We start from the raw sequence: 115,343 nt of genomic DNA, 5'->3' as shown, positions 1-115,343 counted from the left end.
CGGATGGGTTTGATACAAACAATCAAACGATTCAGACCCGATGCCATCGTTTCAGAAGTAGAGGATTACAAATCGCTGTACAAATTAATTCTGAAAGAAGAATTTGATCTGGCCATTATGGATGTTAATATGCCTAATGGTTCTGTTCAGGAAGCAATAGATTACATAAAAATTCACCAACCTGAATTAAAAATTCTCATATTTTCTTCACAGGATGAAGAGTTGTATGGGATGCGTTATCTAAAAATGGGTGCTGGTGGCTATCTCAGTAAGCTAAGCTCCACGGAAGTCATTGAGACTGCTTTAACGGCAATGCTCAGTAAGGGCCGATATATCAGTGATAACATAAAAGAAGCGATTTTTTTAGAATCATTAAATGGTGTGACAAAAAATTCTCCCTTTGAAGCGCTATCAGACCGCGAATTGCAAATTGCCAATAAGATTGCAGAAGGTCTTCCCCTTAAAGAAATTTCTAATCAACTGAATCTTCATTCATCAACGATCAGTACTTACAAAAACAGGTTGTTTGAGAAGCTGAAAATACGATCTATACCCGAATTGGTGGAAATTCTCAGGCTGTATAATCAGTAAATATTCTATCACAAGAAATTGTTTGTGATAGAATATTTATTGCTCTTTTGTACAGAGCCGCAGTCAGATACAGGTAATCACACATCAACGAGTAGCTGAAATTGGAGTTTATCGGACTCGGTGATAAGCTTTTTTGGTATAGGGCTTCTTCGTCCTACAAAAGGAATATCTTGCAGAAAGAAAACCTGTCATTTGGCTAATAAATGGCTCAATTTACATTAAATTAAAGCCATTTAGATATTGGTGACCTCGACAGGACGCTGCCCAAACTCGGAAGTTTATCAAAAGGGAAAGCTTCAGGATATTCATGATTTCTAGTTCGAAAAAATCTCCTGCTGTTTCAAATAACAACAGGAGATTAATTTTTATTTAAAAGTTGCTTCTAATTTTTGTTCGTTTTGTGTTTTAATAAATTCATTAAAAGATGTTATATTGTTGATGTTTAACAGTATATTGTTTTTTGATTTATCTTTTTTTCTATAGGCATCGGCAAAATAAGCTCCATATATGTGACTAACATTTAGTAAGGTTTTGTATTGAATATCTTTTTTAGGATCTAATGAAAAATTCGTTATTCCGTGACAAGAGAAACAGGTAGTATTTTGATGATACGTTTCCATCATAATGTTGGTCGCATTTGGACTTCCTGCCAATTTTAAATTTCCCTTATTAAATTGCTGATAAACATCTACATTTCTAGATTCCTTGCTATTAAGCATTGCTAGCCAGATGTTACCGTTATAATATTGCTTAATTTCACTTTTTTTAAGTGCTTTTTTATTTAATTCATTAGCAAGATCAGCATGTCTTTTATATTCAGAATTATTTGGATGATCATACTTTTTTTGTGATATACCCAATGGATATTTACGATAGGCCTTATCAGCTATTTTACCTTTTTTAGTTAAGGTGTCAAACTTAATAGCATTCAGAGAATCTTTTGCACCAAGTTCACCTTTTTTAAAGAATAAAAAATCGGTTTCTGTTTTAGCAATTGGCTGACTGTTAGTTGTATTTGATTTAAATCCATGTCTTTGTTTTGAATTCAAATCAGTTAAGTTATTTAGATTATCCGGAGCTAAATCCTGACCTTCAAAAGTTGCCCAAAGCATTTCTGGAAATCCTTCTACTTTGCCAACGATATGTAAACCAACAAGAGCAACTGCGGGTATGTTTTGATAGTTTAGAGGATTATTGATTATGAGATTAACATTATTGTAATCATTCTTTCTGGTGAAATAATCTATTTTGTTTAAATAATCTTTTTTTATTTGTGGTACATTATGTACAATCAAGTAATTTTTCTGCTTATCCTTGGGAATCGCATTAAGATCTACCCAGGCAGCCTTTAGTTCTAATGAAGAATTGTTATAGACCTCTGTTGAATCACTTATATTTTTAATTCCTTTTTTTACTTTCTCTATAGCAGCATCTGTCGCTTTAACCATCTGATCATGCATAATTTTATTCATATGTATCGAATAAAAAACAGTATACTCTTCAGAAATCCCAGCAAAGTCTGTATTTGATTTTAATACAGGATGGTCACTACCTGCCTGATGAAATGCAAATAATTTTAAAGGTGATTTATTCTCATGAGGTACAGGTTCTCCGTATTCAGTAATTTGAAAAATATTTTTTGAATCATCCAAGAACAATGGCAAGCCATCTAAAGTTTTTTCATTTTTTGAATCTTTAATGTTCTGTGTTAAATGCAAATACTTTTGCCAGGACCAGGTGTGGAATGCTCTCGCAGAATCTTCTTTGGTTACAACTAAAGTATCATTTTTCCAGAGATTATCGTCATATGTATCTGGGATGAATGATTTGTTGTAGTTGGAAAAATACTTTTTCTCAAAATGGTCTAGAGACTCCTTATCATTTTTATTCATTTCTATAGATTCCATAGATTTTTTACAAGAGATAAGGCCGAAAATAGTACCTGTCATTATGCTCAAAAGCATCAATTTTTTGAATTTTAATTTCATGGTTTTAGTTTTTTGAGTTGATTATATTTTTAAAATCGCAATAACATTCTTTAGTTATACTAGGTGACTGTTAAAAAAATTATTACATTATTTTACAAATTCCATTTTATGTTATATAACTTTTTATATTTGCTATAAATACAATATTAATGTTATTTTTTTAAAAATAATTCAGTAGTAATACCTAATTTTGAAGTAATGTATTATGATTGGGTGCTGAATTTACAAATGGTATTCAATTGAATCTCTTATCTTGTAATTTTATGAACTTCAACTAAGTTGTGGAAAATGATTGTATTAGAAATTTCTGTTAAGGAACTAAATCGCTTACTTTTCTGAAAGATTAATTAAACAATCAATTAATACAAATTTCTCAGATTTGATTTGGATAAATTGAATGAACTCTTTGAGCTTTAAAATGTCTAAACTGGAATATAATCCGGGTATAAGGAACGTGTAGAGGAAGTACTTTTAGATAATTATAAATAGTTCACGTCAAATATAAAAGCTAAAAGAAAATCAATTTCCAAAAAGATTACTTTTCTCAATGGATAACTTTAAAAACCATTATCATAGAGCAATCTAATAACAAAAATAATGATAGAGTGTTTGATGTTTTTCGAAAAAGTCGAATTTGACAAAAAAGTTTTCAAACACCTAGAGTCAATCTTTTGTCGATGGGATCTTATTAATAAGGAGGGAGTTAACTAGAAATAAAAAAGGGGATCAAAATTTGAAAAATCTTAATCCCCGTCTTGTGAACTTAACAGGACGCTATCCAAACTCTTTTTTTACAGATATAGAAAATATTTTAGTTTTAACTCATTGATAATAATTCATTTAAAGATATTTTGATTTTGTTTGAATTCTGTTAGGTATTCCACTATTACTATATTTAGTGACATATCTAAATTACACATTATATTTACATATATTGTATAAATTTAATTGATAATATTTATAGCTGGCCTGTTATGTCTTAGTATTTCCGCAAATAATATAAAAAACAGTACTTATTGCAAAAGCTTAAAACGTATCTCTAACAGGCTAGGATGGTCTAGCCTTAAGGATAGGAGGAGGAAGATGCTACCGCTAGTTTTTATCAGCAAAAGTTTTTAAAGGTTTATCGTAATCTTATACCCCAGAGATTTAATATCTTTGTTTTTAGCCCTTACCGATAAACTGTTACGCATATTATGGCAATATCTGAAAAATAGCCTCTTTTGCTGCACAATGCTTCAGCTTATCAAATGTAATGTGGAAGTTGCAGTTAATGTTTATGAAACATGTGAATTTTAGTTATAATTGTTTTAGCGAAAAAGGAGAAGTTAGTTTACCCGATAAGGTATTTACGACCTCCTGTTTGGAAGATGGCTTCCAGCCCATTGTTTTTCTTGACAGCTGTGTCTGTTTGCATATCATTAAAGTGGTAGAACATAAGAGAAAAGCACAAGGGGTCAATATCCAGAGAATATTAGCATTGAAAGAGTATATAGCCAAATATCCCGAAACCAGGATCGATCCTTTTTTTGCATTTTTAGAGCTCTGCTCACAAAAAGAAAGTTTCGATTTTGAAAAATTCGAGGATTTTAGACACCGGATTGATTTCTTTACTCAAGTCCCCATTAAAATTTTTAAAAGCTTTAATTACGATTTTTACCGTGACTTTTTTGTGTTCCGAAGAATACCTCCCATGAAGGGAGATCCAATGGAGCCTGTGAACCAGATTCTGAAAAATTCTTATTGTACGTTACTTAAAATAAGAAGCCTGGCAACAAAAGGTCTGACAAAAAGTAATGCCGAATATAATATAGATGCACTGGCAGACTGGATGACCAATGAACTTAACATCTTTCGCGGTGCCGAGTATAAGTTGGGAATGAATATTTTTGGCGGAAATACGGAGTTTAGGAAAATGATAGGGTTGGACAATAAGCCTAAGGATGTCAAAAAAAAGCTTAAAGGAACTGCGTGGGATATGTTTCATTCCAAATTTACAGCAAACAGCTTTCGTATATCAGAAATACTCCAGAAAGCTATTTATCCGTTTTTTTTAACCAGTGATGCCAATCTGTTTAAAATATTTCAAAATTTTAGTATAGAGATCGTGAAAGACGGAGGAGAAAATTTCGTCACTTCTTTCGTAATGACTTCTGATTTCTCATATCCCCATCTTGATGATACTTTTATTGAAAAAAATAATAAAAAACTCTTTTACTTATTTGTGAACAGAAGTAATCATCAGCATCTCTTTAATGAAGAAAAGGTCGACAGGATGATTTCAGAGCTTGAGGCCGAAAATAACATTCCGTAATTATCAAGATTAATAGTGAAAATGTAGGAGAATGATTCATTCCATTCTGATGTTTATCCACTAGTTTCGGGAATGCATGGTCTAATTCTTTTCCAAATCACATTTCTTTACTGCGCCAACAGCAGAAAAAAGTGCGGTCTCCATAAAAAAGACAATCCGAAACATGTCGTAGCCTTAATGGCTGGAATAGCAATATTAAAGCCAATGTTTAAATATTGCCCCGTAGAAAAGAATAATTAGACAGTTAATTATGTTCCTATTTTTATGTAAATACGGAAATTCATAAGGGTATATTTATATCTTTGCATAAATTATAGCCTTTTAAAAATTATATGGATAACAAAGAGAAATATGTTAAGTTGATCACCAGGAGACTTACCTATCTAAAAACAGAGGTGATGATTTTAAATGCCCTAAACCTGACCGACATTAACATCTTTGCAGAAAATTTTTATAGGGATCTTTTCAACCTGATTGGCTATAGTTTCACCAATACGAATTTTGAATCCAATAACTACGCTTTTATTGACCTGATAGATCATGTGGATAAGATAGCAATCCAAGTGACCTCCCAAAATGATAACGTCAAGATTAAGGAAGCTATCGATGGATTTTATAGTAAGCCGGAAAATAAAGATTATAAATTAAAGCTGATGCTGATATCCAAAGATGCTAAGGACTATAGAACGAAATTCGGACATGATTTCAAACACAAGGACGATGTTTTGGATATCACAAGACTTCTTGCCTTGATAAATGATATCTCTGATCTGGATCAGGTTAAGAAGATTGCAGAATTCTTAGACAAGCACATTGTCCCGGAAAGAAATAAGACGGAATCCAATGAAGTTGAAACCATAATGGCACTGATAGGGTATTTAAGTAATGAAGATAATTTGGCAGTCTCCGAGAGGCCTGGAAACGTTGATCCGGACTTTAAAATTTTCAACAGATTTGCTGATCATAGCAAATTTTTAATAAGTTTGTATTCGGAATTATGTATGTTGTATCAGCAGCCCTTGGCTGAGGCAAGAAAGGAAGTAGACGCTGTGAAAGCGATTAAAATTTCCACTTATCTTAAATATGAAAGTGATATGGTGCTAACTAGGGAAAATAATGATCCCAGAGCAGCTCTTGATCAACTCGCTGATATCTTTAATAATAAATTGTCAGTAAACGGACTTACATTCGATAAGCAGGCCATCAGGTTTTATTTGCTCGATGAGCTCATTAATTGTAACGTATTTCCAAATTAATAGAACATGTTGGTAAGTAAAGACGAAAATATAAAAACATCATCGGTATATGTCGCCTCGCTGATACTGAAATCCATTCAGCGTCGAAGAGCCGACAAGATATCTATTTTCGATGTTGCGAAAGATCTGAAGAAATACAATATTACCCGTTACAGGCATCTTTTCTTCGGTCTTGCATTTTTGTACTCCTCAGGGATCATCGACTTTAATGCCCCATTTATATATGTTAATAAACAGAAATGATTAAGTTAAGTAGATTATATAGTGAACCTAAAATATTCGAACCCATCTCTTTCGATTATGGGATCAATATTATCATGGGAGAATCTGCCGAAAGCACAGATAAAAAAATTGGTGTCGGAAAATCTATTTGCATCGAATTTATTAATTTTTGTTTATTAAAGCGGTTTTCTGACAGTAGGTTAAGCCTCATACCCAAAAGTTCCATCGATATTATCGAAAGTGATATCAAGTTGGATCTAGACTTTAATGGGAAAAAAATGACCATTGCAAGGTCCATAAGAAATCCGGAAACCATAACGCTATACTTGGATCAAAGGGAGACTATTTTCGACCGTCTTGAAGATGCCTCTGATTATCTGGGTAAACTATATTTTGATTCTTTTCCTGCCAATTTGAAGAGACTAAGTTTCAGAAATCTGCTTCAACCCATCATTAGGGATGAAAGGTCTGAATTTAAAGATCTGATCCAATCCCATGACACGAGCAAGAGGATTCCACCTGACTATAGTCCCCATTTATTTTATCTTAATCTTGGACTTGAGAAGTATTCCGATCTTAAGGTGGTAAATGAAAATCTCAAGAAAAAATCGGCATATTTTTCAGAAATAAAAAAAATTGTAACTCGCAACAACGAGATCAAAATTCCCGATGCTAAAGCGCATCTCAATGAACTTGATAGTGAGGTACATAAAATCAACAAAGCGATCGAAGCGCTCAAAGGTAATGCTTCTTTTGAAGCCCTGCAGGATGACCTTGTTAAACTGGAGGAGAGGATGCATACCCTTAGGGTGAGGCAGCAGGCTGTAAAATATGAAATTAAGCAGATCGATTCTCTGCCGGCACCTGAAAATATCAATGAACAGGAAATGGCCATCATTTTTAACCAGTTCAAACAGGGCCTGGGCGACCTTGTCGAAAAATCACTGGATGAACTTAAGGAATTTAAAAACAAAATTGATGGATTTCGTTCTTCTATTGTCAATGACCGTCTACAGTCACTTAAAGAAGAGCTGAGCTTGTTGAACGAAACCCTACGGAAATTGGATGACGATTATTCCAGGAAAGTAGGTCTAATTGATAACGGCGAAATTCTGAAAGATCTAAAAACTTCAATCAAGGTTTTTAATGAAAAGAACAGTGAACTGAGCAGTCTTAGGTCCTTAATAGAACGACATGACACCGCAGAGAGGGAAACAAAACTTCTAAAAGCTGAAAAGACCGCCTTGTTGGCCAAATTTGATGAAGAGCTCTATCAGAAAACTGAAGTTATCAAAAGTTTTAGGGAGACAATCCTAGAGATCCACGAACAGATCATGGGCAATAGGGAAGCACATTTCGATATCATTACTACAAAGAACAATAGTATTGTGGAATTCATTATGAGAACCGATGATGACGGGAGCCATTCCACAGAACGTATGAAAATCTTCATTTATGACGTTTCTCTTATGTTCAATGAATATACAAAAAAATACCACCCAGGATTTTTGATCCACGACAATATCTTTGAAGATGATGATTCCATCGAAAAGAGTCTTAATTATCTCTATTCTTATAATGAAAAGAGTCCAAACGAGTTTCAGTATATCGTTACTTTGAATAGGGACCTTATAGAACTTGCTGACAAGAAAGGAAAATTGGTATTTGATATCGATTCTGTCAAACGTGCTTCCTTTACAAAAGAAAAGAGGTTTCTGGGACTTAAATACAATGAAACGAAATAATACGGGATTCGAACTTTTCCGCTTCTTCGGTGTATTTATAAGGTTTTTCAGTGGTCGAGGCTATGTTTGCCACGATTTTGCCACACTTTATAAAAACCTTTCGTTTAAACGTCTTCAAAGCGCATTTGCGGAAAGTGAGGGATTCGAACCTAATGATTTAAGTAATTGAAAATCAAATGATTTAAAATTTACTTTTCAAAAGTGCCACGAATTTGCCACAACTCCAATATCTTATGGATTAAGCTACAAAATCTGAACGACTCAACTAAAATACACTTTAGTTTCGATATGCAAATTAGATATTTAGTTATTATGAAATAATAACAGCTTGATCTATTGTTTAAAATATGAGTTATTTTATTTTTTGAAGGGAGAAATACTAATCTGTATTGCAACTGATCTACCCAGATCAGAAGATGCCTTCAAAGAATTCAGGGGCAATGACGGTTTTTTCACAGGTAGAAGAGACGAAGGACAAAATACCAGAGTCAGTGCGGCATTTATTACAAAGATAAACCCAGATAATTGGGAGAATGCAGAATATTGGATTATGGAAAATCAAAAAGCATTGAAACCTCTTGATCTGAGGAAATCACCATTGATAACCCGCTTTATTGAAGAAAACATCATATATAGGACTCAAGGAAAACCATTTGGTGAAATTATAGAATAAGGAAAGTTATTTTCTTAATAGGCGATTAAAGTATTTAAAGCAAAATATAAATTATGAAAAAAGCGCTCGCTCTGGTGATAGGTAATGGAATCTATGAGGATCCAGATGATAACCTTGATAATGCCGTAAACGATGCAATTGCTATTGAGAAAAAACTTCATAACCTTGGTTTTATAGTTATCTTAAAAAAAAATTGTACCAAGGTCGAGTTTGAAAAAGCTATAAAAGAGTTTGAGAAAAAACTGGAAGGGTTTGAAGTTGGTCTTTTTTACTATTCAGGACACGCTTTTCAGATTGAGAGGGAGAACTACCTTTCCGCAACAGATTCGAATTTTGAAGATAGCGATTTTGCAAAAACAAGCTGTATACCACTTCAATTAATCATCAAAAAAATGGATAGAGCTAAGTCTGATGTTAAAATTATAATATTGGATGCTTGCAGAAATAATCCCTTGAAGGAAAGATATAGGGGAGGAAAAGAGGACCTTGCTCCAGTTAAGGCTCCTAAAGGTTCTCTGATCGCCTTTTCAACCTCTCCTGGTGAAAAGGCACAGGATTTTGGGAAGGGTGGCCACAGCATCTATACTGGCTGCCTGCTCAAGCACCTGGAAGATCCGGATATACCGATCGAGGTTCTTTTTAAAAGGGTTAGGGTTTCGGTAAATAGTTTATCGAAAGGTAAGCAAACCCCGTGGGAGCATACTTCCATGATTGAGGACTTTTATTTTCATCGCTCAGAATTGGTCCATGTGACAGATCTGCCATATGACAGCCAAAGCTTGATCAGGGAGCAATTTGTTCCAAAAGGTGGTGTAGCAGATAAATTAATTTTAGATTTATTCTCCACGCAGTTCAGCGAACAAAATTATGCCGCAACGAAAGTACGCAGTTTGGCAAAGGTAACGTTATCACCCAGTGAAAAATTTTTGTTGGGTCGTGGCGTACTGTATGCCGCCAACTACGGCGGTTTTAAGGCCAGAGATCTTATTAATACACTGGGAAATTGGATCATATCGTTTGATGAAAAAGGAGAAAACCACCTTTTAAATGGTATTCTTTTCGAAATATATTTCGATGAAAAAGGTCATTTAAGCAAGGATTATTATAAAGGTGAAATGTTAGATGAGATCTATCAGTATGAAAGTGATAGTAAGTTTGAAAAGTCTTTCAAGTTTTTGCTGGAGCAGCTAAAACCTCACCGGAACTATTTATTTTATCTGCCAGGTGATGGCCGTATAACAATTGATTTGCTCTTAAAAGAATATGAACTTAGCCTTGCTGGGGGGCATAAGAGAAAATATTTTGAGATACAATCGATGAAAATCGGCGGTAGTGAACTTTTTAAGCCCGGGCAGGAGGACGAACTATTTGGTAGTAGTTTAACATCAATGTCCGAATTTAGTAAATCCATTGTTAAATACCTGCTCATTCCAAAATCAAAGCAGAACATTATAACTCCCTTTGAAGATGGAGAGGTTAAAACTTTAGGATTACCACCCGGCTTTGATATTCGTGAGATTATGAAAGCGCGCGGGCAGTAATAAATTTTAAGTGCCGTCGAGGTTTATTTACAAGCACTCGTAAGAATAGTATAAATCGTTTCCGCGACAACAGGGCTACTTAAGTACGGTTTGATATCATGGTGATTATCGCTGTTATTTTCAATTTCGTGATTTATAATTTGTGGTGTAACCCTAAAATTCTTATTGTTCAAAGGATTAAGAGCCACTATATCTTTAGGATCATAGATATTGACCCACTGACCATTTAAGATTTTGGGATAGGAAGGGCAGGGATAAAGTTGCCTTTGAACCGCTTGAACTCCTAATGGTGATCCAAGCGTAACTAACCCTCTTATGTCATATTGGTTTTCAGCCAGGGTATGTAAAATATCGTATGCGATCACAGTCCCTAAAGAATGCGAAATAATTATTGTTGGTTCTTTGGTTATGGCTGAGGTGTGGAAACTATTGATTTCCTGTCTTGCAGCTTCTACCACCAAATACGTGACAACATCGTCGGTTTTCCACTTTACACAAAAATTGCCAAGCGAATCTAACCTCCGATCCACAAGCCTTGCCAACGCAATAACATGTTTGTTGTTGGTCAGCCCTCTATATTGCTCTGTTTCGCCTGATTCTTGAGCTACTTCTTTCTTGCTTATGCCCGAATTTTTACGCAGTTCTTCCAGAAGGTCTTCATATACTTCATCGAATTCACTTACATTATTTGGTGAACGCATTTTAAATTTGCCGTCTTTGATAGCCTGCTTATAAAGATCACGCTGATGGATCAGGTCTTTCCCGTAATATGGCAGGGTCAAATTTAAATTTTCCGGAAAAGGGATGTTTGCATTTTCAAAAGAAGCTCTGAGTGCTTCCGCCCAAATTCTTAGTAAGATCTCTTGCGAGAACTCTTCCTGAGCCCTGCCATGTATAAATAAAATCTGCATTATAATTTTCTATAATTTTGGGTGTCATGTAGATATCCAAGTCCGGTTCGATTGATCGCTGTCCAAAGTCCTGGTTCTAATTGTGTTGAAAGATAACTATATGGATTTTCTGGTAGTAACTTTAAATATGACCAGCCTTCAGTTAGCATAGGAATAGGGATGTCAAAGTGCTCAATATTTTCCAGATTTACACCCGATAATTTTCCCAATATTTTAATATCACCTAATACAGGCTCCGGCTCATCTTGCATTATATGGTAAATGGATCTTACCCCTTCGAAATTACCTTTTTGATAATAAGCATAGGCGGCAAATAGTCCGAGGGTTGGATCAAGATTTTTATACCTACGTAAAAAGCCAGCTATTTCTTCATCCCCGAGGAAGATACCATTTTTTGCAGCTGCAATAATCGTTGCCTTTCTGCGCGCTATTTCTCCAGATCTGCGGTGTGCTTGCTCTCTACGCCATCCTGTTGTAGGAAAATAGTTTACAGTCAAAAGCTTTCCTTTTTCGAAAACTACTTGTGTAAAAAAACCGTCCAAAATAGTTACAGGGTAAAAAATCCTTGTTCTGGGGTTTCCTATTATAAATATATTGTCCTTATCCAAGATGTTATATGCTTCATCATAATCTAATATCTGCGGAATTGCAAAATTTCGGTATCGAAATTTTAAAGGTCTTTTAGAAAAAACGACCGGGTTAAGCAAACCGCTTACCATTAATCCTGTTTGTTCCCTACTGAACGTATTTGGCGAGGTGAAAAAATCATTATCATACTCATCATTGTATGCACGACGGAAATTATTAACGATTTCACGCGTTTTTACATCAATATTAGCACCGCTTATCTGCACAAGTTCTTGTAGTTTGCTTGAAACCGTTTGAATTTCATGATGTTCCCCCGGAGGCGATACGGAAGGTAAATTACCTTCTGGAGCACTTTCTACAGTTGGTGTACCAATATCAAATTTGGACAAATGCAATGGATCACGGGAGGTCACATCGCTCATAGGAAACTGACGCTTGGCACCGGCAGCAGCGGTTTCAGTTGGAACAATTTTTTTTAAGTATCTTCCTAATTCATCAGAAAGCACGGCTGGAAAACCAGGTGCTAAATTCTGGATCTGCTTTATTACCTCAGGAACGTTACCATTGAGGCAACTCAGTAAATGATCGCTATATATGCTTCGGTAGGTACCGTCGTTATTTTTAATGTCAACAGCAGGTTGCCCAGGCCATGTGGAATAAAGTACATCAACTTCTGTATCAGGATTCAATTTATCCAGATTTGGCAGAATTGCTGAACCCGAAGCAGCTTTAAGTGCTTTGTGATCAGAGGGAACACGGCATGAATCCGAGATGAAGATTACGTGAGGAATCCCAGAGGTATAGGCAAGCGCTTTGTTGAGCGAAATACTAATGCAATCATCCGGATCATTTTGGTAGTCAGGTAGGAGCCATACATCGTTAGCTGCTGTATGCTCAACCCCATGTCCTGAAAAATAAACAAGAAGTTGATCTGTCCCATCTTCAATTATTTTACGAATTACCTTTTTTATTTCTGCTATATTACAAATACCTGTTTCCTCGCCTTCAGGTTGATCAACAAATAGGTAGGTATTGTATCCTTGATCCCGTGCCCAGTTCCTCATCTGGATTGCATAGTTTGATGGGGTGTCTAAATATTGGAGATGGGGAACTTCATTAATCCCAATAAGAATTGCATGTTTAATTATTTCTGGCATAGCTATAAATCAAGATCTTTTTTGGTGAAAGATGTTTACCAATATCAGGATTGATTTCTCAGGTTGAATATGGTAACGCAGTTGAAAACTTAGCGTTCTATAGTGTGTGACTATTTCTTCGGTGTTAACGCTCAAATATCTGTACTTTTTGAACAAAAAATCAAATTATGATTCTTCTGCTAAACAATAATAGTAGACACGAGTATCGCCATCGAAACAGGCTAAAGTTGTTGGATTCATGAGTTCGAGGTTAATTTGTTTTAGTAAATATATAGAATTTTGTAAGAGAAAGTACAGAATAAGTAGAAGATTTATTTAATAATGATTTACAATTTATATTAATATTGATAGAATTTTTTGACATTTAATATGTTACATATGATTAATAAGTTGAAATACAAGACTTCCTTAGTAGCATTTTCTCTTTCCAAAATTTTTAATCATTAAATTTGCTGTTTCACTTATCTCATAGGAAGATTTTTTTTGCCTTCCTGTATCCATTCTAATAGTTCTGTCTTAGAAAAATAAAGCCTATTTCCCTTTTTATAATAAGGAAGTTCACGCAAGCAAACTTTTGAGTAAAGTGTTGGTAACGAAAGTTTGAGGATTTTGCATGCTTCTCTTGCACTAATAAATTCTTTTTCAGGCAGTTCTTTTTGAATACGATCTAATAGAATTTCTTCAATTTTATCCAATCGACTTTCTATCCTTTTAAGAATATTTGGAATCTCATCAAACGTATAATTCATAACTTTTTTCGAATTTTATGACTATTATAATTGATATTTTTTTGTATAACCTTTAATAGCTTAGTTTGGCTTTAAATGTCCCCCCCCCCCTTAATATATATTAAAACCTGCTAATTTAACTCTATAAATGGTTTCTCATGAACATCCATAATGTTTTTACCAATGTTGAACAGATTGATTTTTATTCTTTCAGACGCTTCTTTTTCAAACTGTCAACAATTTTTGCATAGATTTCAGTGGTCTTAATATCTTTATGACCTAGCAATTTTGAAACCATATATATTGATGTTCCTGCTGCTATTTGCAGCGTTGCAAAAGTGTTGCGGAAGCCATGAAAAGTAAAGTGTTTGTTAATTTCTGCATCTATTAACCATTTTTTTAGTTATGTAAATCGGGAAGGTATTTTAACTTTGCTTTAGAAGACCATTAATATTATTATTTAAACTTAATGGTTGTTTGTAACTAAAAACAAACAATATAACATCTACGAATTACAAGGCATGTCAATTGTAGTTTAATTTGGTTGGAATTATTATGCTAGGAGAGAGTAAAAAGTTGATAAGGCTTGTATTTGCTTTGGTGAAAATTTTTGATAGACTTTGATTATGAGTGTGTTAAAATAGGTGTTGTGATTCTGCTAATAATATCTACTTTGGATTAAGTATGAAATATTAAAATAGATTTTATGCTATTAAATCATTATTGCTGTAATATTTCCTTTTTGATGCGGTATCCTTAATGACAGGAAGATATGTATTTATTGTAATGAAAATTTTGCAGTTCCTTAAAAATACTTTTGATATCTAGGTGTCATATTGATGTGAGAATGTCATTAATTACTGCTGCTGCTATGAAAGTTTCTACTGAATTTCCCTTTTTAATTGATATAGCGTAAACTGCTTTTTGTTTATCATTTCATATGATTAAAAATATTAATTTGTAAATCAAATAAATACATTAATTATATGAAGTCAGCCTATTTATACGTCCGTGTAAGTACAGACGAACAAAAGAGAAAAGGTTACTCCTTGCCAGAACAGGAAGATAGATTATTGAAATATTGTAAGTATAACAATATCGAAGTCAAAGGAATCTATCGTGAAGACTATTCTGCCAAAAATTTCAACCGACCTGAGTGGAAAGAATTGTTTTCAGAAATTAAAAAGAAATCATCAGGAGAAGATAAAAACATACTATTTATAAAGTGGGACAGATTCAGTCGTAATGTTGAATATGCTTACGAAATGATTGGAAAGCTGCGAAAATATAAAACGACAGCAATGGCTATTGATCAACCAATTGATTTCTCTGTGCCGGAAAGTACCGTTATGCTGGCTGTATATTTAGCGGTTCCGGAAGCGGAAAATACTCGGAGGGCTCAAAATACAGCAAATGGTATTCGTCGAGCGAAGTTGATGGGTAGATATCCTAATAAAGCACCTATTGGATTTATTAATTTGACATTAATGGATGGTAAAAAAACTATTGTTCCTAAAGAGCCTGAAGCTGATATTATAAAGTGGTCTTTTCATCAAGCTGCCCAGAACGATCATAAGATTTCCGAAATAATGAAAATGGCTAATGAAAAAGGATTGATATGTTCACGGTCACACTTCTTTAGAATTTTACGGAATCCAATTTATTGTGGGCTTATATCAGTCAAACTTAAGTCTAATGAAGAACAAATGATAAAAGGTTTGCACGAACCTTTAATATCTGAATCGTTATTTTATCAAGTTCAGTCTGTTATTAATACAAAAAGAAAAACTACTTCTAAAAAAGATGATTTGAAAGAGCTGTTTTTTCTTAGAGGTTTTTTGACTTGTCCTGTTTGCGATCGAAAACTCACTGGAAGTATTGCACAAGGAAGTTCAAAAAAATACCCATATTATCATTGTCATAATCGCTGTAGGACAAGGATAAACGCAGTTTTTCTGAATGATTGTTATCAAAATAAGCTTCAGCAATTAATACTATCAAATAATACAATTGACTTATTTAAATGTATTTTACAAGACCAGAATATAAAGACACTGAAAGCAAGTTATTTGTATAATCAAAATTTAATTGAGAGAAAAATAAAAGAAAAGGGGCAAGTTCTTTCTCAAGGCAGAAAGTTGTTTTTAGCAGGAGTATTAAAAATTGATGACTATAATGAATTAAAAAAAGAGAATCAAGTTAACATTAGGCATCTTAAGAAGGAAGCGCGTGATATTTTTCTTAAATTAAAAGCTATTGATAAAAAGAATCAAATAGAAGATAAAGAATTAGTCGAAGTTTTTCGAAAATTTTCCGAGTTTGACATCTCAGATAAAAAAAGTCTTGTGAGTCTTATTCCACCAGTTGATATTGATTATAAAACAGGAGATCTTTCTTTGGACTTGAATCAAGCATTTTTAAAAATATTATCAAAAAAAAGTAACCGAAAAACTAATAAGAAAAATGAATTTTATTGATAAGAATGTTTCAGTTGAACAAGCGATTATTCTTTTAGCTAAGAATGGAGTTCAGGTAAATGAGAAAGAAGCTAAAATTATATTAGAATTACTATATTTAGTATCAAAAAGTTACAATAAGCCAAAAGAGGAAAAAATACTAGAACCTTAATGGGATTTCAAACTACGCTTTAATACCGATGAAATCTCTGATAGAGCACTTTTAGACTGTCTGTTTCAGGTGGACTAGGGATTTCACATCAAAAAATTCAAACTATAAAATGTCAAGCTGTAAAAGCTTGATATAGAGATTTTTATGTGTAAAAAAAGAGAGACAACTATCAAATAGTTGTCTCCTTCAGTGACCTCGACAGGATTCAAACCTGTAACCTTCTGAGCCGTAATCAGATGCGCTATTCAGTTGCGCCACGAGGCCTTGTGTTATGTTTTTGTTTAACGGTTGCAAATATACCACTTTTTTCCGTTCTTTGAAAGATGAAACAGAGAATTTTACTTTTATTTACGGTTTTTGCGCTAATTGCTTGTAAGAGAGAATCAAAAATTTCGTCCTCAGACTGGACAAATATCTCCGGCCGTACCCAATTTAAGGAACATGACGGAGTTCTAGAGCTAAAATCGGGGAATTTTACATATAATTTTAAGCAGAATCAAACTCCTTTTAAGAAAATCATCCTATTGAATGCTAGTATGGCAGGGTATATTTCAGAGCTTGGAGCAGAAAATGTAATCATAGGCGTTTCAAGTCCGGAGTATATTTATTCAGATAAAATCCAGAATCTGATTAAAGAAGGAAAAATCCAGAATGTAGGAAGTGAACAGAAATATGATGTAGAAAAGATTATCTCTATGAAACCGGATGCTATTTTTACCAATCATATTGCCAGTTTCGACAATACCTATGAGCTTTTAAAGAATAACGGCATTCAGGTTATATTTCTGGATGAATATATGGAGCAGAAGCCTTTGGAAAAAACAGCTTATATCAAACTTTTTGGAGAGTTTTTAGGAAAAGAAAAAGAAGCAGAAGCTAAATATCAGGAAGTTGAGAAAAACTACAGCGATCTGAAACAGCTTGCCTCAAAAGCAAAAGAAAAACCTGTTGTCCTGGCTAACGAAATGTATGGGGATGTTTGGTATCTTCCGGGAGGAAATACTTCTGTGGCTCATTATATTTCGGATGCCAATGCCAATTACATCATGAAGGATAATAAAGATGAAAAAGCATTAACAATGAGCTTTGAAGAAGTATATGCTAAAGCAGGAGGTGTTCAGTACTGGGTAAATGCAGGAAGCCATACTTCAAAAAAAGAAATGCTGGGCATGAATCCTTTCTATGGAAAGCTGGATGTATTCAATAAAGGGAAGATATATACCATTGCAGGAAAAGAAAAACTGAAAGCAAACGACTTCTTTGAAAGCGGTGTGGTAAGAGCAGATCTTATTCTTAAAGATTATATAAAGATCTTTCATCCTGAACTTTTACCGGATTATCAGCTTACTTATATGAAAGAATTGCAGTAACTCGTACTATTTGCTTATTTTTGCCTTTCCTTTTTATCAAGTTATGTGGAAAAAAATTAAACAGCTTATCTTCATCATTCTTGTTCTGAATGTAGTTTTTATTATCTGGGGCAGATTCTTTAATCCGCCAATCACTCTTACTCAGATAGGAGGGCTTTTTGAATACGGAAAACTGCACAGAGATTATATTTCCTATGATGAGATGGGAAATAATGTGAAGAAGGCAGTAATAGCCTCTGAAGACCAGAAATTCTTTGATCATGACGGTTTCGATTATACTGCTATCGAAAAAGCCATGAAAAATAACGAGAAAGGCAAAAAAATAAGAGGTGGAAGTACTATTTCCCAGCAAACGGCAAAGAATGTGTTTCTTTGGCAGGGCAGAAGTTGGGTGAGAAAAGGACTGGAAGCTGTTTATACTTTTATTATCGAAAAAGTATGGACTAAAGATATTATCCTTGAAAGATACCTGAATTCCATAGAAATGGGGCAGGGGGTATTTGGGGTGGAAGCTGCTGCTCAATATTATTTTGGGAAATCCTCCAAAGATTTAAGTACCTCAGATGCAGCATGGATTGCCGCTGTATTACCTAATCCAAAGAAGTATGACCCTAAAAATCCATCTCCTTATTTAAGAAAGAAACATAATTGGATTATGAGACAGATGAGGAATGTGAGTTTGAAATAGTATCTTTGTACTAATGAAATTCTTTAATTCCAGCACAAATTTTGAGTCAGTTCTTAAAAAGTATTTTTCTTTTAAGAACGAAACCCTTTCTTTAGAACCTTTTGCAGAGTTTTTAGAGACCATAAAAGAGGCAGACTTCACAGATGTGCTCAATTTTTTCAGAAGCAATCCTCAATTTACTGAGAACTTTAAATATTATATTCACAATATTTTTAAAGGAAGACCTTTTAACCTTTCACTGACAGAAGCTAATATTCTTTCAGAAAATGCTTTTTTCCCGGAACTGAAAAAAAGAATACTGAACAAAGTTCTGCCACCTGTTGAAAACGAAAAGACAGTATGGTACATGATCGACAATGTCAGTATGAGACCGAAGAAGGATTTGAAATACCTGCACAATCTTCCCGAAAATGAGATCAATGAATTTTTAAATATGTTGGGAGCTTCGGATTTTATTATCCGTCCCAATGTGAAAAAAGAACTCATTTTCTCTATGAATATTCTTTCCTGGAGGGTAACAGGAATGGCAATGGAAGTGGAAGTAGTGAGAATGGCACCTCAATACAGAAATTTAGACAATCCGTTTCTTGCTCTGCAGAATGAGCTGGAGGCATTAGCCGATGATCTGATAAAAGACCCTGAATTACAGCTGCATTCAAAAGACAGCAGATATAAGCAGATTAAGATCTATGCAGAACAATGCCAGGAATTTGTGAATATTGCCTTTAAAAATTCAGCCAAATATGGTATTTCAGGAAAAATTAATCAATCCCTGATAAAAATCCGCCAGCAGACCGAAAGAATTTATGAGATTGTTCAGCTATTGGTTATTGATACCGATGAAGATATTCAGATAAAATCTAAACAGCTGGTCTTTAATATTCTGAGCTATAAATCCCATAAAAATAATATCTCAGATCTTATCAACGACAGTACAAGGCTGATTTCACACCTTATTACCAATCACACGGCAGAAGCAGGTACCCATTATATTACGTCTACCCGAAAGGAATATATGACTATGTTCTATAAAGCGAGCGGAGGGGGAATTATTGTAGGAGCGCTTTGTGTTCTGAAAATGCTGTATGGATATATTCCCGGAAGTGACTTCTCTCATGCTTTCCTGTACTCGATGAACTATGCAATGGGATTCATCATGATCTATCTGATGGGATTTACTCTTGCAACAAAGCAGCCGGCAATGACAGCGGCTACCATGACAAAAGTATTGTCAGAAGAAGGGAATGCTCAAAGAAACAATACGGAGTTTGCCCATCTGGTCTCCAAGTTATTCAGAAGCCAGTTTATTGCCTTTGTGGGAAATGTATTGCTGGCCTTTCCGGTGGCTCTTGCCATTATTTACGGTCTTGATGTCTTTTTCTCACAAAACCTTGCTGTAGAACGTTCTGATAAACTGTTAAAAGATCTTGATCCATTTAAATCAAAAGCAATTTTGCATGCAAGTATTGCCGGATTTTATCTTTTTATTTCAGGAATTATTTCCGGGAATATTGGGAACAATTCTGTGTTTTATCAGATTCCGGAAAGAATTGCTAAAAACCTTTCCATCAGAAGTTTTTTTGGGAAGAAATTTGCCAAAGGACTTTCAAAATATTATGCTAAAAACTGGCCGGGAATCATTTCTAATTTCTGGTTTGGTGTTTTCCTGGGGGCGACAGCTCCGGTTGGGATGTTTTTCGGTCTCGATCTGGATATAAGACACATTACCTTTGCTGCCGGTAACTTTGCGTTGGGATTGTATGGAAAAGATTTTTCCGTAGATTCCTATACATTCTGGATGTCTTTTGTAACCGTATTTTTGATCGGTTTCTTCAATTTTCTGGTAAGTTTCAGCTTGTCGATGTTCCTGGCATTCAGATCCAGAAAGATGAATTTTGGACAGGTAAGTGAGATCTATAAAGAAATATTCAGATATTTTACCAAGCATCCGTTGAAATTCTTCCTGCCATTACGCTCAGGGCTGGACAAAAAAGCCGATGACTTAATGAGCAGTACGATTTCTAATAAATCAGAAGAACATTAACAATAAAATAAAAATGCTGTCCGTGGGCAGCATTTTTTATAGGTTTACGTCTTATAATATTTGAAGGTCACTGAATTTTTCCACCCCGAATTTATCCTGGAACTTTTTGAGGTAAAAGCTTTTTCTCATTTTAAAGTCATGTTTCAGTAAAGGAGAATCAATTTTAATGATGATGCATTCATTTTCAATATTGACACTTCTTATTTCCTTGAAAAGACTTTCATCAAGATACTCTTCAAGGAAATCTTTAATATCAAAAGCGACAAGTTTATGTTCAAAACCGTAGATTCTGGCAAAAGATTTTACCAGTTCGGAGGATTGATATTCACGTTTTTTCTTCTTCATAGTTGAGGTTCGGGTTGCGTGATTCGTGTTTTTGGATGACGTTTTTTTTATGAGTATAAAACAGGAAGCGAATGTAATCATTTTTGTAGGATGATCTTTCATAGCCTTCAACAATATTTGTAATTACTGAATCAGAAGATCATCTTAATTGGCTGCCTAGTTCGAACAGTTCGTACTTGGGAAGAAGATGAGAAGCTTTATGGGTTTTTAAAAATAAATCGAAGGCTATTTTGTAAATGTCAAGATTTCTATAACTCATATTATTTGTGTTTTAGGATTTTAAGGTATGATCAATACTATTTTGAGGATAAAGAAAATTAATTTTTACTTTATAATCACATCAACACCTTGAATCCAATCCCGCATCTCATAACTCGAACCCCGCAACTAGCATCCCGCATCTAGCATTAAACTTCAAAAATTATACTTTCCTCATTGATTTTCTTTACCACAATCTCCGTACGTTCTCTGTGGGTATCCGTGATGAAGATCTGTCCGAAACTTTCTCTATTAACCAGCTCAATCAATTGTGCAACTCTGGTGTCATCAAGTTTATCAAAAATGTCATCAAGCAACAATATAGGGGTCTTTTTCGTTAGTTCTTTTACCAGACTCATCTGAGCCAGCTTCAAAGAAATCAGGAAGGATTTTTGCTGCCCCTGAGAACCGATTTTCTTGATTAAAATATGATCCATTTCAAAAAGCAGGTCATCTTTATGAATTCCCTTTGAAGTATAGGTGAGCATACGGTCTCTTTCAAGGCTTTCTTTTAAAAGATTTTCAAAAGAATCTTCCAGCAAATGAGATTCATAAATAACAGATACTGTTTCTTTTCCACCTGAAATGATCTGGTAAAAATTCTGAACAATAGGATTAAGCTGCTCTACAAACTCTTTTCTTTTATTAAAAATTTTTGTTCCGAATCTGGTAATTGGGTCATCATAAATTTCCAGCGAATCTTTATCCCACGTTCTGTTTTTGGCAAAATATTTCAGTAAAGCATTTCGCTGCTGAATGGTCTTCTGATATTGAATAAGGTCAAAAAGATACTCTGAATCCGTCTGAGAAATCATCGCATCCAGAAACTTACGTCTGCTTTCCCCGGAATCCGAAATAAGATTGGAGTCATAAGGGGAGATCATCACACTTGGCAGATATCCGATATGATCAGCGAGTCTGTCATAGCTTTTATCATTTTTTTTGATCACCTTTTTAGCTTCCTTAGGCTGAGTGATTCTGATGATATCTTCACTTTCCTCATTCTGAATTTCAGCATCAATGGTAAAAAAATCTTCCTCTTTTTTTATATTGTTAAAATCAGTATTTCCTAGAAAGCTTTTTCCTACTGATAAATAATGCAGGGCATCCAGAATATTGGTCTTTCCCACCCCATTATTACCCACAAAACAGTTGATCTGCGGTGAAAATTCAAATTTTTTCTCAGAGTGGTTTTTGAAATTGTAAAGGGAAAGCTTCTTGATAATCATTCGTCAAAAATACTCCATTATTAGTAAAAATAAAAAAGGAAGTGCAGAACAAGTTTCCACTCCGAAAGAGTAGTAAGCGTCATCTCTTTTATTATCAGAGAAATAGATAAGAATATAAGTTACAATGCTTGCCATAAAAAAAGCGGTGGCATAAGATAATTCAAGATAGAAAATCGAGATCATATTACTGATGAAGACAAGTGCATAGGCAATGTATTTAGTATTCTGAACACCCATCAGCATCGGAAAGGTTTTTACGGTGTCACTATTCATATCCCGGATATCAAAAGGAAGAACAAGTGCGGTGATAAAGAAAAAGCTGATCAGAAAGATCGGTATACTGAACTCAGGAAGTGTAAGCCAGCAATTGACTAACGCCCATACCAAACCTACATAGAAAACTTTCAGCAAAGGAATCTTACGGATATAAACATCGAGAAAAAAACTGTTGTAAAGCAGTCCCAGCACCACAATAATAAACCATTTCAAAAGCCTTATTTCATTATGATTGTGAATGATTAAAAAAGCACAGGCAATTCCCGCAAGGGCATTGATAACAACTATTTTGAAAAAATGTCTGGTATATTGGTATTTAGTATAAAGATAACCACTGAAATAAGTGATGAAAATTAATGCAAAGGTAGGGAAACGGAATGTGTTTTGCTCTTTCATGAAAAATACTGCAAAAAGAGTTCCCATAAGAGAGACATAAATCTGGCTGTCTATGACGGTTTTTTTCAGTATTTTTAAAATGTTCATTTATCAAAATTAATATATATGAAAAGATTTTCCAAGATTTTTCTGCTTTTGCTTGTAATGCTAAGCTTTTCAACGGTATCCGCACAGAAATATTACGATACCCAATGGAAAAAAATTGCTGAAAACAGTACGAAAGGAGCTTATAAATCTAATCTTCCCATTATTTTAGACATACAAAAACAAGCCATGAAAGAAAATAATGCCTTTGAGCTGATCCGTTCTCTGAAAGCGGAATTCAGTATTGTAAACCAAACAGTGGATGATGATCAGAATGATTCTGCTTCTCAGTTTTTCAAAAAACTTAAAGATGCGGAAGGAAAACTGAACGGAGAAGGGAAATTGATGTACAAAGTCCTGCTGAATGGTTTTTTTATGGATTATTACAACCAAAACTCATGGAAAATAAACGGAAGAACCAATATCAATTCCCAGGATATTTCCCAGATTGAAACCTGGAGTAAGCTTGATTTTAAAAATTACCTGACCAAAAGTTTTCAGGAACTTGATCAGGAAAAACCTGAAATGAAAAAGATCTCTCTGGAAAAGTATAAAAAAGTTTTTTCAGGAACTGAAGATATAGCGTATTTTCCGACATTATCGGATTGGTATGCTGTTAAGAAAATAGAGTTTTTATCCGAAAACAATATTTTTACAAAAAATGAACTGACAGCCAACCGCACAACGATCAGTGCAATCTATGATGAGCTGATTGGCCAGAACAGCGGAAATTCCAAACTGTATTTCATGAAAGAGAAGATTACGGAAAACTGTAATTTCACTCATTGTAAAGATAAACTTCAGCTGCTTCAGAATCTTTTAAAATCTAATGTAGAGGGGGATTATAAAGTGGTGATCATGGGAGAGATCATGGATGAATTTGTGGGCAAGAAGAAACCTAAAGAAGCTCTTGCATTAGCTGCACAAGCCAAAAGTGAATATCCGAAATCTCTTTTCCTTGAAAATATCAAAAGCAAAGAGGCACAGATTGTAAATCCTTATCTTACGATCAAATATGAATCTCAGACCCAGAATAATCTGCCCATTCATTTAGTAGCACAATATCAGAATGTTTCTGAATTTACTTTGAATATTTATGAAGTAAAAGATGATTTTACCTCATTGTTTCAATACATTGATAATTCCTATTCCAATGTCTTCGGAAAACTAAAAAAGAATCTGGTAAGAAAGGAAACATTCCAGCTGCCAGATCCTAAGGACTATCAGAATCATACAACGTCACTGGAAGTTAAACCCCTTCCGTCGGGAATATATGTAGCAGAGTTTACAGTTGCAGGAGCTGATATGAAAGATACCGATTCCCGACAAAATTTCTACTTTCTGGTGTCAGGAAACAGAATTATTTATCAATCCAAAACAGACAGGAATCCTCTTACTGACGAGTTGAAACTGGTTAATAGCGAAAATGGCAAACCGGTGACGAATGAAGGACTTCGTTTTTATGAATTTGTTTCCAATAAAACATTAAATAAAATTGATGGAACAACCACTGCAAACGGAGTATTTAAATTCCCTTCCACACAAAGCAAAGAATATTACAGAACTTTTCTGATCCAGCAGCCTAAGACCAATGATTTCCAGATCATGCAGGTGTATGGAAACAGAGGATCTGTGGAAGATTATAATCCCAACAAACAAACCCGTTCCACCGCTCAGATTTTTATAGACCGAGGAATTTACCGTCCAGGACAGACTGTTTATTTCAAGGTGATCAATACGAGACAGAATAAAGAAGTGGAAGCTGTGCTTTCTGGATTAAAACAAAAAATTACGTTATTGAATACCAACAGCGAGGAGGTTTCTTCCCAGGAATTTACCACCAATGAGTTTGGTTCTTATCATGGAAGTTTCATTCTTCCGAAAGGAAAACTGAACGGTAATTTTTATCTGAGAATTGAAGGGGAAAGCCAGGGATATAAAAACTTCAGGGTAGAAGAATACAAAAGACCAAAGTTTGAGGTAACCTTTAATCCGATAAAAGAAGAGTATAAATATGGACAAACCATAGAACTGAAAGGAAAAGCGGTGATGTTCTCCGGTGTTCCACTGAGCAACACTGTGGTAAATTATGAAATCAAAAAACACAATATCAGATGGAGATATTTCAGCTGGTATCCACAGAATAATGATAATGAGAACTCTGTTCTTGGTGAAGCAAAAACCAATGAAAAAGGAGAGTTTGTGATTCGTCTGGAACTTAAAAAAGATGAAAATCTGGAAGGCATACAGATTGATAACTATGCTATCAATGCTTCGGTTACAGATATCAATGGGGAAACACAGAACGCTAATACCCAGTTGAAGGTAGCCTCAGTTTCTCACTATATCCAGGCAGAAAATATCAGCAATACTTTTGCCGATGAAAATGTAAAAGTAAAGGTAGAAACCAAGAACTATAACGATCAGAATCTTAAGAAGCCTTATCAGGTTAAGCTGTCGAAACTGATGGCTCCGGACAGAATTTTCAGAGATAATTTCAAGTCTGATGTTCAGAATCTGCCTAAATATTCAAAAGAAGAATTTATCAGCAAATTCCCACATGATTTTTTTGATAAAAATGATGAGGTCAAAAACTGGAAAGCAGAAAAAGTACTGATTGAAAGACAACAGCAGCCATCTGCAGACAATGCTCAGCTTTCAACGAATCTGGATTTAGGGAAACTGGATGCCGGAGATTATCAGCTGGAGCTTTTCAATATCGAAGGAAAAGATACCATAAAATCTTCACAGTATTTCAGTGTTTGGGATAAAGCTTCTTTAAAGCCAAATCAAAAAACATTCCTGACGGTTATAGCTCCGAAAGAAGAAGTATCAAGAGGAGAAAAAGTGAAAGTGTATGTTTTCTCAGCAATTCCTGACGCATTGGTGAATGTTTTTGTTCAGGACGGATCTGGAAAAACGGTTTCAGAAGTTCATCAGCTTAAAAAAGGAATATTGGAATATACCACTGAAATTCCTAAAGATAAAAGTGTCTCAGATCTGAACCTTCAGTATCAGCTGGTGGCATTCAATGATGTGAATACAGAATCTGTTTCTTTAAAAATAAAGGATACCGAAAAACCTTTAAAAATAGAAACGGTAACTTTCAGAGATAAGCTTGAGCCAAATTCTAAGGAAAAATGGACGGTAAAAGTAACCGGAAATGATAACGAAAAGATCAATGCTGAAGTGTTGGCCAATATGTATGATATGTCTCTGGATCAGTTTGCAGCTAATAGCTATAGCTGGAGAAAATTATATACCCCGTTTGTAATGGTCACTTCATATGGAATCAGAAATTACTTGGAACAGCAAAATTATCAGAAGAGACTGAACTATTTCGCAGACAGATATATAGCCGTTCCTCAGTTTAACTGGTTTGATGGTGACATTTCATATGTATTACAGGGACGGGTTGCAGGAGTTCAAATTCAGCAAGAGGCTTACGCACCGCCGCCATCACCCATTGCGGGCGCAAGATTTAAAACAGCCAGAGCAGCTGTTGCAGAAGATAAAATTGAGGTTATGCAGAATGTTGTTCCTGAACCTGTAAAAGCTCCGAAGGTAGAAACTTCTCCTCCTGGATCTTCTGAAGAAAATCTGGATAAAGTAGCTGTTCGTAAGAATCTAAACGAAACCGCATTCTTCTATCCGGATCTTAAAACTGATGCTGATGGAAATGTAAACTTCGAATTCACTTCTCCGGAAGCATTGACAAAATGGAAACTGATGTTCCTTGCCCACACCAAAGATGCAAGAGCAGCAACATTGGAAAAAGAAGTGGTAACGCAGAAAGAATTCTCTGTAACTCCTAACTACCCAAGATTCCTGAGAGAAGGGGATGAGTTGAATTTACAATCAAAATTGTCAAATCTTACCGATAAAAAACTGAATGGCTCTGCCGAATTACAGATTCTGGATGCCTTTACCAACGAAAATATTTCTTCTAAATTCGGAATGAGTTCAGGAGCACAAAACTTTAGTTTAACGGAAAACGGAAGTAGTGCACTGACATGGAAATTAAAAGTTCCGGACAATGTTTCTTCTGTTATTTTCAAAGTGGTAGCAAAAGCTGGAGCGTATTCGGATGGAGAGCAGCAGGCTATTGCTGTATTACCAAACAGAATGCTGGTAACGGATGCTGTTCCGGTTTTTGTAAAAGAAGGAGAAACGAAGACATTTGTATTGGATAATCTTAAAAATAATACATCTACAACAGCTTCTAATGTTTCCAATACGTTAGAACTGACAACCAATCCGATCTGGGAAATTATGTTTGCCCTTCCAAGTCTGAAAAATGACCAGAATAACTCTGCAGATGTAATATTCAACAAGTGGTTTGCGGATGTACTGGCTTCGGAAATATTCAAAGCAAATCCAAAAATGAAAACGGTTTTTGAGGAATATCAGAACAAAGGATTATTAAATTCAAATCTTGAAAAGAATCAGGAATTAAAACAATTGTTGCTGGAAGAAACACCATGGGTATTGGAAAGTAAAAATGAAGGCGAACAGATGCAGAAACTGGCATTATTGTTTGATGTTAATACGATGAAAAATTCTATTAATCAGGATTGGGATGAGTTTAAAAAACTGCAAAACCCTGACGGTGGATTCTCATGGTATCCTGGTTATCCAAGTTCTTACGGTACCTCATTGTATATCCTTAAAAACTTAGGAAAAATCAATTCATGGTTAAAAGATAATGTGAAAGATTATCAGAGCTCAGAACAGAAAGTTATTGTAGCTAAACTGGTTCAGTATGTAGACAATGAAGTGAGCAAATATTTTGATGTGAAAAAAGGGAATGTCTGGAACAACTGGGCAATGGATTATCTTGATACCAGAAACTACTGGGAACAGCAATATCCATTGAAAGGTAAAGGAGCAACCCTGAAAACGCTGGTAAAACAAAAAGCAAAGACTGCTAAGATTACCGATTTTACATTCTTCGGACTTCACCGCGCTGCATTATTGATGAATGATTATGGTCTGAAAGAGGTATCTGCTAAGCTGATGACCTACCTTAAGGAAACTTCCACAGATACAAAAACACAGGGAGTTTACTGGAAACAAAACCTGAATGATTGGGGATGGTTTGGCTCTAAAGTAGTCAACCATGCCGGAGCACTGGAAGCTTTCAATACGTTGAAATCTAATGATCAGAACTTTATTGAAGATGTGAAAATCTGGCTGGTTACTCAGAAAGAAGTAAACTCATGGGGAAGCTCAAGAGGAACTGCGGAAGTGATCTTCACGATTTTGAATTCAGGGAAATCATGGACCGGAGCTGAAAGTGATAAAGCAACCATTGTTTGGGGAGGAAAGGAATTAGTTCCTCAGACTCAGGCAACGGGATATGTGAAGTCTACGGTGAAAACAGATGCGTTAGATAAAAATTTAGCAACCGTAACGATTACCAAGCCAGGTCCTGGAATTGTTCAGGGAGGATTGTTCTGGCAGTATTATGAAGACCTTGATAAAATCAAATCTTCTGAAAATTATATTTCTGTAACCAAAGAACTTTATAAAAAGGTAAAAACAGTGAATGGAGAGGAACTTCAGAAAATTTCATCCGAAACACCGCTGAAAGTAGGAGATAAAGTGACGGTAAGAATGATTTTGAATACAGACAGAGCCATGGAGTTTATTCATATTAAAGATATGCGTGCCGCAGGATTCGAACCTGTAGATGTATTATCCGGATACCAGTGGAAAAATAATCTGGGATACTATCAGTCTACCAAAGATGCTTCCACCAATTTCTATATTCAGTATATGCCGAAAGGAAAATATGTTTTTGAATATGATGTGGTAGCCAATGCATCTGGTAAATTCTCCAACGGAATTACCACCATGCAGAATTACTACGCACCGCAAATGAATGCGCATACAAAAGGAACTGGCGTAACAATTTCAGAGTAATGTATAAAAGGCTGCAGTAATTTTTACTGCAGTTTTTGTTTTAAGGTTTAAAATAATATAGAATTAAATCGAAAAACCAAACAATTGTTTAATTTTGGAATAGTTTTTGGAATTAAGGTAATATAAATTGAAAAAATTATTAAAAGATGAAATTTTCTAAAATTTTAATTACAGGATTTGTATTGATGGCCGGAGTAAATGCTTTCGCACAAAAGAAAGCGGAAAAGTTTGAAAAACTACAAATTGAAATGTTCCCAAAAGCTAAAGAAGGATATAAACAAGTATATATTCAGCTTCCCGTAGCAAAAAATGAAAACGATTTAAAAGTTGAACTTTTTGTCGGAACTGAAAAAATGTTAGACTGTAACCACTATTCCTTGATGGGAGAAATGAAAACTCAGGATCTTCAGGGATGGGGATACAACTACTACGAGGTAGAGTCTAAAGGAGAAACTGCCGGAACTCTTATGGGATGCCCTGGGCAGAAACAGACTAAAAAGTTTGTAACTTTAAAACCTGAAATCGTAAGATACAACAGTAAACTTCCATTGGTATTCTATGTACCGAAAGACATTGAAGTACGTTACAGAATCTTACGTCCTGATGCTGCCATGAAAAAAGCAGTTCAAAAGTAAATCAGCTTATTATAATTATACAGAAAACTCCTCACAGTAATGCGGGGAGTTTTCGTTTGTAATTAAATGTTTTTTCGCAGATTTTGCTGATTGTACAGATCGTTTTTTCAAAGTTTATCCACTCCATTTGTCATTCCGTAGGAATCCAGCCTCCAAAATTTAAAATATAAAGAGAATAAGTCCATTTCTATTAAATAATTTAAATTCCTTTGGCTTTAGCCTAAACTTATACTCAATTTTACAAAGAGCAGATTATTTATTATCAAAGTTTATCCACTCCGTTTCTCGTTCCACAGGAATCCAGTTTCCAAAATTCAGAATCAAAATAAAAATAAAAATAAAAGAAGAAGGTGATCATGTATTCATTTCTCAATGGTTTTAAGTTTTGGCTAAAGCCGTTGGAAATTTTGTTCTTATTAAACGGGCTCCCTTCGACTATGCTCAGGATAATAATCCGTTCCTATTGAATTGATTAGTTTGGTAGAGTTTCTCGAATCCCTTTGCTTAGTATCACTCCTTTGCGCTCGTTTTAAAGTCAATTCATAATCCCTTGCGATCATAACGTTTTCTTCCAAGAACCTATCTACATCCTTTGTCATTGAGCAGGAATCCAAATTTCAAAATCAAGAATAAAAATGGTTAGCTGTTTTTAAGATCAAATGTTATTTTATCCCTTTATTTCCTCAAAAAAACATAACAAAAAGAGTGCGAGAAAAGTAGAGTTAAATATTTTTTCAAAATTTTTTAGGATTTAATTAACATTTAAACACTTTACCGAAAACTTTATTTTGTAGGGCTTTAAACTTAAACATATTTTAAACTTACTTTAAATTCACTGTATTGTAGAATTATCTTTAAGGATTTTAACAATTTTTGCATTATATTTGTTATAAACATAAACCATGAAAAACAATTTATTGATTTTTACGTTTAGTTTTTTTGCTTTCCCCGCTTTTGGCTGGGCACAGTCTGCGCCGGATTTTAAAGAACTTCTGGATAGTGCTATGGTTCGGGACTCGAACCTTAAAATGCAGATTACCCAAAACAAACTTACCGATCTTGATGAACACAAACTGAAAGATATCTTTCTTCCAACCCTGGAATTAAGTGGTAAAGCAGGTTATCTCAATGGAACAGCAAGACTGACGTCACCGGAATTTAATCTCGCTCCCTTTATCAATATTCCGGAAGGAGCTTTCAACAATAATTTCAATGTGTCCGGATTTTCAGGGATTGCCAAAGCTGATGCTAAAATGCTTTTGTATTCAGGCGGCAAGGTTAAATACATGAAAAAGGCTGTTGAAGAAAAGAAAAAATCTGAAGATATTCTTTTGGAGAAAACAAAAGATGAAGTGGTTGCCAGTATTTCCAGAGCATACGATCAGTTAGCGCTGATTCATCAGTCTAAAAAGGTGCTGGATGAAAGTAAAAAGAGACTGGATATCAACAGAAAAACTGCAGATAAAGCTCTTGGCTATGGTTTGATTACTCCTTATGATCATAAAAAAATTGAACTGGCTCAGGCGACTTTAGATGCTAAAATGGTAGAGTATGAAGGGAAAAAAGAACTTCTTCTTACCCAGCTTTATATTTTAACAGGAATCAACAGAGAAAGGCTGAGAATGATTGATCCGGTATTATCTCCGGTAGAATTGCTGGCCGCTGAAAAAGGAATAGAGCAGAGGGCTGAAATCAGAGCGCTGGAACATGGCATCAGTGCTGCAGACTATAAAATAAAGGCTGAAAAAACCTGGATGATCCCTAAAGTACAGCTGATGGCTTCAGCCTATTATATCGGATTGTACGGAAACAGAATTAAATCCTCAGAAAATGTCATCCCGGCAGTTCCAATACTTGGATATGAAGGAAAAAAACTGGACTGGAGACCCAACAACATTAACGTATTTCCATTGATTACAGCTGGAGTAGGATTTAAATGGGAAATTTTTGATGGTAAAGAAGGAAAACATGCAGAAGAAACAGCCAAAGTAGGAAAAGAAGTACTACAGAATCAGAAAGAAGATGCTCTGAAAAAACTGACCCTGAATCTGGCTAATAATCAAACCAATTACGATATCGCCTCCGCACAGATTACCTTGAAAGCCAAAGAAAAAGAGCTGGCAAAAAATGCATTGGTACAGGCCGAAAAAGAATTCAGATACGGAATGAGTAAATCTTCACAGCTTATTGATGCAGAAAATGACCTTGAAGCTTCCGAACTGGAATATCAGAATGCCATTTTCAACCAGAGAAGAGCGGGAATAGAACTGATGAGGTCTACCCAGGAACTGGATATCACCAAATTTTATTTAATCCCTTAAAAATTTAAATGATGCATAAAAATATATCTATACTCTTCGCTGCTCTGTTTTTGCTGGGGAGCTGTGACAAAAAAAATGAAAAAATTAAAGAACCCGAAGGAAAAACAAAAAAGGATGTCATCTCTTTTGCTCCTAAAGTTACCGGAAGGATTCTGAAAATATATGTTTCCGAAGGACAAACCGTAAAAAAGGGAGATACGCTGGCTCAGCTTGATGTTCCTGAAGTTTCTGCAAAAATTGCGCAGGCTCAGGGTGCTGTAAATGCTGCTACGGCCCAGGAACAGATGGCGAAAAACGGAGCTACAGCTGATCAGTTGAGACAGCTTCAGGCTAAATATAAAGGACTCAAAGAGCAATATGAATTTGCCCAGAAATCTTACAAAAGAGCAAACAATATGTTCCGCGACAGTTTGATGTCTCCACAGGCTCATGACGAAATCTATGCAAAACTACAGGGAGCAAAAGCACAGTATGATGCGGTAGTGGCCGAACTGGATGATGTAACAAGAGGTACCCGTTTCGAAAAAGTAGAAATGGCTGCAGGGCAGGCTTCACAGGCTAAAGGAGCTTTGCAGGAAGCCAATGTAGCCTATTCCGAAAGATATATCATTGCTACCAACGATATGGAAATCGAAACCATCAGCTTGAATACGGGTGAGCTTGCTACAGCTGGTTTTGCTTTATTCAATGGATATATTCCGGAAAGCACTTATTTCAGATTTACAATCCCTGAAAGTGCCATTTCAAAATACAAAAAAGGACAGGAGGTGACCATGCAGGTCGTTTACAATAAAGAAACTCTGACAGGGAATATAGTGTATATCAAACAGCTGACAAAATATGCGGATATCACGACAGCTTACCCTGACTATCAGCTGCAGGATGCGATCTATGAGATCAAGGTAAAACCCAAAGACATGAATAAGGCTAAAAGTATTTTGGTCAATGCCAATATAATCCTGAAATAAATTGAAAAAGAGAGATGAAACTCCTATTGGATTTTATTTCGTTCTTCAACACATAAAAATATACAGATGAAAGAATTTTTCCGTCTTTTAAAACGTGAGTTCAAACTTTTTATCGGCAATTCAACCTTAAGGACGGTGTTCTTTTTGGCACCAGTCTTCTATGCAACCTTGCTGGGGTTTGTTTACAAAAGCGGAAAAGTTGAAAATACTCCTGTTTTGGTTGTTGACAGGGATAATACCCCTTTGTCAAACCAACTGACGGAAATGCTGGATGATAATAAAAGCATCAAAATTATCAGATATCTCCAGGAACCTCTGAGTATTAAAGATGAGGTGATCAGACACGAAGCTGCGGCTGTGGTGATTATTCCATCAAGATTTGAAGGAGATATGCTTCAGAAAAAATACCCTGAACTGAATGTTTACATCAATACAGGAAATGTCTTAACGGCAAATTTTGCTTCCAAAGCTCTTCAGCTGACCATAGGAACATTTTCTGCAGGAGCTTCCATCAAAGCCCTTCAGAAAGCAGGAATGCCGGCTGCAAAGGCCGCTACTCAGTATGAACCTTTCAAAGCTAATTATATCACCCTTTTCAATACTACCGGAAACTACCTGATCTTTATGTGGCCTGCAATGCTGGCGGTGGTATTACAGCAGGTAATTCTGTTGGCGATGGCGGTAAGTTTTGCTGCCGAATTTGAAAGAGGTTCTTTCGTAAAAGAATACCTGAAAATGAAAAAATGGGCTTTCCCAACCATGCTTATTAAGGTGATCCCGATTTGGGTATTTTCTATTCTCATCGTAGGTATCTACTACTTTATGCATATGATTTTCCATGTTCCTATGCCCGAAGGAATATTTAATTTTATTCTTCTGACAGCGGTTTTTGTAGGATCAGTTTCATTTCTGGGAGTATTTATCAGTATTCTTATTCCGGATGCTTTGAAGGCTACGCAGATCCTTATGGTTATCGCTTCACCAGCTTTCATTATCAGTGGGTTTACATGGCCTTTAAGTGCAATGCCTGCTTTTGTACAGTTTATCGCGAATATTATTCCATTAACTCCCTTTTTACAGGCTTTCAAAATCTTATTGATTCAAAAAGGTTCGGTAGAACTTACTTTCCCATACCTCAAACATTTAAGTGTTCTTTTAGTTGTGTATGCCATCATCGGCTGGATTGCTTTAAAGATTAAGCTTTGGTTTATTTTCAAAAAGTCAGCTTCACAGGAAATTGCTTTGGAGAATACTTCTCAGGAGGATGTGGAGTAGTTTTTTTTGCTAGATGCTAGATGCTAGATGCTAGATGCTAGATGCTAGATGCTAGATGCTAGATGCTAGATGCTAGGGGATTGTCTCAGTTATTCTGATAGGCGGTATGTACTTGTGATAATTTTAAATATTGAGGATTAAAAAATAAGTCAGACATAATCAGCTTCCCGGTTGAATCTCTGGCCACTCAAATTTCGAATCTTGTAACTCGTATCCTTTTAATCTTAATTCCTACACCTAATCTAAAAACGGCAGCCAGCACCCTGCAACGATCAACCTCGTACATGCATCTCACACCTCCTACCCCAACAATTTCTCCTTTTTTCAACCAACTATAAAATCAATCAAAAAAACTGATATATTTGTCCATAGTAAAATAGAAATTATATGGAAAATGTATTTGATGCAAAAGATGCTCAAAACTATATTGATAGGATCAACAGACTGGTGGAAGATACTCATGGTTTGTGGGGGAAAATGACAGTGGACCAAATGCTGGCACACTGCAGTATTACCTATGAAATGATCTATGAACCGGAAAAACACAAAAAGCCGGGAGCTATTGCCAAATTTATACTAAAAACTTTCGTAAAACCTAAGGTAGTGGGAGAAAAAGCATATCCAAGAGATTCTCCTACCGCTCCACAGTTTTTGATTACTACCAGAAAGAACTTTCATGAAGAAAAAACAAGACTGATCGGTTTTATTCAGAAGACCCAACAGTTAGGTGCAGATGCGTTTGATGGTAAAGAATCTTTTTCTTTTGGAAAACTGAATTCTCAGGAATGGAATAATATGTTTGCCAAACATCTGAACCACCATCTTGCCCAATTTGGCGTTTAAAAAAATCACACTATGAAAAAACTTTTATTACTCTTCATTCTGGCAGCCAATTTTGTGTTGGCTCAGATGCCTGATATCTCAAATACCTGGCTGAACAATAGTAAACCGTATATTGGAACTATCGGAAATAAAGGTCAGGAGCTGAAAGTAAAGATCAATATTTCTGAACAAAATAAAAAAAATGATCAGGAATATTTCGTTTCAGGATACTCTCTTGTAGATACCAATTATACAAAATTTGAAGGGAAAATTACCATTTCAAAATATAAAGATTCCAAGAAACAGGGAACGGTATACGGAGAATATGAGCTGGCAGAAGAGAATAAAGGAAAACATTCCGGACTTTTTAAAGGAAGGTTTGTTTATAATTTCAAATGGAACAGAAAAACAGAGAAAATCGAAGGACAGTATATTGAGCTTATTGGAAACTGGAAAAGCTATGACGGAAGCATAGACCTTAAAACCCAACTCAAAAACCAATAATTATGCTGAGAATAATATTAGCCGTATTGGCAGGTCTTATCGCAGGATCCATTGGTATTACTGTAGTGGAGAAAATAGGACATGCTTTATACCCTCCTCCTGTGGAAGTGGGAGCCGGAGATATGGAGGCATTGAAAGTTTATGTAAGTCAAGCACCTTTTATGGCTCTGTTTTTTATCATTCTGGCTTATGCCCTGGCAGCAGTTATTTCAGGATTTACCGCAACAAAAATTTCAAATAATGGAAAATATACAGCGGCACTGATTTGCGGAATTATTTTCCTGCTAATGACTGTGTACATGATGATATCTTTACCTACTCCAATCTGGTTCTGGATTTTAGGAATCCTTGTTTGGGGTTTGGTTTTCGTTGGACATAAACTTGCTTTAAAAACAAAAAAAATATGAAATTAGGAGCTTTTTCAATTAGCTTAAGCGTAAAAGATCTTCAGAAATCCAAAGACTTTTATGAGAAACTTGGGTTTACCACCATGGCAGGAACGGAAAAACAAAACTATCTCATCATGAGAAACGGTTCTACCTTGATAGGCCTTTTTCAAGCGATGTTTGATGGAAATATGCTTACTTTCAATCCGGGATGGGATGAAAATGCACAAAATCTTGAATCTTTTGACGATGTACGTGAAATTCAGAAAAGATTAAAAGAAAGCGGAATAGAAATCGGAAAAGAAGCGGATGAAACCACTTCAGGCCCCGAACATATCTACCTGAAAGATCCCGATGGAAATATGATTCTTATAGACCAACACAGATAATAATTAAAAACACATTGATGATGAGAACATTTAAAAGAATTATTTTATTTTTAACCACAGTACTAATCATTTTATTAGTTTGGGCTGCTTTTATTTCAGGAGACTGTAAATATGAAAAGTCAATTTCTATCAATGCACCGGTAGAAAAAGTATGGCAAAATACCAATAGCCTCAAAGCAATGGATCAATGGAGTCCATGGAATGATCTTGATCCGGGGATGAAAAAAGACTGGATAGGAACAACAGGACAGCCGGGAGAAAAAGTTTGCTGGGACAGTAAAAATAAAAATGCAGGAAAAGGTTGTCAGGAATTGAAAAAAGTGGATGAAGCAGGTAAAAGAATAGATACGGAAATTAAATTCCTTACTCCCTATGAAAGTGAAGCAAAGGCTTATGTAATAGTAGTTCCGGAAGGAAACGGAAGTAAGGCAACATGGGGATTTACCTCACAGATTCCTTATCCTTTTACTTTGATGAAGCTGTTTATGAATATGGAAGACGCTATTGGAAAAGATTATCAGAAAGGGCTTTCAGGATTAAAAGCTTTATCTGAAAAACCTTAATAAAAATACAAACTCAACTTAAAAAAACAAAACAATTATGGCAACAGTAAATGTTTACTTGACATTCAATGGAAACTGCAGAGAAGCATTTGATTTTTATAAATCTGTTTTCGGAGGAGAATATCCTTACATCGGAACATTTGGAGAAATGCCTCCAATGGAAGGAAAAGAAACTCCTGAAGAAGACAAAAACAAAATTATGCACGTTTCACTTCCAATCTCTAAAGAAACAATATTGATGGGAAGCGATACAGGAGGAGAGTGGTCTTCCAATTTCAAAACAGGGAACAATTTCTCAATTTCTGTGAACGCAGAATCCAAAGAAGAAGCAGACAAATTATTCGGTGGTCTTTCTGCTGGAGGACAAATAACAATGCCAATGGCAGATACTTTCTGGGGAGCTTATTTCGGAATGTTTAGTGACAAATTCGGAATCAACTGGATGGTAAATTATGACGATCCTGCTAAAATGCAGCAACACCCATAAGATTTATATAGGTATTTAAAACATTAAAAAAGCCGACAGATTTCTGTCGGCTTTTTTAATGTGATCCTGATAAGTAGCCGATAAAGGAAATAAATTTCCGGTACTGTTTATATTCTCACGAGGTTTTATTATGAAAAGTGAAATATAAAGCGATAACAACGTATTAAATGCCAAATTGAAAAACGGGTAGAAATACGCAATCTTGCTATGGGTTATTATTATAATTTTGAAAAATAAATATTATGTTAATTAATATGAATTTATTTCACAGTATGGTTAGTTTTTTCATAACTTGTAATGTGTAGTTATAACGACTTTATTCTAAACCTATTATATAATTTAAAACAAGAAAACTATGGAACTACCTAAACATGCAGTCTTATTAGAAGATGCTAAAACATGGATCAGCAACTGGCAGAATACAAAAGTAATTGATGGAATGTCTATACGGGCTCACCTTATCCCAGCGAAGGATGTGCATGATATTTTCATTAAAGATAAAGGATTTGAGAGATATCGCGGATATAATGCCATTACCGATGAAGGAGAATTTAAGTTTCTGATGGTTGGGGTAGATGCTGATAATAATGATATTGTAGATTATGATAAAGGATACTATGTGTATGACATGACAACACCTTGCCCAAGTGTATGTTCCACTGCAAAATGGTGGAATCTGTAATTTGAAAAACTAGAGATCATTGGATCATTGGATTGAAATATTGTCATTAATTGGAAAAGGCATCCTGCTGATCAATCTGGCAGTATACTGTATGGGCTTTTCAAGAGCAGGAAAAGCCTATACATTCTTCATCGGCTATCTGGCCTGGATATTAATATGTGAAATTGTTTTCTATGTATTGAATTCTCAGAAGATTAACAATTTGTTTTTCTCTCATTATTATCTGATTGGTCAGTTTTTGTTACTGGGGTTGTTCTTTCATGAAATTTTAATAGAAAAATACCAGAAAAAAACAGCACGTACATTTTTAATTATCATTCCTGTAGTTCTCGTTATACAGTATATAATATACCCCGAGAAATATTATGTTTTTAACCTGTTTGAAATTTTTGTCACCTCTTATTCCATTATAATTCTGGCATTATTTCATTTGTATAATATACTGGATACCCAAAAGAAATACAATTATATAAGTCTGGGACTTTTACTTTACCTGATAAGCAGTACTGTGATATTTTTGTCCGGAAATCTGTATACGGTGATGAACAGAAAACTGCATAAAGAGATATGGGTTTTTAATGTCGTCATGTTTATTGTGTACCAGATTTTTATTCTGACAGAATATCTTTCTTCCCGTAGAAAAAATGTGTAATTACTGTTATGATTTTACAAAATGAATGAAAATACAATTATTTCCACTATCGTTTATACCTTTCTGGCATTTACTTTACTGGCCGTTACGCTGATCATATTTTATTATTTTTCTAATAAGAAAATAACCAGAAATCTTATTCAGAAAAAAGAACTGGAAATCAGATATGAGAAAGATCTTACTCATGCCATTATCAGTGCTCAGGAAAAAGAAAAACTGCGGATTGCTCAGGATCTGCATGATGACATCAGCTCAAAACTCAGTGTGGTTTCTTTAAATATCCATCTGTTGGATTTTGATAATTTGGCCAGAGAAGAATACACCGATCTGAAAAATAAAATAATACATCTGGTCAACAAAACTGCCGAAAGCGCCAGACAAATCTCTCATGACCTGCTTCCTCCCATTTTAGAAAAATTTGGTCTTCATGCTGCAATAGATGCCCTATGCTCAGAAATTAACATGTCCAAAACCCTTCAGGTTACTTATTCCAACAGTCTATACTTTGCAAAGACAGAAGAAGAAAAAAATTTACATATCTTTAGAATACTTCAGGAGCTCATTAACAATTCCATAAAGCATGGTGAAAGTACTCATATTGATATAGAATTTCTAGGAAAAGAAGGAAAAAATACCTGTATCTATAAAGATGATGGTAAAGGATTTAATCTTGATGAAAATACTTTGAAAGGAGGATTAGGCTTACGAAACATCAGAAGCCGGGTAGAACTGATCAATGGAACACTGAAAATTGAAAGTGAAAACAATAAAGGAATCACCGTAGAATTTACATTTTAAATAGTTATAAGATGGAAAAGGATATAATTCGTGTAATAACCGTAGACGATGAAGCACTCTTTCGTCAGGGAATTTCATTGTTGATACAGAGAGAAAAAGATATTGAACTGGTAAGTGATTTCAGTAACGGGAAAGAGCTGCTTGATGAGCTTATAACCCTGGAAGAGCTGCCTGATATTATCCTGATGGATCTCAATATGCCGGAAATTAACGGAGTAGAAGCTACCAAACAAATCCATATCAAATATCCTCAGATCAGAATTATTGCATTGACCAGCTATAATACAAAAGCATTTATTGTCAATATGATACAGTCCGGAGCTTGTTCCTTCCTTAAAAAAAACTCAAGCCCTGCTGAATTACTTACTGCAATCCGGGAAGTATATAGCAAAGGTTTCTTTTATAATATCGAAGTAATGGAAGCATTACATCAAAACCTCACAGAGCCTAAAAAGAAAGTTTCCAGTATTTTTGATGCCAACCATATTTCCAAAAGAGAAAAAGAGGTATTGGAATTAATCTGTAAACAATACAACACATCTGAAATAGCAGATCAGCTTTTTATAAGTTCCAGAACCGTTGAAGGCCACCGTAACAGTCTTCTGCTGAAAACCGGAGCCAAAAATACGGCAGGTTTAGTGGTATATGCCATTGAAAGTAAAATTGCAGATATGAACTATTTAAAAGACAGGTTCGAGTAAATATTCATGCCGTTGTTTTCATTAAAAATTAAATGAAATTTATATTTTCTGATTAAATTAGTTTTTGTTTTATAAGCAGATACACATGATTTGTTTATGAAAAAATAATAATTTTATATTTTTAAATAATAACAGTCAGAAAAATACAAAAGAATGAAATTTACGATCGAAAACATTAAAGAAGAGCATCAAAAAGTAAAAACCGGAGCTGATTTTCCTCAATATATTCAGGCGATAAAAAGGCTTGGTGTTTCTCATTATAAAGCATACGTTTCAGACGGAAATACTGAATATTTTAACAATGAAAACCAATCTGTGCAGACCGGAAGTAAGTATGATTCACTTCCTGTTTCCGATACTTTAAACCTTGAAAATTTTAAAATAAGGCTGAAACTTCATCAGCAGGGAGGAACAGATTACATGACTTTCTGTAAAGATTGTGCCGAAAACGGAATCAACGGATGGACAATGGATCTTCACGGGATGACCTGTACTTATTTTGACCAGCATGAAACGAATGTTCTGACAGAACAGATTCCAGAATAATCTTTTAGATAAAACCGGGTGCAGATAATTGCATCCGGACTTCTTTACATCCGGGTGTAAAATATTGTTTGCTATTATTGATTTAAAATATTAATTTTGTTAAAAACGATAGATAATAGTAATTGGTAAACATGAGAAAGGTTTTTACGAAGTTGGCATTCACAGTATTAAGTTTGGGATTCATATTGACATTTGCTCAGAAAAATGATCTGGGAGCATGGTATATGTATTTTGGAAATAACAAAATCAGCAAAAAGCTGAACTGGCATAATGAAATTCAGTACCGTAATTTCGATGCCCTTGGAGATCTGGAACAGTTGCTGATCCGTACCGGGGTAGGGTATGATCTTACAGAAAATAACAACAATGTTTTATTAGGATATGGGTTTATTCTGAGCCAGCCTTATGTAAACGGAGAGAAAAAAGAGAATATAGAGCACCGAATTTTCCAGCAGTATATTACCAAACAGAAATTTGGACGTTTCTATCTTCAGCACCGTTATCGCCTGGAAGAACGTTTTCTTCAGGATGATTTCAGGATGAGGTTCCGTTATATGCTGGGCGTGAATATTCCGATTACTCAAAAAGAAATGCTACCAAAGACCCTTTACGCATCAGTGTATAATGAAATTTTCCTGCATTTCAACAGTCCGGTTTTCGACAGGAACAGAGTCTACGGAGCTTTAGGATATGTCATCAACAAAAATATGAGGATTGAAGCAGGTTATATGAACCAGATTCAGGAAAATAGAAATCGCGGGCAGATTCAGATTGGTTTTTATAACAATATTCCATTTACTAAAAACTGATGATAAAAACTGCTTCTGAATGCTCTGAGGAAAACCATTATTTGAAAATAAAAAATAATAAACACAAAAAATAAACACTTATGCATTCAGGAAAAAGATTCGGAGCCAGAGAGTTCATTATCTGGACAAGACGGAGCATTTACGCCTTGGTTGTATTATCAGCCATTCCTACCGTCCTGTATTTTTTAGGCTGGAAGTTTCTTTCCGTTCCATGGCAGCCGATTGCCATTATGGGAACAGCTGTTGCCTTTATTGTTGGATTTAAAAACAATGCCAGCTACAGCAGGCTCTGGGAAGCAAGACAGATCTATGGAGCGATTATTAATGACAGCCGTAGTTTTGGATATATCCTTAGAGATGCGCTGCTTTCTAAAGATCCGGGTAAAGTAAAAGAGATGTTTCTTCGTCATTATGCATGGCTTACTGCCTTGAGATTTCAGCTTCGAGAGCCGAGAGCATGGGAAAATATGGGGACAGACCAATTTGATGAATATGCCAGAAAGTATGATATTCCGGAGAGGTTGTCCAAACTGGATGAAGAATTGAAAAAATACCTTTCTGAACCTGAACTTCAGTATATTTTAAGCAAAAAGAACAGGGCTACCCAACTGATGGCGAAGCAGAGTAAAGCTTTGTCTGAAGCCTATGAAAAAGGAGAACTCAATGATTTTCAATGGACACAGATTAATCAGCAACTGATAAAGTTTACCGATGACCAGGGAAAAGCAGAAAGAATTAAGAACTTTCCATACCCGAGAAATTTCTCTTCCATCACCACATACCTTTTGCTTTTATTTATTGTTTTTGTGCCTTTCGGATTACTGAAAGAGCTTGATAAATTAGGAGACGGAACAATGGTAGAAGGATGGACTTTATGGTTTAATATTCCATTTTCTTTATTGGTTACATGGTGCTTTCATACCTTAGACAGCGTAGGTGAGGCCTCTGTTAATCCATTCGAAGGAAGTCCTAATGATGTGCCGATTACCCAGATCAGCCGTACTATAGAAATTGATATGAGAGATATGCTGGATGAATCTGATCTTCCGCCGGCAATCACACCGAAGAATAATATTGTTCTGTAATTAAATAGAGAATTAAAAGATTTCCGCTGATATCAATCAATCCAACGGAATACATTATTTAATTAAATTAAAAAATACTTAAAAAACTTACTTAAAATGATTCACAGCTATGTTATAATATCTATTGCAGTACTGCTGTCTGTGATGATATTGGTAATGATCGGCCAGAAATTAAAAGTTGCTTACCCAATTTTTCTGGTTATTGCAGGATTGCTGATCAGCTTTGTGCCGGGAATGCCACGTATTGAAATAGAACCAGATCTTGTTTTCCTTATTTTCCTGCCGCCTATTTTGTTTGAAGCCGCTTGGTTTACTTCATGGCAGGACTTTCATAAATGGAGAAAGCAGATTTTTTCAATGGCTTTCGGATTGGTGTTTTTAACATCCATCGTTGTAGCTTACCTTTCATCTTCTATTATTCCCGGGCTTACGGTAGCAATGGGATTTTTATTGGGAGGTGTAAATTCCCCACCAGATGCGGTGGCGGCTACTTCAGTATTAAAGCATATGAAAATTCCCAAAAAGATCACTAATATTCTTGAAGGGGAAAGTCTGATCAATGATGCTTCCAGTTTAATTGTGTTTAAATTTGCTCTGGCTGCCGTTATTTCAGGACAGTTCATTTGGAGAGATGCTGTTCAGGATTTCTTTACCATGGCTATTGGAGGAATTGCGGTAGGAGTGGCAGTAGGTTTTCTGTTTGGAGCTTTACTAAGGATTATTCCAACCAACTCTAATATAGATACCATTATTACCCTTATTGTACCCTACATTATGTATGTGGGAGCGGAGCATTTCCATTTTTCGGGAGTGCTGGCAGTGGTTGCAGGAGGACTATTGATGTCATATAATTCTCATTGTTATTTGAGTCATACCTCAAGGATACAGTCCGGGAATGTATGGAGTGTTCTGATATTCCTCATGAATACAATCATTTTCATTCTGATTGGTCTAGAACTTCCGATTGTAGTGGAAGGAATGAAAGAATACACTATTTCAGAAGGTATTTTCTACAGTGTTGTCATTGGCGGAGCAATTATCGGAACAAGAATTCTGTACAGTTATGCATTGATGTATTTCCCAAGAGTCTGCTCCAAAGAATTGCGGTTAAAAGTTCCAAAACCGGACTGGCGGGAACCGTTTATCATCAGTTTTGCAGCCATGAGAGGAGTAGTTTCACTGGCAGCAGCCTTATCGATTCCTGCTTTTTTACCAAACGGAGAAGCGTTTCCACACAGAAATATTATTTTATTTGTAACTTTTGTTATCATATTGATTACCCTGGTTGGACAAGGTTTATTGCTGAGCCCAATCCTGAAATTATTAAATATCCAGGATGCCGGAAGCGAATTACCGGAAGAAAAACAGGAAGTTATTCTTATGCGCAAACTGAAAGAAACAGCATTGCATAAACTGGATAATGACTTTTCTGAACTGGCAGTCACAAACAGTCTGGTTCGTCATCAAAAGCATAAGCTGGAAAATGAAATGATGCTGATGGCAGATAAAGCCCAATGTATGGCCTCTACTGGAGATTATGTAACGGCCATTAATGAAAACAAAGATGTCTTACGACAGATCATTCAGGCACAGAGAAACGAACTGCACAGAATGAAAAGAGAAAAGATATTTGATGATCACGTCATGAGAACCATTGAAATGCAGCTGGATTTTGATGAAGCAAAAATCACTGGTTTTTCACACGGATAATTAAAAAAATAAACCACAAAAGTCACAAAAGAATATCGACTGAAGAAGCTCGAATGGTAAAGAGATTACAAAATGAAAATCCCTAGATTTTCAAAACTTAAGTGTACTTCTCAAGAGTAGAAGCGTAAGCTTTAAAACAGTTTAATTATTTGAAAACTTTTGTGACTTTTGCGGTTACATATTACGGACAAAATGTGTACATTTAAACATAGTAAACCCATAATATGAGTACACCAATCATTGTTCAGTACACAATAAATGCTCCGATAGAAAAAGTCTGGAAAGCATTAACCGATAGAAATGAAATGAAATCCTGGTATTTTGATATCCAGGATTTTGTATTGGAAACAGGCACGGAATTTAATTTCTATGAACCTGGAGGAGCCAATAAGTATCATCATCAGGGTCAAATCTTAGAAGTAATTCCTAACCAGAAATTGAAACATACTTGGTCTTATCCTGATTTTTCAGCATTGAAGACCATTGTAATCTGGGAATTACTGCCTGAAGATGGACAAACTTTAGTAAAGCTGACCCATGAAGACATTGACAACTTCAAAGACTTAGGAGAAGGCTTTTCAAGAGAAAATTTTACCGAAGGCTGGAATACTATTTTAGGACAGAGTTTAAAAGAATATTTAGAAAAATAGATGATGATTACCTTACTTCCATTTACCATTCAGGATGCTCCTCAGTTGATTTCAAAGATAAAAGACGAAAGAATGCTTCTTCAGTTTGCCGGACCTGTATACCGCTTTCCTCTCACAGAAGAACAGCTGGAGACCGATTTGACTGATGAAAAAAGAACCCTGTTTAAAATTTCAGATGATGACGGAAATACAATCGGGCATGCTCAGATTTTTTTAAAAGAAAAGACATTCCTGCTGGGAAGAATTCTGATCTGGGATGAAAACAACAGAGGAAAAGGATATGGCAAAAAAGTAATGATGGAACTCCTGAAATATGGTTTCAGTCATTTTGATAAGGAAACCGCAGAACTGAACGTCTACGACTGGAATACCGGAGCTATTGAATGTTACAGGAAAGTAGGCTTTGATTTTGATCCGGAGGTTAAAAGCGAAGCCAGGATTGATAAGGAAACATGGGTTTCTCTAAACATGAAAATCCATAAAAATACTTTTGAACTGCAGGAATCATGATACAGTTTACCACATTTCGTCCCGTTCTATGGACAGAAAACCTTGATGAAACCATAGGATTCTATAGTCGTGTTCTGGGATTTACTTTGATGGACAGGAATGATGATTGGCAATGGGCTTCACTTCGTAAAGATGAAATATATATTATGCTGTCTCAGCCCAATCAGCATGAAACGAACACATCCATCGGTTTTTCCGGTTCGTTTTATTTCAATGTAAATAAAGTGGATGACCTTTGGGAGGTTCTTAAAACAAAAGCCAAAATATGCTATGAGATTGAAACTTTTGAGTGGGGAATGAGAGAATTTGCTATCTATGACAACAATGGCTATATATTACAATTTGGTGAACCCGTAGATAATATTGGCAATACGGAATAAAATTTGCTATTTTTGGAGAAATATTTAGAAATTCAATGAAAAAAAATATAATAGCGGGTTTAGCAGCGATTTTATTACTGGCGTCTTGTAATAAGGATAAAGAAATTCTTAATACACTGAACACCTATAATACTTCAATGGAGGCGAAAGGATACCATTTCGGAGATAAGCTTGAGCTTCCGAAAGAGGTAACGGAAAATGCAGAAAGCGTAACCATCAGCTTTGGAGATAAAGAAACAAAGGATTTAACAATTGATCCTAAATTTTTCACGCTGGGTGATAATGCCGTTACATTCAATATCAAAACAAAAGGAGGTGAAGTCCTGAATCAGGATGCAACGATCAATGTATTTGCAAAAAATCCGGAAAAAAATATTGCTTATCAGATTGTAGCAGAATATCCACACGATCCTAAAAACTTTGTACAGGGATTCCAGGTGGAAGGAAATACCATCTATGAAAGTGACGGGCAGAACGGATCTTCACAGATTTTAAAGTACACATTGGGTACAACAACTCCGCTTGCATCTACCAAACAGGCTCAGGAAGATTTTTCTGAAGGGAGCACTATTGTTGGCGATAAAGTTTATCAGTTGACATGGCAGAGCAAAAAAGGATATATCTATGATAAAAGCTCTTTAAAACTGCTTTCAGAATTTGCTTATCCAAATGTATTAGGCGAAGGCTGGGGATTGACCTATGACGGGAAAAGTCTGATTGCTTCTGATGGAAGTAAGCTTTTGTATTTCCTTGATGTAAATGATCCTTCAAAACTGATTAAATATATCGCTGTTGCCGGAAGTTCTCAGGCGTATGACCAACTGAACGAACTGGAATACCACAACGGATTTATCTATGCCAACGTATGGCAGAAGCCGATCATTTTGAAGATTAATCCTGCCAATGGAGAAGTAGTGGGAACTTTTGACTTCACAGACATTGCAAAACAGAACACTAAAGGAAGTGATGATGTACTCAACGGAATTGCTTTCAAAGGAGATAATATGCTGGTTACAGGAAAGAACTGGCCAAAGATTTACGAAGTTCAGATCAAATAATCTGATGCTATTGATAAAAAGAAGAAGTAGCGCTCCCTTGGGGGCGTTATTTTCGTTTTGAGGATTAATTTTTAGTATTTTTGGCAAATGATTAATACCTTTATGAAGCGAAACATCAACATTGGTTTTGCAGCAGTTCTATTACTCGTCTCTTGCAGTAACAAAGAAAAAATGCTTGATTCTCTTGCAGATTATAACAACTCAAAAGAAGAAAAAGGCTATCATTTCGGAGATAAAATTGAATTGCCGGAAGAAATTACAGCAAATACAGAAAGTATAGCCGTCAGTTTCAGAGGTAAGGAAACAACAGATTTAACGATTGATCCTAAATTTTTCACGCTGGGAGATAACAAGGTCATCTTTATCATTAAAACAAAAAAAGGTGAAGTCCTGAACCAGGATGCTACCATTAATGTATTTACCAAAACTCCGGAGCAGAATATTCCCTATAAAATAGTTGCTGATTATCCTCACGATCCTAAAAACTTTATCGAAGGTTTTGTTGTGGAAGGAAATACAGTATATGAAAGTGACGGAATGAAAGGAGCCTCACAGCTTATAAAATATACGCTAGGATCATCTGTTCCCAAAATCATGGCAAAGCAGCCCGCTGAAATTTTCTCTGAAGGATGTGCGATTGTTGGAGATAAAATATATCAGCTGACTTATCAGAATAAGATTGGTTTTATTTACGATAAAAATACCTTGAAAAAAATATCTCAATTTCCACTTCCCAACGTCATTGGAGAAGGCTGGGGACTGACATATGATGGGAAAAACCTGATTGCAACCGATGGTTCCAAAAATCTTTATTTTCTTGATGTCAATGATCCGTCAAAAGTAGTGAAAACTGTTTGTGTTGGCGGAAGTACTACAATTTATGACCAACTCAATGAACTTGAATACCACAACGGTTTTATATATTCCAATGTCTGGCTTAAACCCGTGATTCTTAAGATTAATCCTGTCAATGGAGAAGTCGTGGGAACTTTTGATTTCACAGAAATTGCAAAACAAAATACCAAAGGAAGTGATGATGTATTAAACGGAATTGCTTTTAAAGGAGATAATATGCTCGTAACAGGAAAAAACTGGTCCAAAATATACGAAGTCGCTTTTAAATAAAATTCATTGTATTTTTCTTTAAAACACTTCTTTTTATCTGGAAGATGGTCTCGATTTTGATTAAGTTCAAAGAAGATTCTCCTAGATTTTACCATCTTTTGGATGAAATTATTTTTCAGTAAATTGTCCCCATTAAAAAAACAGAGTGAAGTTTTTAAACTTAATATTTTTTTTCCTTTTCTGTACCGCTTCAGCGCAGAATATTCTTCCTTTAGATACTTTGAAACTAAAGGAAGCGAAAGATATGCTAGCCGATGACTATGGAAATCTGTATATCTATAAAAACAAAGATTTTAGTTTCACCAAATACGATTCTTTAGGAAAGCAGATCGGAAAAATGATGCTTACTGTTCCATACAAAGTGCAGAACGTACAAAATCCTCTGAATGTACCTTTATTTTCTGAAAATGCCCAGGAAATGAAATTTGTAGACCAGAATATGAATGAAATTCAAAGGTTGGATTTTAAACAGAAATTTGGTTTTATCAGAATGGCTTATGCCGAAGACCTGCAGCAGCTGTGGCTTTTGGATGACAGTACAAAACGTTTGATACAGTACAATTTCAGGAATGACACAACCATTAATTCCTATCCTTTTGACATCAGTTTTGAAGATTTAATGGATATGCTGGTCTATGAAAATAAGGTGTATGTCTTAACAAGAAAACATATCAGAATTTACAGCCTGAAATTTGAAAAACTGTTTGAAGCCCCATTGGAAAACGGAAAACGGTTTCGAAGAGAAAATGATGTCATTCTGGTTGTAGCCACTAATTTCATTTCACAATACGTTCCGGAAAAAGGAATGGAGACTGTTTTTGAAGATCAGGAAGCGCAAATTGTGGATAAAAACATCCTCTCTTATTTTGCAATCAAAGGGAACAAACTCTATCTTTACAGCCTTGAAAAAGTAAAGAAAGCCAAACAGCAAAAACAGCTCGAAGCTCAGCCGGAACCTCTGCAGCAGTCTACAGATAAACCAGTAGAAACAACTGAAGAAAAACCGAATGAGAATACAGTAGAGAAACCTTCAGACAATACCTTACAGAAATTGATTGAAGACACTTCTAAAGTTCAGACTGAAGCCATCGAAAAACTTATCAACTAATCAGTAAATACAAGGAAAAAGAATATTATGCATATTGCGGTTACAGGAAACATCGGAGCAGGAAAAACAACTTTGACAACGATGCTTTCCAAGCATTACGGATGGGATGCACAATTTGAAGATGTAGATCATAATCCTTATCTGGAAGATTTTTATTCAGATATGAGCAAATGGAGTTTTGCATTGCAGGTGTATTTCCTGGGAAGCAGATTCCGTCAGGTAAAGGAGATCAGAGAAAGTGGCAAAAACATTATTCAGGATCGTACGATTTATGAAGATGCTCATATTTTTGCAGAAAACCTGAATGATATGAATCTTCTTTCAGACAGGGATTTCAATAACTACTCATCAGTTTTTGATTTGATGAAATCTTTTGTATCTGCTCCTGACTTGCTGATCTATTTAAAATCAGATGTTCCCAATCTGGTTAAAAAAATCTATAAGAGAGGTCGTGAATATGAGGCATCCATCAGTATTGAATATCTTTCAAAACTGAATCAGAAATATGAAAAATGGATTTCCAATTATACAGAAGGAAAACTTCTGATCGTTGAAGTGGATGATCTTGATTTTGTAGAAAAACCGGAAGATTTCGGATTTATTCTGGAGAAAATTGAGGCAGAATTGCATGGTTTGTTTTAACATATTTTTATCAGAATATTAAGACATACTCAGGGTAATTCTTTTTAAATTTGTTTAGATCAAGTTTAATTATTGAATAATTATATCATGGTAGTTAAAGTATTACATAACGGAAACTGTTCAAAGTCAAATGCTGTATTGGAGTATCTTGACGAAAACGGAGTGCCTTTTGAGATCATCAATATTGTTGAAGATCCGTTAAGCCCTCTTGAGATTAGAACGGTGCTTAAAAAGTTGAACCAGAGCGTCTTCCATATTATCCGTAAAGCAGATAAGCTGTATATTGAAAACTATGCAGATAAAAACTATTCAGAAGAAGAATGGATAAAAATTCTTTCTGAAAATCCTTCTCTGATACAAAGACCAATTCTGGTGAAAGGCTCGGTAGCCATGCTGGGAAGGCCTATTGAAAATGTAAAATTCTTTATTGAAAAATAAATAAAAAATCCGTTCTGTGTAAGAGCGGATTTTTTTATGTTATTGGGTTTCTGTTTTCTTAGGTCCGTTGATTATATTATATAAAGCTTCCAGCTCTTTTGGAGGATTCCCGGAATCAAAATCTGAAGATGTATACTCCTTTCCGCCAGAGGTAATGATCATAGAGGCTATCATTGCCCGGTCAGAATGTCTGCCTGTAGTAGGAGCTTTAAGATCTGATATCTTGGATAAATCAATATTTCCTGCCAGTTTGGAAACTGCCTGCCATTCCGCAGGAGACAGCTTGGTATTCGTGATCTCTTCGTTGATATTGGATGCTTTTGAGGAAGGAGTAACAACAATGCTTCTGCTGAATCCTCTTGTTCTTTCTATTAATTGAACCTGTTCAATCTTTTGTTGTTGAACTTCAGTGGTGATATTCGATGAGGTATTTTCGCTGTTGTTTTTATGAATACAGCTTGTGGAAGTGACCGCTAGGGTAGTGCTCAATAAGATCAGTGGGATGTTCATTCTGTTTTTGTTTATTTCATATAATAAAAAACCGCTTCATTACTATGAAACGGTTGGTGTTTTTACAATAGAATAACGCCTTCTATTTTGGCTACTTCTTTATAAATATTCACTACCTGATTGGCATCCAGAACAAATGCATTAATATTGCAGGCTGTGTATTTTCCATTTTTGCTTTCGCGGTTTCCCAGGGTAAATTTAATACCATCAAAAACTCTGTAAATTTCAGTAAGTTTCGCCTTGTCTGTAGGAATAATAAATTTAAATAAATAATCTTCCGGAAAATCATGATGATCCTCCAGTTTCTCCTTTAAAGACTGATAAAAATCTTCAGGACTTGCGTGTTGATTTCCTTGTAATATATCCATCTGCAATTGTTAATATAATATAAATATAACGAAATTTTTCCTATTTTCCAAATGGTCCTAACAGAGACTTGGAGTTCTGATGTTCATAATCTTCGATGATGTTGAATAATCCATTCACCAGCTGTTCAGAAGCAAGTTTACTCAATCCTCCTGAATTAACCGTATTGTTATTGCCTCCTAAAAGACTGCCCAGAAAATTACTTCCTGATAATGCAGTATTAATGGTTTTTACAATTCCATATTCATTCAGTTTTTCATCTACTTTGGGAGCAATAGCAGCAATAAGCTGTTGAGATGTTTTTTCTTTAAGAATCTGTGTAGCGGTGGTTCCCTCCATGATTCTTGTAACATCCTGAGCGTTCAGGCTGTTTACTGCATCCTGCAAAATAGGTTTTGAAGTATTCACAGTGTAAGCTGCTGCCTGTGCTATATAATCTCTTTCTTTGGCTACCAGGGAAGGAGCAATTTTTTCCAGCGTAGAATTGATATCTCTCAGCTCTTTAGGAAGGGCTTTGTCTACCATATTGTTCTGCAGAAACGCTTCTTTGTTTCCGTAAATACCCATTCCTTTATCAATACCATTGAGCAGGATTCTTTTAATAATAGAAAGCCCCATGTCTGATGTAGCCAGTGACGAGCATGATTGTACACTGGTAGTAATAACAGCACCGGTCCCGATGATAAGAGCGGCTGCAATGATATATTTTTTCATTGATCTTTTTATTATGTATTTCTAAGATGCTTTTGTCAAAAACTGCACCAAAGGTAATTACTATTCTCTATTTAACAAAATATTAAAGTGAGTGAGTGATTTGGTGAATTTTTTTGTCTAAAATGGTAATTTAACATTGATGAAATGATGAAAAACTAATAATTATATTGAGTATAAAATTATAAAACTTGAATATTTGTCATTTTTGGTTTAATAAAAAAGGATGATTTTTAAATATTTAAGATAATTTAACATTGTTCAATATTTTTTATATTTTTGGCTAATGTCTTTTTTTGAGATTTTAAATAACTCCACTATTTAGAGACAGAAATGAATTTGATTTATTTGAATAAAATTGAAACTATATGAAACAAAGTAATTTAAAGTATTCATGTCTCATTGCTGTTCTGTACTTCGGTATGAACGTCAATGCTCAGACTACTCCCAAAGATACTGCTGCCAAAGAGCAGAAGATCGAGGAAGTAGTTTTGATCGGATATGGATCTCAGAAAAAAGAAAACGTTACGGGAAGTATCGGAATGGTTTCTGCAAAGGATCTTGCTGATAAACCGAACGCTAATCCAATAAGCTCGATACAAGGTAAGTTATCTGGTGTACAAGTTTTAAATTCCGGTACGCCGGGGAGCTCTCCAAGAGTAGATATCAGAGGAGTAGGTTCTCTTACCGGTAAAACAGTATTCATCGTTGATGGAATGATTACAGATGATATCTCTTTCCTTGGGCCTCAGGATATTGAATCTATGAGTGTACTGAAAGATCCTTCCAGTTTAGCAATCTTCGGTGCAAGAGCTGCTAACGGAGCGGTTATTATTAAAACAAAAACAGGAAGAGGAAAACCGATATTCAATTTCAATTCTTATCTGGGAATTAAGAAGGTTACCAATGTTCCAAAAATGGCTAATTCTGATCAATACATCGAGCTTTATAACGAAAAACTGATGAATGATAATGGAAATCTTAATGGAGCACTTTCCAGAGCTAATTTCCCTGCAGATACAGATTGGTTTAATGAAATTTTCAGAACAAGCATCATTAACTCTAATGATTTTTCTGCTTCCGGAAGTTTAGGAAAGCTTAATTATTATGCCAGCATAGGAAACTTACAGGACGAAGGTAATATTGCTGCAGGACAGGGGATCAATTCAGGATCAGGATTTAACAGACTTAATACAAAGTTAAATCTTAGTTATAAGATTACTGATAATCTTACGATCGGGAACAATTTTACATTCTCTAAAATGCGTACCGATCAGGCAAAGAATCCTTTACTGAATGCTTATAACGCACCTCCTATTTTCTCTGTGATGAACCCTAGTACAGGAGATTATCAGTTCTTTAACGGATATTCTATCCCAAACTCACGTGCTGTATTAGATTTATACCGTTCTCAGAACAGACAGGAAAGATTATTGAACAATGTTTGGGCTGAATATAAGTTTTTACAAGACTTTACTTTAAGAGTAAGCTACACAACAGATAATTATAATACGAATCTGTACGAATATACTCCTACATTTAATTATGTTCCTGTTTCTGATCAGAAGCCTAATAAATTGATTACAAGGGATTCAAGAAACAGAAATTATATCTGGGACAATACATTGAGCTGGAAAAAATCATTAGGAGATCATAATCTTGAAATTCTTGCAGGTTTTTCCAGAACAAGAAACTCTTATTCTCAAACGTATTTAGAAGCACTGAACGTTAATTATGACGGAACTAATGCTTCCATGAATATTTTCAACGGGACTAATATTATCATGATTGATAAGGATGTAGAAGGATATGATGTAGTCCCTTATCAGGACAGAATTGAATCTATGTTTGCCAGAGTTAACTATGATTATAAAGGGAAATATCTTATCAACGGATCTGTTCGTAGAGATGGTACTTCAAAATATTCATCCGGGGACAGACACAGAATATTCCCTGCGGTAAGTGCCGGGTGGGTAATTTCCAAGGAGAACTTTATGAGCAATCAGAATGTATTCAGTCTTTTAAAGTTAAGAGCAAGCTGGGGAAAATTGGGTAATCCGGATGTGACAAGAGCTTATACTTTAAGAACAACTATTCTTAAAGAGGGTGCATATTATGGAAACTCAGGATCTCCTGCGCAGACTATCGACAGAGTGATTGATCCAAACATCGGTTGGGAAACTACAACGGGTAGAGATATCGGTTTAGAGATGGGTCTATTTAATAATAAGTTGAAAATTGATGCAACTTATTTTGATAAAGATACTAAAGACGTAGTATATGGTGTTGTACAGGGAACAGTTTCAGGAGCAAGTAACTGGAAAAATTATATTACCAATGCATATTCTTTCAATAACAGAGGTTTTGAAGTTTCTGTAAATTATGATACGAAACTTTCAGATAACGTAAAATTGGCAGTATACGGTAACCTGACTACTCTTAAGAATAAAATCACATCCGTATATGAAGGTTCATACCTTGAAACCGGAGCAAGTTTATTTGGAAACTCTATTGTAAGACTACAAAACGGACAGCCTGTAGGTGCATATTACGGATATGAGGTAACAGGAGTATTCCAAACTGACGCAGAAGCGGCTGCATCTGGACAAACCGGAGCAAAAGCGGGATGGCTTAAGTTTGCAGATATGGATGGAAACGGAGTGATTGATACCAGAGATAAAACGTTCTTAGGAAGCCCAATTCCTAAAGGAACTTATGGTTTCGGAGTTAATTTAAATGTTTATGATTTTGATATTGCAGTAGACTTCCAGGGTGTATTCGGAAACAAAATTTATAACTATAACCGCGAACAGCGTTATGGAAATGAAAACTGGGATCTTGACTTCTACAACAACAGATGGCGTGGTGCAGGGACATCAAATGCATATCCTATGACTACTAACAACCAGTCTGTTATTCTTCCAAGTAGTTTCTTTGTAGAAGATGGAAGCTATTTCAGAATCAGAAATATTACGGTAGGATATAACTTACCTAGAGATTTCGCAAAATCTTTATTGCTTACCAAATTCAGACTGTATCTAAGTGCTCAGAACCCTTGGACAAGCTTTAAATATAATGGATTCTCCCCAGAGATTGTGAATACAGACAGAGTGCAGATGGGAGTTGATAATAATATTTATCCAATTTCAGCCATTTATACAATCGGTATGAACTTAACATTTTAATTAGAAGAACATGAAAAAAATATTTTTATCCATCGCTTTATTTTCACTTGTAATAAGTTGTAAAGACGATTATCTGGATATAAAACAGGAAGGAGTAACGGAAGCAGATTCCTTTTTCAAAACTCAGGATGATGCAATGCAGGCAACCAATGCCATCTATGTGTTTTTAAGAAGCTGGGAAAATTCTGCTTTTCCTTATCAGTTTGTATTTGGAGTACCTGCAGATGACGTTGTAAAAGGATCTAACCCTGGGGATGCATCTTTTATTAATGCTTATGACCAATTTACTTATACTGTAAGTGATGATGGAGTTAGAGGATACTGGATCGGACAATGGCAGGCCGTAAACAGATGTAATCAGGTGATTACAAATGTTCCGAAAATTGAAATGGATGCTACTTTAAAAACAAGGTTGATTGCTGAAGCAAAAATGTTGAGAGCCTATTTCTATTTTAACTTATTAAGAATCTATGGCGGAGTTCCAATCTTTGACGGAATTCCTTCTACATATAAGATTCCTAGAAATTCTGCAGAAGAAGTTTATAACTTTATTATTTCCGATCTTACCAGTGCCGCACAAATTCTTCCCCAGACTTATGCTGCAGCTGATCTTGGAAGAGTTACTAAAGGAGCTGCGTTAGGATTATTGTCAAAAGTATATCTGTATAAAAAAGATTGGCAGAAAGCATATGATACTTCTAATCAGGTAATGTCTATGGGATATGATTTAGATCCTGACTTTAACCATGTATTCAGAATTGGAGGTGAATTTGGAAAAGAATCTGTATTTGAAGTAAACTGTGAATGTTCTACCCAATTCGGAGGAAGCCAGTATGCAGAAGTACAGGGAGTGAGAAACCAGTTCGGATGGGGATTCTTTACGCCTTCCCAGGCATTGGAAAATGCATTTGAGCCAGGAGATATCAGAAAAGAACTTACGATTCTTAGAAATGGGGAAACTACTCCGGAAGGAGACCTTATTGCAATGGGTGATCCAAACTCTGTAACGACATTCAACCAAAAAGTATATGTTCCTAAAGCTTTGAACAATAACGCTTGTGCTTACGGATCAAGACAGAATATCAGAATTTTAAGATTTGCAGAAGTTCTTCTGATTAACGCAGAAGCAGCAAACGAATTAGGCAATACGGCGACAGCGGTTACTAACCTTAACAAGGTAAGAACAAGAGCTCAATTAACAGGAACTACCGCTACAACGCAACTTGCATTGAGAGCAGCCATCTGGCATGAACGTAGAGTAGAACTTGCTTTGGAAGGTGATCGTTTCGTAGACCTTGTAAGAACAGGGCAGGCGGCGACTGTACTTGCTCCTTATGGATTCAAAGCCGGGAAGAATGAATTATTCCCGATTCCATTAGATGCTATGAACGAAAGTACAGGATTATTTACCCAGAATCCGGGATATTAAAAATAAATCATAAACATTAGAGGAGAATGAAAGTTCTCCTCTTCTTTTAGTTAGAAACCCTATAAAAAGAGATCTCATGAAAAGGAACGTATTATCAATGGCTATTACCTCTTTATTCTTTGTGTATTCCTGTAAAAATGTTCCCGTTGCCAGACAGGAAGTAGGAAAAGTTGAAGCAGTAAAAAGCAATATCACAGATGAACAATTGATGGATAGAGTACAGAAAGATGCTTTGAAGTATTTCTGGGACTATGCAGAGCCCAACTCAATGCTTGGGAGAGAGCGTTATCATGAAGACAATGTCTATCCGGATAATGATAAGCACGTGATTACTACAGGAGGCTCAGGATTTGGACTGGCAACCATTCTGGTAGGGGTAGAAAGAGGTTTCGTTCCAAGAAAAGAAGCCGTGAAAAGACTTACCCACATCATGGATTTTCTTGCAAAGGCAGACCGCCACAAAGGAGCATGGCCCCATTGGATCAACGGGGAAACCGGAAAGACCGTTCCTTTCGGAAAAAAAGATAATGGTGGTGATTTGGTGGAAACGGCATTCCTTACTTCAGGAATACTGATGGTTCGTGAATATTTTAAAAATGGAAGTACCGAAGAAAAAGCTCTTGCCGCAAAATGTGATGAGCTATGGAAAGGAATCCAATGGAACTGGTATACAAAAGGAGGTCAGAAAGTTCTTTACTGGCACTGGTCACCCGAATACCAATGGGAAATGAATTTTCCTCTTGAAGGATATAATGAATGTCTGATCACTTATATTTTAGCAGCATCTTCACCTACCTATTCCATTGACGCGGAAACATACTATAAAGGCTGGACCAGAAATGGAACCTACCTTACAGACAAAACAAAATACGGGTTACCCCTGTATGTGAAACACAACTATGCTGAAGAATATGGCGGACCACTTTTCTGGGCGCAATATTCGTATATCGGACTTGATCCAACGGGACTATCCGATAAGCTTGTCAAAAACTACTTTGAAGTCAATAAAAATCAAACCCTCATCGACTATAAATATTGCGTTGAAAATCCAAAACAATGGAAAGGGTATGGACCCAACTATTGGGGACTTACAGCCGGTTATACCAGAAATGAGGATGGTAGCACAGGATACACTGCTCATATGCCTGGAAATAATGATAATGGAGTGATCACTCCTACAGCAGCCTTAAGCAGCTTTCCATATACGCCGAAAGAATCAATGGCGTTCCTGAGATTCATTTATACTCAGAAACCCGAATTCATAGGATCTGCAGGACCTTATGATGCCACTTCTGTTAATTATAACAATTGGTTTACCCCAAGATATCTTGCAATAGACCAGGGAACCATTGCGCCAATGGTTGAAAACTACAGATCTGGATTCCTTTGGAAGTTGTTTATGAATGCCCCGGAAATTCAGCAGGGATTAAAAAAACTAAGCTTCCAGTCAACCAAATATGGAATAAAATAATTCAATAGGAACGGATTATTATCCTGAGCATAGTCGAAGGGAGCCCGTTTAAATAAAAAAGATCAAATCCGCTGGCTTTAGCCCAAACCTAAATAACAATATGAAACTAAAACTGAAACATATCCCTCTTTTACTCCTGCCATTCTCATTACAGCTGAGCGGACAGGAGATAAAAGGAGAACTCAATAAAGAAATTAAAAGACAGGAAAAAGTATCCTATATTCTGGATTATCCACAGAATACAAAAGGGAATGTACCTTTGATTGTTTTTCTACACGGTTCAGGAGAACGAGGAACTAATCTGGATTTGGTAAAAGCTCACAGCCCGTTCACCTATAAAAATCTGATCAAAGAACCGGTGGCTATTCTGGCACCTCAATGTCCGGAAGGATCCTGGTGGGATACCGTTACCGTCTATAATCTGATCAAAGAAATTCAGCAGAAATATAAAATTGATGCTTCCCGCATTTACCTTACAGGACTTTCTATGGGAGGATGGGGAACTTTGAAGCTGGCCATGGAGCATCCGGAAATGTTTGCCGCTGTTGCTTCAGTTTGTGCCCCTACAGATCAGGTAATGACTGCCAATATTCATCAATTTAAGGATTTGAATATGAAAATATTTCATGGCGGAATGGATGATATTGTTTTGCCCGCTAATGCTTTTAATTTTTATCAAAAGCTACATCCTGTAAATCCCACAGCAGAATTGGTTATCTTCCCGAATGACAATCATAATTCATGGGATTCAGCCTATTCAAACCCTGCGCTGTATGAATGGATGCTGTCAAAAAAGAAAGGGAAATAACCCGACACACACAATGATTGAAAGATAAACCCATCGAATTAAAACTAAAATATAAAAACAATAATTTAAGAAGATAGATTTATGAAAAAGTTAATTGTAATTGCCACTTTAGCACTGGCTCCTGTATTTTCTGCACAGGAAATGGTAACGAAGCCCGTTCAGTCTTATCAGACCGCTCAATATCAGGCTAAAAAGAAAGCTTTTGTAGATAATCTTTTATCTAAAATGACTTTGGATGAAAAGATTGGCCAGCTTAACTTGCCAAGTTCCGGTGACTTTACCACAGGTTTGGCTAAAAGTTCAGACATCGGTAAAAAAGTTGAACAGGGTTTAGTAGGAGGACTATTCAATATAAAAGGAGCGGAAAAAATCAGAGCCGTTCAAAAAGTAGCAGTAGAAAACAGCCGTTTGAAAATTCCTTTGATTTTTGGGATGGATGTAATTCACGGTTATGAAACCACATTCCCGATTCCATTAGGTTTAGCCGCTTCATGGGACATGAATCTGATTCAGCAGTCAGCAAGAGTAGCAGCAAAAGAAGCATCTTCTGATGGAATCAACTGGACATTCTCTCCCATGGTAGACATTTCCCGCGAACCAAGATGGGGAAGAGTTTCCGAAGGTTCCGGTGAAGATCCGTATTTAGGAAGTGAAATTGCAAAAAACATGGTGTATGGTTATCAGGGCAAAGATTTATCTGTTGGAAACACCATTCTGGCTTGTGTGAAGCATTTTGCATTATATGGAGCAGGAGAATCGGGGAGAGATTACAATACGGTTGATATGAGCCACGTGAGAATGTTCAACGAATATTTCCCACCTTATAAAGCAGCTGTTGATGCAGGAGTAGCTTCTGTGATGGCTTCTTTCAATGAAGTAGACGGAGTTCCTGCAACCGGAAGCAGATGGCTTCAAACTGAAGTTTTAAGAAATCAATGGAAGTTTAAAGGCTTTGTGGTGACGGATTACACAGGGATTAATGAAATGGTTGATCATGGTATGGGAGATCTTCAGCAGGTTTCTGCACTGGCTCTGAAAGCAGGTGTTGATATGGATATGGTAGGAGAAGGTTTTTTAACAACATTAAAAAAATCTTTATCTGAAGGAAAAGTAACACAAGCTGAAATTGATCTGGCAGCCAAAAGAGTTCTTGAAGCAAAATATGATTTGGGATTATTTACAGATCCATACAAATATGGTGATGCAAAACTGGCGGCAAAAGAAGTTTACAACATGGAAAACAGAAATGTTGCTAGAAATGTTGCTGCCCAGTCTATGGTTTTAATGAAAAATGAAAACCAGGTGCTTCCTTTGAAAAAATCAGGAACTGTTGCGGTAATTGGACCATTGGTAAACAATTCACTCAATATGGCCGGAACCTGGAGTGTTGCTGCAAAACATGATAAAGCTGTAAACCTGATGCAGGGTCTTCAGGCAAACTATGGTAAAGAGGTGAAATTCCTTTCTGCTAAAGGTGCCAATATTGATTATGATGCTAAATTAGAAGACATCTATGCTGCTCACGGTAAAAAAACAGACAGAGACAACCGTTCGAAAGAAGAATTGTTAAAAGAAGCTGTGGATGTTGCCAACAAAGCAGATGTTATTGTTCTGGCTATAGGAGAATCTGCAGAAATGAGCGGTGAATCATCTTCAAGAACTGAAATTACTATTCCTCAGTCTCAGGTTGACTTATTAAATGAACTAAAGAAAACCGGAAAACCAATTGCCATGGTTCTTTTTACAGGTCGCCCATTGGCTTTAACCAATGTAAAAGATACTCCGGATTCTATTTTGAACGCATGGTTTGCAGGATCTGAAGCAGGAAATGCAATTGCAGATGTTTTATTTGGAAAAGTAAATCCGTCCGGAAAACTTCCAATGACTTTCCCAAGAAGCCTGGGACAAGTGCCAATCTATTATAATGCTAAAAATACAGGTCGCCCATTAAGTCAGGAATTGACGGATAAATGTGAATACCAAAGATTCCGTTCAAACTATATGGACGAATGTAATACCCCATTGTATGCTTTCGGATATGGATTGAGTTATACGAAATTCAATTACTCTGATATGGCCGTTTCCAGTGCGAATCCAAAAGGAAATCAAACCGTTCAGGCATCCGTTACGGTAACCAATACCGGAAATTATGATGGAGCTGAGGTTGTTCAGCTGTATGTCAGAGATATGGTGGGAAGTATTACAAGACCGGTAAAAGAATTGAAAGGTTTCCAAAAAATATTTTTGAAAAAAGGAGAATCCAAAAAAGTTACTTTCGATATCACTCCTGAAACTCTTAAATTCTATAACGGAGATTTGAAATACGACTGGGAATCAGGTGAATTTGATATCATGATCGGAACGAGCTCTGATCAGGTTCAGCATTCAAAAATTAACTGGACCAAGTAATAGAAGAAAAGTTGCTCACAGAATTGTGTATTATGTCTTTTTTGGCATGATTTTTAATAATACCTCGTGTAATTATTATTATATACAAATCGACATGAAAAAAACAATTTTATTAAGCACAATGTTCCTTGGTTCTCTAGCATTCGCACAAAAAGCACCTGTAGTAGGTGGTGATAAAGATGCACATGGATGTATAGGTTCAGCAGGATATACCTATTCTCAAATTAAGAAGGACTGTGTAAGAACTTTTGAACAGAAAATTAAGCTAACAGAAGTAGCACCAAAGGAAAGTTATACTTCAATAGCTGCAGTTATTTTCAGTAAAGACATGAAAAAAGCTGAAGTTTTTGTAAAAGATGCTGGTGAAAGAAGTATTATCCTTACCAGAGCAGGAGGTAAAGCCAAAGCATGGAAAAAGGATGGCTATGTATTGGTTCCTTACAAAAAGAACGGTTATCAGCTTAAAAAAGATAATATCGTGATCTATCAGTAAGATCAGATTTCAAAAAAGAAAAACCACTCGTAAGAGTGGTTTTTTTTGTACCTTAGAGAAAATATTAATATCACATTTTTGGGATATTTTAACCAGTCAGAAAACAAAAATTTTACTTATGAAAAAAACAATTTTATTCAGTGCCCTGTTCTTTGGATCCTTAATCTTTGCTCAAAAACAAACTCCTGTTCTTGGAGGTGACAGAGATGTTCACGGTTGCATTGGTTCAGCAGGATATACCTATTCACAGTTAAGAAATGATTGTATAAAAACCTTTAATCAGAAAATAAAACTGAAAGAAGTAAACTCTGATAAAAGCTATACTTCAATGACAGCAGTTATCTTCAATAAAAACATGAAAAAGGTTGAAATTTTTATTCCGGATGGAAATGCAAAAAGTATCATTCTGGATAAAGAAGGAAAAGAAAAAGTCTGGAAAAGCGGGGCTCACATTAAAGACAGCTATGTGCTGACTCCCTATAAAAAAAGCTACCAGATCAAAAAAAATGATGTTGTAATCTATCAGTAAAATAAAATTCAAAAAAATAGGAAGCCACTCGGAAGAGTGGCTTTTTTGTGATGTGAAATCAATGAAATTTTAATACGTCAAGTTCTGTCGTTATCAGGAGATAGTTTTGTATTTAAATAAGACAAATATCCATTTACATAAATAGGATTTAGTAATTAATTGTATGATTTACATCAGATCTCATAAAAGTGATTAATATCTTAAAAAAAGATTAAATTCGTATCGTTTTAAATAAAACTAATTACTAACTCAGAAAACAACATTGAAATGAGAAAACTTTATCTCGGTGCATGTACTTTATGCACGGTCTTGAGCGTATCTGCTCAGGAATTGGTGTGGCAGAAAGACATCAAATCCTCTACCCAGGATTTTCTAAGCCAGGTGACAACCACCATTGATCAGCAATATCTGATCACGGGAAGTTCTATTCAAAGCAATAAGCAGCAGGCTTTAGGCAGTAAGCAAAACAACGGTTACGATTTCCATCTGGTAAAACTGAACCAACAGGGACAAGAAGTCTGGGAGAAATATTTCTCAGGAACCAACCATGATTATTTATCCGCAACTGTCACCACTCAGGATGGCGGATTTTTACTGGCCGGAACATCCTATTCAGGAAAAGGATTAGACAAAAAAGAAGATTCCAAAGGAGGTTCAGATATCTGGCTGATCAGAATCAATGAATTTGGCGATGAATTATGGCAGAAAACCTTGGGAAGCACTTCCGATGAAGAAGCCAGAGCGGTGATTCAAACCACAGACTTAGGATTCTTTGTCGCCGGGAATGTACAGAGTTCATCAAAAGGCTACGGCTCCAAAGATGTCTGGATCACAAAATTGGATAAAAACGGAAAAGAATTATCCCAATTAATCTTAGGTGGAAAAGGCTTAGATGAAGTTGAAAAAATGATTCCTACGAAAGACGGCGGCGCATTGCTTGGCATTTATTCAAGAAGCACCTCTGTTAGAACAAATAATCAGCCATCAACGACTAACACTACTATTTCGTCTGACAGAACGGCAACCCATAACCTACTATCTGCAACCTCAAAGCAAAGCGATAATTTCGGAGAAGGCGATTACTGGATTGTCAAGTTAGACAAAAACGGAAAAGTAGAATGGGAAAAGAACTTTGGTGGAAAAGGTGATGACCACATCAGAACCCTTGCCTTAACTTCAAATGGTTTTGTCATTGGTGGAGAATCCAGATCAGAAAGGTCAGGCAATAAAACGGTAGGCCTTGAAGAAGGTACAGATCTTTGGTTGATTGCTTTAAACGAAAGAGGTGATGAACAATGGCAGAAATCCTACAATTTCAAAAACCGAGATATTCTGATGGGAATGAGTGTGATTCAGAGCCAGGATACAAGAACCAAGAATCAAGACTTTACAAAAGGAATATTGTTGGGAGGCTATACCCAGGCTGAAGGAAGAATACAGACTGATGATGAAACGTTCTGGATGCTCTATCTGGATCAGAATGGAAATGAGCAGTGGAGAAAACACGTGAAAGGAGAATCCAGACAAAAAGAAGAAAGACTTTCAGATTTAAAACTGAACAGAGATGGTTCTATTATTCTGGCAGGAACCAGTGCAGAAGAACTAGGCAAAGAAAACTGGAAAATTGTAAAACTGGGCGATAAACAGGTTGATCAGCTCATTGAGAAGTACGACATCAAGATTTATCCAAACCCTGTCTCAGACTACGCTTACGTAGAAATCGGTTTTGATTTTAAAGAGGCTGATATTCTGTTGTATGATATGAGTGGAAGACAACTTCAGAGTATAAAAACAAAGAACAGAGTAACGAAGATTAATACCCAGGCTTTGGTTCAGGGAGCTTATCTGGTGACGATAAAAACGGATATGAACAAAACAGCTAATGCGAAAATTATTAAAAAGTAAACTATGAGAATTTTTTTTCTATTTTGTATCATTTCAGTAACATTAATAAAAGGCCAGTTTAATGGTGAGGAAGGCTTTTATAGTCCTGAGTTTTCTAAGAGTCCAAACTCAAGTGAATTTAAAGTATATGGAGGAACCAATTTAAATCTTTCGTTAGGTAAGCCGGATGTTAATATCAATTTACTTTCCTTAAATATTGATCATAAAAATAAGCTGGATGTAAATATTAATTATGATGTTGCACTTAATAAGCCAGATACTTATCCTTCATGGACGGGTTTGGCATGGAATCTAAGTACTTCAGGAACTATTACGAGAAATTTGAATGGTGTGGCAGATGAGTCTGATTCAGAAGCTTATTATTATAAATATAGCCTTTTGAATTCAGGTGATTGGAATTCAATCGATAAGCTAAAATCATATTCCTATTTTTATGAATATGAAAAAAATGAAAAAGCATTAAATCCTGATACTTTTAGCTTTTATGTAAATGGTATATCAGGTACTTTTATTAAAAATCATGAGGGAAAATGGATTGTAAACTCTGACACACCTAATTTGTCCGTTACAAATACATTAAGAAATAATGAGTTCGGTATGGACAATTTCATATACTCCTTTATCATTACAGACGGTGTGGGAAACAAGTATACTTTTGGAAACCAATATTCAGCAATTGAGATTTATCGAAGTAGAAAAAAGACTCAGAATCCAAGGCTCGGTGCGGAATTTTATAAATATGTGAAAAATTGGCATTTAGCCAAAATTGAATATTCAACTGGAAAAAATGTTGACTTTAGCTATAATAAATCTGGAGAACTCATCTATTTTAGAAGTTCGTATTCGGGGTACAAACGTTTTGCATATGGTGGTTATGGTTTGAGTGGATGCGCAAAAGATATTGATAAGAATAACTGTTTTAATCTTTCAAGCTTTGAAGAAGGAGAGTTTAGCTATTTGGATAAGGTTAATTTTGATAATGTTGAGATAAAATTCAATAAATCTTTGGCAAATAGTCTTGAATTCACCAACGAAAATGTATACCTAATTGATGGATTTGAAATTAAACCTCCTGATAATTACTATAACCTTAAACACTGGTACAAACTTGACAATATTTCTTATAGCGTAAATAATAAAAATGTAGAAAATATATACTTTGAGTATGACGAGAACCCTGCAAAGCGATTAAAATTAAAAAAAATAAAAATTGGTGAGGCAGTAAATAACAAATATGAATTCCAGTATAATAATAACTTATTTCCAAAATTTAATAACGGAAATACTGATCATTGGGGATATTTCAATGATAAGACTTTTAATTTTTATGCAGTGAATTCTACAGATATCAATACAATTGCGGCGGCATATCGACAAGCGAAAGAACCGAATTTTAAATTAAACGAAATTTTAGAAAAAATCTTTTATCCAACGGGAGGAAGTACTCGTTTTCATTATGAACCTCATGAGTATACTAGAATGACTAATTATAACAATGATTTTTTCATCAGTGAGATTAGTCCGAGAAGGTTAGCAGGAGGTTTCAGGGTGAGCCATATGATTGATTATAATATTTCAAACGTACCTTCCCAAAGAAAGTTCTACTACGTTAAAGACATTCTTAATAGTAATTTAAATTCTAGCGGTGTTTTATCAAATACGACAGATTACAATCATAACCAATATACTTATAGGGAAATTTCACCTTTAAGTTGGCCATTAAACTACACTAACGGGGCACATATTGTATATTCAAAAGTTTACGAAGAAAAAAGTAACGGAGGACTAAGTGAATATGCATTCAGTAATCAAGATAATGGCTTTATTGATCAAAAACCTGATAACACACTAATGACTACTGCACAAAGGCAAAGGATCACATTAGGCACCAATAATTATGTATGGAGCAATGCCTATATGGAATATAATGAAAATGCGGGTACTAGAATAAATTCTTTTAACTCTCTTCAAAAAGAAAGAATGAAGATATTGTTTAAAAAAGAATATACGAACACTAAAGTATTATTAGCTGAAACTGCTTATAATTATAACAATAAACCTGTAAGATTTTCACAACATGCTAGAATAGTCGAAATTGATGGACGTCCTTTTGGTCCTGTTCCAATGGGTTGGAATGCGCAAGGACAAGCTCTAGACAACACTTGCGACGTTATTAATGTTTCAGCTTATAAACTTTATTTTTACAATCATTATTTAGACTCTGAGACGAGAAAAGATTATTTCAATAATGGAAATGTTACCACTACTACAAAGTACTTTTATGATGACGCTGATGATGACCTTCTAAAGAAAGAAGAAACGACTTATCCGGACAATAAAGTAATTTCTAAAACATACCACTATGCAAATGATGTTACAATAAATAATCAATATTTGGTTAGTAAGAATATGATAGGGATTCCATTGGTTACAGAGACAACGAAAATAGAGAACCCTACAAATAAAATTCTAACTAAGTGGGAAACAGTTTATCCTACTTCCCAAGCAGATGCTAATACATATACTAGTGGTTTGCCTCTACCTAAATCGGTATTATCACATAATCTTAAAGATTTGAATAGCCCGGCTCCCGTCCCAACGACAGAAATCACTTATGACCTCTATGATCCCAAAGGTAATATTCTACAATATACCAGTAAAGATGGTAAACCAACCACGATCATTTGGGGATATGGTCAAACTTTACCTATTGCCAAAATAGAAGGAGAGGCATATAGTAATGTAATGACCTCTTTAGGAGTAAGTAGCTCATCTTCAGGATACACAACTCTTCCTATTTACCTAAAGTCTAATGCAGATATAGATGCATCTTCTGAGCTATTGCTAATAGAAGCGCTGGATAATTTTAGAAAAACCCCTGCTCTTGCCAGCTACAACATAACAACCTATACTTATAATCCATTGATCGGGGTGACAAGCATTACTTCTCCAAGTGGAATAAGAGAAAATTATACCTATGATTTGGCCAATCGATTAGAGAAGGTTGTAGATAATAATGGAAAAGTGCTTAAAGAATATAAATATAATAATGCCCCAACAGCCTATTATAATGTTATGAAAAGCCAGCCATTTACAAAAAATAATTGTACTTCAGGTATGATATCCAATTCGATAACCTATACAGTTCCTGAAGGTAGGCATTTTTCCATCATCAGTCAGGCAGATGCTGATCAGAAAGCTTTAGATGATATTAATAGTAATGGGCAGAATTATGCTAATTCAAATTTAACCTGCTTTTATCCATATTGTGATTTCAACGCTCTGGCTTCCAGTCAATATATTATGATGCAATATGCTCCTTTTCAAAAAGTAAATCACGTTGTTAATGCTCAATTAAATTTTATGGTTACTTCAAGCCAAAGTGTGAATTGGTCTGATTCAGTACAATTAGGAAATATACCTGGACCATGTTGGCCAACTACCACAGTTACTAGATCATCCGGGAATTGGCAGGTTACTCTTTATCAGGGATCAGGACAGACTGTTTTAAGATGGCTAGGAAGCGGAAATCCTTCTACAGGGACGCCATACAATATTACCTTTAGTTATGATGTAAATTAAAAACAAATCTATGAAAAAAATATTCATTCCAATAGGAATTCTCATCATAGGAACTGCCCAAGCACAGCTTTCCAGTACAGAAAATTATGTGTATTCAAAGACGTATTTGTCAGATCCTACGCTTGCTAATATTAAAAGTTCCGAAACCGTTCAGTATTTTGACGGATTGGGAAGACCTAAACAGATTGTCAATGTCAAAACCTCTCCATTAGGAAAAGATGTTGTTACACCTATCGTATATGATGCTTTCGGAAGGCAGGTTCAGGACTACCTTCCTGTTCCACAAGGAGGAAGTCTCAACGGAGCTATTACTCCTGATCCATTAGCAAATTTGGGCAATACCCCCTATGGTTCTTCAGAAAAAATCTATTCAGAGAAAATTCTGGAAAACTCACCATTAGACCGTATTTTAGCTCAAAAACAGGTGGGAACTGTATGGGATAACAAACCTTTACAATTTGGGTATGATACCAATATCATTGGTGAGGTTAAAAAATATACTGCTACTTTCAATCATACCACTTTTACCTCCATTCTGAACTTATCAGGCTCCTATGGACTAGGACAGCTATATAAAAATACAGTTACCGATGAAGACGGGAGCTCAACTATTGAGTTTAAAAACGGTCAGGGTCAGGTTGTATTAGTCAGAAAAGTAATCAGTGCTGGCGAAAATGCAGATACCTATTATGTTTATAATGATTATGACCAATTAGCTTATGTGATTCCTCCCAAAGCGGTTTTAGAAGCAGATCCCAATACCGTGCTTAACGATTTATGCTATCAGTATAAATATGACGGAAGAAACCGTCTGGTAGAAAAGAAGCTTCCCGGTAAAGGTTGGGAATATATGGTGTACGACAAACAGGACAGGTTGATCATGACCCAGGATGCTGTCATGGGAGCTTTAAAACAGTGGTTTTTCACTAAATATGACCAATTTGGAAGAGCTGCTTACACCGGAATATATACCAGCTCCCAGACTTATGGCAGTGCAGGAAGAGTTGCAGAACAGGTATCAACAGATGCTAAAGGGAGTAATAACGTAACCAGATCCTCTACCGTAGGGTTTACCAACAGCGGGTTAGGTGTCTATTATGACAATGGTTCTGCCAGCTATCCGGGTTCTGTCACTAAATTATTAACAGTTTCCTACTATGATACTTATCCGGCAGGTTCCTCTGCGGTAACCAATGTATTTTCCCAGCCTCTTCTTACAGATAATCCTGCTGATCCACAAACTACCAAGGGACTTCCTACCGCTTCCTATATCAAAAATATAGAAGATGACAGATGGACGCAGAACTTCATCTGGTATGATACCAAAGGAAGAACCATCGGATCAAGAAGCAACAACTATTTGGGAGGCTATACTGTGATCAACAATAAGCTTGATTTTACCGGAGTTATTCTCCAGACCAATACCTATCATAGAAGGCTTGGTACAGATACTGAAAGAAGTATCGTAGAAAAATTCACCTATGATTCGCAGAATAGGCTTCTTACCCATACCCATCAGATTGACAGCAACCTTGTTGAATACCTTGTTCAGAATAAGTATAATGAAATTTCCCAGCTGGAATCTAAGAAAGTAGGGGGAACAGTTGCTGCATCTCCATTACAGACCATAGATTATCAATACAATATCAGAGGCTGGATGACAAAAGTTAATGATCCTGCCAATCTGAACGGAAAATTATTTGGCTACGAGATGAAGTATAACAATCCTGTTTATACCAATACTTCATCCGGAAGGTTTAATGGAAATATCACTGAGATTGATTGGAATATTTCCAGTGCAGAGGGTTTGAAAAGATATAATTATCAGTATGACTCCTTAAACAGACTATTAAAAGGAGCATATTCCGAGCCCAATTCTTCAGTTGCTCAAAATAATTATTTTAACGAAGAGCTGAGCTATGATCTCAATGGTAATATAAAAAGCTTAAAAAGATTTTCATGGCCTGTTTCCGGAGGAACGACTGCGGAGAAGATTGATGATCTGATCTATAATTATCAGAATGGAGATAAAAGTAATACCTTAGACAAAATTACTCTTCCTCCAGGCGTCCTTAATAACAGGTCAGGATACAATGCCTTACAGGGAACCATGGCCTATAATCCTAATGGGAATATGACCGATCATCCTGACAGAAAAATGAAGATAAGCTATAATTATCTTAATCTTCCAAATTATGTTGGGATTAACGCAGGTATCATAGATAAGTCTACTACCAGCTATATCTACAAAGCAGATGGCACGAAAGTCTCTAAGATATATAATAATAATGGAACAATAGAAACTAATTATCTTGACGGGTTCCAGTATGATAACAGACATGGATATGATATTTCAGCATCCCTTTATACCATTCCTGCATTGAAATTTGTACCTACCTCCGAAGGCTATTATGATTTCACTGAAAATAAGTATATTTACAATTATACAGACCATTTAGGAAATGTAAGGGTGAGTTACAGGAATAATGGCAGCGGAGGAACTGAGGTCATTGATGCCAATAACTATTATCCTTTTGGATTAAAACATCAGGAGGGTCCTATTATACCAGCTCCTTTTGAAGGAGTTCCCTATAATTACAAGTACAATGGCAAAGAACTTCAGGAAAGTGGAATGTATGATTATGGAGCGAGGTTTTATATGCCGGATATGGGAAGATGGGGTGTAGTAGATCCGTTGGCGGAAAAAATGAGACGTCATAGTCCTTATAACTATGCTTTTAATAACCCTATTAGATTTATTGATCCAGATGGAATGGCACCAGAAACTGTTAAACCAACAAGTGAAGGAGCAATGACCGCTATTAAAAATACATTGAGATCTGAAGATAGGGAATATGTACAATTTGATAAAGATGGTAATATTGATAAAGAGCTAATAAATTCTTATAATAGTGACAGTGGAAACTTTAATTCATTAAAAGAAATGGTTAACTCAGATATTACTGTTGAGTATTCAATTGCAGATGAAATTACTTATATTAGAAATGGCGAAAATAAAACCCGGCAAATGGGGGAGGTTGAGATCAATAAAGATGGTAGTGTAGAAGTTGGGCTTTTAGGACAAACGATAATTCCTAATGATCCTAAAAATCTATTTTCTTCGACAAATGAAAATGTTCAAGTATATACAAATGCCAATTTAGATGAAACTCGAAGATCCCTTAATGTATCTCATGAAATGTTTGGACATGCTTTACTTTACATTAGAAATCCTAAAGATTTAAATGGATGGAGACATATAAAAGCAGGAGCTGTTACAGATTCTAATGGTAAAACATCTTTTACTGAAGGAAACCAAAATTTAAAAAGAATTATTAACAAATCCACTGAAGAAACAAAAAACAATATAAATAGATAAAAATGAAACAAATAATATTTTCAACTGTATTTTGTTCTCAATTATTTTTTTCTCAAAATAATTTAATAAATCAAGATAAATCTGTTTATCAGTTAGATAATAAAATTATAGAATTAAAAACAGTTTCATTATATAATGAATATGATGAAGATCTAATAGTTTGGCTCAGCAAAAGTAAAAAAGAAGATTATAAATCATATTTTTCAAAAAAAGGAGATTTTAGTTTATTGGAATGGCTTAATGATGATAATTTTTCGGACTATACAATTGACGTTTATAGTACCTTTTTGAAGATTGTAAAGCCAAAAAACTCTTTTATTATTTTGTATGATAAGGATGCTCCTGTGGTAAATTATATTCGTAAAAATGAACTTCCTCAATACATTCGAAAAACAATATCACGTATAGAAAAAGACAGTGATTTTAAATTATACAAGTCAAATTATATATTTATAAAAGGATAGTTTTTTATGTAATTATTATCTATAGAAATTGTTTGTGATTTTAATTATTTTTATAAAAGCGTATAATACGCAGCAGTAGATCATTCAATTTGATGCAAAAAATCACCTGCTGGCGCAAGCGTCTCGCTCGTGTCCACGCTAGAATAAATAACAACCCTTGCATTTGTGTAAGGGTTTGTTTTATAATATGAGTTCTACTACTTTTAAACCTTGAATAAAAAACAACTTTGCTTCATTCCGCAGAAGCTTAATCTATAATTGAATTCTGAGAATCTATATATGTAAACTTAATAATTAAGACAGGGACACGAACGAGAAGCTCGCGCCAGCAAGAGAAGAAGTCAAAGTTAATATAATCAATTAACTCTTTGTAATAATATTGAGTAAATATGTCAAAAAAAATTATTGTACCCAAGAATAAAGAAGCTGAAATTGCATTGGATTATGATGTTGCAGGTTCAGATCAGATTGTAGAATTAAGTATAACGAATGGTGAATTTAAGAAATTATGGGATAGAGGTATCTTTATTCTAATTAATAAAATATCCAATAGCAATATTGATGATTTTGAAGATGAGCATATTACAAATTTAGATTCTATATATAATTCATTGAATGAGTTAAAGAAAAATTCTAATAGCTCAAATGAAATTAATAGAATGTTTGAATTGGCTTTGTCATATGGAACCAGCATACATTTTTATTTCTAATTATCTTGTACGCCCGCTGGCGCGAGCATGCTGCTCGTGTCCACGACAGAATAAATAACAACCCTTGCACTCTTGCAGGGGTTTGTTTATACTATAAGTTTTACTACTTTTAAACTTTGAATAAAAAGCAACTTTGCTTCATAAATATAAATATTTTAATCAGCAATGTAATGGACAAGTTATTTCAAACTCATATGACCTTATGACTCATTTTAATATTGTCAAATCATCAGATGGTAATAAAATTTATTTGTAAGATTTAAAAATAATTTCATTAATTAAAATAGGAGATTCTATAGTGAAGAATAAAGACGTTACTTACTTTACTGTTTATAAAAAAACAATACTAAAGTAATTTATGATATGTACAATAAAAACTTGAAAATTATAAAATGAACATAATATATTAATATTCATTTTTAAAATTGTATAATTCTTGAGTATACTTTTCAATCTCACTATAACATAAATCATGATACCACTCAATATTCACCTTATTCTAAAACTGATAGCTAGATTTTTGTTTCATACATTAATCGTTTTCAGCATAAATCTTATATATTTCCTAATAGTATATTACAATGTTTTTAAACTGGATAGATTTATTGATGTTTATAAAATGGGAAACAGTAATGATGCAATAATTAATATGATGATTATGGTATACTTAATACCAATATTGCTTTCCTATATGTATTATATTATTTTTATTTATAGGAAAGAGAATTTATCTTTTAAAATTATTTTTTTTTGTTGTGGTACTGATATTGTCCCAGCAACCTTATTCTTTTTGGATAAAAAATATACTAGATTAATATCAATAAATGAAAATCATACTCAACATATTGCAAGCCATTTGTATTATTTCTTTTTTAATTTTTGTCTTTTTTGATTAATGGCAATAGCGAGCAGTCACAAAATTCCTTTTCAAACTTATTTCACAGTAGGAATTGTACTGTTATTTTCAATTGTACTTTATTTTTTTATTGGATATTTTAAAAGGAAAATAAAGGAGTTGGTGTTGTATAATGGTCTACACTTATATCCATAATAAAAGTCTCTCACTTTGTATAAAATACCAATTACCACTTTCTAACCGTCTCTACCTACTTCAGAAGTCCCTCCAGCCACTTCCATAACCCTCTATACCCACTTCAATAAGTGGCTATAACCCCTTTCTCAACGGTCTACAACCCCTTGGTTAACGGTCTCTATACCCTTATCAAAGAGGCTTTAGTCCCTTAATGAACTCCCTTTACCCACTTGTTTAACAGGGTATAGCCCCTTACCTAAGGGGGTAGAGGGGGTTGGTGAAGGGGGTAGAAGGTTATAGGGTGATATAAGTAGTATAAAATGAATAGGTTATATTTTTATATCTGAAAAAAATGTATATTGGTGTTACCAAATTAAAGCGTAATCCGAAAAGCATATAGAGTAGGAAAAAAATCAAAAAATTAGTATTATGAAAAACCTAAGAAAACTTTCAAAAAGAGAATTAAAAACAGTTCAGGGAGGTATCCCAATGTGTCTGCCAGGATATTTCTGGTGTTCATTTGTGAAAAAATGTATTTCTGTGGGATCACCATGCGGACTTATTGATTAATCTGATTCATGACAATAATGTAAAGAACAGGCTGCTTCAGAAATGGAGCAGCCTTTTTTAGCAGATGATTCCCGTTCTGACCTTTTGTCTATTTTTCTTCATGGTAAAAGGATAAATGAGAAATCCTTACTTTTGTGAGTATATAACAATAACCATGATCCTCTCCAAAATAAACTATACACTGGCAATTCTTATCATTGCTTTAAATCTTGTTATTCTTCCCATAAATATTATCATGATTATGGATAGTAAATCATTATTCCAATCGGGGATGGATATTGTTCTTTTCTTAACTGTTGGGAATTTATCGTTAATCCCTGCAATTCTGACTTTCTTTAAAGAACGCAGTAAAAAGATAGCCCTGTTGTTTTTAAATGTTCTTGGATTGTTGATTGCAATACCGGTAGTCTATTTAATCTATGCAATGTCAACAATTCAATGTTAAGCTTATAAAAAACATGCTTGAATAGGATGTGCTGCTTATCAATCGACTTAGGAATCAGGAGCGTTAAGAAAATTTGGATGTAATCCGTTAAAAAATTTCCACTGTCTGAGCATGGAGCTTACTCAGAGCCGAAGCAGAGCCAAATGATCCATGCGAGTTTGGAAATTTTAGGAGTACATTTAAATTTTTAGCGGATGATTCCAGTCTTGAACTTTTGTATACTTTTGTTTCAAGACAAAAGTATAAGTAAAATCATGAATGAAAATCATCAAAACAGGATTTTTATCTCTCACCGAAAAACTGTATTTTTGTACATCTAAAAAGTAAAAGAACGAATGAATTCCTACAAAAATCCATTGGAAGAACGCTACTCCAGTGAAGAAATGTTATTTAACTTCTCACACAATAACAAATTCCAGAATTGGAGAAAGCTTTGGATAGCTCTTGCTGAGATCGAAAAAGATCTTGGTCTTGATATCACAGATGAGCAGATTGCAGAATTGAAAGCTAATGCTGAAAATATCGATTACGTAAAAGCAGCAGAGTACGAAAAAAAATTCCGTCATGATGTAATGGCTCACGTTCACGCCTATGGTGATGTGGCGCCTTCAGCAAAAGGAATTATCCACCTTGGAGCAACTTCAGCTTTTGTAGGAGACAATACAGATTTAATTCAGATCCGTGACGGACTTTTAATCCTAAAGAAAAAGTTGGTGAACGTGATGAAGAATCTTTCGGATTTTGCGATTCAGTATAAAGATCTTCCTACTTTAGGATTCACACACTTCCAGCCGGCTCAGTTGACAACGGTAGGAAAAAGAGCAACACTTTGGTTACAGAGTTTGGTTCTTGATATCGAAGAATTGGATTTCTTCCTTGAAACTCTTCGTTTCAGAGGCGTAAAAGGAACTACAGGAACTGCTGCAAGTTTCCTTGAACTTTTCAACGGAGATTATTCTAAAGTAAAACACTTAGATAAAGAACTTTCAAAAAGATTCGGTTTCGAAAAAGTTTTCGGAGTTTCCGGACAGACTTACGATAGAAAAATTGATGCGAAAGTAGTTGCTTTATTAGGAAATATTGCACAATCTGCACACAAGTTCACAAATGATTTACGTTTACTTCAAAACCTTAAGGAAATTGAAGAACCATTCGAAAAAAACCAGATCGGTTCATCTGCAATGGCATACAAGCGTAACCCAATGAGAAGCGAAAGAATCGGGGCGTTGGCAAAATACGTAATGTCTTTGACAACAAGTTCTGCAATGGTAGCTTCTACACAATGGTTTGAAAGAACATTAGATGACTCTGCAAACAAGAGATTGACAATTCCACAGGCATTTTTAGCGGTTGATGCTATTCTATTGATCTGGAATAACATCATGAACGGAATTGTTGTATATCCAAACAGAATCAACAAACATATTATGGAAGAACTTCCTTTCATGGCGACAGAATATATCATCATGGAAGAAGTGAAAGCAGGTGGTGACCGCCAGGAGATTCACGAAGTGATCAGAGTTCACTCGATGGAAGCTTCCAAGAAAGTGAAAGAAGAAGGTAAAGAGAATGATCTTATCGAAAGAATCTTAAACGATGATTCTTTAAAACTAGACAAATCAAAACTGAAGGAGGTTCTAGATCCTAAAAACTTTATTGGTTTCGCGCCAATCCAGACGGAGGAATTCATCAAAAATGAAGTACAGCCGATTATAGACCAAAACAAAGACTTAATAGGATTAGAAGCTGATCTTAAAGTATAAAACAATATGCAGTCTTTTCGGCTGCATATTTTATTTCCAATCTCACCGAATATGAAAAGACTACTGGTAACCATTATATTAATACCAATGCTTTCTTTTTCTCAGGGAAAAGAAGTTTTATATTATTTCAAATCCAAAGATTCTCTGGTTGGGGTAAAAAATAAAGCAGGAAAAATAATTGTTCCTGCACAGTTCAAAATCTTTTCATTCCTTAAAGATGGAGATCCTGTAGAAGGAGAAACTATTCTTTTTGATGGTAGTAAAGAAGGCGAAAAACCGGAGAAAAATGAATGGGGATATGTCTATGATAAAAATGGAAAATTCCTGTATAAAGCTTTTCTTTATGACAATGGAGCTGATTATTTCTCTGAAGGATTGAGAAGATTGGTTAAAAATGGTAAAGTAGGATTTGCAGACCGAAACGGAAAGATTGTTATTGAAGCTGAACATGATTTTGCATCACCCTTTAATTATGGATATGCTGCATTTTGTGACGGCTGTGATTGGGAAAAAACCAATGACGAACACAGATCCATTGTAGGCGGAAAATGGGGAGTGATGAATGGAAAAGGACAAACTGTTCAGCCATTGGCAAAATCAACAGAGAAAGACATTGAAATCGATGGAAAATATTACCCGAATCCTTTTCAATACAATGAAAAAGAAAAAAATATTCTTCAGTTCTTTGAAAGACAGAAGACAAAACTTTCAGATCTTTATTATGTAAATTTTTACAATAAGTTATCTGAAAATGAAAAGAATCTGTTTTTTGAAATCGTAGAAAGACCCAAAGAAAACTTTCCGTATTATCAGGTAAACACCTACAATTACAGGAAAAAGGAATTGGATATGCTTTACCGCTTCAAATTCCTGGTTTCGGAAGATGGTAAAACATTTTATGCGATTGAAGATTACAATGAGAAAAAAGTTCCTTTTGAAAACTGGTTGAAAGAAGAAATAAAAAATGCAGAGGATTTTCAGAAAGTACATCAGGATAATCCTAATAAATTTATCAACAAATAAAGATAAAATTGGAAATTCTACAGTTCAAATTTGATGAAGATAGACTTATTCCTTTAAATTTGTACAGAATAATGGTTAGAGGGAAATATTTCTCTCAAAAATTTCCAATATAGATGGGTTTAAAGAAAGAAACTTTAGCTCAGAAAAAGTAAAAAGAAAAATAAATCTAATATTAAAAATCTGACATCTAATTTTTAATAATGTTACAGAATCAAAATCATCAACAATTAATGACCGATCTTAAGGAGCTGGTAGACAAGACAAGAAGTCAGGTTGCAGCTCAGGTAAACTCGGCAATGGTGGTTTTGTACTGGGAAATAGGAAAAAGAATAAATGAAGATGTTTTAGATAATAAGAGAGCAGAATATGGCAAAGAAGTTATTGTACAAATTTCTCAGCAACTTACGTTAGAATTTGGAAATTCATTTTCTGAAAAAAATATCCGGAAAATGATGCAGTTTGCGTCTGTTTTCAGTGATTTTAATATTGTCGCATCAGCGATGCGACAATTATCGTGGACTCATTTTCTACTCCTTATTCCTATTTCTCAAGATACTAAAAGAAACTTTTATCTTGAAGTTTGTAAAATTGAAAATTGGAGTGTCAGAGTCTTGAGAGAAAAAATCAATTCTCTGCTTTTTGAACGAACAGCAATAAGCAAAAAGCCCGAAGAAATAATAGATAAAGAACTGAAAAACTGGTCTGAAAATAATATTTTAAACCCTGACTTAGTTTTTAAAGATCCCTATTTTCTTGATTTTTTAGAATTGAAAGATACCTTTTCTGAAAAAGACTTAGAAGAAGCCATTATTGTGGAGCTGCAAAAATTCATTTCTGAGTTGGGTAGTGATTTCGCATTTCTTTCAAGACAAAAAAGAATCACCATAGATAATAGAGATTACTACTTGGATTTACTTTTCTATCATAGAAAACTAAAATCTTTAGTGGTTATTGAGTTGAAATTAGGCGAATTTGAAGCCAATCATAAAGGTCAGATGGAGCTTTATCTATCCTATCTTAATAAATATGAAAAAATAGAAGGTGAAAATCCACCCATTGGTTTAATCCTTTGTTCAGGAAAAAATTCCGAACATATAGAACTCATGAATCTGGAAGGGGATAATATAAAGGTTGCAGAATATTTACTTATCTTACCTTCTGAAAAAGTTTTGCTTGAAAAATTGCATCGTTCAATAGAGATAGCAAGAAATAAATTTGAAAATTAAAAATAAATCTAATATTAAAAATCTGACATCTAATGTCTAATAACAAAAGAATTTTCGTAGAAAAAAGAGGAATTTTCGATGTTGAAAGTCCAAAAATTTTTGATGAAGTAAAAGCGGTGGTTCCGGCAGTTCAAAGCGTGAAAGTATACAATGTATATGATATTTTCAATTTGAATGAAGGAGAATTTGAAAAAGTGGTGAACAACACTTTCGTAGACCCTGTTACTGATATTTTACATACAGAAAACCCTGCAAAAACAATTCATTTCGGAATGGAATTTTTGCCTGGTCAGTATGATCAGAGAGCAGATTCTGCACAGCAGTGTATCGCTTTACTGACAGAAAATGAAAAATCAAAAGTAAGAAGTGGAAAATTAATCGAATTTGAAGGAGTTTCTGAAGCTGACTTGGTTAAAATCAAGGATCTTTTGATCAACAAAGTGGAATCTCAGGAAAAAGACTTATCTATTTTGGATATTCCTGCAGATGAAACCCCGTCAAAAGTGATCATCCACGAAAATTTCATCAATTTCAATGATGCTGAACTTGAAAGTTTCTATAACAATCATGGTTTTGCATTAGGATTGGATGACCTGAAATTCATTCAGGAATATTTCAAGACTGAAGAGAGAAATCCTACGGAAACAGAACTAAAAGTATTAGACACATATTGGAGTGACCACTGTCGTCACACGACTTTTGAAACAGAATTGTCAGACATTCAGTTTGAAGGTCAGTTCAAACATACATTGGAAACGATCTTCAATGATTATATCGAAAAAAGAAAATTCTTAGGCCGTGAGCTGAAGCCAATTTCCCTAATGGATCTGGCAACAGTATGTGGTAAATATTTCCATAAAACAGGGAATCTGGATAACCTTGTCATTTCTGATGAGATTAATGCATGTACCATCCAGATCGAAGCTGAATATGATGGTAAAAAAGAACCTTGGTATTTATTATTCAAAAACGAAACACACAATCACCCTACAGAAATTGAACCGTTTGGTGGAGCATCAACGTGTTTGGGAGGAGCTATCAGAGATCCATTATCCGGAAGATCTTTCGTTTTCCAGGCGATGAGATTAACAGGGGCTGCAGACGTTTTAGAATCAGTAGACCAAACATTACCAGGGAAATTACCTCAGAAAACGATTACAAAACAGGCAGCCAACGGATATTCATCTTATGGTAACCAGATTGGTCTTGCTACCACAATGGTTTCTGAAATCTATGACGAAGGGTATAAGGCGAAAAGAATGGAAGTAGGTTTCGTTACCGGAGCTGTTCCTGTAGATTGGGTAAGACGTGAGAAACCTGAAAATGGTGATTCAATTATCATTTTAGGAGGAGCAACAGGTCGTGACGGAGTAGGAGGAGCAAGCGGAAGCTCAAAAGAGCAGGACGAGACTTCAATCCACACTATGAGTTCTGAAGTTCAGAAAGGAAATGCGGTAGAAGAACGTAAAATTCAGAGACTGTTCAGAAACCCTGAAGTAACGAAGCTGATTAAAAAGTCAAATGACTTCGGAGCAGGAGGAGTTTCTGTAGCGATCGGTGAGATTGCAGACTCTTTAGAAGTGAACCTTGATGTATTACCATTAAAATATGAAGGATTAAACGGAACCGAACTGGCTATTTCTGAATCTCAGGAAAGAATGGCGGTAGTTGTAGATCCTCAGGATAAAGAAAAATTCATCAAATTCTGTGAAGCTGAAAACATTGTTGCTGTAGAAGTGGCAAAAGTGACAGATTCCGGAAGAATGCAGATGTTCTGGAAAGGAGACAAAATTGTAGACCTTTCAAGAGCTTTCTTAGACACCAACGGATGTTCAAAATCTCAGGAAGTGAAAATCACTCACCTTGAAGACGTAAAAGAAGAAACGAAAGCTTTCAACGCAGAAAACTTCCTGAACATCTTAAAAGATAAAAATGTAGCTTCCCAAAAAGGGCTATTGGAAATGTTTGACTCTTCCATTGGAGCGACTACAGTAGCGATGCCTTTAGGTGGAAAATATCAGCAGACCTTAATGGAAGGAAGTGTGCAGACACTACCGATTTTAGGAGCAAAAGATATTAAAACTGTTTCTTTGGCGAGCTGGGGATTTGATGCTGAAATTTCAAAACAAAACTCACTGTTAGGATCATCATATGCTGTAGTAGAAAGTGTTGCGAAGATTGTTGCCATGGGAGGTGATTATAAAAACATCAGACTAAGCTTCCAGGAATATTTCGAAAAATTAGGGCAGAATCCTGAGAAATGGGGGAAACCTTTAGCTTCACTTTTAGGAGCTTATGATGCTCAGATCAATTTAGGTCTTGCGGCGATCGGAGGTAAAGATTCCATGAGTGGAACATATCAGGATCTGAATGTACCACCCACCCTGATTTCTTTTGCATGTGCCAACGGAGATAAAGAAAATATCATCTCTCCTGAACTGAAAAATGCAGGAAACAAACTGTATTTCTTCAATCATGTTGCTCAGGAAAGCGGACTTCCAAACTATAATGCTTTAAAAGACGTTTTTGAATTCATTTTCGAAAACATCAAAGCAGGAAAAATCGTTTCTGTGAAAACAGTGAAAGAAGGAGGTCTTGCGGTAGCATTAGCAAAAATGAGCTTCGGAAACAGATTAGGTGCTGAGGTTAATGCTGATGAAAATGTAGTATTAGCTAAAAATATCGGTAGCTTAATCATTGAAGCAAAAGAAGAATTAAGCTTTGCTACTCTTCAGTTGATCGGAGAAGTAAAAGATTCTGGTATGGTAAAAATCAACGGTCTTGAATCCAATATCGTAGATCTTGTAGCTGCTAATACCAATACATTCGAGAATCTTTTCCCAACAATAGAAAAAGAAAAGATCACGGTTGAAATTGATGAAAAATCAAACTCAATCCACCCAAGAAATATTATCATTAAAAAACACGGAATCGCACAGCCTAAAGTTTTTGCTCCGGTATTCCCGGGAACCAACTGTGAGTATGATACGCTGAATGCATTCCAGAAAGAAGGTGCTGTAGTAAGCAGCTTACCTTTGATCAATATCAACCACCAGTTACTGGATGAAAGCATTGATGCTTGGGTTGAAGAGATCAGAACTTCTCAGATTCTGGCATTCTCAGGAGGTTTCTCCGCAGGGGACGAGCCGGATGGTTCTGCAAAATTCATTGTTAACGTTCTGAAAAACGAGAAAATGAAAAATGCAGTTCATGAATTATTAGACAGAGACGGAATGATCATTGGGATCTGTAACGGATTCCAGGCGCTTGTGAAGTCAGGATTGTTGCCTTACGGAAGAATCAAAGATCTGGATGAAAACTCTCCTACATTAGCTCACAATGCTATCAGAAGACACATCTCTCAGATGGTAACTGTACAGGTAGTGAATGATGAAAGCCCTTGGTTAAAAGGAATGAAAGGTCAGACTTTCACTATTCCGATTTCTCACGGAGAAGGACGTTTCATGGCTTCAGAAGAAGAGATCAAAAAGCTGTATGAAAATGGGCAGATTGCAACCCAATATATAGACTTTGATGGAAACATCGCCCACGGGATGCCGTTCAACCCGAATAACTCATTATTCGGAATCGAAGGAGTTACGAGCCCATGTGGAAAAATCTACGGAAGAATGGGCCACCCGGAACGATTTGCAGAAGGTCTTATGAAAAATATACCTACCGCGAATTATCACAACATATTTAAAAATGGAGTTGAATACTTCAAATAATAATACAAGAAAAATGATCGTCATCCATGGCGGTCATTTTTCGTCTTTAGGAGGTTTCTATGAAGAAGTTTCCAATGTTCTGATGAAAGATACGGATTGGAAAGTAGGAACGCTGGATGGCTTTGATGATATTCTATACGGTGGTTTCGGAGTATTTGAAAACAAAGAAGAAATTGAAATCATCTGGAAAGAATCACAGAAATCAAAAGAAGACCTGGGCTTTACCGCCACCCGTGAATTTTATGAAAATAAAATCAAACAGGGAAAACCATTCAATATAGAACTGATTCAACAGAAATTAGATGATTTGATTGAAGGAAAAGGACAGTCCCTTTTTGAAATCCTTGTGGAAATTATACAGTCGCATACCAATATTACATTGAAGATGGAATAATGAGCAATGAGTAATTAGAAAAACCTTAAACCATTAAGAATAGTAAAGTTTTTAAGACAAGTTAAGATTCATTGCTGATGAATAAAGGGTTTTGCTTCATAATAGCTTCAGCTGTTCCCTTAACTATTCTTCACTCCTTACAAAATCTTAATGGTTCAATAATTTTATAATTATTGTGTTACATCAGCTTCATAAAATCAACTTGTTGATTCTTTCTTTGCTTTCTGGAATCAAGCGGATAGCAATAAAATCTTTGCGTCAAAAAGCAGTATATATTTAAACCATTAAGAACAGTAAAGATTTTAAGGCAAGTTAAGATTCATCAGCGATGAATAAAGCAGTCTGCTTAATAATAGCTTCAGCTGTTCGCTTAACTATTCTTCACTCCTTACAAAATCTTAATGGTTCAAATAAAAATTCAGCATAGATTCCTATAAATTCAACGGTTGATAATCATTAAATAATTTTTTCTTAATACTTTTACTTCAACAAAACAGGAAACAATAAAAGTGGAATGAAGAAAATTATTTACGGGCTGTTCTTTGGTGACAGCATTACCTATGGGGAATATGATGGTGTTTTTGGAGGTTGGGTAGATATTTTGAAAAGATATGCCTTACAGCAATTTCACGAAGGAAATGGAGATGAACTGATTCTCTTCAATCTCGGAATAGGAGGAGAAACTACGGAAGGCTTACTGAAAAGAATTCCTCACGAATTAGACGCAAGAAATTCCCCTGATGGAAATATTGTTTTTCTAAGCTATGGAGCCAATGATCTGGCTGTGAAGGAGGGAATACAGATGGTAAATCCTGAAAAATTTAGAAACAATATTAAAAAAGCTGTTGAATATGCCAGACGATTCTCCAATGAGATTTATCTTGTAAGCATTCTTCCTTTCTCTCAAAAAATAGATGGAGTTGTGGTGAGTTCTGGTAAAAAAAGAATCAATGAAGATGTCGTTGCTTATAATCAGATTCTGAAAAATATTGCAGCCGAAGACTCTTTGACGTATATTGATTTTTATTCTGCTTTTCTGGATGATAAAGAGATTCTGCTTTCAGCAGACGGTGTACACCCTAATGAAAAAGGCTATGGAATGATGGCCGAAATCGCAATCCCAATCATTGAAAAACATTTATAATGCCGCATTTATTTTCTTACGGAACCCTGCAGAAAGAACAGGTTCAATTGGAAAACTTTGGAAGACTTTTACAAGGTGAAAAAGATATTTTATCCGGCTACAGATTAAATATGCTTGAAATTACAGATCCGGAAGTGCTGCGAAAAAGCGGTCAGAAATACCATCCGGTTTTGGAGTTTTCAGGAAATGACAACGATCAGATAGAAGGAGTACTTTTTGAAGTGACAGAAGCAGAAATTCTTCAGGCAGATGAATACGAAGTGGATGATTATAAAAGGATAGAAACAGTTTTTAAATCCGGAAAGAATGGATTTATTTATGTGGGAAAATAGTCATTGCGAGCAAAGCGAAACAAACTCAACAAACGTTACTATTCAAATTTACAGGACAAATTGCATTCAATAGGGGTGGGCTTTAGCCCACCCTTTCCATAAAACACAAATCCACGGCTTTAGCCAAAACTTAAAATACACCAATACTACTGACATACCCTTGTCACAACCTGTCCTTATCTTTGTCTTATAACAAAAAATCAAGAAATGAATAACGTGAAAGTAGAACCTTTTAAGGTAATCGGTATTTCAGTAAGAACCACTAATGAGAATGGACAGGCAGGAAAAGATATTCCGGTATTATGGGAAAAAATGATAAGCGAGGATATTCTCAATGCAATTCCGAATAAAGTAGACCGTACTATTTACTCCATCTATACGGATTACGAAAAAGACCATACCAGGCCTTATACCACAGTTCTTGGATGTAAAGTAGAAAATCTTGACACTATTCCGGAAGGAATGGTAGGCTATTCTTTTGAGGGTGGAGCATATGTGAAATTTACCGCAAAAGGAGATCTGTCAAAAGATCTTGTGATCAATGAATGGATGGAAATCTGGCAAATGGATTTAGGAAGAATATTTACAGCCGATTTTGAAATCTATGGAGAAAAAGCACAAAATCCGTCAGATGCAGAAGTTGATATCTTAATTGCTGTGAAATAAAACGCAGAAAAATCTCTTGCCTTTACAATTGTTTGAACTGAAGATGTGACATTCCCCTCCCTCGGAGGGGTGGCAAAAATTCAAAGAATTTTTGACGGGGTGGTTTAAAATGTCCAACTCCCGGCTTCTTTCTTCCAGCTCAGCTAAAAAATATATTTCCAGTACACCAGAATTCCGACAATCACGGATGCAATGGCTGTCAGCATTACAGCTCCAGCGGAAATATCTTTAATAAAGCCGATTCTTTTGTCGAAATTAGGTTGAATGATATCACAGATCTTTTCAATGGCTGTATTGAAAATTTCGGCACTTAAAACAGCAAATGAAGCGATGAAAACCAATGCTGCATCTGTATTACTCAGTCTGAAATAAAAAATAAAAAAGAGATTCACAAAAAATACTAAAAGTTCAATCTGGAAATTTCTTTCCGTTTTAATCATCAGAAAAATACCCCTGAAAGCATTGAGAAAACTTTTATGGATAGGAGGTTTTTGCATGATTTTGAACTTTTCAGACAAAGATAGTCTTTGTATTTTGATAAAAAAATGAATCTCCCAAGAAATACAAGCATAATGTCAAGGCTCAAAACAAATTAAGGATCTTTGTGAAAAACTCCTCTATATTATTCTTTTCTTTGTTGTATCTATTTATTATATTTGTAGAAACTTATTTTATAAATCTATGAAATTTATTATTTCAAGTGGTGAACTGCAGAAGGCGTTGCAAACTGTAAGTGGCGTAATATCAAGCTCTCAATCGAGACCGATTTTAGAAAACTATCTTTTTGAATTAGACGGAAATAATGTTACCATTACAGCATCTGACGGCGAGACAACTCTTGTTACTTCTCTGGAAGTAAAGTCTGATGATACAGGTAAATTTGCTGTTCCTGCTAAAATTTTTCAGGATTTTATCAAGACATATGGTGAACAGCCTTTAACATTTGTTGTAAAAGACAATGCGGAAGGAACGGGAAGCCAGCTTGAGATTTTAGATGAAAAAGATAATTTCGCAGTAGCATTAGACAATGCTGATGACTATCCTGAATTGCCAGAATTTGACGCTTCACAAAGCGTAACGATGCCGGCAGGAGTATTGTCTGAAGCTTTGACAAACACACTATTCGCTACAAGTAACGACTCTCTTCGTCCGGTAATGACAGGAGTTCTTTTCCAGTTTGGAGAAAACGAAACCAATTTCGTTTCTACAGACTCCCACAGATTGGTGGTGTACAAAAGAGCAGATCTGATGAATGCCGAACCGATGGAGTTTATCATGCCTAAAAAGCCTCTTAACATTTTCAAAAATATTTTGGCTAGTTCCAATGAAGACGTTACCATCGACTTCAATGAGAATATGGCTAAGTTTACTTTTGGTAAGCATATCTGGATCTGTAGACTGATTGACGGAAAATATCCTAATTATACAGCGGTAATTCCAAAAGAAAATCCAAATGTATTGACAATCAACAGAAACTTATTACTAGGAGCGATCAAAAGAGCATCTATCATGTCTAATAAATCTACCAACCAGGTAAGATTCAAGCTTTCCGGAAATATTCTTCACCTTCATGCAGAAGATACTGAATATGCAAACAAAGCAGATATGCAGATTCCTTGTGATTACAACGGAGAAGATATCAATATCGGGTTCAGCTCTAAATTCTTAACTGAAATGCTGACAATCTTAGGATCGGATGATATCACTATGAAAATGTCTCAACCTAACAGACCTGGGATCATCGAACCTCTTGACGGTCTTGAAGAAAATGAAAATATCTTAATGTTATCAATGCCGGTAATCGGATTGTAAGATTAAGATCACAAATAATAGAAAGCCGGAATTTTCCGGCTTTTGTTTTTATGGAATATTGGTAATTCCTGAAAGAATAGAAAATATGTTTTTTGTTTAAAACACGAATTACACAAATTTTTTCACAAAAATCACAAATGGGAACCATACGGATCGTGTTATTTGTGGGTTATTAGTGTCATTAGTGTTTAAAATTGCTCATCATGAAAATAAAAATACAGTCTTATCATACCTCAGATTTTCCTTCAGAATTGACTACGGAAAACTATAGTGTCATTCTGTGGAAAGGAGCTGGTGTTTTCTCTGTAGATGATATCAACTATTCGTACAGCGGATATAATATTCTGTTTCTTTCCCCTTACCAGAAGGTTAAACTGGCTTCGGAATCTGATGAGACTATGCATATGCTTTTCTTTCATGGTGATTATTACTGTATAGAATATCATAAAGAAGAGGTAGCATGCAACGGATTGCTTTTCAATAATATTTATCTCAACCCAGGCATTGAATTGTCAGAGAAAAACTATCATTATATTCTTGAGCTATTTAATCATATTGAAAAAGAAGAATCTGAAAAACATCCGTTCTCTGAATCCATTATCAAAACCTATATCCAGCTTATTCTTGCTATTGGAAGTAAACAGAAAAGCAGTATGGAAAACACTGCAGTTTCTCATGATAAGCTACCTAATAAAAATGCTGCAGAATTTCAGAAACTGTTGGAAACCCATTTTAAAAATGAAAAAGAACTTTCTTTTTACAGTGACAAACTGAGCATCACCAATAATACATTAAGTAAAGCGGTAAAGAAGGAATTTACCAAAACACCTACTCAGATTATTAATGAAAGAATTATTCTTGAATCTAAAAAACTGTTGCATTTAACCTACAGATCTGTCAAAGAAATTGCTTCGGAACTTGGCTTTGCAGATGAGTTTTACTTCAGCAGGTATTTCAAAAAATCGGTAGGATGTTCCCCAAAGAAATACAGAGAAAAAGTAGGAATCTCGGTAGTGGCGAAAATGTCCATGTAATGTCCTCAAATATCTATGTTGGAGCGGTAAGCATGTGAATACCTTTGGTAAAAAATAAATCACATGCAGAACAACCGTATTTACCACCGTTTATTACAATTGGATACTTACTTTTTCAATTTTCTAAGAATTTCAATTTTCATTGTTATGGCCTGGATTGGAGGTTTAAAGGCATTTCATTATGAAGCGGATGGAATTGTCCCTTTCGTTGCCAATAGCCCTTTGATGAGTTTCTTTTACAAAAATGCAGATCATAAAGTTTTCAATGAAGATAAAAAGCTTGTTGCAGAATATACTCTGTATAAAAATCCTGAAGGAAAAGTGATCCAGAAAAATATCGACTGGCATAAGGAAAACAGAACGTATACCTTTTCCTATGGTTTGGGATCAATGATTGTTGTAATCGGATTTTTGGTGCTGTTAGGAATCTGGTTTCCTAAAATAGGAGCCGTTGGAGGTGTTTTAACATTTTTAATGTCATTCGTCACGCTATCATTCCTCATAACAACGCCGGAAGTATATGTACCCAATCTGGGTGGAGATTATACGACTCCTCAGTATGGCTTTCCCTATCTGTCAGGAGCAGGACGTTTGGTTTTGAAAGATATTATCATGATGGCCGGAGGGTTGGTATTATTTTCTGACAGCCTGAAGAAGATCGTAAGACCGTTGGCCCAATAGATTCCCGAATCCGTAACAGAAGGATTAACGAAAATTTATTATCTTAAAATCGCTTCTAAATTTCTCTATTTCTCAAAAAAACACGACATTTGTAGCTCGAAAAATCATACCGGAATAAGGTGTGGAATTTCAAATAAAAGTTTCAAAATAGAGCAGGTGAACTCTTATAACTCATCTGACGAATTAAATAAGTAGATAGATTAACAAATGAAAATATCAAACAACTGGCTGAAGGACTTTGTAAAAACGGAATCAAAAACTGAAAGAATCGGTGAATTCCTTACAGATATTGGTCTTGAGGTTGAAGGGATAGATAAATTTGAAAGTGTAAGAGGCAGCCTGGAAGGAATGGTTGTAGGTAAAGTACTGACTTGCGAAAAACATCCTAATGCTGACAAACTGAAGAAGACAACAGTAGACGTAGGAAACGGAAAAGTGTTGAACATTGTTTGCGGAGCTCCTAATGTAGATGCAGGACAAACTGTTCCTGTAGCCGTTGTCGGAACTAAAATCTATGACAAAACCGGAAACTTTTTTGAAATTAAAGAAGCAAAAATCAGAGGAGAGGTTTCTCAGGGAATGATCTGTGCAGAAGATGAATTAGGTCTTAGCGAAGATCACGGAGGAATCATGGTGCTGGATGAAACCAAATATGAAGTGGGGAAAAACTTCGCTGACTATTTTGAGCTTACCAATGATGAGGTTTTTGAAATCGGATTAACACCCAACAGAACGGATGCTATGTCTCACTATGGTGTTGCCAGAGATTTACATGCCTATCTTTCTACCAATCAATTGAAATCTCAATTCAATAAAGTAGCTTCTGAAGTTTTGAATAATGAGGGAACTCATGATTTCAAACTGGAAATTGAAGATGCTGAATTGTGTCCAAGATACATCGGAGCTGTTATTGAAAACGTGAAAGTTGCAGAATCTCCATCTTGGTTAAAAGACAGACTGAAAGCCATTGGACTTAGCCCAATCAATAATGTTGTAGATATTACCAACTATATTCTTCACGGGTACGGACAGCCGCTTCACGCCTTTGATGCTGATAAAATTGCAGATAAGAAAGTGAAAGTAGGGGTTGTAAAGCCGGGAACAAAGTTCACTACTTTAGATGGTGTTGAAAGAACATTGAATGGTTCTGAAATCATGATCAAAGACGGTAAAGATAAGCCAATGTGCATTGCCGGAGTATTTGGTGGTGAGAATTCAGGAGTATCTGAAACAACGAAAACAATATTCCTTGAAAGTGCTTACTTCAATCCGATTGCTGTAAGAAAAGGAGCTAAAGCGCACAGCTTGAATACCGATGCTTCTTTCAGATTTGAAAGAGGAGTAGACCCGAACCTTACAAGAACAGCCATCACTCACGCTATTAAAATGATTCAGGAAATTGCTGAAGGAAAATTAGTGGGAGAGTTACTGGAAGAATATCCTAAGAAAATAGAAGATAACTATGTGATTATCAGATTCTCTAAAATTGAGCAGATTTTAGGAACAAAGATTCACAGAGAAAAAGTAAAGGAAATCTTAAAAGCGTTGGAAATTCAGGTATTAAATGAAATTCCTAACGGTTTTGAAATCTCTGTTCCTGCTTACAGAGCAGATGTAACAAGAGAAATTGATGTGATTGAAGAGATTTTAAGAATCTACGGATACAATAAAATTGATGCGCCACAGAAGTTTTCATTTACGCCGGTTAAGCTGAGTACTAACGATCAGGATGAACTGGAAAATAACTGGGCAAGAACTTTACAAAGCATTGGCTTCAATGAAGTCATGAACAATTCATTGACTTCTGTAAAAGATGAAACGGATGCGGTAAAACTATTGAATCCTTTAAGCGGTGATTTGGCGTTCATGAGAAAGTCTTTATTGGAAGGACTTCTTCAGAATACAGTTTATAACATCAACAGAAAGAATCAGGATATTAAATTCTTCGAATTAGGAAAAATTTATCACAAAAAAGATAAATACGAAGAAAGAAAACAATTGGCATTATTGGTTTCCGGAAGAGATGTTTCCGAAAACTGGCTTCAGCCAAAGTCTGCTGTAAGTTTCTATAACCTTAAAGCGTATGTAAAAGTTTTATTGGAAAGACTTGCGGTAGATTACAAAGAAGTTGCTCTATCTGATGACAGATTCTCTGATGCTTTGGCATATGAGGCAGAAGGTAAAACGTTGGTAAGAATCGGAAAAGTAGCTCCAGCTTTGCTAAAAGACTTTGATATTGATCAGGAGTGTTTCTATGCAGAAATTGAACTGGAATATGCTCAGGAATTGCGTTCTAAAAATGAATTGAAATTCAAAGACATTCCGAAATTCAACAAAATCAGAAGAGACTTAGCTTTACTGATTGATAAAAATGTAAACTATCAGGATTTATATCAGACTGCTAAAAAGAATAAATCTTCGTTCATTAAGAGCATCAACCTGTTCGACGTGTATGAAGGGAAAAATCTTCCTGAAGGTAAGAAGTCTTATGCTATGAGCTTTGAGCTGTTAAATGAAGAAAAAACACTGGAAGAAAAAGAGATTACCGAAGTAATGGACTCTCTGATTAAAGCTTTCCAGAAAGAATTCAACGCAGAGTTGAGATCTTAATACTTGAAAATACTTATTTCATTATAACTAAAACGGACTTAAAAAAAGTCCGTTTTTTTTTGTTTTTAATCTTTTAAGAAAATGTATTCATATAGTAAGTTTCGGCTAAAGCCCATTGAATATTGGTTGTAAGCAAAAACGGGCTAAAGCCCGTTCCTATTGAATTGTGTTTTATTGCATATTTTCTTATGATTCGGTAGCGGTCTATCCACAATCTTTGTCACTCCGTAGGAGTCTCGGCGCAGTACGTTTTCAGATACTAAGTATAATATAGATTTTTTCAGAATGACAAAATTACTGTTGAAATTTTATCAAAGATAAAATCCCTGTGTCTTAGAAGCGTTCCTCATTAAAATTATTTGCGTCTTTGCGTTTTCCAACTTTTAAGCTTTAGAATACCAGTTATGATAATGAATAATGCTTTTTATTCCTACAATTAGACCGGAAAAATATTCAAAATATCAACTGTTAAAGAATAATAAAATTCTTGGCAACCCGTTTAAATAATATAATTTCCGTAAATTTGGGTTAATTCAAAAAGAAAAAAATGAAAAATCTTTTTTTAAGTATATGTACCGCTGCAGTATTAGCTTCTTGTGGATCAATGACAAGTCCGTCTGCGTCTAAAGTAGGGAAAGCTCAGCCTGTTCTTACCAATACCAAATGGACTTTGGCTGAAACGGTAAAAGGTAAAGTTCCAACATTGAACATTGAAGGAGAGAAGATCACAGGAAATGCAGGATGTAATAACTATTTCGGAGCGGCTACAATAGATCCGTCTACTGGAAGTTTTACTGCAGGACAAATGGGATCTACAAAAATGATGTGCAACAACATCGGAGTAGAGCAGAATTTTATGGATATGATGGGAAAAGCAAACAAATATGTGATTTCCGGAAATACTTTAGAATTGTATAAAGACAATCTTTTACTATTGAAATTCACAAAATCAGAATAAAAAAACAAAAGGAACTCAATTGAGTTCCTTTTTTATGTTTAGAGTGTTATTAATCTTCCTCTTCTTCGTCGTACTTAGCCAATTCTTCGTCGCACCATTTGAACGCTGCTTCTACTACTTTAGTAGCCTCGTCTGCCATCGTTTCTTCATCATCACCTTCAAGATCATCTAACCACTCAACTTCTTCTTCCTCAACGTTTAAGATAAATCTTGGATATTCTGTATGAACCACGAATAGATCCTCTGGAAATTCCGAATTATCTGCTAATAAAAACTTTGGTAATTTCATTTTTTTAATGTTTTAACTTTCTCAAAGATAATTAAAATTATTGATTTAAGATTACTTCAAAAACATTTTTGAAACTTTTTCAGCTTTTTTGCTTTCAGAATAATCGTAAAACCCTTCTCCTGATTTTACACCCAATTTTCCGGCTGTCACCATATTTACAAGCAATGGGTTCGGAGCGTATTTAGGATTTTTGAAACCGTCATACATCACATTCAGGATCGCAAGACATACATCAAGACCGATAAAGTCTGCAAGCTGAAGAGGACCCATCGGATGAGCCATTCCCAATTTCATAACCGTATCAATTTCTTCTACACCAGCCACACCGTTATAAAGTGTTTCAATAGACTCATTGATCATAGGCATTAAAATTCTGTTGGCTACAAAACCAGGATAATCATTTACTTCTACAGGAACTTTACCCAATGTTTTGCTCATTTCATAAATGGAATCAAAAGTCTCTTTGGAAGTAGAATATCCTTTGATAATTTCTACCAGTTTCATAATAGGAACCGGGTTCATGAAGTGCATCCCAATTACTTTATCAGCTCTTTTCGTAGCTGCAGCAATTTTTGTAATAGATATAGATGAGGTGTTGGTTGCAAGAATACAGTTGGCAGGAGCCAGTTCATCCATCTGACCGAAAATCTTCAGTTTAAGATCTAGATTTTCCGTAGCAGCTTCCACAATAAGATCAGCAGAACCTGCGGCATCATTCAATGCTGTAAAAGTAGTGATGTTACCCAGTGTTTCAGCTTTTTGCTCCTCTGTAAGGTTTCCTTTTGCAATGATTCTGTCAAGATTGGTAGTAATGGTTTTTAAACCTCTGTCCAAAGCGTCCTGGGATACGTCTACAAGATTTACTTTAAAACCGCTTTGTGCGAAAGTATGTGCAATACCATTTCCCATGGTTCCCGCTCCGATAACTACAATGTTTTTGATCATTTTTCCTTTATTTTTTATAGATAGTTAAATTTTTTACGTCTGCAAGTTCAGATTGTGTAACAACAGCTGTGGAATCAAAGAAAACATTTCCCACACTTTGACTTTTCTTATTGTTGTTCTGGTTGGAAACAGCAGCTGTTAATCCTCTTACCAGTCTTTTTTTCTGATTCTTGGTAAGAAAATCAGTGCCTACATATAATGTATATTCGCCCTCTCTGCCTCTTCCTTTTTGGATCAGGATTTCCATGCTTTTTATCTGGCTTTTATTCTTAAATTCTTTCAGAAAGCTCATGACAGGTTTATCAGATGCAGGACCACAGCATACACTTCCGTAGCTGATCTCTAAATAATTCTGATTCTTCTGCGAATAAAAGAATGTGAAAGCCAATAGAGCTGTTGTTATTATTATTTTTTTCATGTTAAATCGCTTTAAAAATAAGCTTAAAATTTTACTTATTAAAATATTCCCAAACCTCCCTGGAAATATCCGAAATCATCCTGCAGTTAACCGCATCGGTTTCCATTGAATTACTGACAAATACAGCTAATGCATAATGTTTGCCATTAGGTAAAGTAACGATTCCTATTTCATTTTCTGCCCCCGTTAAACCTGCTTTATTCTTCCCGGAAGCTCCCGTTTTTCTTGCGACAGGAGTGTTTTTGGGAAGTTGCTCCACCATTTTGTTCAATCCCGTTGAAGTAGACCACATTACTTTCATCAGATAATCCGTAGATTTTTTTGATAATAATTTCCCATCATACAGTTTTTTCAGGGCATCAACCGCAGATTTTGTAGTGCTGTAATTCTCATACTGAACATTCCAGTCCTTATGCATGGCTTCTTCATTATATTTGATCTGAAATCCTTTTATCCCTTTTGAATCCATAAACTTCTGAACAGTCTGGGTTCCTCCCAATAATTTGAGAAGAATATCACAGCCGTTATTGTCGCTTCTGGCAACCGTATATTCAATCACTTCACTTAACGGAATTTCAACATTTCCTCCGGGATATTGATCACGAAGCGGCGACCATGTATTTTCTAATAAATTGGACTTGTCCAGTAGAACTTTCTGACCCAGAGAAAGCTTTCCCTGATCTACAAAATTCAGAACTGCTGCTGCAATGTGAAATTTAAATACACTTTGCATCGGAAGCTTTTTGTCTGCATTTTTATCATATTTGAAACCATTTTCAAAACCTAAGACAGAAACTCCTACAGTGGCTTTTTTGTTCTTAAGAATTGAATTTATTTTTTGTTCCAATAGTGATGTCTGAGCAAAAGTGAATGCTGAAATCAGAAGAAAAAGAAGGGCTGTTTTTTTCATAATAATGTAATTAAAAAAGCTCTCTTTCGAAGACCGGAAGAGAGCTGCAATTTAAGATAATTATTACTATTTTAGTTCAAAATAATTCAGATTGGCACCATCATTTTCAAAGAAAATTCTGATTTTGTTTTCCCCTTTCTTAAGGCTGATATTTTTTGCAGAAACTGTTTTCCAGTTCTCATTTCCTCCGGTGGATGCCAGTGATACTGTAGCTAAGACTTTTCCGGAAGCCGTTTCAATTCTTATTTTAGAATCATTGGCTGCTGCATATCGGATATCCAATGTATAAGTTCTGTCTCCTTTTGATTGAACAGTATATTGAAGCCATTCTCCGGATTCTGTTTTTCCTACGTAATATTGATTAGTAATCTTGTCGTTACACTGATAAATATCGACCCCATCATTTCTCATCTGCTGTCCGGAATTCCATTCTGATCTTTTAGCCGGATCACTTACCCAAAGATTAATGAAATCCTTATCAAGATACGCAGCACCCATTCTTCCCAAATCATATTCCGAAGTGAAAATTCTTCCCGGAGCCTGATGATTTCTGAAGGGCTTTGTGGATGCATCCGTGATCTGTCTGAACATCGCATCAATCACATCTCTCTTAATTTCCGTATTGTTCAGCTTATAATTGTCGGCAATCTGTAATAAAGCTTTTTTTGCATAATCTTGAGAAGGTTTTTCACCACCGTTCTTCCAGTAATCCAATAGCTTTTCATATTCAGGAGTAGTCTTCACATTGGTAATTCCTGCAATATTGTCAATCTTTTTCATAGGCCAAAATGCATACCCGATGTTGTGTTTACCCAAAAGCTGGATCAGTTCCGTAAACCATACATTGGAATTCTCACCGGTTTCTCCAAGCCAGATAGGAATATTGTATTTCTCCCTAAGATCCAGAGCAAATTTCAGTGTCTGATCATCATTATAGTTCCAGTATTTATGGAAGCTGAACGCCATATTATCGTCCCATAGAGCTGGCAATCCGTTATAGTTATTTCCCCATCCGTTTCCTTCAATGAAAATAAGATGCTTTTTATCAACCTGTCTGATGGCTACTGTAATATCCTTCTGAAGTTTCCAGAGCGGGGCATTGGACATTTCATCAGTGCCATTCGGATTTTTCCCTGTGAAATTGATGTTAGGTTCATTAATTAAGTCATAACCTCCAATCCAGGGACTGTCCTTGTATCGTTCAGCCAGCCTTTTCCATAGGGCAACAGTTTTTCTCTGATTCTCCTCATTAGCCCAAAGCGATGGTTTTGACTTATCGTTATCAGATATATTGGCATCGTTTCCCTGCCCGCCCGGAGCAGCATGAAGGTCTAAAATCAGGTAAATTTTATTATCAGCACACCATTGGAGCAGGTCATCAGTCATTTTGAAACCTTCCTCCAGCCATGTATCTTTTCCTTTTGCGGGTTCTTTTTCAATAGGTAGTGTATAAAGATTGTAATGCATCGGAAGCCTGATAGAATTGAATCCAGCTTTGGCTAAAAAGTCAATATCCTGCTTGGTGATACCATTTTTAAGATAAGCTTTGTAGAACTCATTCATTCCATCTTCACCAATTAATTCAGCAATTTTCTCTTTAATCTTATACTGAGGTCCTGCAAAATCAGCAGTTTTCAGCATATATCCTTCCTGAAGCATCCAACCGCCAAGCCCAAGACCTTTCAATTGAATATTTTCACCTTTATCATTAACGATTTTTTGTCCTGAAGTCTTCAGTAATTGTGATGTCCCAAATTGAGACAATAAAAGTGCAGATAATAGAATGGCTCTTTTCATAGTAGTTTCAATGGTTTAAAATAATAGGGAAATATTAGAAATTATAATGAATGATGACAGCACAAGATGAACCTGTATTCAGCTCATTGAATTTGCCCGATATCCATATATGTAAAACAAAATCTTTCAATACTTTATTGAATTATTCCTCAAATATATTGTTTTTTTATTTTGAAAAGGATTTTTTATTAATAAATCAGTAATTATTGATGAAAAGTTTTTATTCTCTTGATATTTAAGAACAGAGATTTATTGCCTCAATTGTGAACCCCAGAAATTAAAAATGCTATCTCATAACCAATTTCTTCTGATTAATAAGATAGCATTATCTCTGTTGCTGTTCAGGAAAACAGTATATTTTTAACTGATCAGTTTCATAATTTCTAAAGCCACTTTCAAAGCTTCAGTTCCGTCTTCAAGAGAAACCTCTACATTTTTGTCGCCTGTGATAGCATCTGCGAAAGAATTTAATTCATCCAAAATAGCATTGTTAGGCTGGATATTCGGATATTCAAATAGAATCTGGTTCTTTTCTCCCTCTGCATTTTCAATGATCATATCAAATGGAGTAGGGTTTTCAGGAGCATCCTTCATTCTGATTACTTCAGCCTTTTTCTCAAGGAAATCAACAGAAATATAAGCATCCTTCTGGAAGAATCTGCTTTTTCTCATTGCCTTCATAGAAATTCTGGAAGTCGTAAGGTTCGCTACACATCCGTTCTCGAACTCTATTCTTGCATTGGCAATATCCGGAGTTTTACTTACTACACAAACACCGCTAGCATGAATGTTTTTCACTTTAGATTTCGCAATACTTAATAAAATATCAAGATCGTGAATCATAAGATCCAATACCACAGAAACATCCGTACCACGTGGATTAAACTCTGCCAGCCTGTGGATTTCAATAAACATCGGATTGCTGATATATTCCTTAGTCGCAATAAAAGCTGGATTGTATCTTTCAACGTGTCCTACCTGTGCTTTGATTCCTTTTTCCTGGCACAGACGAAGAATTTCTTCCGCCTGCTCAAGAGTCTGGGTTACCGGTTTTTCAATAAAGAAATGCAGCCCTTTTTCAATGGCTTTTAAAGCATAATCATAATGATAAACTGTTGGCGTGACAATATCAAGCATGTCAATCTGCTCCAATAAATCATCGAAATTTTCAAAATAGGTATACCCGAATTCGGCTTCTAATTTCTTTCCGTTTTCAACATCTTTATCATGGAAACCTACAAATTCATATCGATCTGATTGATTAAGAAGTTTTAAATGTATTTTCCCCAAGTGTCCGGCACCTACCAAACCTGCTTTTAACATAGCTGTATTAAATTTTTGTAAAGATAGTGAATGTACATTTATAAAATACATGACTTTTCACTTGGAGATATTCAAGACTGAACACGTTTATTCATTTAGGAAATTACAGTAAATTCACGGTCAGAAAATAACTATGAAAAGAATAATTTCGATTTTATTCATCTTGGGATTATGTACTGCAGGATGTATAGGAGATAGTCCATATGATCCGCAAGCAAAATGTGGAACTCCAACAAACCTGATATTTGAAAAAGGAAATAACCTGCTTTCGTGGAAGATTATTAGTCAGGGCGAAGGATATTATGAAATACAGTATGGCGAACATGGTTTCTCTTTAGGAAAGGGAACCACAGTTGTCACCTATAAGAATTCCTATAATCTCCCTCTCTATAAGGATAATAAATATGACCTGTATGTGAGAAAAAATTGTGGGTTAGGCAATGGACAAAGCAACTGGGCGGGACCTGTTACTGTTTTGGCCAGCAATACCACAACTTGTATAAAACCAGGGTATGCAACGTATTCAAAAACAGCCTCTTCTTTGAATTCTTCTATTTTTGAAGCTACAGTATCCTGGGAGAATGATGGGGTTTCTGCATATGAAACGGTCTTAACGACCAGTTTTGTGCCACCGGCAAGTGGAGAATTAGTGATTGCAGGTCAAAAAGCCATTTATGTAGGGTTAAGTAAAACAGTGAATTATAACTTTTTTGTGAGAAAAAGATGTGCTGACAATACCTTCAGCGATTTTTACGGACCTTATCCGATAAAGTGGAATTAAGAAATAAAAATAAAGCAGTCATTTTTTGATTGCTTTATTTTTGTGGATAATTCTTTGCTTCAATTTCTGAAATCTAATTTCTAATTTCTTACTTTTGTCAAATGCAGGATTCGTTTGTACATAAAGGAAAAAGAAAGATTTTAGTCGATTATCTTCGAAACAGAATTGGAATTTCGGATGAAAATGTACTTTCGGCAATGAGTGAAGTTCCAAGACACCTTTTTATCGAGAGTATTTTTGAAGATTTTGCCTATGAAGACCGGGCTTTCCCGATTCTGGCGCATCAAACAATTTCCCATCCCTCCACGGTAGCGGAACAGTCTGAACTGCTGAAGGTAAAACCAGGCGAAAAAGTATTGGAAATTGGAACAGGATGTGGATACCAGACTGCTATTCTAATGACGATGAAAGCTCATGTTTACACGGTAGAAAGACAGAAAGACCTTTTTGATTTTTCTAAAAAGAAACTCAGAGAACTTCATCTGTTTCCAAAATTCCAGAGCTTTGGAGATGGCTTTGCCGGACTTCCTACTTTTGCTCCCTTTGATAAAATTATCGTAACCTGTGGTGCTTCCACATTGCCTACGGAACTTTTAAAACAACTGAACGTGGGAGGAATCATGGTAATTCCATTAGGCCCGACAAATGAACAGGTTTTATACCGATTTACCAAAGTAGGCCCTACAGAATTTGAAAAAGAAGAATTTGGAGCGTATAAATTTGTTCCGATGCTGGGCAATACCAATCAATAATTGTATCAGACAAGCGGAATTGGTAGATGCACTGGTCTCAAACACCAGTTCTTTTCTATACCAATCTTATCATTAGGAACGAAACGTAATCCTTTTTTTATTAATGAAAATTACCCAAAATTTAAAATCTTTTAACTCCATTTCGGAATGAAAATTGATGGAATTAAAACCCCCAGTATAAAATCACCATCACAGAAAATAGAATAGATCTTGAATAGAACATTCAGATGAAAAGAAATAATTTTTTTTAATATTAAAGTTCAATAACCTTACTTTTTGCGAGTGAGGTTTTTTTATTTAAAAAATCATTAAACAATAGTACAATGAAAGTTTTTATCAATAAAAGAATTCCGGAAACAGGAATTAAAATGCTGGAAGAAGCAGGACTGGAAATACTATTTCCGGAAAAAGAAAACCTTTCTTACGAAGAATGGATGAGCTACTGTAAAAATGCAGATACCCTCCTGAATGTAGGTGGAGACTTCAGATATGATAAGAATTTTTTTGATGCCTGCCCCAATATCAAAGCCATCGCTCTGTATTCTGTAGGATTTGATCATGTAGACATTAAAGAAGCCACTCAAAGGAACATTCCGATAGGAAATACTCCGGATGTTTTGAGCAGAGCAACTTCAGATGTCGCATTTTTACTGATGCAGGCTGTGGCAAGAAGAGCAAGCTACAATTTCCAGAAAGTGAAAGAGGATAACTGGGGAACATTTGATCCTTTACATGCTTTAGGACAGGAACTGTACGGAAAAACACTGGGAATTTTTGGTTTGGGGCGTATTGGTTACGAAATGGCCGAAAAGTCAAAAAAAGCTTTTGGGATGAACATTATTTATCACAATCGCCACTCCAATAAAGAAGCAGAAAAGGAGTTAGACGCAACCTATGTTTCTTTTGATGAACTGATTCATAAATCAGATGTGCTGAGTGTTCATGCCAACTTTACCCCTGAGCATAAAGAGCTATTCAATGAGTCCATATTTGAACAGATGAAACAGAATGCGATCTTTATCAATACAGCCAGAGGAGGGTTTCACAACCAAAAAGATCTTTATCAGGCGCTTGTTGATAAGAAAATCTGGGGAGCAGGCCTGGATGTTACCAATCCGGAACCTATGTCCGCAGATGATCCTATTCTTGGACTTTCCAGTGTCTGTATTCTTCCGCACATCGGATCTGCTACGGTTGAAGCCCGAAATGGGATGGCTAGACTTGCCGCAGGAAATATCATCGCGTTTTCGAAAAATGAAAAAATGACAAATTGTGCAAATCCTGACGTTTATTCTGATCATTCATCATAACTTGGAATTATTTTTGTTCTGAATATATAAACCTAAAATCTTAAATAGTATGGCACCAGAGAAAAATATTAATGAACAGAATAAAAGGTTAGAACAGATGGATTATAACCCGAACGAAGATATATTTAAGAGAGAAAAACATATTTCGCTCGATGGAGACGGAAATCCTATTTTGGATGAAGATTTTGACGATGATAAAATTGATAAGGGATTAGATATTCCCGGAGCAGAAGATGATGATGAAATGGAAGAAATAGGAGAGGAAGATGAAGAAAATAATTATTGGAGCCTCAGCGATAATGAAGATGACCATGAAGAAGAAAACGATGATGTTTTAACCTAACATTTGATAATAACAGACTAAGCCTTGCTGAATTTCAGTAAGGTTTTTTTATGTGAAATAACAACTAATATGGGTAAGGGCAATTTCCCTCCCTTGGAGGGGAATTCAGGTGCATTTATTCAAATATAGTATTTAATATCAAATGACGGCTGGTTTACAGTTTTCATAATTTTGCCTAAACCCTAAACCCTAAACCCTAAACCCTAAACCCTAAACCCTAAACCCTAAACCCTAAACCCTAAACTTTAAACCATTCTTCCCTTCCCCTCTTGCCTATATTTCCTATTTTGAATATCTTTAAAACTTCAAACATTGTTTAAAACATAGATCTTTAAATAGCAATATGACATTCCAAGAACAGATACAGCAGGGGATTCCTAATCAGCTGCCACAACCAAAACCATACGAAACCAATATCAACCATGCTCCGAAGCGTAAAGAAATTTTAGGAGAAGAAGAGAAAAAACTGGCATTGAAGAATGCATTACGTTATTTTGATCCTCAGTTTCATGCAGAACTGATTCCTGAATTTAAGCAGGAACTGGAAGATTACGGAAGGATTTATATGTATCGTTTCCGTCCGGATTATGAAATGAAAGCAAGGCCTATCACAGACTATCCCGGAAAATCTGAGCAGGCAAAAGCGATTATGCTGATGATTCAGAATAACCTGGATTATGCCGTAGCACAACACCCTCATGAATTGATTACTTATGGTGGAAATGGAGCGGTTTTCTCAAACTGGGCTCAGTATCTGCTGACCATGAAGTATCTGTCGGAAATGAGTAATGAACAGACGTTGGTAATGTATTCAGGGCATCCGATGGGGTTATTCCCGTCTCATAAAGATGCTCCTAGAGTGGTTGTAACCAATGGAATGATGATCCCGAACTATTCAAAACCGGATGACTGGGAGAAGTTCAACGCGTTGGGCGTTACCCAATACGGGCAGATGACTGCGGGAAGTTATATGTATATTGGTCCACAGGGAATTGTTCATGGAACAACGATTACAGTGTTAAATGCATTCAGAAAAATTAAAAAAGAGTCGAAAGGAGGTCTTTTCGTAACTTCAGGATTAGGGGGAATGAGTGGAGCTCAGCCAAAAGCAGGTAATATTGCAGGCTGTGTTACTGTATGTGCTGAAGTAAATCCGAAGATTACAAAGATCCGTCATGATCAGAAATGGGTGAATGAAATCCATGAAGACCTTGATGCTTTGGTAAAAAGAGTAAGAGAAGCACAGGCCAATAAAGAAACCGTTTCTTTGGCTTACCTTGGAAACATTGTTGAGGTTTGGGAGAAATTCGATCAGGAAGATTTAAGAATCGATATCGGATCAGATCAGACATCCCTTCACAATCCTTGGGCTGGTGGTTACTATCCTGCAGGACAAAGCTTTGAAGAATCTAATACAATGATGGCAGAAAACCCTGAATTATTCAAAGAAAAAGTTCAGGAAACTTTGAGAAGACATGCTGCAGCCATCAATAAACATACAGAAAAAGGAACGTATTTCTTCGACTACGGAAATGCCTTTCTATTAGAAGCTTCCAGAGCCGGAGCTGATGTAATGGCAGAAAATCCGACATTGGGCAGAGAGTTTAAATATCCAAGTTATGTTCAGGACATTATGGGACCTATGTGTTTCGATTACGGTTTTGGACCGTTCCGTTGGGTATGTTCCAGCGGAAATCCTGAAGATCTGCAGAAAACAGATGATATTGCATGTACAGTATTAGAAGAAATGGTTAAAAACTCTCCTGAAGAAATTCAGCAGCAGATGAAAGATAATATCCAGTGGATTAAGGGAGCACAGGAAAATAAACTGGTGGTAGGTTCACAGGCAAGAATTCTTTATGCAGATGCTGAAGGAAGAATGAAAATTGCAGAAGCCTTCAACAAAGCTATTAAAAATGGAGAAATAGGTCCTGTCGTATTAGGGAGAGACCACCATGATGTTTCAGGAACAGATTCTCCTTACAGAGAGACTTCCAATATCTATGACGGATCAAGATTTACAGCGGATATGGCCATTCATAATGTGATTGGTGACAGTTTCCGTGGGGCTACCTGGGTTTCCATTCACAATGGTGGTGGAGTTGGCTGGGGAGAAGTTATCAACGGAGGTTTCGGAATGCTGCTTGACGGAAGCGATGATGCCGACAGAAGACTGAAATCTATGCTTTTCTGGGATGTAAACAACGGAATTTCAAGAAGAAGCTGGGCAAGAAACGAAGGTGCTATTTTTGCGATTAAAAGAGCAATGGAAGTAGAACCGAATCTGAAAGTGACCCTTCCCAACCTTGTAGACGAAAACTTATTGTAATACATAAAATTCAACAGTGGCAGTCATCAACAAACAACTGTTTTCACACCTGAACGTAGAGGATAGTGATCCTGTATGGGAAAAGTTTGCTGAGGTTGAATTTATAAAGAAAACTCAATTTCCGGACAATAGAGCCTATCTTGTAGAAGACGGGCTTGTCCGGAAATATTACATCAACAGTACCTCAGATATTGATACTGAAATCTGTGCAGAATTTTACTTTCCCGGTGATATTTTTACAGTCGAGGAAAAAACCTCTGATACAGTTTACGAATCTCTCAACAGTGGCTTGGCCTGGGAAATCACTCTGGATGAGGTAAAAGATCTGTTTGCTGTAAACCCACACTGTCGTTTTGTACAGAACTACTATTTGAGCAGAAAGCTCAATGCGGCTATGAAAAGAGAAATGTTGCTGTTGAAAAATACCCCTCAGGATCTCTATGAATACCTACTGAAAAACAAACCTCATTACATACAGAATATTCCTTTGAAATACCTTGCTTCCTATATTGGCATTACGCCTATTTCCTTAAGCCGAATCAGGAAGCGTATTCTGTAAGAAGCTGGAAGCTGGATGAGGGGAGCTGGAAGTTATTTCCAGTCTTCATATTTTCTGTAGGTTTTAATAATTAATTTGGAAAATTATTGTAAATAAAAGAGAGGAATAGTTGTTCTATCACCTCAATAACTTCCATCTTCCATCCTCCATCTCCCATCCTCAAAACATCCTCATTAATTATCTTTTGTTTATTGTCTTGCCTTCCGTAAGTCTTTTCCTTTGCTAAAAAAGAATATGGAAATACAAAAACTAAACTGGGCAGGCATCCGCCTCACTTCTCACAACAAAACGATCTTAATAGATGCCGTAGAAGATTTCTCTTATTATAAACCTGTGTTGGGTGATGCTGTAGAAAATCTTTTAGCATTTTCAGATCATGTACAGGCAGACTACATCCTGTTTACGCATATGCACCTTGATCATTTTGATAAAAGGGTAATCCAAAAATGCTTAAAGAAAGATGGAAAACTGATTGTCTATGCAGGGCTGGAAGCCATTGTAAAAAAGCTGGTAGAAGATGTTGAAATTATTACTCTGAATCTTGACGAAACCTTTACAGAAAATAATATCACCTTCAAACCCGTATTTGCCATGGATGGAATAGGAGAAATACAGTCTTCATGGATTGTTGATGATGGAACCACAAAGATCTTTCATGGTGGAGATACCATCTGGCACAACCAGTTCTGGAAGTTTGGAAAGGAAAACCCAAACATAGACTATGCCTTTTTACCCGTAAACGGAGTTGTAGTGAACTTTGAAATCATCGGGTTGGAATATAGTCCGGTTCCCGCTTCCCTTAATCTGAAAGAAGCCTTTGCGGCAGCCCATCTTTTACATGCTAAAAAACTGATTCCCATTCATTACGGGTTATTTGCACACGAGAAATGCTATATTCCTCATGTATTTGATGAAAATGATATGAAAAGCGTTGCAGAGGAATTAGGACAGAAGTATATAACCTTGAAAGATGGTGCTATACTGATAGAATCTTAACTGATAGTAGTAAGGAAACTGTCATTCTGAGTGAAATGCAATGGAATGAAGAATCTCAACATCAGTAGGAACGGGCTTTAGCCCGTTTTCTTTTGTACATAATATGATTGGCTTTAGCCGAAATTTAAAATTAAGTTTTTTTTGTATTCTTCTTTTTTATATCGGGCTAAAGCCCAATGCTATTGATGTTTTTATCGTGTTTTATTTCTTTTTGTAATAAGAGTTTAGTGTCCTTCGGAAATACAAAATGAGCGCTTAGATTATCCACACAGTTTGTCATTCCACAGGAATCTCTGCTTTCTCAAGTAGTTTTAGATTCCATGCTTCACTTCGTTTCGCTCTGAATGACAACCATGGTGTATATTTTAATGTGTTTTTAAAGGATCAATCTTACTCACACAATTATCGGAAAACTTTTTAGCGTCCTCTTTGTCATTCCGTAGGAATCTCAACAGATATTAGATATTTGAAAAACTTGTGCCTCTATGATTCCCCAACAAAAAATCACATGGGATTTTCTAATACTTCAAAATTAAAATTTTGTTAATAGGTTAATAATAGTTTAAACTCTAAAATATCTTTTAGATATTTTATGTTTGTTTTTGAAAATAAAAGCCTTGATTTTTAATTTTGTTAGAGTTATTTTTTTGAAGCAGAAGGTTGAAATTTCACGGTAACAAAGAATAACATTCTACTTTAGAATATGTTTATATTTCTTCAATGATATCATCTTCGATCTCAATTCCATCTTTAGCAAGAGTATCATAATATAGCTTAGTTAATTCTGATGTTAATAAATCATCGTTTAATATTTTAATAAATAAATCTTTAGAAACTTTAGTATCCAGATTGAATTGTGTTTCATCCTCATTTAATCTAATTTTTCTTCTAGTTAAAGGATGTGATTTTGAGAATGCAATAATGTCAATATTTGGAATATTTAATTTTAAAACTGGGGAACTTTTAGCAACTTTTGTAAGTTTACGTGCAAATGTAATATCATTTACAAGTTCAGTAAGAGAATCTATATTAGCTACAATATTCATTCTTTCAATTACTTCTAGACTTGTTGTAGCTTCTCTGATAATTACATCATGAATTCCGAAGCTTTTTTCAATGGAAGGTAAATCTATTATTATTATCTCATCATTTACTCTTATAACTTGAAATTTAGGTGAGATTCTCAGTAGTTCTTCATCAAATTTTTCAAATCGATGATTAGATATTTTTAAAAATGTACCTCCTCTTCCAATTATTTCAATAGGAGAAACATTTTTAAATAATGTTATTTCATTATTATTGTCAGCCAATACAATAATTAATGATTTTATATCAGCAAATTTGGCATGTCGCAAATTGAAATTTGATAATCTATCATTACCAATTACAGATTCTAATAATCTTAGCTTATCAGGAATTTCAAGATCATATTGATAAAAAGTTTTTCCTCTTTCATCTGCTGTCGATAAAGGTAGAACGAAATAATCATTTTTTTCAATTATTATATTATTGATAGAATTAATAAATAATATTTTAAGTGCAACTAAGTCTTCTGCTTTAATATCTAGTTTTTGAGGCTGTTCATTTTGGTTAGTTAATGCATAAATTATTATCTGTAATTCGCCTTGTGGATTTGATAAAAAATTTAAGGCTGTGTCTAATTGAATTTTATTCATTTGATGTTATTTTTGATGCATAATAAATTCTGTCGTCAAGTTTAAAATACTTTACTCTGTCGTTTATTGATAGTTTTTCCTTTGTGATTAATATTCTTGATTTTCTTGTTTCTCCATTTCTGAATTGACCCTCCACCTTATATATTCTAAATTGAAGTATTGCTAATGTAGGATTTGCATAAAATAAGTCAGTTCTTATATAAATTATACCTATTACTGAAAGGATGAATAAAAAAACAATTACATACCGTATGTTTTCAAATTGAAAACATACTAAAGGAATAATGTATGTTGTTAAAAATGTCAAATGCTCATAGTCGATATTTTCAATTTCTGAAATTTTAAACGAAAGCTCAGGAGTTCCTTTTACTTGATAATTGAAATCAATAAATGAGAATAGCCCTATTATTAGTGCGATTACACAGGACAAAGGAATTATATTGTTCGTAATTAAGTATTTAATACCAACAAATTCAAAATCATTTTCAAGATAACATGGAATTTTAGCAGTTATAATAATAATCATAACAAATAAGAACCATAACGAAAGAAAGAATAATCCAATTTTTCTAAGCATATATTAATCTTATAAGTTTCAAATATATATACGTTAGGGAATGATTCCTTACGGTTTTCCGTAACCTCAAAATATCCCGTTTGTAACCTCCCAATCTCTCCAAAACTCTAAAACACTAATAAAACACCCCTCCCAAGCCCTCTGTCTATTAAAAACAAGTATGTTTGAAACCTCCCAAGAACTTTAGAAGTCTCCAGCAAGTCGGGGGAAACCTTCTAACGCTTTTGGATGTTTGTTGCAAGTATATTTGTAACCCAACAACTTTTTTCTATATTTGAGTGTTAATTTATTAATCCAAAAAACACAAAAAAATGAAAATTGCCCTCACACAGCTGAGCACTAAAGATCTTGCGACTTTAGCTCAGAGAATTCTTTCTAATGCCCAATCCGGAAAATATCCTGTTATCGACAATCATCCTCTTGTAGGAGCTTTGGTGTCTTCCTATACGGAATACGATAAGGTATATACAAAGCAGATCTACAGCGGAAAAGGAAAAGATGTGGCTACCGCCGATCACGAAAGAGATATTGCCTATACCAATCTGAAATCTTTCCTGAATGGCTATCGTAAACTGCCTTCTGCAGCCAACCATCAGCTGGCAGAGGATCTCTACGGAGTATTCAAAACTTTTGGGCTGAATCTGGATAGGCTGAGTTACTCTTCACAAACGGCTCAGATGAAAAAGCTTATAGAAGAATTAGAAACGACAGATAACAAACAGAAGATTACACTTCTTTCTCTTGACGCAGCATTTGCAGAGATGAAAGCTAAGCAGGATGCTTTTGAAATATTGTTTGCAGAGCAGGCAGGAGCCAATGCAGATCTTCGTCAAATGACGAGTGCCAGTGCCATCCGTAAAGATCTGGAGAAAACATTGAAAACTTATATGAATCTTCTCACAGCAATGAAGTTGGTTCCAGGCTGGGAATTGCTGTACAGTGATACCAATGAGCTGGTGAAGGCTGCAAAAAACTCTTCGTCAGAGAAGAAACAGAGTGGTGAAACTCCACAGAAATAGATTGTTTGATTTGTTGTTGGAAATAGGCAAAGTCGCAAGTTTTTTAGGCTTAAGTATTATTTTTAAGCGCAAGAAAATCTAAGATTTTCAGCAGGTAATATGTGATTATTTTCCCGCAGATTTCACAGATCTCCCAGATCTTTTCCTATTTATCTGCAATCAGTTAGAGAACATTGAGATTGCTTCACCTTGGGTTCGGAATGACAGTGGTAGTGTGAAATTTTATCGGAGATAAAATCCTGGCGCCTTACAACAGAAAGTTTTTAATATCATTTTGCGCCTTAGCGTTGATCCCAACTACCCTACAAAAAAACTCAGCATATCGCTGAGTTTTATTATTTTTTCTTGAGAGCATCTAGCTCTTCTTGTAATCTCTGGTTTTCTTTTTTCAAGATTTCTATATAATCTCTTTGGCTTTCAAGAAGGAACTCTGGAACATTGCAATAAAGATTACCATTTATATTATTTCCAAAGCCACTACTTTCAGTGATATTATCAAAATGATTAATTTGTTTAGCCTCCTCTTCTTCAAAGATTTCCTCTACAGGGACTTCCAGGAAACGGGCAATTTTTTCCCATTCATCATTGAAAATCTTTACATCTCCACTTTCTTTTCTGCTGTAGTTGGATACATCTGTGGCGATGATGTCAGCAACCTGCTGTTGTGTGATGCCTTTTCTCTTTCTTACGTTGCGTAGTTTTTCTTTTTGCATGACCCGTATTTTCTACAAATATGCAAAATTTTACCCGAAAAAAAATATTTCTTTTTATCAGAAATTGCAGAGAAGTAAGATTTCTTAGTCATTGGCGAGCTTTTTACGTTCTTATTGTTATTCCATAGAAATCTATGCAGTGAAAGCTTTTGGATTGATGAAAAAAATAAGAGTTTAGATTCCTACGGAATGACAAGGCGAACGCGTAGGAAGACTATGTAAACAATTTTTCAACAAAACTTAAAATGTTAGAAAATTTCACAACTCTTTCCAACCTTTTTTACCATCACTGCATCTTTATAATAAAAGAGCATTATGAAAATTACCATACCCAAACCCTGTCATGAAAACTGGAATGCAATGACCCCAGAAGAAAAAGGTAAATTTTGTGCGGTCTGTTCAAAGACTGTTCATGATTTTACCGGTTTTTCAGATGAAGAATTAGTAGCCCGTTTCAATTTGGAGGAAAATATATGTGGAAGATTTCGGGAAGATCAGTTGGGAAAAAATTTAAATTTTTCAATAGCCGGAACATTAACATTGGGACTTTTGATGGCAGGTAGTATAGTGAATACAGTCCATGGACAGGATACAAAATCTCAGACGATAAAAGGCGAAGTAGCTGTGAGTGGAGTTATAGGGAAGCCTGTGGTGTGTGAAAAACCTGTCAGAATGGGAGCTCCATTATCACAACCTACAGCTAAACCTTTGATTGTAATCAATGGTAAAGCAAGTTCATTTGAGAAAATGAAAGCATTGAACCCGAAAGATATTAAAAGTTTCAGTACTCTTTCTGGTGAAGCTGCTGTAGATCGGTATGGTAAAAAGGCTAAAGATGGAGTAGTTCTGATTACTACCAAAAATTAGTAGAAGTTTAAAAAGCAGTCATATAAAAACCTGCAATAAGCAGGTTTTGTGGTTATTAATTTTATTTTTAAAACTGAACTCCCTGGGTTTTAAAAGGTTTTTCAAGTTTCCAGTTGTCATCAACAATTAAGTTCTTAAAAGTTTGGGTTCTGTAGGCAGACGCTCTTACTTCTTTGGTTTCATAATTAGAAAGCCAGGCATGTCTTGCAGCAGTGTATTGGGTGATCCATCGTTTTTCATCACCTCCCATATTGGGCGGATATTCCGGAAACTTTTTACGAAGCGATTCTCGGATGCTTCCACTATGGATATAACTGTCAAAGATAACCAGTAGAGATAAGGGAAGAGTAAAGCCATTTGACTTGAACCAGTTTAAGGCTGGCTGGAAATACCTCAAATCAAAAAAAGCTTCCTGTACCGTGTGCATGATCGGGTCATTTTTACCTGCTTTTTTCAACGTTTCTACAAATTCTTCATTCTGATAAAGGGATACGGGAATGCCTCCTTCTATTTTACCTATTTCATTGACATAGCTTTTGAAAAAGTCTGCATAAGTCCCGTTTGCTTCTATATACATTTCGATCAGCTTTTTAAGATTTCCAAACTCCGTGGTCTGAAACCTTCCATAGGTGATCTGTCTGTAGTAATTATCGTTTAATCTTTTATCTCTGTAAGCGACATAGGCATCATAGCCTCCGGAACGTTTTCCGTTTTCAAAAGTACTGATGACTTCTGCAATTTTATTGGCGGTAGACTGGCTGACCCCTGAAGGTAAATTTTTAAATTCCATGGTTTTTGTTTTTAATGGTGCTATTTTAAATTTTCAATGATGGAGATGAAAGGATTGGAAGACCTTTGTATAATAAGACCATTATGGTCAAGTCTTACTTCTTTCTGTCTGATAGAGTCTCCTTCATTTCCGCCAACGGTAATAAGATAATTCCCCTCATCATCTTCTCCTGTTTCTATTACAATTGCAGAATGTGATTCATAAGAATTATGAGCTTGAGCATACGCATAATCGAATTTGTTGCCACTTCTGTTATTATGAACAATATCGCCGATTTTAGGTCGGTATTCTGTAATTTTTCTCGCCCGGAATACTCCTTTGCCACTTATTGTATTCTGAATAGCAAAGTGAACAAATTTTGAATGAGACACTGCAAACCGGAACTCGGTTTTGATAGCACCCGCTTTTTTTACACACCAGGAAACAAATACGGCAGACCATGGTACTTCTACGCTTTCGAAAGTCTCACTCAGATCCGTCCAGTATTTTTTGATCTGTACGCTTAGTTTTGCATCCCCTTCATCCATATTTCTGTACTCTTTATATTGCCCTAGGGCAATGTTTGATAACTTTTTTGAAAATTCTGTTGTTGCCATTGTAAGTGTTTTTTAATAGATTAAAAGTACACTGCATTGGATTAAATTGAAATTACCCGTTCGGGTACTTTTGTGATGCATACAGAAGGTGATTATAAACAGAGGCTCCGGCGATCGAAGATCGCCGGAGCCTCTTATTTTAAAGCCAAAGTTTACTATTTCACAGCGGCAATAGCTGCTTCATAATTGGGTTCTTGTGAAATATCAGCCACCTGCTCTTCATAGATGACTTTTCCTGAAGGATCTATTACCACAACAGCTCTGCTCAGAAGTCCTTTCATTGCAGAATCTACCAGTTCCACTCCATAGTTCCATCCAAAATCTGAACGGAAGTCTGAAAGCATGACCACATTTTTGATCCCTTCAGCACCACAGAATCTTTTCTGGGCAAATGGTAAATCTTTAGAAATACAAAGTACTACTGTATTGGGAAGGTTTCCAGCCTCTTCATTGAAATGATGTACGGATGCAGAGCATACTCCGGTATCTACACTTGGGAAGATATTCAGAATAACATACCTTCCTTTGTAGGAATCCAAGGTCTGATCATTCATATTGACATCTGTAAGGGTAAATTTAGGAGCGGGCTTATTTAAAGCCGGCAATTTGGCGTAGGTGTGAACTTCCTTTCCTCCCATTAAAACAGTATTGATCGCTTTAGATTTTTGAGCAAAGCCCACTGCAGAAAAGAATAGCAGTGTACCGCAAACTAATTTTGAAAACATGAAATTTTATTTTTAGCTAAATTATTCTTTTTTCAGGAGCTAAGATTAATTTTAATTCAAATAGATCGAATCTATTGTCAGATTATTTTTTACGAAATATTTTACCTCTACCTTTATATTATTAAAAAGAACTGTTTCAGAATTGTCATTCTGTATGTAATGAAGAATTTTATAGAGTATAGATCACTAAGATTCTTCCTTCGTCAAAATGACATGAGTCAAATCATTTGACTTATGAAATCGTCTTCAATCTTATCACATAAAAAAATAGAAAGATTTATGAGTTCAGAAAATACAGCATCATTTCATCACATTTTTAAAGCAGAAAACGAAATTCCGGAAGAATATAAAGTTCCGGTCATTCATCAGAGAACTTATCTTTTGAATGGCGAACTGGTAGAGTGGAACGGCGATGTTACCGAAATCTATTCTCCGGTATGCATCCCCACAGAAAACGGATTGGAAAGAAAGCTTCTGGGAAGTATTCCGAATATTGGTCCAAATGAGGCTATGGAAGTTCTTGAAGCCTGTGTGAAAGCCTATGATAATGGACTTGGCGAATGGCCGACAATGTCTGTGGAAGGACGTATCAAATGCATGCAGAAATTCGTATACCTGATGATTCAGCAGAGAGATTTGATCATTAAACTGCTGATGTGGGAGATCGGAAAAACGCTGGCAGATTCTACCAAGGAATTTGACCGTACTGTAGATTATATCAATCAGACCATTGATGCATTGAAAGATCTCGACAGGGAATCATCCCGTTTTCAACAGGCAGAAGGAACGATTGCACAGATCAGAAGGGCACCGCTTGGCGTGGTGTTAAGTATGGGACCATTTAATTATCCTCTGAATGAAATTTTTACCACATTGATTCCGGCGCTGATTATGGGAAATACCATTCTTTTTAAACTTCCAAAACATGGGGTATTGGCTCATTATCCTTTATTAAACGCTTTCAAAGAAGCATTCCCGAAAGGAACGGTGAATACCCTATACGGAAAAGGGTCAGAAATCATCACACCGATCATGGAAAGCGGAAAAGTGAATGTGTTGGCTTTTATCGGTTCAAGTAAAGTGGCTAACGGACTGAAAAAACTCCATCCGAAAGTGAACCGTTTAAGAGCTATTTTAAGTTTGGATGCGAAAAATGCAGCTATTGTGACCAAAAACGCCAATCTGGATGTAGCGGTGAGCGAGTGTATTTTAGGAGCGCTTTCTTTCAATGGACAGCGTTGTACCGCACTCAAGCTGATATTTGTTCAGAAAGAAGTGGCTTTGGAGTTTACTGAGAAATTGACTGCTGCCGTTTCTGCGCTAAAGGCTGGGCTGCCGTGGGAAAAAGACGTTAAAATAACACCACTTCCGGAAGTGAACAAACCTTCATATTTAAAAGAATGTATTGATGATGCTTTACAGAAAGGAGCTGCAGTTCTGAATAAAGATGGAGGCTATACAGATGAATCTTTTGTTTTTCCGGCGGTAGTGTATCCCGTAAACAGTGATATGAAACTGTATCATGAAGAGCAGTTTGGCCCTGTGATTCCTGTTGTTCCCTTTGAAGATATAGAAGAACCTATAGAATATCAGGTGAATGCTTCCCATGGGATGCAGGTGAGCATTTTCAGTGAAGATCCCCATGAAGTAGCAAGACTGATTGATCCATTTGTCAATCTTGTAAGCCGTGTCAACATCAACTGTCAGGCACAGCGAGGTCCGGATGTTTTTCCTTTTACCGGAAGAAAAGACAGTGCGGAAGGAACACTTTCTGTTTTTGATGCACTTCGTTCGTTCTCTATCAGATCTTTAGTAGCGGCAAAACTTACTGATTCTAATAAAGAGTTACTGAATACTATTGTCAGAGAACATGATTCTAACTTTTTAAGTACCGATTACATTTTCTAATTGCAATTGATTTAACATAAAATAAAAATCCTCAATAAACTAATGTTTTTATTGAGGATTTTTTTAACTTAATGCCGGAAATTAGAGTTTTGTGTTATAATAAGGTGATGTTTTTAGAAATATCATCTAAGGATCAGTGTGTAAATCATGTCTTCACCGGAAAAAGAATTTTTAGAGAAAATTGAAAAACACAAAGGTGTTGTTTTCAAGATCTCTAAAATGTATATGGATAATAAGGACGATCAGAATGACCTCTATCAGGAGATCATTTACCAGGCCTGGAAATCATACGCTGATTTTCAAAAGAGAAGTGATTTCTCTACATGGCTTTACAGAACTGCGCTTAACACAGCAATTGTTTTCCTGCGAAGTGAAAAAAAACGTAGTTTTATACAGAATCAGAATGTAGATGGGATGGGTGCCCGGCAGGAACCTTATAATGATACGGATGATGTGAATATGAAGCGGATGTATGAAGCCATCCATCAGTTGAGCCCCATAGATAAAGCCCTTATCTTTTTCTTTTTAGAAGGGTTTTCGGGAAAAGAGATTGCTCTTCAGCTGGGAATTACCGAAGTGAATACGCGGGTAAAGCTGAAAAGAGCTAAAGAAAAACTGAAAGAGATTATTAGTGGACAAGATGCCGATTCCCATTAAAAGATAACACTATGGATTTAGAAAACTTTAAAGAACTTTGGGATAAAGATACAGGAAAGGAGTCTCCTGAAATTTCTCTGGAAAAACAGAGAGAAATACGTTCTCCGTTAGAAATGCTGAAAGTGAATATGCAGACAGAGTTTTGGCTGATGATTGTTACACTGCCTTTACTTCTGACCAATTTTCCGTTTGCATCTGCGGATTCTAATATTAGAACTATATCAGCATTTGTCACTGTCCTGACGGTTGCTATTATCATCTATTTTTATTCCCGCTTTCTGAAATTATATAAGATGCTTCAGAAGAAAAGTATCAATACCAATTATGATCTGTTCAGCCTTAAAACCCAGCTTCTTATCTCAAAAGAGATTTATATTTCCTATTATATTTCTTATATCCCTCTTGGATTTCTTTTGTCTCTGATTAAAATTAATTTCCATTTTGATATGGAATATAATCTGGCGATCTTCGGGATCAGCGTTCTGATCACCCTTCTGTTGATTGCTTTTATTATCAGATACTGGATCTACTATATGTATGGAAGATATATTGATGATGTGGTACGGCTGGTAGATGAACTTAATGGAATAGAAGTAACTCCTAAAAAGGAAAGGAGAAAAACATGGTTTGAACGCTCACAGAAATTTTTTATCCATAAAATGGGGATTCAAGGGAACATCCTGAATACGGTCTTATGGTTTGTATCGATGTATATTTTTATCATTTTATTTTTGACACTTGTTCTTTTGATCATCATAATTGTGGGGGCAAAACTTAATTTCCTTGATATCGGATCATTACAGAGAGCTTTAAATAAACTGAATTAGAAACGCTTTATCTTCTATAAATTTTCTATCTTTAAAAAGTTGAGTTGTTAAAAAATATCAGATGGATGAGATTAAAAATCAGATGTATTGTATAGAAGAATTTCTGGAGCTTGTGAAGCGTAAGCAAGACAGGAAGGAGTCTTATGATCCTGAATACAATTATGCGGTCTATTCTTCAAAAGATGAATTTGAACCGGAAATGAAAGTTTTTATCGGAGATCCTTTGGATATAGGAGGAAACGATAACGAAATCTTACCTGATTTTGTATATCATAATAAACTTAAGTATATGTGTTCTGATGAGAATATTCAGGATGTGGTGGATCTTGCCTTCCGCCAGTATGCTGAGGTTTCTTCTTCTCAACTTATCACTGCGCTGAATTACTATATTGAAAAAGATGACTTCTTAGATTTTAAATAAATCAGAACTGAATATTGATACAAAACCCTGATAAAAAAAATATCAGGGTTTTATTATATGTAACATTTTTACTTTTTTTCTACTAACTGTTCAAATCAATAAAATATTGGCCCTGATGGGCTTTTAAAGATAAAATCCAATAAAAATTATTTCGAGTCATACTATTCAGAGAAAATAGTAAAAAGTTTAAAAAACACACAAAATGAGACCTGACAGTACTTTTCTGTCAGGTTTTTTTATTTCT

At 35.4% G+C, this 115,343-nt stretch carries 102 protein-coding genes, 1 tRNA gene and 1 pseudogene (1 of these 104 only partly in view); 79 read left to right on the top strand and 25 right to left on the bottom strand.

From position 1 onward, the window contains the following. A protein-coding gene (locus CQ022_RS06900; RefSeq protein ID WP_105680713.1) for a response regulator transcription factor crosses the window boundary here: on the top strand, nucleotides 1-591 show its 3' portion. It extends 54 nt beyond the left edge of the window; the window shows 591 of its 645 coding nt (coding positions 55-645); its start codon lies off the left edge, out of view; its stop codon occupies nucleotides 589-591. Nucleotides 592-956: 365 nt separating this feature from the next. Here CQ022_RS06900 and CQ022_RS06895 read toward each other — a convergent pair whose 3' ends face one another. Beyond that, complete coding sequence (locus CQ022_RS06895; RefSeq protein WP_105680712.1) at nucleotides 957-2,579, bottom strand: hypothetical protein; 1,623 nt, start codon at nucleotides 2,577-2,579, stop codon at nucleotides 957-959. A gap of 1,279 nt (nucleotides 2,580-3,858) precedes the next feature. On the opposite strand from CQ022_RS06895, the gene CQ022_RS06890 reads away from it, so the two are divergent. The 6 genes from CQ022_RS06890 to CQ022_RS06860 all read left to right on the top strand — a co-directional run bounded on the left by CQ022_RS06890 (nucleotide 3,859) and on the right by CQ022_RS06860 (nucleotide 10,330). Continuing rightward, nucleotides 3,859-4,893: a hypothetical protein gene (locus tag CQ022_RS06890; protein WP_165791591.1), complete on the top strand. Its 1,035-nt coding sequence runs from the start codon at nucleotides 3,859-3,861 to the stop codon at nucleotides 4,891-4,893. A 332-nt stretch (nucleotides 4,894-5,225) separates the two neighbouring features. After that, the gene (locus tag CQ022_RS06885) at nucleotides 5,226-6,149 is read left to right on the top strand and encodes an SMEK domain-containing protein (RefSeq protein ID WP_105680710.1); all 924 of its coding nucleotides are present in this window, start codon (nucleotides 5,226-5,228) and stop codon (nucleotides 6,147-6,149) included. A gap of 6 nt (nucleotides 6,150-6,155) precedes the next feature. Further along, nucleotides 6,156-6,392, top strand: coding sequence for a hypothetical protein (locus tag CQ022_RS06880; RefSeq protein WP_105680709.1), 237 nt, complete (start codon nucleotides 6,156-6,158; stop codon nucleotides 6,390-6,392). After that, nucleotides 6,389-8,116, top strand: a complete 1,728-nt coding sequence (locus CQ022_RS06875; protein ID WP_105680708.1) for a DUF2326 domain-containing protein — start codon at nucleotides 6,389-6,391, stop codon at nucleotides 8,114-8,116. The genes CQ022_RS06880 and CQ022_RS06875 overlap by 4 nt, the downstream gene beginning before the upstream one ends. A gap of 364 nt (nucleotides 8,117-8,480) precedes the next feature. Further along, nucleotides 8,481-8,789 carry a hypothetical protein gene (locus CQ022_RS06865; protein WP_105680706.1) on the top strand — a complete coding sequence of 103 codons (309 nt, stop codon included), beginning with the start codon at nucleotides 8,481-8,483 and terminating at the stop codon, nucleotides 8,787-8,789. Between the two features lie 53 nt (nucleotides 8,790-8,842). Beyond that, nucleotides 8,843-10,330 carry a caspase domain-containing protein gene (locus CQ022_RS06860; RefSeq protein WP_105680705.1) on the top strand — a complete coding sequence of 496 codons (1,488 nt, stop codon included), beginning with the start codon at nucleotides 8,843-8,845 and terminating at the stop codon, nucleotides 10,328-10,330. Nucleotides 10,331-10,353: 23 nt separating this feature from the next. On the opposite strand, the gene CQ022_RS06855 is transcribed toward CQ022_RS06860, so the two are convergent. The 4 genes and pseudogenes from CQ022_RS06855 to CQ022_RS06840 all read right to left on the bottom strand — a co-directional run. Further along, complete coding sequence (locus tag CQ022_RS06855) at nucleotides 10,354-11,241, bottom strand: hypothetical protein (protein WP_105680704.1); 888 nt, start codon at nucleotides 11,239-11,241, stop codon at nucleotides 10,354-10,356. Continuing rightward, complete coding sequence (locus CQ022_RS06850) at nucleotides 11,241-12,986, bottom strand: caspase family protein (RefSeq protein WP_105680703.1); 1,746 nt, start codon at nucleotides 12,984-12,986, stop codon at nucleotides 11,241-11,243. The genes CQ022_RS06855 and CQ022_RS06850 overlap by 1 nt, the downstream gene beginning before the upstream one ends. Nucleotides 12,987-13,447: 461 nt before the next feature. Continuing rightward, nucleotides 13,448-13,735: a helix-turn-helix domain-containing protein gene (locus tag CQ022_RS06845; RefSeq protein WP_105680702.1), complete on the bottom strand. Its 288-nt coding sequence runs from the start codon at nucleotides 13,733-13,735 to the stop codon at nucleotides 13,448-13,450. 181 nt (nucleotides 13,736-13,916) lie between these two features. Continuing rightward, a pseudogene (locus CQ022_RS06840) lies at nucleotides 13,917-14,105 on the bottom strand (tyrosine-type recombinase/integrase); the annotation flags it as partial. A gap of 595 nt (nucleotides 14,106-14,700) precedes the next feature. Between CQ022_RS06840 and CQ022_RS06835 the strand changes: the two are divergent. Continuing rightward, on the top strand, nucleotides 14,701-16,191 hold the full coding sequence (locus tag CQ022_RS06835) for a recombinase family protein (protein WP_105680700.1): 1,491 nt from the start codon (nucleotides 14,701-14,703) through the stop codon (nucleotides 16,189-16,191). After that, nucleotides 16,178-16,342, top strand: a complete 165-nt coding sequence (locus CQ022_RS06830; RefSeq protein WP_047388376.1) for a hypothetical protein — start codon at nucleotides 16,178-16,180, stop codon at nucleotides 16,340-16,342. Before CQ022_RS06835 ends, CQ022_RS06830 begins: the two co-directional genes overlap by 14 nt. A 190-nt stretch (nucleotides 16,343-16,532) precedes the next feature. On the opposite strand, the gene CQ022_RS06825 is transcribed toward CQ022_RS06830, so the two are convergent. Beyond that, nucleotides 16,533-16,606: transfer RNA gene (locus tag CQ022_RS06825), tRNA-Arg, on the bottom strand. A gap of 59 nt (nucleotides 16,607-16,665) precedes the next feature. On the opposite strand from CQ022_RS06825, the gene CQ022_RS06820 reads away from it, so the two are divergent. Genes CQ022_RS06820 through CQ022_RS06810 form a run of 3 tightly spaced genes read left to right on the top strand, consistent with a single transcriptional unit; the run spans nucleotide 16,666 to nucleotide 20,444 of the window. Then, nucleotides 16,666-17,712 carry an ABC transporter substrate-binding protein gene (locus CQ022_RS06820; protein ID WP_165791590.1) on the top strand — a complete coding sequence of 349 codons (1,047 nt, stop codon included), beginning with the start codon at nucleotides 16,666-16,668 and terminating at the stop codon, nucleotides 17,710-17,712. Nucleotides 17,713-17,755: 43 nt separating this feature from the next. Then, nucleotides 17,756-18,400, top strand: a complete 645-nt coding sequence (gene mtgA, locus CQ022_RS06815) for a monofunctional biosynthetic peptidoglycan transglycosylase (RefSeq protein ID WP_105680699.1) — start codon at nucleotides 17,756-17,758, stop codon at nucleotides 18,398-18,400. A 13-nt stretch (nucleotides 18,401-18,413) separates the two neighbouring features. Beyond that, nucleotides 18,414-20,444: a recombinase gene (locus tag CQ022_RS06810; protein WP_105680698.1), complete on the top strand. Its 2,031-nt coding sequence runs from the start codon at nucleotides 18,414-18,416 to the stop codon at nucleotides 20,442-20,444. A gap of 51 nt (nucleotides 20,445-20,495) precedes the next feature. Here the strand turns inward: CQ022_RS06810 and CQ022_RS06805 are convergent, their stop codons facing one another. From CQ022_RS06805 to CQ022_RS06790, 3 genes are all read right to left on the bottom strand, one after another. Further along, nucleotides 20,496-20,789, bottom strand: a complete 294-nt coding sequence (locus tag CQ022_RS06805; protein ID WP_105680697.1) for a hypothetical protein — start codon at nucleotides 20,787-20,789, stop codon at nucleotides 20,496-20,498. Nucleotides 20,790-21,196: 407 nt separating this feature from the next. Further along, nucleotides 21,197-22,276, bottom strand: coding sequence for a DNA replication/repair protein RecF (recF, locus tag CQ022_RS06795; protein WP_105680696.1), 1,080 nt, complete (start codon nucleotides 22,274-22,276; stop codon nucleotides 21,197-21,199). Nucleotides 22,277-22,279: 3 nt separating this feature from the next. Then, the gene (locus CQ022_RS06790) at nucleotides 22,280-23,035 is read right to left on the bottom strand and encodes a hypothetical protein (RefSeq protein WP_105680695.1); all 756 of its coding nucleotides are present in this window, start codon (nucleotides 23,033-23,035) and stop codon (nucleotides 22,280-22,282) included. 18 nt (nucleotides 23,036-23,053) lie between these two features. Here CQ022_RS06790 and CQ022_RS06785 point away from each other — a divergent pair, with 18 nt between their 5' ends. From CQ022_RS06785 to CQ022_RS06650, 27 genes are all read left to right on the top strand, one after another. Next, nucleotides 23,054-28,957: an alpha-2-macroglobulin family protein gene (locus CQ022_RS06785; RefSeq protein ID WP_105680694.1), complete on the top strand. Its 5,904-nt coding sequence runs from the start codon at nucleotides 23,054-23,056 to the stop codon at nucleotides 28,955-28,957. A 146-nt stretch (nucleotides 28,958-29,103) separates the two neighbouring features. Next, complete coding sequence (gene eco / locus CQ022_RS06780) at nucleotides 29,104-29,592, top strand: serine protease inhibitor ecotin (protein WP_105680693.1); 489 nt, start codon at nucleotides 29,104-29,106, stop codon at nucleotides 29,590-29,592. 902 nt (nucleotides 29,593-30,494) lie between these two features. Beyond that, the gene (locus CQ022_RS06770) at nucleotides 30,495-31,913 is read left to right on the top strand and encodes a TolC family protein (RefSeq protein ID WP_105680691.1); all 1,419 of its coding nucleotides are present in this window, start codon (nucleotides 30,495-30,497) and stop codon (nucleotides 31,911-31,913) included. Nucleotides 31,914-31,924: 11 nt separating this feature from the next. Beyond that, nucleotides 31,925-32,881: an HlyD family secretion protein gene (locus CQ022_RS06765; RefSeq protein WP_105681778.1), complete on the top strand. Its 957-nt coding sequence runs from the start codon at nucleotides 31,925-31,927 to the stop codon at nucleotides 32,879-32,881. Between the two features lie 66 nt (nucleotides 32,882-32,947). Beyond that, a complete protein-coding gene (locus tag CQ022_RS06760) occupies nucleotides 32,948-34,156 on the top strand; it encodes an ABC transporter permease (protein WP_105680690.1) in 1,209 nt (402 codons plus the stop codon). 387 nt (nucleotides 34,157-34,543) lie between these two features. After that, nucleotides 34,544-34,999 (top strand): DUF1569 domain-containing protein, encoded by a 456-nt coding sequence (locus tag CQ022_RS06755; RefSeq protein ID WP_105680689.1) that lies wholly within the window; start codon nucleotides 34,544-34,546, stop codon nucleotides 34,997-34,999. 12 nt (nucleotides 35,000-35,011) lie between these two features. Further along, a complete protein-coding gene (locus CQ022_RS06750; RefSeq protein ID WP_105680688.1) occupies nucleotides 35,012-35,482 on the top strand; it encodes a hypothetical protein in 471 nt (156 codons plus the stop codon). A gap of 2 nt (nucleotides 35,483-35,484) precedes the next feature. Beyond that, nucleotides 35,485-35,889, top strand: a complete 405-nt coding sequence (locus tag CQ022_RS06745) for a hypothetical protein (protein WP_105680687.1) — start codon at nucleotides 35,485-35,487, stop codon at nucleotides 35,887-35,889. Then, complete coding sequence (locus CQ022_RS06740) at nucleotides 35,886-36,257, top strand: VOC family protein (RefSeq protein ID WP_105680686.1); 372 nt, start codon at nucleotides 35,886-35,888, stop codon at nucleotides 36,255-36,257. The genes CQ022_RS06745 and CQ022_RS06740 overlap by 4 nt, the downstream gene beginning before the upstream one ends. Before the next feature lie 17 nt (nucleotides 36,258-36,274). Further along, nucleotides 36,275-36,820 carry an SRPBCC family protein gene (locus tag CQ022_RS06735; RefSeq protein WP_228421480.1) on the top strand — a complete coding sequence of 182 codons (546 nt, stop codon included), beginning with the start codon at nucleotides 36,275-36,277 and terminating at the stop codon, nucleotides 36,818-36,820. A gap of 37 nt (nucleotides 36,821-36,857) precedes the next feature. Next, a complete protein-coding gene (locus CQ022_RS06730) occupies nucleotides 36,858-37,307 on the top strand; it encodes a VOC family protein (protein ID WP_105680685.1) in 450 nt (149 codons plus the stop codon). Nucleotides 37,308-37,662: 355 nt separating this feature from the next. Next, a complete protein-coding gene (locus CQ022_RS06725; protein WP_105680684.1) occupies nucleotides 37,663-37,989 on the top strand; it encodes a hypothetical protein in 327 nt (108 codons plus the stop codon). A 19-nt stretch (nucleotides 37,990-38,008) separates the two neighbouring features. Next, the gene (locus CQ022_RS06720) at nucleotides 38,009-38,641 is read left to right on the top strand and encodes a hypothetical protein (RefSeq protein WP_105720515.1); all 633 of its coding nucleotides are present in this window, start codon (nucleotides 38,009-38,011) and stop codon (nucleotides 38,639-38,641) included. 21 nt (nucleotides 38,642-38,662) lie between these two features. Further along, on the top strand, nucleotides 38,663-39,439 hold the full coding sequence (locus CQ022_RS06715; RefSeq protein WP_105680682.1) for a sensor histidine kinase: 777 nt from the start codon (nucleotides 38,663-38,665) through the stop codon (nucleotides 39,437-39,439). Nucleotides 39,440-39,450: 11 nt separating this feature from the next. Next, a complete protein-coding gene (locus CQ022_RS06710) occupies nucleotides 39,451-40,140 on the top strand; it encodes a response regulator transcription factor (RefSeq protein ID WP_105680681.1) in 690 nt (229 codons plus the stop codon). A 153-nt stretch (nucleotides 40,141-40,293) separates the two neighbouring features. After that, entirely contained in the window at nucleotides 40,294-40,686 is a 393-nt protein-coding gene (locus CQ022_RS06705; protein WP_105680680.1) for a DUF1398 domain-containing protein, read from the top strand. Nucleotides 40,687-40,817: 131 nt separating this feature from the next. Next, nucleotides 40,818-41,495: a DUF2490 domain-containing protein gene (locus tag CQ022_RS06700; protein WP_105680679.1), complete on the top strand. Its 678-nt coding sequence runs from the start codon at nucleotides 40,818-40,820 to the stop codon at nucleotides 41,493-41,495. A gap of 80 nt (nucleotides 41,496-41,575) precedes the next feature. Beyond that, the gene (locus CQ022_RS06695) at nucleotides 41,576-42,580 is read left to right on the top strand and encodes a bestrophin family protein (RefSeq protein ID WP_105680678.1); all 1,005 of its coding nucleotides are present in this window, start codon (nucleotides 41,576-41,578) and stop codon (nucleotides 42,578-42,580) included. Nucleotides 42,581-42,676: 96 nt separating this feature from the next. After that, nucleotides 42,677-44,290 carry a Na+/H+ antiporter gene (locus tag CQ022_RS06690; protein ID WP_105680677.1) on the top strand — a complete coding sequence of 538 codons (1,614 nt, stop codon included), beginning with the start codon at nucleotides 42,677-42,679 and terminating at the stop codon, nucleotides 44,288-44,290. Between the two features lie 224 nt (nucleotides 44,291-44,514). Beyond that, nucleotides 44,515-44,940 (top strand): SRPBCC family protein, encoded by a 426-nt coding sequence (locus CQ022_RS06685; protein WP_105680676.1) that lies wholly within the window; start codon nucleotides 44,515-44,517, stop codon nucleotides 44,938-44,940. Then, nucleotides 44,941-45,450 (top strand): GNAT family N-acetyltransferase, encoded by a 510-nt coding sequence (locus CQ022_RS06680; RefSeq protein ID WP_228421478.1) that lies wholly within the window; start codon nucleotides 44,941-44,943, stop codon nucleotides 45,448-45,450. Next, nucleotides 45,447-45,830 carry a VOC family protein gene (locus tag CQ022_RS06675; RefSeq protein ID WP_105680675.1) on the top strand — a complete coding sequence of 128 codons (384 nt, stop codon included), beginning with the start codon at nucleotides 45,447-45,449 and terminating at the stop codon, nucleotides 45,828-45,830. Before CQ022_RS06680 ends, CQ022_RS06675 begins: the two co-directional genes overlap by 4 nt. A gap of 35 nt (nucleotides 45,831-45,865) precedes the next feature. After that, the gene (locus tag CQ022_RS06670; RefSeq protein ID WP_105680674.1) at nucleotides 45,866-46,888 is read left to right on the top strand and encodes a glutaminyl-peptide cyclotransferase; all 1,023 of its coding nucleotides are present in this window, start codon (nucleotides 45,866-45,868) and stop codon (nucleotides 46,886-46,888) included. 102 nt (nucleotides 46,889-46,990) lie between these two features. Continuing rightward, entirely contained in the window at nucleotides 46,991-48,013 is a 1,023-nt protein-coding gene (locus tag CQ022_RS06665; RefSeq protein ID WP_105681775.1) for a glutaminyl-peptide cyclotransferase, read from the top strand. Between the two features lie 145 nt (nucleotides 48,014-48,158). Further along, nucleotides 48,159-49,121: a hypothetical protein gene (locus tag CQ022_RS06660; RefSeq protein WP_105680673.1), complete on the top strand. Its 963-nt coding sequence runs from the start codon at nucleotides 48,159-48,161 to the stop codon at nucleotides 49,119-49,121. A 27-nt stretch (nucleotides 49,122-49,148) separates the two neighbouring features. Further along, nucleotides 49,149-49,763, top strand: coding sequence for a deoxynucleoside kinase (locus CQ022_RS06655; protein ID WP_002977952.1), 615 nt, complete (start codon nucleotides 49,149-49,151; stop codon nucleotides 49,761-49,763). Between the two features lie 87 nt (nucleotides 49,764-49,850). Further along, nucleotides 49,851-50,201, top strand: a complete 351-nt coding sequence (locus tag CQ022_RS06650; RefSeq protein ID WP_105680672.1) for an arsenate reductase family protein — start codon at nucleotides 49,851-49,853, stop codon at nucleotides 50,199-50,201. A gap of 39 nt (nucleotides 50,202-50,240) precedes the next feature. On the opposite strand, the gene CQ022_RS06645 is transcribed toward CQ022_RS06650, so the two are convergent. From CQ022_RS06645 to CQ022_RS06635, 3 genes are all read right to left on the bottom strand, one after another. Then, nucleotides 50,241-50,711, bottom strand: coding sequence for a hypothetical protein (locus CQ022_RS06645; protein ID WP_105680671.1), 471 nt, complete (start codon nucleotides 50,709-50,711; stop codon nucleotides 50,241-50,243). Nucleotides 50,712-50,773: 62 nt separating this feature from the next. Beyond that, nucleotides 50,774-51,079: a DUF493 family protein gene (locus CQ022_RS06640; protein ID WP_105680670.1), complete on the bottom strand. Its 306-nt coding sequence runs from the start codon at nucleotides 51,077-51,079 to the stop codon at nucleotides 50,774-50,776. Between the two features lie 40 nt (nucleotides 51,080-51,119). Beyond that, nucleotides 51,120-51,791, bottom strand: a complete 672-nt coding sequence (locus CQ022_RS06635) for a DUF4197 family protein (RefSeq protein WP_105680669.1) — start codon at nucleotides 51,789-51,791, stop codon at nucleotides 51,120-51,122. A 365-nt stretch (nucleotides 51,792-52,156) separates the two neighbouring features. On the opposite strand from CQ022_RS06635, the gene CQ022_RS06630 reads away from it, so the two are divergent. The 22 genes from CQ022_RS06630 (at nucleotide 52,157) to CQ022_RS06525 (ending at nucleotide 84,476) form a co-directional block, all read left to right on the top strand. Then, on the top strand, nucleotides 52,157-54,973 hold the full coding sequence (locus tag CQ022_RS06630; protein WP_105680668.1) for a SusC/RagA family TonB-linked outer membrane protein: 2,817 nt from the start codon (nucleotides 52,157-52,159) through the stop codon (nucleotides 54,971-54,973). A 10-nt stretch (nucleotides 54,974-54,983) separates the two neighbouring features. Further along, the gene (locus tag CQ022_RS06625; protein ID WP_105680667.1) at nucleotides 54,984-56,402 is read left to right on the top strand and encodes a RagB/SusD family nutrient uptake outer membrane protein; all 1,419 of its coding nucleotides are present in this window, start codon (nucleotides 54,984-54,986) and stop codon (nucleotides 56,400-56,402) included. Between the two features lie 76 nt (nucleotides 56,403-56,478). Further along, nucleotides 56,479-57,873 (top strand): glucoamylase family protein, encoded by a 1,395-nt coding sequence (locus CQ022_RS06620; RefSeq protein ID WP_105680666.1) that lies wholly within the window; start codon nucleotides 56,479-56,481, stop codon nucleotides 57,871-57,873. 100 nt (nucleotides 57,874-57,973) lie between these two features. Continuing rightward, nucleotides 57,974-58,681 carry a prolyl oligopeptidase family serine peptidase gene (locus tag CQ022_RS06615; protein ID WP_105680665.1) on the top strand — a complete coding sequence of 236 codons (708 nt, stop codon included), beginning with the start codon at nucleotides 57,974-57,976 and terminating at the stop codon, nucleotides 58,679-58,681. An 81-nt stretch (nucleotides 58,682-58,762) separates the two neighbouring features. Beyond that, entirely contained in the window at nucleotides 58,763-61,090 is a 2,328-nt protein-coding gene (gene bglX, locus CQ022_RS06610; protein ID WP_105680664.1) for a beta-glucosidase BglX, read from the top strand. Nucleotides 61,091-61,184: 94 nt separating this feature from the next. Then, nucleotides 61,185-61,583: a hypothetical protein gene (locus CQ022_RS06605; protein ID WP_105680663.1), complete on the top strand. Its 399-nt coding sequence runs from the start codon at nucleotides 61,185-61,187 to the stop codon at nucleotides 61,581-61,583. A 118-nt stretch (nucleotides 61,584-61,701) separates the two neighbouring features. Continuing rightward, nucleotides 61,702-62,112, top strand: coding sequence for a hypothetical protein (locus CQ022_RS06600; protein WP_105680662.1), 411 nt, complete (start codon nucleotides 61,702-61,704; stop codon nucleotides 62,110-62,112). A gap of 267 nt (nucleotides 62,113-62,379) precedes the next feature. After that, the gene (locus CQ022_RS06595; protein ID WP_105680661.1) at nucleotides 62,380-64,017 is read left to right on the top strand and encodes a T9SS type A sorting domain-containing protein; all 1,638 of its coding nucleotides are present in this window, start codon (nucleotides 62,380-62,382) and stop codon (nucleotides 64,015-64,017) included. A gap of 3 nt (nucleotides 64,018-64,020) precedes the next feature. Next, nucleotides 64,021-67,599 carry a DUF5977 domain-containing protein gene (locus CQ022_RS06590; protein WP_105680660.1) on the top strand — a complete coding sequence of 1,193 codons (3,579 nt, stop codon included), beginning with the start codon at nucleotides 64,021-64,023 and terminating at the stop codon, nucleotides 67,597-67,599. 10 nt (nucleotides 67,600-67,609) lie between these two features. After that, nucleotides 67,610-70,978 (top strand): DUF6443 domain-containing protein, encoded by a 3,369-nt coding sequence (locus CQ022_RS06585; RefSeq protein WP_105680659.1) that lies wholly within the window; start codon nucleotides 67,610-67,612, stop codon nucleotides 70,976-70,978. A 2-nt stretch (nucleotides 70,979-70,980) separates the two neighbouring features. Next, nucleotides 70,981-71,442 carry a hypothetical protein gene (locus tag CQ022_RS06580; RefSeq protein WP_105680658.1) on the top strand — a complete coding sequence of 154 codons (462 nt, stop codon included), beginning with the start codon at nucleotides 70,981-70,983 and terminating at the stop codon, nucleotides 71,440-71,442. 389 nt (nucleotides 71,443-71,831) lie between these two features. After that, nucleotides 71,832-72,152 carry a hypothetical protein gene (locus tag CQ022_RS06575; protein ID WP_105680657.1) on the top strand — a complete coding sequence of 107 codons (321 nt, stop codon included), beginning with the start codon at nucleotides 71,832-71,834 and terminating at the stop codon, nucleotides 72,150-72,152. A 1,462-nt stretch (nucleotides 72,153-73,614) separates the two neighbouring features. Next, nucleotides 73,615-73,755 carry a bacteriocin-like protein gene (locus CQ022_RS22905; RefSeq protein ID WP_153816321.1) on the top strand — a complete coding sequence of 47 codons (141 nt, stop codon included), beginning with the start codon at nucleotides 73,615-73,617 and terminating at the stop codon, nucleotides 73,753-73,755. Nucleotides 73,756-73,909: 154 nt separating this feature from the next. Further along, the gene (locus CQ022_RS06565) at nucleotides 73,910-74,200 is read left to right on the top strand and encodes a hypothetical protein (RefSeq protein WP_105680655.1); all 291 of its coding nucleotides are present in this window, start codon (nucleotides 73,910-73,912) and stop codon (nucleotides 74,198-74,200) included. Nucleotides 74,201-74,535: 335 nt separating this feature from the next. Beyond that, the gene (purB, locus tag CQ022_RS06560) at nucleotides 74,536-75,963 is read left to right on the top strand and encodes an adenylosuccinate lyase (protein WP_076597264.1); all 1,428 of its coding nucleotides are present in this window, start codon (nucleotides 74,536-74,538) and stop codon (nucleotides 75,961-75,963) included. 51 nt (nucleotides 75,964-76,014) lie between these two features. Beyond that, entirely contained in the window at nucleotides 76,015-76,986 is a 972-nt protein-coding gene (locus CQ022_RS06555; RefSeq protein WP_228421476.1) for a WG repeat-containing protein, read from the top strand. A 200-nt stretch (nucleotides 76,987-77,186) separates the two neighbouring features. Next, entirely contained in the window at nucleotides 77,187-78,212 is a 1,026-nt protein-coding gene (locus tag CQ022_RS06550) for a YhcG family protein (RefSeq protein WP_105680653.1), read from the top strand. Between the two features lie 32 nt (nucleotides 78,213-78,244). After that, on the top strand, nucleotides 78,245-81,940 hold the full coding sequence (locus CQ022_RS06545) for a phosphoribosylformylglycinamidine synthase (RefSeq protein WP_105680652.1): 3,696 nt from the start codon (nucleotides 78,245-78,247) through the stop codon (nucleotides 81,938-81,940). Continuing rightward, entirely contained in the window at nucleotides 81,918-82,334 is a 417-nt protein-coding gene (locus tag CQ022_RS06540; protein WP_105680651.1) for a ribonuclease inhibitor, read from the top strand. Before CQ022_RS06545 ends, CQ022_RS06540 begins: the two co-directional genes overlap by 23 nt. A 514-nt stretch (nucleotides 82,335-82,848) precedes the next feature. Next, nucleotides 82,849-83,478, top strand: coding sequence for an SGNH/GDSL hydrolase family protein (locus CQ022_RS06535; RefSeq protein WP_105680650.1), 630 nt, complete (start codon nucleotides 82,849-82,851; stop codon nucleotides 83,476-83,478). Beyond that, nucleotides 83,478-83,810 carry a gamma-glutamylcyclotransferase family protein gene (locus CQ022_RS06530; protein ID WP_105680649.1) on the top strand — a complete coding sequence of 111 codons (333 nt, stop codon included), beginning with the start codon at nucleotides 83,478-83,480 and terminating at the stop codon, nucleotides 83,808-83,810. The genes CQ022_RS06535 and CQ022_RS06530 overlap by 1 nt, the downstream gene beginning before the upstream one ends. Before the next feature lie 207 nt (nucleotides 83,811-84,017). Next, on the top strand, nucleotides 84,018-84,476 hold the full coding sequence (locus CQ022_RS06525; RefSeq protein ID WP_105680648.1) for a GyrI-like domain-containing protein: 459 nt from the start codon (nucleotides 84,018-84,020) through the stop codon (nucleotides 84,474-84,476). 143 nt (nucleotides 84,477-84,619) lie between these two features. Here CQ022_RS06525 and CQ022_RS06520 read toward each other — a convergent pair whose 3' ends face one another. Further along, on the bottom strand, nucleotides 84,620-84,973 hold the full coding sequence (locus CQ022_RS06520; protein WP_105680647.1) for a diacylglycerol kinase family protein: 354 nt from the start codon (nucleotides 84,971-84,973) through the stop codon (nucleotides 84,620-84,622). A gap of 184 nt (nucleotides 84,974-85,157) precedes the next feature. Between CQ022_RS06520 and dnaN the strand changes: the two genes are divergently transcribed. The 5 genes from dnaN to CQ022_RS06495 all read left to right on the top strand — a co-directional run bounded on the left by dnaN (nucleotide 85,158) and on the right by CQ022_RS06495 (nucleotide 91,571). Further along, nucleotides 85,158-86,288 (top strand): DNA polymerase III subunit beta, encoded by a 1,131-nt coding sequence (gene dnaN, locus CQ022_RS06515; RefSeq protein ID WP_034699704.1) that lies wholly within the window; start codon nucleotides 85,158-85,160, stop codon nucleotides 86,286-86,288. Nucleotides 86,289-86,491: 203 nt separating this feature from the next. Then, complete coding sequence (locus CQ022_RS06510) at nucleotides 86,492-87,322, top strand: AraC family transcriptional regulator (RefSeq protein WP_105680646.1); 831 nt, start codon at nucleotides 86,492-86,494, stop codon at nucleotides 87,320-87,322. 63 nt (nucleotides 87,323-87,385) lie between these two features. Next, complete coding sequence (locus CQ022_RS06505; protein WP_105680645.1) at nucleotides 87,386-88,003, top strand: DUF417 family protein; 618 nt, start codon at nucleotides 87,386-87,388, stop codon at nucleotides 88,001-88,003. A gap of 207 nt (nucleotides 88,004-88,210) precedes the next feature. After that, nucleotides 88,211-90,613, top strand: a complete 2,403-nt coding sequence (pheT, locus tag CQ022_RS06500) for a phenylalanine--tRNA ligase subunit beta (protein ID WP_105680644.1) — start codon at nucleotides 88,211-88,213, stop codon at nucleotides 90,611-90,613. A gap of 547 nt (nucleotides 90,614-91,160) precedes the next feature. Next, nucleotides 91,161-91,571: an META domain-containing protein gene (locus tag CQ022_RS06495; RefSeq protein WP_105680643.1), complete on the top strand. Its 411-nt coding sequence runs from the start codon at nucleotides 91,161-91,163 to the stop codon at nucleotides 91,569-91,571. Between the two features lie 49 nt (nucleotides 91,572-91,620). Here the strand turns inward: CQ022_RS06495 and CQ022_RS06490 are convergent, their stop codons facing one another. The 6 genes from CQ022_RS06490 to CQ022_RS06465 all read right to left on the bottom strand — a co-directional run bounded on the left by CQ022_RS06490 (nucleotide 91,621) and on the right by CQ022_RS06465 (nucleotide 97,253). Next, nucleotides 91,621-91,860 carry a hypothetical protein gene (locus tag CQ022_RS06490; RefSeq protein ID WP_002977986.1) on the bottom strand — a complete coding sequence of 80 codons (240 nt, stop codon included), beginning with the start codon at nucleotides 91,858-91,860 and terminating at the stop codon, nucleotides 91,621-91,623. 51 nt (nucleotides 91,861-91,911) lie between these two features. Then, nucleotides 91,912-92,802 carry a 3-hydroxybutyryl-CoA dehydrogenase gene (locus CQ022_RS06485; protein WP_185126801.1) on the bottom strand — a complete coding sequence of 297 codons (891 nt, stop codon included), beginning with the start codon at nucleotides 92,800-92,802 and terminating at the stop codon, nucleotides 91,912-91,914. A 10-nt stretch (nucleotides 92,803-92,812) separates the two neighbouring features. Then, complete coding sequence (locus tag CQ022_RS06480) at nucleotides 92,813-93,223, bottom strand: hypothetical protein (protein WP_105680641.1); 411 nt, start codon at nucleotides 93,221-93,223, stop codon at nucleotides 92,813-92,815. A 31-nt stretch (nucleotides 93,224-93,254) separates the two neighbouring features. After that, nucleotides 93,255-94,133, bottom strand: coding sequence for a CGA/CIA family class A beta-lactamase (gene bla-A / locus CQ022_RS06475; protein ID WP_105680640.1), 879 nt, complete (start codon nucleotides 94,131-94,133; stop codon nucleotides 93,255-93,257). Between the two features lie 66 nt (nucleotides 94,134-94,199). After that, complete coding sequence (locus CQ022_RS06470) at nucleotides 94,200-95,930, bottom strand: cellulase family glycosylhydrolase (protein ID WP_105680639.1); 1,731 nt, start codon at nucleotides 95,928-95,930, stop codon at nucleotides 94,200-94,202. 360 nt (nucleotides 95,931-96,290) lie between these two features. Continuing rightward, nucleotides 96,291-97,253 carry a Gfo/Idh/MocA family protein gene (locus CQ022_RS06465; RefSeq protein ID WP_105680638.1) on the bottom strand — a complete coding sequence of 321 codons (963 nt, stop codon included), beginning with the start codon at nucleotides 97,251-97,253 and terminating at the stop codon, nucleotides 96,291-96,293. 133 nt (nucleotides 97,254-97,386) lie between these two features. Here CQ022_RS06465 and CQ022_RS06460 point away from each other — a divergent pair, with 133 nt between their 5' ends. The 7 genes from CQ022_RS06460 (at nucleotide 97,387) to CQ022_RS06430 (ending at nucleotide 104,323) form a co-directional block, all read left to right on the top strand. Further along, nucleotides 97,387-98,034: a hypothetical protein gene (locus CQ022_RS06460; RefSeq protein WP_105680637.1), complete on the top strand. Its 648-nt coding sequence runs from the start codon at nucleotides 97,387-97,389 to the stop codon at nucleotides 98,032-98,034. Nucleotides 98,035-98,135: 101 nt separating this feature from the next. Beyond that, complete coding sequence (locus tag CQ022_RS06455; protein ID WP_105680636.1) at nucleotides 98,136-98,786, top strand: protein-L-isoaspartate(D-aspartate) O-methyltransferase; 651 nt, start codon at nucleotides 98,136-98,138, stop codon at nucleotides 98,784-98,786. A 323-nt stretch (nucleotides 98,787-99,109) separates the two neighbouring features. Further along, on the top strand, nucleotides 99,110-100,096 hold the full coding sequence (locus CQ022_RS06450) for a 2-hydroxyacid dehydrogenase (protein ID WP_105680635.1): 987 nt from the start codon (nucleotides 99,110-99,112) through the stop codon (nucleotides 100,094-100,096). 49 nt (nucleotides 100,097-100,145) lie between these two features. After that, nucleotides 100,146-100,439 carry a hypothetical protein gene (locus CQ022_RS06445; RefSeq protein ID WP_105680634.1) on the top strand — a complete coding sequence of 98 codons (294 nt, stop codon included), beginning with the start codon at nucleotides 100,146-100,148 and terminating at the stop codon, nucleotides 100,437-100,439. A 343-nt stretch (nucleotides 100,440-100,782) separates the two neighbouring features. Next, a complete protein-coding gene (locus tag CQ022_RS06440) occupies nucleotides 100,783-102,768 on the top strand; it encodes a urocanate hydratase (RefSeq protein WP_105680633.1) in 1,986 nt (661 codons plus the stop codon). A 16-nt stretch (nucleotides 102,769-102,784) separates the two neighbouring features. Next, nucleotides 102,785-103,327: a Crp/Fnr family transcriptional regulator gene (locus tag CQ022_RS06435; RefSeq protein ID WP_105680632.1), complete on the top strand. Its 543-nt coding sequence runs from the start codon at nucleotides 102,785-102,787 to the stop codon at nucleotides 103,325-103,327. A gap of 234 nt (nucleotides 103,328-103,561) precedes the next feature. Beyond that, complete coding sequence (locus CQ022_RS06430) at nucleotides 103,562-104,323, top strand: MBL fold metallo-hydrolase (RefSeq protein WP_105680631.1); 762 nt, start codon at nucleotides 103,562-103,564, stop codon at nucleotides 104,321-104,323. 707 nt (nucleotides 104,324-105,030) lie between these two features. Here CQ022_RS06430 and kwaB read toward each other — a convergent pair. Beyond that, nucleotides 105,031-105,999, bottom strand: a complete 969-nt coding sequence (gene kwaB / locus CQ022_RS06425) for an anti-phage protein KwaB (protein WP_105680630.1) — start codon at nucleotides 105,997-105,999, stop codon at nucleotides 105,031-105,033. After that, complete coding sequence (gene kwaA, locus CQ022_RS06420) at nucleotides 105,992-106,576, bottom strand: anti-phage protein KwaA (RefSeq protein ID WP_105680629.1); 585 nt, start codon at nucleotides 106,574-106,576, stop codon at nucleotides 105,992-105,994. The genes kwaB and kwaA overlap by 8 nt, the downstream gene beginning before the upstream one ends. Before the next feature lie 311 nt (nucleotides 106,577-106,887). Between kwaA and CQ022_RS06415 the strand changes: the two genes are divergently transcribed. Then, complete coding sequence (locus tag CQ022_RS06415) at nucleotides 106,888-107,595, top strand: DUF6261 family protein (RefSeq protein ID WP_105680628.1); 708 nt, start codon at nucleotides 106,888-106,890, stop codon at nucleotides 107,593-107,595. Nucleotides 107,596-107,930: 335 nt separating this feature from the next. On the opposite strand, the gene CQ022_RS06410 is transcribed toward CQ022_RS06415, so the two are convergent. Then, nucleotides 107,931-108,308: a helix-turn-helix domain-containing protein gene (locus CQ022_RS06410; RefSeq protein ID WP_105680627.1), complete on the bottom strand. Its 378-nt coding sequence runs from the start codon at nucleotides 108,306-108,308 to the stop codon at nucleotides 107,931-107,933. Nucleotides 108,309-108,623: 315 nt separating this feature from the next. On the opposite strand from CQ022_RS06410, the gene CQ022_RS06405 reads away from it, so the two are divergent. After that, nucleotides 108,624-109,175 carry a hypothetical protein gene (locus CQ022_RS06405; protein WP_105680626.1) on the top strand — a complete coding sequence of 184 codons (552 nt, stop codon included), beginning with the start codon at nucleotides 108,624-108,626 and terminating at the stop codon, nucleotides 109,173-109,175. 67 nt (nucleotides 109,176-109,242) lie between these two features. Here CQ022_RS06405 and CQ022_RS06400 read toward each other — a convergent pair whose 3' ends face one another. The 3 genes from CQ022_RS06400 to tpx all read right to left on the bottom strand — a co-directional run bounded on the left by CQ022_RS06400 (nucleotide 109,243) and on the right by tpx (nucleotide 111,286). After that, entirely contained in the window at nucleotides 109,243-109,965 is a 723-nt protein-coding gene (locus CQ022_RS06400; protein WP_105680625.1) for a chitosanase, read from the bottom strand. A gap of 20 nt (nucleotides 109,966-109,985) precedes the next feature. Then, complete coding sequence (locus CQ022_RS06395; RefSeq protein WP_105680624.1) at nucleotides 109,986-110,561, bottom strand: DUF2272 domain-containing protein; 576 nt, start codon at nucleotides 110,559-110,561, stop codon at nucleotides 109,986-109,988. Between the two features lie 155 nt (nucleotides 110,562-110,716). Next, nucleotides 110,717-111,286 (bottom strand): thiol peroxidase, encoded by a 570-nt coding sequence (tpx, locus tag CQ022_RS06390; RefSeq protein WP_185126794.1) that lies wholly within the window; start codon nucleotides 111,284-111,286, stop codon nucleotides 110,717-110,719. Between the two features lie 279 nt (nucleotides 111,287-111,565). Here tpx and CQ022_RS06385 point away from each other — a divergent pair, with 279 nt between their 5' ends. The 4 genes from CQ022_RS06385 (at nucleotide 111,566) to CQ022_RS06370 (ending at nucleotide 115,099) form a co-directional block, all read left to right on the top strand. Further along, nucleotides 111,566-113,194, top strand: a complete 1,629-nt coding sequence (locus CQ022_RS06385; RefSeq protein WP_105681774.1) for an NADP-dependent glyceraldehyde-3-phosphate dehydrogenase — start codon at nucleotides 111,566-111,568, stop codon at nucleotides 113,192-113,194. 147 nt (nucleotides 113,195-113,341) lie between these two features. Next, complete coding sequence (locus CQ022_RS06380; protein WP_105680622.1) at nucleotides 113,342-113,851, top strand: RNA polymerase sigma factor; 510 nt, start codon at nucleotides 113,342-113,344, stop codon at nucleotides 113,849-113,851. An 11-nt stretch (nucleotides 113,852-113,862) separates the two neighbouring features. Continuing rightward, a complete protein-coding gene (locus CQ022_RS06375) occupies nucleotides 113,863-114,678 on the top strand; it encodes a hypothetical protein (protein ID WP_105680621.1) in 816 nt (271 codons plus the stop codon). Between the two features lie 61 nt (nucleotides 114,679-114,739). Then, nucleotides 114,740-115,099 (top strand): hypothetical protein, encoded by a 360-nt coding sequence (locus tag CQ022_RS06370; RefSeq protein WP_105680620.1) that lies wholly within the window; start codon nucleotides 114,740-114,742, stop codon nucleotides 115,097-115,099. Nucleotides 115,100-115,343 lie beyond the last annotated feature (244 nt).

This window comes from Chryseobacterium culicis, from assembly GCF_002979755.1.
In the GTDB taxonomy this organism is placed as follows: domain Bacteria; phylum Bacteroidota; class Bacteroidia; order Flavobacteriales; family Weeksellaceae; genus Chryseobacterium; species Chryseobacterium culicis_A.
The sequence above is the reverse complement of the archived record's forward strand: the minus strand, read 5'-3'. Positions and strand labels throughout refer to the sequence as shown.

Excerpts from the sequence above, each read along its gene's own strand:
- CQ022_RS06895 (WP_105680712.1), bottom strand. The coding sequence starts at position 2,579 with ATGAAATTAAAATTCAAAAAATTGATGCTTTTGAGCATAATGACAGGT.
- CQ022_RS06890 (WP_165791591.1), top strand. The coding sequence starts at position 3,859 with ATGAAACATGTGAATTTTAGTTATAATTGTTTTAGCGAAAAAGGAGAA.
- CQ022_RS06885 (WP_105680710.1), top strand. The coding sequence starts at position 5,226 with ATGGATAACAAAGAGAAATATGTTAAGTTGATCACCAGGAGACTTACC.
- CQ022_RS06880 (WP_105680709.1), top strand. The coding sequence starts at position 6,156 with ATGTTGGTAAGTAAAGACGAAAATATAAAAACATCATCGGTATATGTC.
- CQ022_RS06875 (WP_105680708.1), top strand. The coding sequence starts at position 6,389 with ATGATTAAGTTAAGTAGATTATATAGTGAACCTAAAATATTCGAACCC.
- CQ022_RS06860 (WP_105680705.1), top strand. The coding sequence starts at position 8,843 with ATGAAAAAAGCGCTCGCTCTGGTGATAGGTAATGGAATCTATGAGGAT.
- CQ022_RS06855 (WP_105680704.1), bottom strand. The coding sequence starts at position 11,241 with ATGCAGATTTTATTTATACATGGCAGGGCTCAGGAAGAGTTCTCGCAA.
- CQ022_RS06850 (WP_105680703.1), bottom strand. The coding sequence starts at position 12,986 with ATGCCAGAAATAATTAAACATGCAATTCTTATTGGGATTAATGAAGTT.
- CQ022_RS06845 (WP_105680702.1), bottom strand. The coding sequence starts at position 13,735 with ATGAATTATACGTTTGATGAGATTCCAAATATTCTTAAAAGGATAGAA.
- CQ022_RS06835 (WP_105680700.1), top strand. The coding sequence starts at position 14,701 with ATGAAGTCAGCCTATTTATACGTCCGTGTAAGTACAGACGAACAAAAG.
- CQ022_RS06830 (WP_047388376.1), top strand. The coding sequence starts at position 16,178 with ATGAATTTTATTGATAAGAATGTTTCAGTTGAACAAGCGATTATTCTT.
- CQ022_RS06820 (WP_165791590.1), top strand. The coding sequence starts at position 16,666 with ATGAAACAGAGAATTTTACTTTTATTTACGGTTTTTGCGCTAATTGCT.
- mtgA (WP_105680699.1), top strand. The coding sequence starts at position 17,756 with ATGTGGAAAAAAATTAAACAGCTTATCTTCATCATTCTTGTTCTGAAT.
- CQ022_RS06810 (WP_105680698.1), top strand. The coding sequence starts at position 18,414 with ATGAAATTCTTTAATTCCAGCACAAATTTTGAGTCAGTTCTTAAAAAG.
- CQ022_RS06805 (WP_105680697.1), bottom strand. The coding sequence starts at position 20,789 with ATGAAGAAGAAAAAACGTGAATATCAATCCTCCGAACTGGTAAAATCT.
- recF (WP_105680696.1), bottom strand. The coding sequence starts at position 22,276 with ATGATTATCAAGAAGCTTTCCCTTTACAATTTCAAAAACCACTCTGAG.
- CQ022_RS06790 (WP_105680695.1), bottom strand. The coding sequence starts at position 23,035 with ATGAACATTTTAAAAATACTGAAAAAAACCGTCATAGACAGCCAGATT.
- CQ022_RS06785 (WP_105680694.1), top strand. The coding sequence starts at position 23,054 with ATGAAAAGATTTTCCAAGATTTTTCTGCTTTTGCTTGTAATGCTAAGC.
- eco (WP_105680693.1), top strand. The coding sequence starts at position 29,104 with ATGAAATTTTCTAAAATTTTAATTACAGGATTTGTATTGATGGCCGGA.
- CQ022_RS06770 (WP_105680691.1), top strand. The coding sequence starts at position 30,495 with ATGAAAAACAATTTATTGATTTTTACGTTTAGTTTTTTTGCTTTCCCC.
- CQ022_RS06765 (WP_105681778.1), top strand. The coding sequence starts at position 31,925 with ATGCATAAAAATATATCTATACTCTTCGCTGCTCTGTTTTTGCTGGGG.
- CQ022_RS06760 (WP_105680690.1), top strand. The coding sequence starts at position 32,948 with ATGAAAGAATTTTTCCGTCTTTTAAAACGTGAGTTCAAACTTTTTATC.
- CQ022_RS06755 (WP_105680689.1), top strand. The coding sequence starts at position 34,544 with ATGGAAAATGTATTTGATGCAAAAGATGCTCAAAACTATATTGATAGG.
- CQ022_RS06750 (WP_105680688.1), top strand. The coding sequence starts at position 35,012 with ATGAAAAAACTTTTATTACTCTTCATTCTGGCAGCCAATTTTGTGTTG.
- CQ022_RS06745 (WP_105680687.1), top strand. The coding sequence starts at position 35,485 with ATGCTGAGAATAATATTAGCCGTATTGGCAGGTCTTATCGCAGGATCC.
- CQ022_RS06740 (WP_105680686.1), top strand. The coding sequence starts at position 35,886 with ATGAAATTAGGAGCTTTTTCAATTAGCTTAAGCGTAAAAGATCTTCAG.
- CQ022_RS06735 (WP_228421480.1), top strand. The coding sequence starts at position 36,275 with ATGATGAGAACATTTAAAAGAATTATTTTATTTTTAACCACAGTACTA.
- CQ022_RS06730 (WP_105680685.1), top strand. The coding sequence starts at position 36,858 with ATGGCAACAGTAAATGTTTACTTGACATTCAATGGAAACTGCAGAGAA.
- CQ022_RS06725 (WP_105680684.1), top strand. The coding sequence starts at position 37,663 with ATGGAACTACCTAAACATGCAGTCTTATTAGAAGATGCTAAAACATGG.
- CQ022_RS06715 (WP_105680682.1), top strand. The coding sequence starts at position 38,663 with ATGAATGAAAATACAATTATTTCCACTATCGTTTATACCTTTCTGGCA.
- CQ022_RS06710 (WP_105680681.1), top strand. The coding sequence starts at position 39,451 with ATGGAAAAGGATATAATTCGTGTAATAACCGTAGACGATGAAGCACTC.
- CQ022_RS06705 (WP_105680680.1), top strand. The coding sequence starts at position 40,294 with ATGAAATTTACGATCGAAAACATTAAAGAAGAGCATCAAAAAGTAAAA.
- CQ022_RS06700 (WP_105680679.1), top strand. The coding sequence starts at position 40,818 with ATGAGAAAGGTTTTTACGAAGTTGGCATTCACAGTATTAAGTTTGGGA.
- CQ022_RS06695 (WP_105680678.1), top strand. The coding sequence starts at position 41,576 with ATGCATTCAGGAAAAAGATTCGGAGCCAGAGAGTTCATTATCTGGACA.
- CQ022_RS06690 (WP_105680677.1), top strand. The coding sequence starts at position 42,677 with ATGATTCACAGCTATGTTATAATATCTATTGCAGTACTGCTGTCTGTG.
- CQ022_RS06685 (WP_105680676.1), top strand. The coding sequence starts at position 44,515 with ATGAGTACACCAATCATTGTTCAGTACACAATAAATGCTCCGATAGAA.
- CQ022_RS06680 (WP_228421478.1), top strand. The coding sequence starts at position 44,941 with ATGATGATTACCTTACTTCCATTTACCATTCAGGATGCTCCTCAGTTG.
- CQ022_RS06675 (WP_105680675.1), top strand. The coding sequence starts at position 45,447 with ATGATACAGTTTACCACATTTCGTCCCGTTCTATGGACAGAAAACCTT.
- CQ022_RS06670 (WP_105680674.1), top strand. The coding sequence starts at position 45,866 with ATGAAAAAAAATATAATAGCGGGTTTAGCAGCGATTTTATTACTGGCG.
- CQ022_RS06665 (WP_105681775.1), top strand. The coding sequence starts at position 46,991 with ATGAAGCGAAACATCAACATTGGTTTTGCAGCAGTTCTATTACTCGTC.
- CQ022_RS06655 (WP_002977952.1), top strand. The coding sequence starts at position 49,149 with ATGCATATTGCGGTTACAGGAAACATCGGAGCAGGAAAAACAACTTTG.
- CQ022_RS06650 (WP_105680672.1), top strand. The coding sequence starts at position 49,851 with ATGGTAGTTAAAGTATTACATAACGGAAACTGTTCAAAGTCAAATGCT.
- CQ022_RS06645 (WP_105680671.1), bottom strand. The coding sequence starts at position 50,711 with ATGAACATCCCACTGATCTTATTGAGCACTACCCTAGCGGTCACTTCC.
- CQ022_RS06640 (WP_105680670.1), bottom strand. The coding sequence starts at position 51,079 with ATGGATATATTACAAGGAAATCAACACGCAAGTCCTGAAGATTTTTAT.
- CQ022_RS06635 (WP_105680669.1), bottom strand. The coding sequence starts at position 51,791 with ATGAAAAAATATATCATTGCAGCCGCTCTTATCATCGGGACCGGTGCT.
- CQ022_RS06630 (WP_105680668.1), top strand. The coding sequence starts at position 52,157 with ATGAAACAAAGTAATTTAAAGTATTCATGTCTCATTGCTGTTCTGTAC.
- CQ022_RS06625 (WP_105680667.1), top strand. The coding sequence starts at position 54,984 with ATGAAAAAAATATTTTTATCCATCGCTTTATTTTCACTTGTAATAAGT.
- CQ022_RS06620 (WP_105680666.1), top strand. The coding sequence starts at position 56,479 with ATGAAAAGGAACGTATTATCAATGGCTATTACCTCTTTATTCTTTGTG.
- CQ022_RS06615 (WP_105680665.1), top strand. The coding sequence starts at position 57,974 with ATGAAACTAAAACTGAAACATATCCCTCTTTTACTCCTGCCATTCTCA.
- bglX (WP_105680664.1), top strand. The coding sequence starts at position 58,763 with ATGAAAAAGTTAATTGTAATTGCCACTTTAGCACTGGCTCCTGTATTT.
- CQ022_RS06605 (WP_105680663.1), top strand. The coding sequence starts at position 61,185 with ATGAAAAAAACAATTTTATTAAGCACAATGTTCCTTGGTTCTCTAGCA.
- CQ022_RS06600 (WP_105680662.1), top strand. The coding sequence starts at position 61,702 with ATGAAAAAAACAATTTTATTCAGTGCCCTGTTCTTTGGATCCTTAATC.
- CQ022_RS06595 (WP_105680661.1), top strand. The coding sequence starts at position 62,380 with ATGAGAAAACTTTATCTCGGTGCATGTACTTTATGCACGGTCTTGAGC.
- CQ022_RS06590 (WP_105680660.1), top strand. The coding sequence starts at position 64,021 with ATGAGAATTTTTTTTCTATTTTGTATCATTTCAGTAACATTAATAAAA.
- CQ022_RS06585 (WP_105680659.1), top strand. The coding sequence starts at position 67,610 with ATGAAAAAAATATTCATTCCAATAGGAATTCTCATCATAGGAACTGCC.
- CQ022_RS06580 (WP_105680658.1), top strand. The coding sequence starts at position 70,981 with ATGAAACAAATAATATTTTCAACTGTATTTTGTTCTCAATTATTTTTT.
- CQ022_RS06575 (WP_105680657.1), top strand. The coding sequence starts at position 71,832 with ATGTCAAAAAAAATTATTGTACCCAAGAATAAAGAAGCTGAAATTGCA.
- CQ022_RS22905 (WP_153816321.1), top strand. The coding sequence starts at position 73,615 with ATGAAAAACCTAAGAAAACTTTCAAAAAGAGAATTAAAAACAGTTCAG.
- CQ022_RS06565 (WP_105680655.1), top strand. The coding sequence starts at position 73,910 with ATGATCCTCTCCAAAATAAACTATACACTGGCAATTCTTATCATTGCT.
- purB (WP_076597264.1), top strand. The coding sequence starts at position 74,536 with ATGAATTCCTACAAAAATCCATTGGAAGAACGCTACTCCAGTGAAGAA.
- CQ022_RS06555 (WP_228421476.1), top strand. The coding sequence starts at position 76,015 with ATGAAAAGACTACTGGTAACCATTATATTAATACCAATGCTTTCTTTT.
- CQ022_RS06550 (WP_105680653.1), top strand. The coding sequence starts at position 77,187 with ATGTTACAGAATCAAAATCATCAACAATTAATGACCGATCTTAAGGAG.
- CQ022_RS06545 (WP_105680652.1), top strand. The coding sequence starts at position 78,245 with ATGTCTAATAACAAAAGAATTTTCGTAGAAAAAAGAGGAATTTTCGAT.
- CQ022_RS06540 (WP_105680651.1), top strand. The coding sequence starts at position 81,918 with ATGGAGTTGAATACTTCAAATAATAATACAAGAAAAATGATCGTCATC.
- CQ022_RS06535 (WP_105680650.1), top strand. The coding sequence starts at position 82,849 with ATGAAGAAAATTATTTACGGGCTGTTCTTTGGTGACAGCATTACCTAT.
- CQ022_RS06530 (WP_105680649.1), top strand. The coding sequence starts at position 83,478 with ATGCCGCATTTATTTTCTTACGGAACCCTGCAGAAAGAACAGGTTCAA.
- CQ022_RS06525 (WP_105680648.1), top strand. The coding sequence starts at position 84,018 with ATGAATAACGTGAAAGTAGAACCTTTTAAGGTAATCGGTATTTCAGTA.
- CQ022_RS06520 (WP_105680647.1), bottom strand. The coding sequence starts at position 84,973 with ATGCAAAAACCTCCTATCCATAAAAGTTTTCTCAATGCTTTCAGGGGT.
- dnaN (WP_034699704.1), top strand. The coding sequence starts at position 85,158 with ATGAAATTTATTATTTCAAGTGGTGAACTGCAGAAGGCGTTGCAAACT.
- CQ022_RS06510 (WP_105680646.1), top strand. The coding sequence starts at position 86,492 with ATGAAAATAAAAATACAGTCTTATCATACCTCAGATTTTCCTTCAGAA.
- CQ022_RS06505 (WP_105680645.1), top strand. The coding sequence starts at position 87,386 with ATGCAGAACAACCGTATTTACCACCGTTTATTACAATTGGATACTTAC.
- pheT (WP_105680644.1), top strand. The coding sequence starts at position 88,211 with ATGAAAATATCAAACAACTGGCTGAAGGACTTTGTAAAAACGGAATCA.
- CQ022_RS06495 (WP_105680643.1), top strand. The coding sequence starts at position 91,161 with ATGAAAAATCTTTTTTTAAGTATATGTACCGCTGCAGTATTAGCTTCT.
- CQ022_RS06490 (WP_002977986.1), bottom strand. The coding sequence starts at position 91,860 with ATGAAATTACCAAAGTTTTTATTAGCAGATAATTCGGAATTTCCAGAG.
- CQ022_RS06480 (WP_105680641.1), bottom strand. The coding sequence starts at position 93,223 with ATGAAAAAAATAATAATAACAACAGCTCTATTGGCTTTCACATTCTTT.
- bla-A (WP_105680640.1), bottom strand. The coding sequence starts at position 94,133 with ATGAAAAAAACAGCCCTTCTTTTTCTTCTGATTTCAGCATTCACTTTT.
- CQ022_RS06470 (WP_105680639.1), bottom strand. The coding sequence starts at position 95,930 with ATGAAAAGAGCCATTCTATTATCTGCACTTTTATTGTCTCAATTTGGG.
- CQ022_RS06465 (WP_105680638.1), bottom strand. The coding sequence starts at position 97,253 with ATGTTAAAAGCAGGTTTGGTAGGTGCCGGACACTTGGGGAAAATACAT.
- CQ022_RS06460 (WP_105680637.1), top strand. The coding sequence starts at position 97,387 with ATGAAAAGAATAATTTCGATTTTATTCATCTTGGGATTATGTACTGCA.
- CQ022_RS06455 (WP_105680636.1), top strand. The coding sequence starts at position 98,136 with ATGCAGGATTCGTTTGTACATAAAGGAAAAAGAAAGATTTTAGTCGAT.
- CQ022_RS06450 (WP_105680635.1), top strand. The coding sequence starts at position 99,110 with ATGAAAGTTTTTATCAATAAAAGAATTCCGGAAACAGGAATTAAAATG.
- CQ022_RS06445 (WP_105680634.1), top strand. The coding sequence starts at position 100,146 with ATGGCACCAGAGAAAAATATTAATGAACAGAATAAAAGGTTAGAACAG.
- CQ022_RS06440 (WP_105680633.1), top strand. The coding sequence starts at position 100,783 with ATGACATTCCAAGAACAGATACAGCAGGGGATTCCTAATCAGCTGCCA.
- CQ022_RS06430 (WP_105680631.1), top strand. The coding sequence starts at position 103,562 with ATGGAAATACAAAAACTAAACTGGGCAGGCATCCGCCTCACTTCTCAC.
- kwaB (WP_105680630.1), bottom strand. The coding sequence starts at position 105,999 with ATGAATAAAATTCAATTAGACACAGCCTTAAATTTTTTATCAAATCCA.
- kwaA (WP_105680629.1), bottom strand. The coding sequence starts at position 106,576 with ATGCTTAGAAAAATTGGATTATTCTTTCTTTCGTTATGGTTCTTATTT.
- CQ022_RS06415 (WP_105680628.1), top strand. The coding sequence starts at position 106,888 with ATGAAAATTGCCCTCACACAGCTGAGCACTAAAGATCTTGCGACTTTA.
- CQ022_RS06410 (WP_105680627.1), bottom strand. The coding sequence starts at position 108,308 with ATGCAAAAAGAAAAACTACGCAACGTAAGAAAGAGAAAAGGCATCACA.
- CQ022_RS06405 (WP_105680626.1), top strand. The coding sequence starts at position 108,624 with ATGAAAATTACCATACCCAAACCCTGTCATGAAAACTGGAATGCAATG.
- CQ022_RS06400 (WP_105680625.1), bottom strand. The coding sequence starts at position 109,965 with ATGGAATTTAAAAATTTACCTTCAGGGGTCAGCCAGTCTACCGCCAAT.
- CQ022_RS06395 (WP_105680624.1), bottom strand. The coding sequence starts at position 110,561 with ATGGCAACAACAGAATTTTCAAAAAAGTTATCAAACATTGCCCTAGGG.
- tpx (WP_185126794.1), bottom strand. The coding sequence starts at position 111,286 with ATGTTTTCAAAATTAGTTTGCGGTACACTGCTATTCTTTTCTGCAGTG.
- CQ022_RS06385 (WP_105681774.1), top strand. The coding sequence starts at position 111,566 with ATGAGTTCAGAAAATACAGCATCATTTCATCACATTTTTAAAGCAGAA.
- CQ022_RS06380 (WP_105680622.1), top strand. The coding sequence starts at position 113,342 with ATGTCTTCACCGGAAAAAGAATTTTTAGAGAAAATTGAAAAACACAAA.
- CQ022_RS06375 (WP_105680621.1), top strand. The coding sequence starts at position 113,863 with ATGGATTTAGAAAACTTTAAAGAACTTTGGGATAAAGATACAGGAAAG.
- CQ022_RS06370 (WP_105680620.1), top strand. The coding sequence starts at position 114,740 with ATGGATGAGATTAAAAATCAGATGTATTGTATAGAAGAATTTCTGGAG.